This is a genomic window from Pseudomonas sp. PDM10 (assembly GCF_014852295.1).
In the GTDB taxonomy this organism is placed as follows: domain Bacteria; phylum Pseudomonadota; class Gammaproteobacteria; order Pseudomonadales; family Pseudomonadaceae; genus Aquipseudomonas.
The window spans coordinates 113,285-224,866 of record NZ_JACVBJ010000007.1 but is presented as its reverse complement, the minus strand read 5'-3'; the positions used below and the strand labels follow the sequence as shown (position 1 = coordinate 224,866).

109 protein-coding genes, 3 tRNA genes and 1 pseudogene (2 of these 113 only partly in view) are annotated in these 111,582 nt (G+C 59.4%); 57 read left to right on the top strand and 56 right to left on the bottom strand.

The annotated features are described in order from the left end of the window. The 3 genes from IB252_RS24225 to IB252_RS24215 form a co-directional block, all read left to right on the top strand. Positions 1 to 1,276, top strand: partial view of a M18 family aminopeptidase gene (locus tag IB252_RS24225; RefSeq protein WP_111449016.1) — the 3' portion only. The gene continues 14 nt to the left of window position 1, outside the view; only the last 1,276 of its 1,290 coding nucleotides appear in the window; its start codon lies off the left edge, out of view; it ends in the stop codon at positions 1,274 to 1,276. Positions 1,277 to 1,417: 141 nt separating this feature from the next. Beyond that, positions 1,418 to 1,594, top strand: a complete 177-nt coding sequence (locus IB252_RS24220; RefSeq protein ID WP_170206229.1) for a hypothetical protein — start codon at positions 1,418 to 1,420, stop codon at positions 1,592 to 1,594. Positions 1,595 to 1,672: 78 nt separating this feature from the next. Beyond that, positions 1,673 to 3,826 (top strand): mechanosensitive ion channel family protein, encoded by a 2,154-nt coding sequence (locus IB252_RS24215; RefSeq protein WP_192410504.1) that lies wholly within the window; start codon positions 1,673 to 1,675, stop codon positions 3,824 to 3,826. A gap of 102 nt (positions 3,827 to 3,928) precedes the next feature. Here IB252_RS24215 and IB252_RS24210 read toward each other — a convergent pair whose 3' ends face one another. Next, positions 3,929 to 5,602, bottom strand: a complete 1,674-nt coding sequence (locus IB252_RS24210; protein ID WP_008146183.1) for a DEAD/DEAH box helicase — start codon at positions 5,600 to 5,602, stop codon at positions 3,929 to 3,931. Between the two features lie 421 nt (positions 5,603 to 6,023). Here IB252_RS24210 and IB252_RS24205 point away from each other — a divergent pair, with 421 nt between their 5' ends. Next, entirely contained in the window at positions 6,024 to 6,815 is a 792-nt protein-coding gene (locus IB252_RS24205; RefSeq protein WP_192410503.1) for a crotonase/enoyl-CoA hydratase family protein, read from the top strand. 54 nt (positions 6,816 to 6,869) lie between these two features. Here the strand turns inward: IB252_RS24205 and IB252_RS24200 are convergent, their stop codons facing one another. After that, entirely contained in the window at positions 6,870 to 7,625 is a 756-nt protein-coding gene (locus IB252_RS24200; RefSeq protein ID WP_076027973.1) for a spermidine synthase, read from the bottom strand. A 149-nt stretch (positions 7,626 to 7,774) separates the two neighbouring features. On the opposite strand from IB252_RS24200, the gene IB252_RS24195 reads away from it, so the two are divergent. Next, on the top strand, positions 7,775 to 9,121 hold the full coding sequence (locus tag IB252_RS24195) for a class II 3-deoxy-7-phosphoheptulonate synthase (RefSeq protein WP_056740344.1): 1,347 nt from the start codon (positions 7,775 to 7,777) through the stop codon (positions 9,119 to 9,121). A gap of 96 nt (positions 9,122 to 9,217) precedes the next feature. On the opposite strand, the gene IB252_RS24190 is transcribed toward IB252_RS24195, so the two are convergent. Together IB252_RS24190 and IB252_RS24185 are read right to left on the bottom strand one after the other, a co-directional pair. After that, positions 9,218 to 10,447: a winged helix-turn-helix domain-containing protein gene (locus tag IB252_RS24190; protein WP_192410502.1), complete on the bottom strand. Its 1,230-nt coding sequence runs from the start codon at positions 10,445 to 10,447 to the stop codon at positions 9,218 to 9,220. A 64-nt stretch (positions 10,448 to 10,511) separates the two neighbouring features. After that, positions 10,512 to 10,727, bottom strand: a complete 216-nt coding sequence (locus IB252_RS24185) for a DUF1127 domain-containing protein (RefSeq protein ID WP_033057173.1) — start codon at positions 10,725 to 10,727, stop codon at positions 10,512 to 10,514. A 95-nt stretch (positions 10,728 to 10,822) separates the two neighbouring features. Here IB252_RS24185 and IB252_RS24180 point away from each other — a divergent pair, with 95 nt between their 5' ends. Further along, the gene (locus IB252_RS24180; protein WP_192410501.1) at positions 10,823 to 11,677 is read left to right on the top strand and encodes a LysR substrate-binding domain-containing protein; all 855 of its coding nucleotides are present in this window, start codon (positions 10,823 to 10,825) and stop codon (positions 11,675 to 11,677) included. Here IB252_RS24180 and IB252_RS24175 read toward each other — a convergent pair. Continuing rightward, entirely contained in the window at positions 11,667 to 12,416 is a 750-nt protein-coding gene (locus tag IB252_RS24175; RefSeq protein WP_111449022.1) for a sulfite exporter TauE/SafE family protein, read from the bottom strand. The two genes, IB252_RS24180 and IB252_RS24175, sit on opposite strands and share 11 nt — an antisense overlap. Positions 12,417 to 12,528: 112 nt before the next feature. Here IB252_RS24175 and IB252_RS24170 point away from each other — a divergent pair, with 112 nt between their 5' ends. From IB252_RS24170 to IB252_RS24155, 4 genes are all read left to right on the top strand, one after another. Continuing rightward, the gene (locus IB252_RS24170) at positions 12,529 to 13,485 is read left to right on the top strand and encodes a LysR family transcriptional regulator (protein ID WP_111449023.1); all 957 of its coding nucleotides are present in this window, start codon (positions 12,529 to 12,531) and stop codon (positions 13,483 to 13,485) included. Positions 13,486 to 13,554: 69 nt separating this feature from the next. Then, positions 13,555 to 14,016 (top strand): MarR family winged helix-turn-helix transcriptional regulator, encoded by a 462-nt coding sequence (locus IB252_RS24165; protein WP_008146202.1) that lies wholly within the window; start codon positions 13,555 to 13,557, stop codon positions 14,014 to 14,016. A gap of 352 nt (positions 14,017 to 14,368) precedes the next feature. After that, complete coding sequence (locus IB252_RS24160; RefSeq protein ID WP_074878341.1) at positions 14,369 to 14,788, top strand: organic hydroperoxide resistance protein; 420 nt, start codon at positions 14,369 to 14,371, stop codon at positions 14,786 to 14,788. Positions 14,789 to 14,822: 34 nt separating this feature from the next. Beyond that, positions 14,823 to 15,836, top strand: a complete 1,014-nt coding sequence (locus IB252_RS24155) for an alpha/beta hydrolase (RefSeq protein WP_192410500.1) — start codon at positions 14,823 to 14,825, stop codon at positions 15,834 to 15,836. 73 nt (positions 15,837 to 15,909) lie between these two features. Here IB252_RS24155 and IB252_RS24150 read toward each other — a convergent pair whose 3' ends face one another. Beyond that, complete coding sequence (locus tag IB252_RS24150) at positions 15,910 to 16,479, bottom strand: elongation factor P (protein ID WP_007899917.1); 570 nt, start codon at positions 16,477 to 16,479, stop codon at positions 15,910 to 15,912. 48 nt (positions 16,480 to 16,527) lie between these two features. After that, on the bottom strand, positions 16,528 to 17,685 hold the full coding sequence (gene earP, locus IB252_RS24145; protein ID WP_192410499.1) for an elongation factor P maturation arginine rhamnosyltransferase EarP: 1,158 nt from the start codon (positions 17,683 to 17,685) through the stop codon (positions 16,528 to 16,530). A 124-nt stretch (positions 17,686 to 17,809) separates the two neighbouring features. Between earP and IB252_RS24140 the strand changes: the two genes are divergently transcribed. Beyond that, the gene (locus IB252_RS24140) at positions 17,810 to 18,220 is read left to right on the top strand and encodes a hypothetical protein (protein WP_192410498.1); all 411 of its coding nucleotides are present in this window, start codon (positions 17,810 to 17,812) and stop codon (positions 18,218 to 18,220) included. Between the two features lie 14 nt (positions 18,221 to 18,234). Beyond that, a complete protein-coding gene (locus IB252_RS24135) occupies positions 18,235 to 18,717 on the top strand; it encodes a GreA/GreB family elongation factor (RefSeq protein WP_056740335.1) in 483 nt (160 codons plus the stop codon). 9 nt (positions 18,718 to 18,726) lie between these two features. Here the strand turns inward: IB252_RS24135 and cysB are convergent, their stop codons facing one another. The 5 genes from cysB to IB252_RS24110 form a co-directional block, all read right to left on the bottom strand. Continuing rightward, on the bottom strand, positions 18,727 to 19,701 hold the full coding sequence (cysB, locus tag IB252_RS24130) for an HTH-type transcriptional regulator CysB (protein ID WP_008148549.1): 975 nt from the start codon (positions 19,699 to 19,701) through the stop codon (positions 18,727 to 18,729). A 148-nt stretch (positions 19,702 to 19,849) separates the two neighbouring features. Further along, positions 19,850 to 20,353 carry a universal stress protein gene (locus IB252_RS24125; protein WP_008148547.1) on the bottom strand — a complete coding sequence of 168 codons (504 nt, stop codon included), beginning with the start codon at positions 20,351 to 20,353 and terminating at the stop codon, positions 19,850 to 19,852. Between the two features lie 94 nt (positions 20,354 to 20,447). Next, complete coding sequence (locus IB252_RS24120) at positions 20,448 to 21,353, bottom strand: 5'-nucleotidase (protein WP_008148545.1); 906 nt, start codon at positions 21,351 to 21,353, stop codon at positions 20,448 to 20,450. Between the two features lie 25 nt (positions 21,354 to 21,378). Then, a complete protein-coding gene (locus IB252_RS24115; RefSeq protein ID WP_192410497.1) occupies positions 21,379 to 22,335 on the bottom strand; it encodes a putative 2-dehydropantoate 2-reductase in 957 nt (318 codons plus the stop codon). Next, on the bottom strand, positions 22,332 to 22,718 hold the full coding sequence (locus tag IB252_RS24110; RefSeq protein ID WP_134099230.1) for a thioredoxin family protein: 387 nt from the start codon (positions 22,716 to 22,718) through the stop codon (positions 22,332 to 22,334). The genes IB252_RS24115 and IB252_RS24110 overlap by 4 nt, the downstream gene beginning before the upstream one ends. On the opposite strand from IB252_RS24110, the gene IB252_RS24105 reads away from it, so the two are divergent. Together IB252_RS24105 and IB252_RS24100 are read left to right on the top strand one after the other, a co-directional pair. Then, positions 22,717 to 23,160 (top strand): PilZ domain-containing protein, encoded by a 444-nt coding sequence (locus tag IB252_RS24105; RefSeq protein WP_111449031.1) that lies wholly within the window; start codon positions 22,717 to 22,719, stop codon positions 23,158 to 23,160. The genes IB252_RS24110 and IB252_RS24105 overlap by 2 nt on opposite strands. A gap of 182 nt (positions 23,161 to 23,342) precedes the next feature. After that, positions 23,343 to 24,419, top strand: a complete 1,077-nt coding sequence (locus IB252_RS24100) for a 3-deoxy-7-phosphoheptulonate synthase (protein WP_056740324.1) — start codon at positions 23,343 to 23,345, stop codon at positions 24,417 to 24,419. Between the two features lie 71 nt (positions 24,420 to 24,490). On the opposite strand, the gene IB252_RS24095 is transcribed toward IB252_RS24100, so the two are convergent. Next, positions 24,491 to 24,778 carry a GNAT family N-acetyltransferase gene (locus IB252_RS24095; RefSeq protein ID WP_008057026.1) on the bottom strand — a complete coding sequence of 96 codons (288 nt, stop codon included), beginning with the start codon at positions 24,776 to 24,778 and terminating at the stop codon, positions 24,491 to 24,493. A gap of 638 nt (positions 24,779 to 25,416) precedes the next feature. Between IB252_RS24095 and oprI the strand changes: the two genes are divergently transcribed. Next, positions 25,417 to 25,668: an outer membrane lipoprotei OprI gene (gene oprI, locus IB252_RS24090; protein WP_002553018.1), complete on the top strand. Its 252-nt coding sequence runs from the start codon at positions 25,417 to 25,419 to the stop codon at positions 25,666 to 25,668. Between the two features lie 124 nt (positions 25,669 to 25,792). On the opposite strand, the gene IB252_RS24085 is transcribed toward oprI, so the two are convergent. From IB252_RS24085 to IB252_RS24075, 3 genes are all read right to left on the bottom strand, one after another. Beyond that, entirely contained in the window at positions 25,793 to 26,764 is a 972-nt protein-coding gene (locus IB252_RS24085; protein WP_111449032.1) for a L,D-transpeptidase family protein, read from the bottom strand. 103 nt (positions 26,765 to 26,867) lie between these two features. After that, complete coding sequence (locus tag IB252_RS24080; protein ID WP_003226812.1) at positions 26,868 to 27,161, bottom strand: hypothetical protein; 294 nt, start codon at positions 27,159 to 27,161, stop codon at positions 26,868 to 26,870. A gap of 56 nt (positions 27,162 to 27,217) precedes the next feature. Further along, positions 27,218 to 27,823: an arylesterase gene (locus IB252_RS24075; RefSeq protein WP_192410496.1), complete on the bottom strand. Its 606-nt coding sequence runs from the start codon at positions 27,821 to 27,823 to the stop codon at positions 27,218 to 27,220. 10 nt (positions 27,824 to 27,833) lie between these two features. On the opposite strand from IB252_RS24075, the gene IB252_RS24070 reads away from it, so the two are divergent. The 3 genes from IB252_RS24070 to greB are packed head-to-tail and all read left to right on the top strand — an operon-like array spanning position 27,834 to position 31,553. Beyond that, positions 27,834 to 28,517: an ABC transporter ATP-binding protein gene (locus tag IB252_RS24070; RefSeq protein WP_008148510.1), complete on the top strand. Its 684-nt coding sequence runs from the start codon at positions 27,834 to 27,836 to the stop codon at positions 28,515 to 28,517. Continuing rightward, positions 28,517 to 31,021, top strand: coding sequence for an ABC transporter permease (locus tag IB252_RS24065; RefSeq protein WP_192410495.1), 2,505 nt, complete (start codon positions 28,517 to 28,519; stop codon positions 31,019 to 31,021). The genes IB252_RS24070 and IB252_RS24065 overlap by 1 nt, the downstream gene beginning before the upstream one ends. A gap of 34 nt (positions 31,022 to 31,055) precedes the next feature. Continuing rightward, positions 31,056 to 31,553 (top strand): transcription elongation factor GreB, encoded by a 498-nt coding sequence (gene greB, locus IB252_RS24060; RefSeq protein ID WP_111449039.1) that lies wholly within the window; start codon positions 31,056 to 31,058, stop codon positions 31,551 to 31,553. A gap of 18 nt (positions 31,554 to 31,571) precedes the next feature. Here greB and IB252_RS24055 read toward each other — a convergent pair whose 3' ends face one another. The 3 genes from IB252_RS24055 to IB252_RS24045 form a co-directional block, all read right to left on the bottom strand. After that, a complete protein-coding gene (locus tag IB252_RS24055) occupies positions 31,572 to 31,880 on the bottom strand; it encodes a class I SAM-dependent methyltransferase (protein WP_111449040.1) in 309 nt (102 codons plus the stop codon). A 245-nt stretch (positions 31,881 to 32,125) separates the two neighbouring features. Then, on the bottom strand, positions 32,126 to 32,560 hold the full coding sequence (locus tag IB252_RS24050) for a DoxX family protein (protein WP_111449041.1): 435 nt from the start codon (positions 32,558 to 32,560) through the stop codon (positions 32,126 to 32,128). A gap of 103 nt (positions 32,561 to 32,663) precedes the next feature. After that, positions 32,664 to 34,085 (bottom strand): transglycosylase SLT domain-containing protein, encoded by a 1,422-nt coding sequence (locus tag IB252_RS24045; RefSeq protein WP_192410494.1) that lies wholly within the window; start codon positions 34,083 to 34,085, stop codon positions 32,664 to 32,666. Between the two features lie 235 nt (positions 34,086 to 34,320). Between IB252_RS24045 and IB252_RS24040 the strand changes: the two genes are divergently transcribed. Next, complete coding sequence (locus IB252_RS24040; RefSeq protein ID WP_111449043.1) at positions 34,321 to 35,127, top strand: TatD family hydrolase; 807 nt, start codon at positions 34,321 to 34,323, stop codon at positions 35,125 to 35,127. Positions 35,128 to 35,232: 105 nt separating this feature from the next. On the opposite strand, the gene IB252_RS24035 is transcribed toward IB252_RS24040, so the two are convergent. Then, the gene (locus IB252_RS24035) at positions 35,233 to 36,462 is read right to left on the bottom strand and encodes an acyl-CoA dehydrogenase (RefSeq protein WP_192410493.1); all 1,230 of its coding nucleotides are present in this window, start codon (positions 36,460 to 36,462) and stop codon (positions 35,233 to 35,235) included. A gap of 189 nt (positions 36,463 to 36,651) precedes the next feature. Between IB252_RS24035 and IB252_RS24030 the strand changes: the two genes are divergently transcribed. The 3 genes from IB252_RS24030 to IB252_RS24020 all read left to right on the top strand — a co-directional run bounded on the left by IB252_RS24030 (position 36,652) and on the right by IB252_RS24020 (position 39,225). Then, positions 36,652 to 37,581: a LysR family transcriptional regulator gene (locus tag IB252_RS24030; protein ID WP_008148497.1), complete on the top strand. Its 930-nt coding sequence runs from the start codon at positions 36,652 to 36,654 to the stop codon at positions 37,579 to 37,581. Between the two features lie 195 nt (positions 37,582 to 37,776). Then, positions 37,777 to 38,178 carry a MerR family transcriptional regulator gene (locus tag IB252_RS24025; protein WP_074878375.1) on the top strand — a complete coding sequence of 134 codons (402 nt, stop codon included), beginning with the start codon at positions 37,777 to 37,779 and terminating at the stop codon, positions 38,176 to 38,178. Positions 38,179 to 38,325: 147 nt separating this feature from the next. After that, positions 38,326 to 39,225 (top strand): hydroxymethylglutaryl-CoA lyase, encoded by a 900-nt coding sequence (locus IB252_RS24020; RefSeq protein WP_192410492.1) that lies wholly within the window; start codon positions 38,326 to 38,328, stop codon positions 39,223 to 39,225. A 683-nt stretch (positions 39,226 to 39,908) separates the two neighbouring features. Here IB252_RS24020 and IB252_RS24015 read toward each other — a convergent pair. After that, positions 39,909 to 41,606, bottom strand: a complete 1,698-nt coding sequence (locus IB252_RS24015; RefSeq protein ID WP_192410491.1) for an AMP-binding protein — start codon at positions 41,604 to 41,606, stop codon at positions 39,909 to 39,911. A gap of 375 nt (positions 41,607 to 41,981) precedes the next feature. Between IB252_RS24015 and IB252_RS24010 the strand changes: the two genes are divergently transcribed. The 4 genes from IB252_RS24010 (at position 41,982) to IB252_RS23995 (ending at position 47,660) form a co-directional block, all read left to right on the top strand. Beyond that, positions 41,982 to 43,145, top strand: a complete 1,164-nt coding sequence (locus IB252_RS24010; protein ID WP_008148486.1) for an isovaleryl-CoA dehydrogenase — start codon at positions 41,982 to 41,984, stop codon at positions 43,143 to 43,145. A 12-nt stretch (positions 43,146 to 43,157) separates the two neighbouring features. Beyond that, entirely contained in the window at positions 43,158 to 44,765 is a 1,608-nt protein-coding gene (locus IB252_RS24005; RefSeq protein WP_111449048.1) for a carboxyl transferase domain-containing protein, read from the top strand. A 124-nt stretch (positions 44,766 to 44,889) separates the two neighbouring features. Further along, on the top strand, positions 44,890 to 45,705 hold the full coding sequence (locus tag IB252_RS24000; protein ID WP_192410490.1) for a gamma-carboxygeranoyl-CoA hydratase: 816 nt from the start codon (positions 44,890 to 44,892) through the stop codon (positions 45,703 to 45,705). Further along, on the top strand, positions 45,705 to 47,660 hold the full coding sequence (locus IB252_RS23995) for an acetyl/propionyl/methylcrotonyl-CoA carboxylase subunit alpha (RefSeq protein ID WP_192410489.1): 1,956 nt from the start codon (positions 45,705 to 45,707) through the stop codon (positions 47,658 to 47,660). Before IB252_RS24000 ends, IB252_RS23995 begins: the two co-directional genes overlap by 1 nt. A gap of 39 nt (positions 47,661 to 47,699) precedes the next feature. On the opposite strand, the gene IB252_RS23990 is transcribed toward IB252_RS23995, so the two are convergent. Then, the gene (locus IB252_RS23990; protein ID WP_111449051.1) at positions 47,700 to 48,350 is read right to left on the bottom strand and encodes a LexA family protein; all 651 of its coding nucleotides are present in this window, start codon (positions 48,348 to 48,350) and stop codon (positions 47,700 to 47,702) included. A gap of 129 nt (positions 48,351 to 48,479) precedes the next feature. On the opposite strand from IB252_RS23990, the gene IB252_RS23985 reads away from it, so the two are divergent. Both IB252_RS23985 and IB252_RS23980 read left to right on the top strand, forming a co-directional pair. Beyond that, positions 48,480 to 48,821, top strand: coding sequence for a DUF6124 family protein (locus tag IB252_RS23985; RefSeq protein WP_111449052.1), 342 nt, complete (start codon positions 48,480 to 48,482; stop codon positions 48,819 to 48,821). Positions 48,822 to 49,304: 483 nt separating this feature from the next. Then, positions 49,305 to 50,456: a M14-type cytosolic carboxypeptidase gene (locus IB252_RS23980; RefSeq protein ID WP_192410488.1), complete on the top strand. Its 1,152-nt coding sequence runs from the start codon at positions 49,305 to 49,307 to the stop codon at positions 50,454 to 50,456. Between the two features lie 96 nt (positions 50,457 to 50,552). On the opposite strand, the gene IB252_RS23975 is transcribed toward IB252_RS23980, so the two are convergent. Then, positions 50,553 to 51,098, bottom strand: a complete 546-nt coding sequence (locus IB252_RS23975; RefSeq protein ID WP_111449054.1) for a cytochrome b — start codon at positions 51,096 to 51,098, stop codon at positions 50,553 to 50,555. Continuing rightward, the gene (locus IB252_RS23970) at positions 51,095 to 52,183 is read right to left on the bottom strand and encodes a catalase family peroxidase (protein WP_192410487.1); all 1,089 of its coding nucleotides are present in this window, start codon (positions 52,181 to 52,183) and stop codon (positions 51,095 to 51,097) included. The genes IB252_RS23975 and IB252_RS23970 overlap by 4 nt, the downstream gene beginning before the upstream one ends. A gap of 158 nt (positions 52,184 to 52,341) precedes the next feature. Here IB252_RS23970 and IB252_RS23965 point away from each other — a divergent pair, with 158 nt between their 5' ends. Both IB252_RS23965 and IB252_RS23960 read left to right on the top strand, forming a co-directional pair. After that, a complete protein-coding gene (locus tag IB252_RS23965) occupies positions 52,342 to 52,848 on the top strand; it encodes an RNA polymerase sigma factor (RefSeq protein ID WP_192410486.1) in 507 nt (168 codons plus the stop codon). Then, complete coding sequence (locus IB252_RS23960; protein ID WP_192410485.1) at positions 52,845 to 53,597, top strand: anti-sigma factor family protein; 753 nt, start codon at positions 52,845 to 52,847, stop codon at positions 53,595 to 53,597. Before IB252_RS23965 ends, IB252_RS23960 begins: the two co-directional genes overlap by 4 nt. Before the next feature lie 123 nt (positions 53,598 to 53,720). Here the strand turns inward: IB252_RS23960 and IB252_RS23955 are convergent, their stop codons facing one another. Further along, positions 53,721 to 54,557, bottom strand: a complete 837-nt coding sequence (locus IB252_RS23955) for an IclR family transcriptional regulator (RefSeq protein WP_008148459.1) — start codon at positions 54,555 to 54,557, stop codon at positions 53,721 to 53,723. A 244-nt stretch (positions 54,558 to 54,801) separates the two neighbouring features. Between IB252_RS23955 and IB252_RS23950 the strand changes: the two genes are divergently transcribed. The 9 genes from IB252_RS23950 to IB252_RS23910 all read left to right on the top strand — a co-directional run bounded on the left by IB252_RS23950 (position 54,802) and on the right by IB252_RS23910 (position 64,921). Continuing rightward, a complete protein-coding gene (locus tag IB252_RS23950; RefSeq protein WP_192410484.1) occupies positions 54,802 to 55,827 on the top strand; it encodes an ABC transporter ATP-binding protein in 1,026 nt (341 codons plus the stop codon). Further along, positions 55,824 to 56,693 (top strand): ABC transporter permease, encoded by an 870-nt coding sequence (locus IB252_RS23945; protein WP_192410483.1) that lies wholly within the window; start codon positions 55,824 to 55,826, stop codon positions 56,691 to 56,693. Before IB252_RS23950 ends, IB252_RS23945 begins: the two co-directional genes overlap by 4 nt. A gap of 6 nt (positions 56,694 to 56,699) precedes the next feature. Beyond that, the gene (locus tag IB252_RS23940) at positions 56,700 to 57,494 is read left to right on the top strand and encodes an ABC transporter permease (RefSeq protein WP_192410482.1); all 795 of its coding nucleotides are present in this window, start codon (positions 56,700 to 56,702) and stop codon (positions 57,492 to 57,494) included. A gap of 7 nt (positions 57,495 to 57,501) precedes the next feature. Beyond that, the gene (locus tag IB252_RS23935) at positions 57,502 to 57,792 is read left to right on the top strand and encodes a (2Fe-2S)-binding protein (protein WP_192410481.1); all 291 of its coding nucleotides are present in this window, start codon (positions 57,502 to 57,504) and stop codon (positions 57,790 to 57,792) included. Positions 57,793 to 58,480: 688 nt separating this feature from the next. Next, a complete protein-coding gene (locus IB252_RS23930; protein WP_192410480.1) occupies positions 58,481 to 59,836 on the top strand; it encodes an NAD(P)/FAD-dependent oxidoreductase in 1,356 nt (451 codons plus the stop codon). Next, positions 59,833 to 60,948, top strand: coding sequence for an NAD(P)/FAD-dependent oxidoreductase (locus IB252_RS23925; protein WP_192410479.1), 1,116 nt, complete (start codon positions 59,833 to 59,835; stop codon positions 60,946 to 60,948). The genes IB252_RS23930 and IB252_RS23925 overlap by 4 nt, the downstream gene beginning before the upstream one ends. An 18-nt stretch (positions 60,949 to 60,966) precedes the next feature. Next, positions 60,967 to 62,013 carry an ABC transporter substrate-binding protein gene (locus IB252_RS23920; RefSeq protein ID WP_134099275.1) on the top strand — a complete coding sequence of 349 codons (1,047 nt, stop codon included), beginning with the start codon at positions 60,967 to 60,969 and terminating at the stop codon, positions 62,011 to 62,013. A gap of 277 nt (positions 62,014 to 62,290) precedes the next feature. Next, positions 62,291 to 63,418, top strand: a complete 1,128-nt coding sequence (gene zapE, locus IB252_RS23915; protein WP_192410478.1) for a cell division protein ZapE — start codon at positions 62,291 to 62,293, stop codon at positions 63,416 to 63,418. Positions 63,419 to 63,598: 180 nt separating this feature from the next. After that, positions 63,599 to 64,921: a leucine-rich repeat-containing protein kinase family protein gene (locus IB252_RS23910; RefSeq protein ID WP_192410477.1), complete on the top strand. Its 1,323-nt coding sequence runs from the start codon at positions 63,599 to 63,601 to the stop codon at positions 64,919 to 64,921. Between the two features lie 127 nt (positions 64,922 to 65,048). On the opposite strand, the gene IB252_RS23905 is transcribed toward IB252_RS23910, so the two are convergent. Then, positions 65,049 to 65,756, bottom strand: coding sequence for a YebC/PmpR family DNA-binding transcriptional regulator (locus IB252_RS23905; protein ID WP_008148440.1), 708 nt, complete (start codon positions 65,754 to 65,756; stop codon positions 65,049 to 65,051). Positions 65,757 to 65,988: 232 nt separating this feature from the next. Between IB252_RS23905 and IB252_RS23900 the strand changes: the two genes are divergently transcribed. Beyond that, entirely contained in the window at positions 65,989 to 67,413 is a 1,425-nt protein-coding gene (locus IB252_RS23900; protein ID WP_192410476.1) for a type VI secretion system Vgr family protein, read from the top strand. 13 nt (positions 67,414 to 67,426) lie between these two features. On the opposite strand, the gene IB252_RS23895 is transcribed toward IB252_RS23900, so the two are convergent. Together IB252_RS23895 and IB252_RS23890 are read right to left on the bottom strand one after the other, a co-directional pair. Beyond that, positions 67,427 to 68,818, bottom strand: coding sequence for an FAD-dependent oxidoreductase (locus IB252_RS23895; protein WP_192410475.1), 1,392 nt, complete (start codon positions 68,816 to 68,818; stop codon positions 67,427 to 67,429). Positions 68,819 to 68,887: 69 nt separating this feature from the next. Then, positions 68,888 to 70,213: an MFS transporter gene (locus tag IB252_RS23890; RefSeq protein ID WP_111449070.1), complete on the bottom strand. Its 1,326-nt coding sequence runs from the start codon at positions 70,211 to 70,213 to the stop codon at positions 68,888 to 68,890. Positions 70,214 to 70,481: 268 nt separating this feature from the next. Here IB252_RS23890 and IB252_RS23885 point away from each other — a divergent pair, with 268 nt between their 5' ends. Continuing rightward, positions 70,482 to 71,354, top strand: coding sequence for a LysR family transcriptional regulator (locus tag IB252_RS23885; RefSeq protein ID WP_111449071.1), 873 nt, complete (start codon positions 70,482 to 70,484; stop codon positions 71,352 to 71,354). A 186-nt stretch (positions 71,355 to 71,540) separates the two neighbouring features. On the opposite strand, the gene IB252_RS23880 is transcribed toward IB252_RS23885, so the two are convergent. Continuing rightward, positions 71,541 to 72,404: a LysR substrate-binding domain-containing protein gene (locus IB252_RS23880; RefSeq protein ID WP_192410474.1), complete on the bottom strand. Its 864-nt coding sequence runs from the start codon at positions 72,402 to 72,404 to the stop codon at positions 71,541 to 71,543. Between the two features lie 109 nt (positions 72,405 to 72,513). Between IB252_RS23880 and IB252_RS23875 the strand changes: the two genes are divergently transcribed. The 3 genes from IB252_RS23875 (at position 72,514) to IB252_RS23865 (ending at position 75,338) form a co-directional block, all read left to right on the top strand. Next, positions 72,514 to 73,623, top strand: coding sequence for a 2-aminoethylphosphonate--pyruvate transaminase (locus IB252_RS23875; protein ID WP_095128895.1), 1,110 nt, complete (start codon positions 72,514 to 72,516; stop codon positions 73,621 to 73,623). A 152-nt stretch (positions 73,624 to 73,775) separates the two neighbouring features. Then, entirely contained in the window at positions 73,776 to 74,603 is an 828-nt protein-coding gene (gene phnX / locus IB252_RS23870) for a phosphonoacetaldehyde hydrolase (protein WP_192410473.1), read from the top strand. 186 nt (positions 74,604 to 74,789) lie between these two features. Further along, complete coding sequence (locus tag IB252_RS23865; RefSeq protein ID WP_192410472.1) at positions 74,790 to 75,338, top strand: cytochrome b; 549 nt, start codon at positions 74,790 to 74,792, stop codon at positions 75,336 to 75,338. A gap of 10 nt (positions 75,339 to 75,348) precedes the next feature. Here IB252_RS23865 and IB252_RS23860 read toward each other — a convergent pair whose 3' ends face one another. Beyond that, the gene (locus IB252_RS23860) at positions 75,349 to 76,266 is read right to left on the bottom strand and encodes a 1-aminocyclopropane-1-carboxylate deaminase/D-cysteine desulfhydrase (protein ID WP_192410471.1); all 918 of its coding nucleotides are present in this window, start codon (positions 76,264 to 76,266) and stop codon (positions 75,349 to 75,351) included. A 187-nt stretch (positions 76,267 to 76,453) separates the two neighbouring features. Further along, positions 76,454 to 78,493, bottom strand: coding sequence for an FAD-dependent oxidoreductase (locus tag IB252_RS23855; protein ID WP_192410470.1), 2,040 nt, complete (start codon positions 78,491 to 78,493; stop codon positions 76,454 to 76,456). A 209-nt stretch (positions 78,494 to 78,702) separates the two neighbouring features. On the opposite strand from IB252_RS23855, the gene IB252_RS23850 reads away from it, so the two are divergent. Continuing rightward, positions 78,703 to 79,833: a carbon-nitrogen hydrolase family protein gene (locus IB252_RS23850; protein WP_111449078.1), complete on the top strand. Its 1,131-nt coding sequence runs from the start codon at positions 78,703 to 78,705 to the stop codon at positions 79,831 to 79,833. Positions 79,834 to 79,836: 3 nt separating this feature from the next. Then, positions 79,837 to 80,877 (top strand): AraC family transcriptional regulator, encoded by a 1,041-nt coding sequence (locus IB252_RS23845; protein ID WP_076028021.1) that lies wholly within the window; start codon positions 79,837 to 79,839, stop codon positions 80,875 to 80,877. 352 nt (positions 80,878 to 81,229) lie between these two features. Here the strand turns inward: IB252_RS23845 and IB252_RS23840 are convergent, their stop codons facing one another. The 10 genes from IB252_RS23840 to IB252_RS23795 all read right to left on the bottom strand — a co-directional run bounded on the left by IB252_RS23840 (position 81,230) and on the right by IB252_RS23795 (position 91,549). Then, positions 81,230 to 82,048, bottom strand: coding sequence for a DUF2242 domain-containing protein (locus tag IB252_RS23840; protein ID WP_192410469.1), 819 nt, complete (start codon positions 82,046 to 82,048; stop codon positions 81,230 to 81,232). Between the two features lie 229 nt (positions 82,049 to 82,277). Then, positions 82,278 to 84,149: a SurA N-terminal domain-containing protein gene (locus tag IB252_RS23835; protein WP_192410468.1), complete on the bottom strand. Its 1,872-nt coding sequence runs from the start codon at positions 84,147 to 84,149 to the stop codon at positions 82,278 to 82,280. Between the two features lie 233 nt (positions 84,150 to 84,382). Beyond that, entirely contained in the window at positions 84,383 to 84,655 is a 273-nt protein-coding gene (locus tag IB252_RS23830) for an HU family DNA-binding protein (protein WP_002552737.1), read from the bottom strand. Positions 84,656 to 84,802: 147 nt separating this feature from the next. Further along, a complete protein-coding gene (gene lon / locus IB252_RS23825) occupies positions 84,803 to 87,199 on the bottom strand; it encodes an endopeptidase La (RefSeq protein WP_008148424.1) in 2,397 nt (798 codons plus the stop codon). Between the two features lie 161 nt (positions 87,200 to 87,360). Further along, on the bottom strand, positions 87,361 to 88,644 hold the full coding sequence (gene clpX / locus IB252_RS23820; RefSeq protein WP_007946893.1) for an ATP-dependent Clp protease ATP-binding subunit ClpX: 1,284 nt from the start codon (positions 88,642 to 88,644) through the stop codon (positions 87,361 to 87,363). Positions 88,645 to 88,755: 111 nt separating this feature from the next. Further along, entirely contained in the window at positions 88,756 to 89,391 is a 636-nt protein-coding gene (gene clpP, locus IB252_RS23815; protein WP_033057292.1) for an ATP-dependent Clp endopeptidase proteolytic subunit ClpP, read from the bottom strand. A gap of 93 nt (positions 89,392 to 89,484) precedes the next feature. Continuing rightward, positions 89,485 to 90,795: a trigger factor gene (gene tig, locus IB252_RS23810; protein ID WP_192410467.1), complete on the bottom strand. Its 1,311-nt coding sequence runs from the start codon at positions 90,793 to 90,795 to the stop codon at positions 89,485 to 89,487. Positions 90,796 to 91,217: 422 nt separating this feature from the next. Next, positions 91,218 to 91,302: transfer RNA gene (locus IB252_RS23805), tRNA-Leu, on the bottom strand. Positions 91,303 to 91,356: 54 nt separating this feature from the next. Continuing rightward, positions 91,357 to 91,432 (bottom strand) — tRNA-His (locus tag IB252_RS23800). 40 nt (positions 91,433 to 91,472) lie between these two features. Then, positions 91,473 to 91,549, bottom strand: a tRNA-Arg gene (locus IB252_RS23795). A 279-nt stretch (positions 91,550 to 91,828) separates the two neighbouring features. Between IB252_RS23795 and folD the strand changes: the two genes are divergently transcribed. The 3 genes from folD (at position 91,829) to pbpG (ending at position 94,826) form a co-directional block, all read left to right on the top strand. Further along, positions 91,829 to 92,683 carry a bifunctional methylenetetrahydrofolate dehydrogenase/methenyltetrahydrofolate cyclohydrolase FolD gene (gene folD, locus IB252_RS23790; protein ID WP_008148421.1) on the top strand — a complete coding sequence of 285 codons (855 nt, stop codon included), beginning with the start codon at positions 91,829 to 91,831 and terminating at the stop codon, positions 92,681 to 92,683. Positions 92,684 to 92,887: 204 nt separating this feature from the next. Then, positions 92,888 to 93,670: a methanethiol S-methyltransferase gene (gene mddA / locus IB252_RS23785; protein ID WP_192410466.1), complete on the top strand. Its 783-nt coding sequence runs from the start codon at positions 92,888 to 92,890 to the stop codon at positions 93,668 to 93,670. A 217-nt stretch (positions 93,671 to 93,887) separates the two neighbouring features. Next, positions 93,888 to 94,826 (top strand): D-alanyl-D-alanine endopeptidase, encoded by a 939-nt coding sequence (gene pbpG, locus IB252_RS23780; protein WP_192410465.1) that lies wholly within the window; start codon positions 93,888 to 93,890, stop codon positions 94,824 to 94,826. Positions 94,827 to 94,880: 54 nt separating this feature from the next. Here pbpG and IB252_RS23775 read toward each other — a convergent pair whose 3' ends face one another. The 3 genes and pseudogenes from IB252_RS23775 to IB252_RS23765 all read right to left on the bottom strand — a co-directional run bounded on the left by IB252_RS23775 (position 94,881) and on the right by IB252_RS23765 (position 96,143). After that, complete coding sequence (locus tag IB252_RS23775) at positions 94,881 to 95,096, bottom strand: hypothetical protein (RefSeq protein WP_111449085.1); 216 nt, start codon at positions 95,094 to 95,096, stop codon at positions 94,881 to 94,883. A gap of 17 nt (positions 95,097 to 95,113) precedes the next feature. Beyond that, on the bottom strand, positions 95,114 to 95,320 hold the full coding sequence (locus tag IB252_RS23770; RefSeq protein ID WP_008148414.1) for a DUF6021 family protein: 207 nt from the start codon (positions 95,318 to 95,320) through the stop codon (positions 95,114 to 95,116). A gap of 93 nt (positions 95,321 to 95,413) precedes the next feature. Continuing rightward, positions 95,414 to 96,143 (bottom strand): annotated as a pseudogene (locus IB252_RS23765) (peptidase C39 family protein). A 167-nt stretch (positions 96,144 to 96,310) separates the two neighbouring features. Here IB252_RS23765 and IB252_RS23760 point away from each other — a divergent pair. Further along, positions 96,311 to 96,478 carry a hypothetical protein gene (locus tag IB252_RS23760; protein WP_165934015.1) on the top strand — a complete coding sequence of 56 codons (168 nt, stop codon included), beginning with the start codon at positions 96,311 to 96,313 and terminating at the stop codon, positions 96,476 to 96,478. 79 nt (positions 96,479 to 96,557) lie between these two features. On the opposite strand, the gene IB252_RS23755 is transcribed toward IB252_RS23760, so the two are convergent. Continuing rightward, a complete protein-coding gene (locus tag IB252_RS23755; protein ID WP_192410463.1) occupies positions 96,558 to 97,307 on the bottom strand; it encodes a TerC family protein in 750 nt (249 codons plus the stop codon). Positions 97,308 to 97,334: 27 nt separating this feature from the next. After that, entirely contained in the window at positions 97,335 to 97,577 is a 243-nt protein-coding gene (locus IB252_RS23750) for a hypothetical protein (RefSeq protein ID WP_111449088.1), read from the bottom strand. 134 nt (positions 97,578 to 97,711) lie between these two features. Between IB252_RS23750 and nhaR the strand changes: the two genes are divergently transcribed. Next, a complete protein-coding gene (gene nhaR / locus IB252_RS23745; protein WP_192410462.1) occupies positions 97,712 to 98,611 on the top strand; it encodes a transcriptional activator NhaR in 900 nt (299 codons plus the stop codon). Positions 98,612 to 98,615: 4 nt separating this feature from the next. Here the strand turns inward: nhaR and IB252_RS23740 are convergent, their stop codons facing one another. Further along, a complete protein-coding gene (locus IB252_RS23740; protein WP_111449089.1) occupies positions 98,616 to 99,770 on the bottom strand; it encodes an MFS transporter in 1,155 nt (384 codons plus the stop codon). 281 nt (positions 99,771 to 100,051) lie between these two features. Between IB252_RS23740 and sstT the strand changes: the two genes are divergently transcribed. Continuing rightward, positions 100,052 to 101,284, top strand: a complete 1,233-nt coding sequence (sstT, locus tag IB252_RS23735; RefSeq protein ID WP_192410461.1) for a serine/threonine transporter SstT — start codon at positions 100,052 to 100,054, stop codon at positions 101,282 to 101,284. Between the two features lie 151 nt (positions 101,285 to 101,435). On the opposite strand, the gene IB252_RS23730 is transcribed toward sstT, so the two are convergent. The 6 genes from IB252_RS23730 to IB252_RS23705 all read right to left on the bottom strand — a co-directional run bounded on the left by IB252_RS23730 (position 101,436) and on the right by IB252_RS23705 (position 106,601). Further along, positions 101,436 to 101,945 carry a DUF1993 family protein gene (locus IB252_RS23730; RefSeq protein ID WP_008148402.1) on the bottom strand — a complete coding sequence of 170 codons (510 nt, stop codon included), beginning with the start codon at positions 101,943 to 101,945 and terminating at the stop codon, positions 101,436 to 101,438. Positions 101,946 to 102,100: 155 nt separating this feature from the next. Beyond that, positions 102,101 to 103,039, bottom strand: a complete 939-nt coding sequence (locus IB252_RS23725; RefSeq protein ID WP_192410460.1) for an SdiA-regulated domain-containing protein — start codon at positions 103,037 to 103,039, stop codon at positions 102,101 to 102,103. Beyond that, positions 103,036 to 104,556 carry an ArnT family glycosyltransferase gene (locus IB252_RS23720; protein WP_192410459.1) on the bottom strand — a complete coding sequence of 507 codons (1,521 nt, stop codon included), beginning with the start codon at positions 104,554 to 104,556 and terminating at the stop codon, positions 103,036 to 103,038. Before IB252_RS23720 ends, IB252_RS23725 begins: the two co-directional genes overlap by 4 nt. Before the next feature lie 3 nt (positions 104,557 to 104,559). Beyond that, positions 104,560 to 104,838 carry a lipid-A-disaccharide synthase N-terminal domain-containing protein gene (locus IB252_RS23715; protein WP_008148397.1) on the bottom strand — a complete coding sequence of 93 codons (279 nt, stop codon included), beginning with the start codon at positions 104,836 to 104,838 and terminating at the stop codon, positions 104,560 to 104,562. Beyond that, the gene (locus tag IB252_RS23710; RefSeq protein WP_192410458.1) at positions 104,835 to 105,575 is read right to left on the bottom strand and encodes a glycosyltransferase family 2 protein; all 741 of its coding nucleotides are present in this window, start codon (positions 105,573 to 105,575) and stop codon (positions 104,835 to 104,837) included. The genes IB252_RS23715 and IB252_RS23710 overlap by 4 nt, the downstream gene beginning before the upstream one ends. Before the next feature lie 48 nt (positions 105,576 to 105,623). Then, the gene (locus tag IB252_RS23705) at positions 105,624 to 106,601 is read right to left on the bottom strand and encodes an NAD-dependent epimerase (protein ID WP_111449094.1); all 978 of its coding nucleotides are present in this window, start codon (positions 106,599 to 106,601) and stop codon (positions 105,624 to 105,626) included. Between the two features lie 304 nt (positions 106,602 to 106,905). Between IB252_RS23705 and IB252_RS23700 the strand changes: the two genes are divergently transcribed. After that, positions 106,906 to 107,553 (top strand): YceH family protein, encoded by a 648-nt coding sequence (locus IB252_RS23700; RefSeq protein WP_192410457.1) that lies wholly within the window; start codon positions 106,906 to 106,908, stop codon positions 107,551 to 107,553. 44 nt (positions 107,554 to 107,597) lie between these two features. Here the strand turns inward: IB252_RS23700 and IB252_RS23695 are convergent, their stop codons facing one another. Both IB252_RS23695 and IB252_RS23690 read right to left on the bottom strand, forming a co-directional pair. Next, complete coding sequence (locus IB252_RS23695) at positions 107,598 to 108,116, bottom strand: cupin domain-containing protein (RefSeq protein WP_111449096.1); 519 nt, start codon at positions 108,114 to 108,116, stop codon at positions 107,598 to 107,600. A gap of 24 nt (positions 108,117 to 108,140) precedes the next feature. Continuing rightward, positions 108,141 to 108,980 carry a shikimate 5-dehydrogenase gene (locus tag IB252_RS23690; RefSeq protein WP_192410456.1) on the bottom strand — a complete coding sequence of 280 codons (840 nt, stop codon included), beginning with the start codon at positions 108,978 to 108,980 and terminating at the stop codon, positions 108,141 to 108,143. 245 nt (positions 108,981 to 109,225) lie between these two features. On the opposite strand from IB252_RS23690, the gene IB252_RS23685 reads away from it, so the two are divergent. The 3 genes from IB252_RS23685 to IB252_RS23675 all read left to right on the top strand — a co-directional run bounded on the left by IB252_RS23685 (position 109,226) and on the right by IB252_RS23675 (position 110,310). Continuing rightward, entirely contained in the window at positions 109,226 to 109,597 is a 372-nt protein-coding gene (locus IB252_RS23685) for a hypothetical protein (RefSeq protein WP_111449098.1), read from the top strand. 235 nt (positions 109,598 to 109,832) lie between these two features. After that, positions 109,833 to 110,027: a hypothetical protein gene (locus tag IB252_RS23680; protein ID WP_111449099.1), complete on the top strand. Its 195-nt coding sequence runs from the start codon at positions 109,833 to 109,835 to the stop codon at positions 110,025 to 110,027. Positions 110,028 to 110,127: 100 nt separating this feature from the next. Further along, complete coding sequence (locus IB252_RS23675) at positions 110,128 to 110,310, top strand: hypothetical protein (RefSeq protein ID WP_111449100.1); 183 nt, start codon at positions 110,128 to 110,130, stop codon at positions 110,308 to 110,310. Here IB252_RS23675 and IB252_RS23670 read toward each other — a convergent pair. Then, positions 110,307 to 111,368, bottom strand: coding sequence for an AI-2E family transporter (locus IB252_RS23670; RefSeq protein ID WP_192410455.1), 1,062 nt, complete (start codon positions 111,366 to 111,368; stop codon positions 110,307 to 110,309). The genes IB252_RS23675 and IB252_RS23670 overlap by 4 nt on opposite strands. Before the next feature lie 163 nt (positions 111,369 to 111,531). On the opposite strand from IB252_RS23670, the gene yegQ reads away from it, so the two are divergent. Continuing rightward, positions 111,532 to 111,582, top strand: partial view of a tRNA 5-hydroxyuridine modification protein YegQ gene (yegQ, locus tag IB252_RS23665; RefSeq protein WP_192410454.1) — the beginning only. It continues 1,275 nt past the right edge of the window; the window shows 51 of its 1,326 coding nt (coding positions 1–51); it begins with the start codon at positions 111,532 to 111,534; the stop codon falls past the right edge of the window.

Sequence of the window (111,582 nt, the reverse complement as noted above, 5' to 3'; positions counted from 1 at the left end):
GAACCAAGGCCTGATTGATTTCCTCAAGGCCTCCCCTACCCCATTCCATGCCACCGCCAGCCTTGTTCAGCGCCTGGAAGCGGCGGGCTATCAACGCCTTGACGAGCGCGAGCCATGGGCCACCGAAGCCAACGGTCGTTACTACGTCACCCGTAACGACTCGTCGATCGTCGCGTTCAAGATGGGCCGTCATTCGCCCCTTCACGGCGGCATTCGCCTGGTTGGCGCACACACCGACAGCCCGTGCCTGCGGGTCAAACCCCAGCCGGAACTGCAACGTCAGGGTTTCTGGCAACTGGGCGTCGAAGTCTATGGCGGCGCACTGCTGGCGCCATGGTTCGACCGCGACCTGTCCCTGGCCGGCCGCGTGACCTTCCGCCGTGACGGCAAGGTCGAGAGCCAGTTGGTCGACTTCAAGGCGCCGATCGCCATCATCCCGAACCTGGCCATACACCTGAACCGCGAAGCCAACATGGGCTGGGCGATCAACGCCCAGACCGAACTGCCGCCGATCCTCGCGCAATTTGCCGGTGATGAGCGCGTGGACTTCCGCGCCGTGCTCACCGATCAACTCGCCCGCGAACATGGCTTGAACGCCGACGTGGTGCTGGACTATGAGCTGAGCTTCTACGACACCCAAAGCGCTGCGGTCATCGGCCTGCATGGCGATTTCATTGCAGGGGCGCGCCTGGACAACCTGCTGTCGTGCTACGCCGGCCTGCAAGCCTTGCTGACCACCGAAACCGAAGAAACCTGCGTGCTGGTCTGCAACGATCACGAAGAAGTCGGTTCCTGCTCGGCCTGCGGCGCCGATGGTCCGATGCTGGAGCAGACGCTGCGTCGCCTGCTGCCTGAAGGCGATGAGTTCGTGCGCACTATCCAGAAATCCCTGTTGGTCTCGGCTGACAATGCCCACGGCGTGCACCCCAACTACGCCGACAAGCACGATGCCAACCACGGTCCGAAACTCAACGCCGGCCCGGTGATCAAGGTCAACAGCAACCAGCGCTACGCCACCAACAGCGAAACCGCCGGGTTCTTCCGTCACCTGTGCATGGCCGAAGAAGTGCCGGTACAGAGCTTCGTGGTGCGCAGCGACATGGGTTGCGGCTCGACCATCGGCCCGATCACCGCCAGCCACCTGGGCGTGCGCACCGTCGACATCGGCCTGCCAACCTTCGCCATGCACTCGATCCGTGAACTGTGCGGCAGCCATGACCTGGCACACCTGGTCAAAGTGCTGAGCGCGTTTTACGCCTGCCGCGAACTGCCGTAGCTCGTGCAGGAGCATGGCTTGCCAGCGATGGCGATCTTAAGGAAGCCATCGCTGGCATGCCATGCTCCTACAGGTGTTCACCACCGATCGCTCAAAAGCCACCTAGACTTTAACTACCCCCTTTCGACAAGGCAGTCGCTCATGATCTCGTTGTCTTCGTTTCACGCCATGCTGATTCCGATTCTTGCCGGGATGATCATGCTGGCAATCGGTTTCAATTTTCGCGACAAGAACGCCGGCGTTTTCGCGATGTGGATCGGCATGCTGATGATCCTCGCCACCGTGGTTTTCAAGATCCTAGCCAAACTCAACGAATAAATCCTCGCCCCTGGCTCGCATTGATTTTGACGGGCTCGTACACTCGGTCGATCCGCTCATCCCGAGGTTGACCGCCTAGTGTTCGCTCGTCTTTTTGCCCTGCCGTGTTTATTCCTTGTCTGCCTCATGACGCTGCTGCCGACGGCACCCGCCCAGGCGGTCGGCTTGCCCAGCCTGCTCAACAGCTCGGCAAAACAGCCGGAGGCGCAAGAGCCCTTGGGGCAATCCCTGGACGAAGTGATCAAGTCACTGGAGAACGATCAGCAACGCACCAAACTGCTGGCGGATTTGAAGAAGCTGCGCGACGCCACCAAAAAGGCCCAGCCAGTCACCGAAGTAGGCGTCCTGGGACTGATCGGCGGCACCCTGGCCAGTTTCGAAAAACAGTTTTCAGGCGCAGACAGCCCTCTCACTCGCTGGTCCGAAGAGCTCAAACTGGCTCAGGATGAACTGACAGCACTGGCGCTGCCGGCCAATGAATGGCTGCCGATCATCTTTGCCTTTGCCATGATCCTGATGGTCTGGAGCTTGCTGGCCGCGGCGCTGATCTGGGTCAGCCACCGAGTACGCATGCGCTTTGGCCTGACCGAAGAACTGCCGCAGCACCCCAAGGCCCTGGACATGTTGCGCTTCGCCCTGCGCAAACTCGGGCCGTGGCTGATTGCTTTGGTCATGACGGTCTACATGAGCTACGCCCTGCCTTCATCATTGGGCAAAAGTCTGGCCATGGTGCTGGCTTATGCGCTGGTGGTTGGCACCTGTTTTTCGGCAATCTGCGTGATCGCCTTTTCGGTGCTCGACGGCCCACACCGCCACCGCGCCCTATACATCCTGCGGCATCAAGCCTTTCGGCCGCTGTGGCTGATCGGCAGTTTCGCCGCCTTCGGTGAAGCCCTGAGCGATCCGCGACTGGTCGAAAGCCTTGGCAGTCATCTGGCGCACACCGCCGCGACGGTCGCCAACGTACTGGCGGCATTGTTCACGGGGCTGTTCATCCTGCGGTTCCGTCGTCCCATCGCCCACTTGATCCGCAACCAACCGCTGTCCCGACGCCTGACCCGCCGCGCCCTCAGCGACACGATCGAAATTCTCGGGACCTTTTGGTACATGCCGGCGCTGGTGCTGGTGGGGATTTCGCTGTTCGCCACGTTCGTCTCGGCCGGCGATACCAGCACCGCGCTGCGTCAGTCGCTGATCTGCACCGTGCTGCTGGTGTTGTGCATGGTCATCAACGGCTTGGTGCGCCGCCATTCACTCAAACCACAGCGCAGCGTGAAGCGTCATGCACTGTATTCGGATCGTCTTAAAAGCTTCTTCTACACACTCGCCCACCTGGTGGTGTGGCTGGCATTCATCGAACTCGGCCTGCGGGTCTGGGGCATGTCGCTGATCCGCTTCACTGAAGGCGAAGGCCACGAAGTCAGCGTCAAACTGTTCAGCCTCGGCGGCACGCTGATTTTTGCCTGGCTGATCTGGATTCTCAGCGACACCGCCGTGCACCACGCCCTCACCCGTTCGCGCAAAGGTCTGGCGAATGCTCGCGCGCAGACGATGATGCCGTTGATTCGCAACGTCTTGTTCGTGGCGATTTTCATCATTGCGCTGATCGTCGCCCTGGCAAACATGGGCATGAACGTCACGCCATTGCTGGCCGGTGCCGGCGTGATCGGTCTGGCCATCGGTTTCGGTGCACAGTCGCTGGTGGCGGACCTGATCACCGGGTTGTTCATCATCATCGAAGACTCGCTGGCCATCGACGACTACGTGGACGTCGGCGGCCACCTGGGCACCGTCGAAGGGCTGACCATTCGTACCGTGCGCCTGCGGGACATTGACGGCATCGTCCACACCATTCCATTCAGCGAAATCAAAAGCATCAAGAACTACTCCCGGGAATTCGGCTACGCGATTTTCCGGGTGGCGATACCTTCCAACATGGACATCGATAACGCGATCAAACTGATGCGCGACGTCGGCCAGAAGATGCGCACCGACCCACTGCAACGGCGCAACATCTGGTCGCCACTGGAGATTCAGGGTGTCGAGAGTTTCGAGTCAGGCAACGCGATACTCCGCGCCCGGTTCAAGACCGCGCCGATCAAGCAATGGGAAGTGTCCCGAGCGTTCAACCTGTCACTCAAGCGACACCTGGACGAAGCCGGACTCGACCTGGCGACGCCACGCATGAGCGTGCAGGTGATCACCGCAGGCGGCGGCCAAGTGACGGAATAACCCTATAGCGTTGTGGCTCGCCACAACTACAAACGGCAGGCAAAAAAAATCCCCGAACCAGTCGGGGATTTTTTATGTTCGATCAATCAGCCCGAGAGCGGATCAATCTTCGCGATAGCGACGCAGCTTCAATTGCTTACCAGCAACGCGAGTGTCCTTCAGCTTGGTCAGCAGACGCTCCAGACCATCTTCCGGCAGCTCAACGAGGCTGAAGCTGTCACGCACCTGGATGCGACCGATTGCTTCGCGAGCCAGACCACCCTCATTGAGGATAGCGCCCAGCAGGTTCTTGGCAGCGATACCATCACGCGCACCCAGCGCGGTACGGCAACGAGCACGACCTTCGGCCAATGGAACCGGAGCACGACGCTCACGATCACCACGGTCCGGACGATCACCGGTACGCTCTGGACGATCGCCACGCGGTGCGTTGTTCGGCACCAGTGGACGTTCTTTCTCGATGGCTGCCAGGGTCAACGCCTGAGCGTTGGTTGCCTTGCGCAGCAGAGCAGCGGCCAGTGCACGCGGGGTGCAACCGATGTCGGCAGTCAGGCGATCCAGCAGATCACCGTGAGTCGATTCGGCATCAGCGACCAGCGGCGACAGGCTGTTGGTCAGTTTCTTGATGCGGGCATCGAGAACAGCCTGAGCGTCCGGCAGGCGAACTTCGGCAACTTTCTGACCGGTTACACGCTCGATCACTTGCAGCATGCGGCGCTCACGCGGAGTCACCAGCAGCAGTGCACGACCTTCGCGACCGGCACGGCCGGTACGGCCGATACGGTGAACGTAGGACTCTGGATCGTACGGCATGTCAACGTTGAACACGTGAGTGATGCGCGGAACGTCCAGACCACGAGCAGCAACGTCGGTCGCCACAACGATGTCCAGACGGCCATCCTTGAGGGATTCGATCACGCGCTCACGTTGGTTCTGAGCAATGTCACCGTTCAGCGCAGCGGCTTTGTAGCCTTTGGCTTCCAGGGCACTGGCCAGGTCCAGGGTCGCTTGCTTGGTGCGCACGAACATGATCAGGGCATCGAAGTCTTCAACTTCCAGCAGGCTCAATACAGCCGAGGTCTTCTGGTCAGCGTGAACCAACAGGTGAGCCTGTTCGATCGCGGTAACGGTCTGAGTCTTGGTCTGGATCTTCACGTGTTGCGGATCGCGCAGATGGCGCTCGGCAATGGCACGGATCGACTGCGGCAAGGTAGCCGAGAACAATACGGTCTGACGGGTTGGAGGCAAGGCCTTGAAGATAACTTCGAGGTCGTCCATGAAACCCAGTTTGAGCATTTCGTCCGCTTCGTCGAGAACCAGGTGGTTCACGGTCGACAGAACTTTTTCGTCGCGACGCAGGTGGTCGCACAGACGGCCCGGAGTGGCGACAACGATCTGTGCGCCATTACGGATTGCTTTCAGTTGTGGACCCATAGGGGCGCCGCCGTAAACGGCCACAACGGTAACGCCCGGCATTTGCTTGGCGTAGGTTTCGAAAGCGGTTGCTACTTGCAGCGCCAACTCACGGGTTGGCGCCAGGATCAGGGCTTGCGGCTCGCGCTTAGCAGGATCGATGCGATGCAGGATCGGCAGGGCGAACGCGGCGGTTTTACCCGTACCGGTTTGCGCCTGACCAATCATGTCGTGACCGGCCATGATGATCGGGATCGATTGCTGCTGAATAGCCGAAGGCTCTTCGTAGCCAGTCGCAATGACGGCTGCAAGAATATTCGGATTAAGATTAAAAGCGGCGAAGCCGCCGGTTTCCTGGGTCATGGGTCTGCCTCTAAGTGCATCCGCAAAGACCCATGCTCCAAAGCTGCGCATGCCGTGTAAGACTCAAGAGTCGCCCTGGCTGCTTTGTCGGCGGGGATTTGCGAAAACGAATGAATGAAAAAGATTCGTCAAGGGAGAGTCCGCTGTGCGGACGTGCAGCCGAAGCTGACTTCGGGGAATTGCGCTACCTAAACGCGGCCCGGTTAAAGGCCGGCGCGCACTATACCGGAATTCGCTCAAAAAGGGAGCTTTATTTGTCGGAAAACTGCCGTTTACAGCGTTCTGTCACACGCTTTGCAGACAATCGGGCAACAGTCTATTTTTCAAAGGCCCAGCCCTGCTGACGATCACGCTAAAACGGTTCACCCTTGTGACGCAGACCTGCCGTCTGACACCTCCTTCCCGCCCGAGGAAATGCACCATGAATCAGCCCTGCTCCAGTCGTGTGAGCCGTGAACGGCACGGTCATGTCCTGATGATCGGCCTGGATCGAGTGGCCAAACGCAACGCCTTCGATCTCGACCTGCTCAACGAACTGAGCCTGGCCTATGGCGAGTTCGAGGCCGACAGTGAAGCGCGGGTGGCGGTGGTGTTCGGCCATGGTGAGCATTTCACCGCAGGGCTCGACCTGGTCAGCGCCAGCGCGGCCCTGGCTGACGGCTGGCAGGCACCGCCCGGCGGCTGCGATCCGTGGGGGGTGTTCGCCGGCCCCAGAGTGAGCAAACCGGTGATTGTCGCCGCGCAAGGCTACTGCCTGACCATTGGTATCGAATTGATGCTGGCCGCCGATATCAACCTGTGCGCCAGCAACACCCGCTTCGCCCAGAAAGAAGTGCAACGCGGGCTCTTCCCGTTCGGCGGTGCCACGTTGCGCCTGCATCAGGTCGCTGGCTGGGGCAATGCCATGCGCTGGCTGCTGACCGGCGATGAGTTCGATGCCCATGAGGCGTTGCACCTGGGGTTGGTGCAGGAAGTCATGGCCAGCGAGGACCTGCTGCCACGGGCGATGGCGTTGGCTGAGCGGATTGCCCGGCAGGCGCCGCTTGGGGTTCAGGCGACGTTGATGTCAGCAAGGCAGGCGCGTTATGAAGGGGAAACAGCGGCGGCTCAGGCATTGCCACCGATGGTGAAGAGGTTGCTGACCAGCGAGGATGCCAAGGAAGGCGTGCGGTCGATGATCGAGAAGCGACCCGCCGTTTTCAAAGGCTGCTGACTGCCCACCTGTGGTGAGGGGATTTATCCCCTCACCACAGTACCTCGCGAGCCTTCACGTCGCCGGGCGGATTGCCTTGATCAACGACTGCAACGAATACCCCAACCGCGGCGCCAGCCCTTCGGCGCGGGCGATCAAGCCGTCCATGTCCAGTTCCTGATCCAGCTCCGAAGGCACGAGCAGAATCACATTGCCCTCCTTCACCGGCAGTTCCCAGTAATGCCGGTGATAGAGCCCGCGAAATAATGCGGCGCCCAACGGTTTGCCATCATCGGTGGCCCACTGATTGATCACCAGCCAACCACCCGGGTTCAGGCGTTTCTGACAGTTTTCCAGGAAATTCCACGCCAGATGCCCGACACCCGGCCCGACATCGGTATAGAGGTCGACAAAAATCAGATCCGCCGGCTCAGCGGTATCGAGCAGCTCCAGCGCATCGCCCACCCGGATATACAGCCGCGGATCGTCATCCAGCCCAAGGTATTCAATGGCCAGGCGCGGCACGTCAGGGCGCAGCTCGATGGCTTCGACGTCTTCCAGCGGCAAGAACTTGAGGCAGGCCTGGGTCAGTGTGCCGGCACCGAGGCCGAGGAACAGCGCGGTTTCCGGCTGCTCGTGGCACAACGCGCCAATCAGCATCGCCCGGGTGTAATCGTATTCGAGCCAGCTCGGGTCAGCCGTGAACACGCAGCTCTGTTCGATGGCATCACCGAACTCGAGAAAACGGTAATCGGCCACTTCCAGCACGCGAATCACGCCGAACTCATCCTGTACCTCGGCGAGCAGATGCTCGACGCGCTCCTCAGTCATTTCGTATCCTGATCGTCGCCGTGCCCGGCAACGTACTAAAACCGCGGAGTGGCGCGGCAAAAGCGCGATTGTCCGCGAAGCGACGGGAACAGGTCACGCACTAATTGCTGATAACATGACCGTCCGAGCGTAAAACACTAGAGACCGTGATGAGCCAACCCTGGAGCCCTGACAGCTGGCGCGCCCTGCCGATCCAGCAACAACCCCAATACCCCGACGCGGCGCATTTGCTGCACGTCGAGCAAACGCTGGCCAGTTATCCGCCGCTGGTGTTTGCCGGTGAAGCCCGGGAGTTGCGCCGTCAGTTTGCCGAAGTGACCCAGGGCCGCGCGTTTCTGCTGCAGGGCGGCGATTGTGCCGAAAGCTTCGCCGAGTTCTCCGCCGCGAAAATCCGCGACACCTTTAAAGTCCTGCTGCAAATGGCGATCGTCATGACCTTCGCCGCCGGTTGCCCGGTGGTCAAGGTCGGACGCATGGCCGGGCAGTTCGCCAAGCCGCGTTCGGCCAACGATGAAACCATCGACGGCGTCACCTTGCCGGCCTACCGTGGCGACATCGTCAACGGCATCGGCTTCGACGAAAAAAGCCGCGTGCCGGACCCGGAGCGCTTGCTCCAGTCCTACCACCAGTCCACCGCGACCCTGAACCTGTTGCGCGCCTTCGCCCAGGGCGGTTTTGCCGACCTGCATCAGGTGCACAAGTGGAACCTGGACTTCATCGCCAACTCGGCACTGGCCGAGAAGTACAGCCATCTGGCCGATCGCATCGATGAAACCCTGGCGTTCATGCGCGCCTGCGGCATGGACAGCTCGCCGCAACTGCGCGAAACCAGTTTTTTCACCGCCCATGAAGCGCTGTTGCTGAACTACGAAGAAGCCTTCGTGCGTCGCGACAGCCTGACCAACGATTACTACGATTGCTCGGCGCACATGCTGTGGATCGGCGACCGCACCCGTCAGCTCGACGGCGCTCACGTCGAGTTCCTGCGGGGCGTGAACAATCCAATCGGGGTCAAAGTCGGCCCGAGCATGAACCCCGAAGACCTGATTCGCCTGATCGATGTGCTCAACCCGGACAACGATCCGGGCCGTCTGAACCTGATTGCGCGGATGGGTGCGAACAAGGTCGGCGACCATCTGCCGCAACTGATCCGTGCCGTGCAGCGCGAAGGCAAGCAGGTGCTGTGGAGTTCCGATCCGATGCACGGCAACACCATCAAGGCCAGCAGTGGCTACAAGACCCGCGACTTTGCGCAGATTCTTGGTGAGGTGAAGCAGTTCTTCCAGGTTCACGAAGCGGAAGGCACGTATGCCGGCGGCATCCACATTGAGATGACCGGGCAGAATGTCACTGAGTGCATTGGTGGCGCGCGGCCGATTACCGAAGACGGGTTGTCGGATCGGTATCACACCCATTGCGACCCGCGGATGAATGCCGATCAGTCGCTGGAATTGGCATTTTTGATTGCTGAAACCCTGAAACAAGTCCGCCGCTAAATCGCGTTAAGCCCATCGCGGGCAAGCCTTGCTCCTACAGGATCTTTGTCGCTCATAGAACCTGTAGGAGCAAAGCTTGCTCGCGATGGTGTCAGCTCAATCACCACTGAACTGTGTCAATGCCACCCGCAACCGCGCCGCACTCGCCCGCGGGCAATTCAACTGAACCCGCTCAAGCCCCAGCCAATCCGCCATTCGCCGCAGATTGACCGCCAACGCCAGCATCCCCTCGTCATCCAGCCCCGGCTCTTCCTCATGCACAGCGTGCACCGCCAGCCTGCCCTGCGCCCGCTCGGCGCGCAGATCCACCCGCGCGGCAATCCGTTCATTGTGCAAAAACGGCAATACGTAATAGCCGTAGACCCGCTTGTCCTGCGGCGTATAGATCTCCAACCGATAGCGAAAATCGAACAGACGCTCGGTGCGACTGCGCTCCCAGATCAGTGAGTCGAAGGGTGAAAGCAAGGCGCTGGCCTCGACCTTGCGCGGCACTTTCGGCTCAGGCAGACAATAGGCCGGTTGCCGCCAGCCCTGGACTTCACACGCCAGCAATTCACCCGCCTCCACCAGTTCCGTCAAACGCGGGCGGGCATCACCGGGACTCAGGCGAAAGTAATCGCGCAGGTCTTTTTCTGTTCCGACGCCCAACGCTGTCGCGGCATGCAGCAACAGGCCGCGCTGGGCCTCGGCCTCACTCAGCAGCGGCTGCGCAAGAATCGCCGAAGGAATCACCCGCTCCGGCAGATCATAAAGCCGCTCGAACCCGCGCCGCCCGGCCACGGTCACTTCACCGGCGGCGAACAACCATTCCAGCGCATGCTTTTCCGCGCTCCAGTCCCACCAGGGCCCTGCCCGTTCCTGACGGGTCGACAGGCTGCCGGCACCCAGGGCGCCCAGTTCCTGAACCGAGGCCAGCACCCGGCGAATCGTGTCCTGCTGCTCACGACCGAAACGTGCCAGTTGCTGGTAGATATCCTCGCCACGGGTCGCGCGCAGCATGCGCCAGCGCATCAACGGGTACATCGACAAGGGCAGCAACGAGGCTTCATGCCCCCAATATTCGAAGAGCGTGCGCCGCCGGCCCGAACTCCAGGCAGCCTGGTCGAGCAAGTCGGATGAGTAATTGCCGAGGCGGGAAAACAAGGGAAGGTAGTGCGAACGCACCAATGCATTGACCGAATCGATCTGCAGAATACCCAGCCGCTCGATCAGACGATTGAGCTGAACCGGTTTGATCGCCGCTGGCGGCTGACGCCCGTTGAACCCTTGGGCGGCCAGCGCCAGACGCCGAGCCTGTTTGATGGAAAAGGACAGTGTTGCGCGCATGAGCATCTCCTTGTCTGCTCGCAACCTACCTCACCAGAAGACGGTTTGTGTAGTTGTGTATGACTCATTTGTGCATCGGGTCATTCCAAAACGGTTTGACCGACTCGAACTCCACATCCGCACGACTCATGCCGATGTCCTTCAGTGCTTCATCGCTCAGACTCGCCAACAACTCGCGCTCCCGGTGAAGTTCGTACCAGCGACTGAATTTGTGCAGCAGATCGGATACCAGGTGGATCGAGTGCTTTTCTACTGCGGGATATTCATGTTGACCTTTCATCTTGTTGCCCTCCGTTTGGATGGCTCAAGTGTCGCGCCGGGGCTAAGATCAATCCAACGAATGTTTCTTATGTAATACATCTCGGAGATTGATGAATGTCCGCCTTCCCAAGTATCGACACCGAAGTGCTGCGCACCTTTGTCGCCATCGCCGACCAGGGCGGCTTTACCCGCGCCGGCGAATTGGTCAATCGCACTCAGTCCGCCGTTAGCATGCAGATGAAGCGGCTGGAAGAGGATGTGTTGCAGCGTCAATTGTTCCAGCGCGATGGGCGGCAGGTGCGGCTGACGGCGGAGGGCCAGGTGTTGCTCGGCTATGCCCGGCGCATCCTCAAGCTGCACAGCGAGGTGTTCAACACCTTGCGCGAGCCGCACATGGTCGGCATGGTGCGCATCGGAACGCCGGACGATTACGTGATGCGTTTTTTACCGGGGATTTTGCGGCGATTTGCCCAGACGTATCCGCTGATCCAGATCGAGGTGCACTGCGAATCATCAAAACAATTGCTGCTGCGCCAGGACCTGGACTTGACCATCGTCACCCGCGAGCCGGGCAATGAAATCGGCCAGTTACTGCGCAAAGAGCATTTTGTCTGGGCCGAGGCGCAATGTTTCAGCGCCCACGAGCAAACGCCGTTGCCATTGGCGATGTTCAACAGTGATTGTTTCTGCCGCTTATGGGCCTGCAATGCGCTGGACGCCATGGGTCGCGATTACCGCGTGGCGTACAACAGCGACAGCCTGTCGGCGATCATGGCGGTGGTCAGCGCCGGACTGGCTGTCACCGCCCAACTCGAAAGCCTGATCATGCCCGACATGCGCATTCTCGGTGAAGCCGAAGACCTGCCGATCCTGCCCGAGGCCAGCATCATGCTGGTGCGCAACCTGCACAACCCGTCGCCGATCACTGAGTGCCTGGCCGAGCACATTGTCGAAGGCTTCAAACTTTAAGGGCGAGCATCACCGCGCAGAACACCAGAAAGCCACAGAACAACCCGCGCAGCAGTCGCTCCGGCAGTGCGTGGGCGATCCTCACGCCCCAACTGATGCTCATCAGACCGCCAACTGCCAAGGGCAAGCCGATCATCCAGTCCACCTGATGATGCACCGCGTAAGTCACTAGTGTGACGCCAGTACTCGGCAATGCCAGCGCCAGCGACAACCCCTGCGCAACCACCTGACTGGTGCCGAACAGACTGGTCAGCACTGGCGTTGCGACCACCGCCCCGCCCACGCCAAACAACCCGCCCATGGTGCCGGAGGCGGCGCCGAGCACGCCCAGCCATGGCCATGAGTAATTCATCTGCGCAGATACTGGTGCGTTGGCACAGAACATTCGCACCAGGTTGTAGGCCGACAGCGCTATCAGGAACGCGACAAATCCGACGCGCATGGTTTGCGCATCAATGCCCACCGCCCAGATCGAACCAATCCAGGCAAAACAGAACCCCATCGAGGCCAATGGCAGCGCGTGGCGCAATTCAATGCGATTACGCTGGTGATAACGCCACAGCGCCAGCATCACGTTAGGCACCACCATCACCAGCGCCGTACCTTGGGCAATCTGCTGATCGAGGCCGAACAACACGCCCAGCAACGGAATCGCGATCAAACCACCGCCAATGCCGAATAACCCACCGAGGGTTCCCAGGGCAGCACCAAACACCAGGTACATCAAAAACTCAATCACAGGCGATTTTCCCTTCACGTCAGGCTATTCATCCTACGCAGTCGGCGCTGGCGGGGAAACGCACAGCAACGCACAATGGCTGTGCTAACTTCGCACAAGCGCAGACGACACCATGAACCCCAATCAATTGACCGAACAACTGGGTCTGTTCCTCGACGTGCTGGAAACCGGCAGTTTTTCCGCCGCGTCCCGCCGCCACCCGCTGACCCCTTCGGCAGTGGCCCGGCGCATCGACAGCCTGGAAAACGCCGTCGGCAGCCAGTTGTTCATTCGCAGCACCCACGCCGTGCGCGCTACCCCGGCGGGTTTGGCGTTTGCCGAGCGCGCGCGACGGATCGTGGCTGAACTGCGGCTGGCTCGGGCTGAGGCGGTATCCTTGAGCAGCGCACCGGAAGGCTTGATTCGGATCGACGCACCGGCCGCATTCGGACGGCGACATCTGGCGCCGGTGATTGCCGACTTTCTGATGCTCTACCCCGGCCTCGATGTGCAGTTGCACCTGATCGACAGTTTCGTCGACATGCAGGGTTTGAATTTGGGCAAGGTCGATCTGGTGCTGCGCGCCGGGCAAATGGCCGATACCCGGCTGGTGGCCACGCCGCTGGCGAGCATGGTGCGCATCGCCTGTGCCAGCCCCGGGTATTTGCAACGGCGTGGTGTACCGACCGATCCGGCGCAGCTGATTGAGCATGATGGCCTCGACTGGGATGGCCTGGCTCCGCCGTTCGCCTGGCGTTTCGAGCGGGACGGGCAGTTGCACTTGCACCGCCCTGCGCGCATCCGCATGAGTGCCAACAATGCCGAGGCTTTGGTTTGCGGCGCATTGGCCGGGTTGGGTATCGCGCACTTGCCCACCTGGTTGACCAGCGAATACCTGTTACGCGGTGAACTGCTTCCGCTGTTCTGCGAACACGGCCTGCCACCCCCGGAAACGACCGGTATTTATGCCTTGCGTCTTGAACAACAACCCAATCCCCGCAGCCGCTTATTGCTGGAATACCTGAAGACCCGCTTCAGCCCGATCCCGCCGTGGGATCTGGCGCTGCAAAGTACCCTCGACCGGCACTAGGCTAGAATTGTCTGGTGCATTAAAGATTCGCCCGCTAGATTTATGACGATCACTGATCAAGGCTTCGAAATGACCACCGAGCGCAACACCCCGGATAACTGCGACGACCTGCTGCTGGATAATCAGGCCTGCTTCGCCCTGCATTCCACCTCGCTGCTGATGACCAAGGTCTACAAGCCGCTGTTGCAAGCACTGGGCCTTACCTATCCGCAATACCTGGCGATGATGGTGTTGTGGGAACAGGACGGTTTGACCGTAGGCGAAATCAGCACGCGCCTGCTGACCGATCCTGGCTCACTGACGCCCTTGCTCAAACGCCTGGAAGTCGAAGGTTTACTCAGCCGCACCCGCAGTCGTGAAGACGAACGAGTGGTGATTGTCGAACTCACGGAACAGGGTCGCGCCTTGCGGGAGCAGGCCCGCGGTATTCCCCGGTGCATCCTCGGCGCCAGCGGGATGACCCTGGAGAGACTGCAGAAGCTGCAAGCGGAGCTGCAAGCGCTGCGCAGTAATCTGCAGAACAGCCTCTAATCTCCAAACCACCCCCCCATCCCCCTGTGGGAGTGAGCCTGCTCGCGATAGCGGTAGGTCAGTCAACGTTGAAGTGACTGATCCACCGCTATCGCGAGCAGGCTCACTCCCACATATGTTTTTGGTGGTGTGCTTCAAATCTTATTCGCCATCCAGTCAAAAAAATTCCTCGCTGAAAATCCTGCGACAACAGCTCTAGCTCAACACATCCAATCTACGCCCGCCCCTCAAGCCAAAACCTTTTCAAAAATTTATCTTGCGCACTAAATATTCGCGAGCTACATTTATCTCGCACTTACTTAGCGCGCAAACATTTAGCGCAAAACATCCAACTCCGAATGAGGCTCACACCATGCAAACTCTCTACACCGCTATCGCAACCTCCACCGGCGGCCGCGACGGTCGTGCTGTTTCCAGCGACAACATCCTCGACGTCAAACTCGCCACACCCAAAGAACTCGGGGGTGCTGGCGGTGCAGCGACCAACCCTGAGCAACTGTTCGCGGCCGGTTACTCTGCATGCTTCATCGGCGCGCTGAAATTCGTGGCCAGCCAGACCAAGCGCAAAATCCCGGACGACGCTTCGATCACCGCCCATGTCGGCATCGGCCAGATCCCTGGCGGTTTCGGCCTGGACATCGACCTGCACGTCAGCTTGCCGGGTCTTGAACAAGCCGATGCACAAAGCCTGGTCGACGCCGCACACCAGGTCTGCCCGTACTCCAACGCCACCCGTGGCAACGTCGATGTGCGCCTGCACGTTACCGTCTAACCGCTGATTCCCAGGCCCGAACCAGGAAACGAACATGCGCACCTTCAGTAAAGTCTTGACCGGTACCCTTCTCGCCTTGTCCATCCACAGCGCGTTCGCGGGCGACGGGGTTGAACACAACACCCAAGCGTTCCTCGACGTTCTGAATGCCGGCAACGGCAAACCGATGGAACAACTCACCCCTAAAGAAGCCCGCGCCGTGCTGGTCGGTGCGCAGGCCGGGGTAAAACTGACGCTGCCAAAAGCCGATGTCAGCGAGAAGACCATTCAAGTCGACGGCCAACCGCTCAGCCTGACCATCGTCCGGCCGGCCGGGGTCAAAGGTGAGTTGCCCGTGTTCATGTTCTTCCACGGCGGCGGCTGGGTGCTGGGGGATTTCCCGACCCATGAGCGCCTGGTTCGGGATTTGGTAGTGGGTTCGGGGGCGGCAGCTGTCTTCGTCAACTACACGCCTTCGCCGGAAGCGCATTACCCGGTGGCGATCAACCAGGCTTACGACGCAACCCAATGGGTGGCCGAGCACGGTAAAGAGATCAACGTCGACGGCAAGCGTCTGGCCGTGGCCGGCAACAGCGTCGGCGGCAACATGGCGGCAGTGGTTGCGCTGATGGCCAAAGATAAAGGCACGCCGACGATCAGGTTCCAGGTGCTGCTGTGGCCAGTGACTGACGCCAGCTTCGAGACGGCGTCTTACAACCAGTTTGCCGAGGGGCACTTCCTCACCAAAAACATGATGAAGTGGTTCTGGGACAACTACACCACCGACGCCAAACAGCGTAACGAGATCTACGCCTCGCCGCTGCGAGCGACCACCGCGCAACTCAAGGGTCTGCCACCTGCACTGGTGCAAACAGCCGGCGCCGACGTGTTGCGCGATGAAGGCGAAGCCTACGCCCGCAAACTCGACGAGGCTGGGGTGCCGGTCACCGCCGTGCGCTACAACGGCATGATCCACGACTACGGTTTGCTTAACGTGGTTAGCCAGGTGCCAGCGGTGCGTTCGGCGATGCTTCAAGCGTCCGAAGAGCTCAAGCAACACCTGAAATAAAGCAAAAGATCTTGATCTTCGGCCACAAAAAAGCCCGACTCAATGGTCGGGCTTTTCATTCCTGAAGCAGTGCTTATTTAGCACGGCCTTTGTAGGAACCGCCTTCGCGGGTATCGATCTCGATCATGTCGCCGATTTCGATGAAGTCAGCAACCGACAGCTCGGTACCGTTCTTCAGTTTGGCAGGCTTCATCACCTTGCCGGAAGTGTCGCCGCGAGCGGAACCTTCGGTGTAGTCAACCTGACGCACGATAGTGGTCGGCAGTTCTACGGAAACCAGACGCTCTTCGAAGAAGATCGCTTCGCAAACATCGGTCATGCCTTCTTCAACGAAAGGCAGAACGGCTTCGATGTCTTCAGCGTTCAGCTCGTACATGGTGTAGTCGGTGGTGTCCATGAACGTGTAGGAGTCGCCGCTGATGAAGGACAGGGTCGCTTCTTTACGGTCGAGGATTACGTCGTCCAGTTTGTCGTCGGCGCTGTAAACGATCTCGGTCTTGTAACCGGTCAGCAGGTTTTTCAGCTTGGTCTTCATGATCGCGCTGTTACGACCCGACTTGGTGAATTCAGCTTTCTGAACCAGCCAAGGATCGTTTTCGAGACGGATAACCATCCCGGGTTTCAGTTCTTTACCAGTTTTCATTGCGAGTATCCGAATTTGGATGGGGTTTACAAAAATCTAGGCCGCGTATCATATCCAATTTAGGTAAAACTGTACCAGCGCTGCGGCAAGATCCGCCTGCAAAGCCTGTTCCAGACACCACGCTTCGGCGTGTTTTTGCAGTTCTGGCCAGTGTTTTCGGGTCAATTGCCAGTGCCCGGTCATATTGTCACCCGCATTCCACGCCCGCCAAAGACCGCTGATCGCCTCGCGGGCAGGCTCGGACAAGCCTTTGGTGTACAGCGCGAGGAAGGCGTCGAGCTTGTCCAGATGGATGTCTTCGTCCTGCTGATAGATGTGCCAGAGCAGCGGCCGGCCCGCCCATTGAGCGCGGACAAAGGAGTCTTCACCGCGCACGGCATTGAAATCGCAGCACCAGAGCAGGTGATCGTATTGATCCTGTCGGACGAACGGCAGCACTTGCACGGTCAATTCGCCGCGCACATGCACCGCGCCGGCCACCAGACCGTCCACACCGAGCCAACGTTCGACATCCCCAAGAATCCTGCCTTCCGGCACCAGCAGATGCGTGGGCGTCGAGTCGGCAGCCATTGCCTCGAGCCAGCTGGCCAGCCCGTTATTTTCGTAGGCAAACAGCGAGATCAACTGCGCACCTTGCGCACGATCAATCCCTAAGCCTTGCAGGAATTCTCGCTGAGCCTCGGGATTTTGCTGAAACTGCTGACGACGCTCAAGCAATCCGCTTTCACGCAGCAAGCCCCCGGTGCCCTTCTGAAACCCCGGAAAGAAGAAGAATTTTTGTACGCTCTTGTATTTCACCGACGGCAAGCCGTGGCAGCCGACGACCCAGTCCTCGGCACTCAGATAGTCGAGATTCATCCACAGCGGCGGCTTTTCCCGCTCGGCCATGGCGTCCATGTAAGCACTCGGCAATTGGCAGGCGAACGCGGCAATCACCACATCAGCGGCTTCAGTGGGCTGCCAGTCGGTCGTCCACTGCCGCACCTCAACGCCCTGCTGCCATTGCTGTGAGGCGTTGATATCAATTTGCGGACACAAGCGCTCGAAGGCCCGCAGATCATCGACCCACAAACGCACCGCCACCGAATGTTCGGCCACCAGTTGTCGGGCCAGACGCCAGGTCACGCCGATGTCACCAAAGTTGTCGACCACCGCGCAGAAAATATCCCAGCGCCAGCAGTTTTTTACTTGAGGCATTTCAGGCATTCCAGGCTCCCGTTGGCAAAGGCGCCGATTGTCCTCATAAATTACCCCGTGCAGAAGAGCCGACGGCGATTAATCTTCATGCGACAATCGCCACTTGCCCGCGACCACCCGCCAGGAGGCAGCCATGCCCTACCGTCCCAACCCGCGCCGCCCGTTGCCGATCCAGCTCAGCGCCTTGCAATTGACCGGCAGCATTGCGCTGGGTGTCTGGCTGGGGTTTATCGCTATCGCGCTGACATGCTGGCTCGCCTCTCGACTGTTGTTCAGCGAACAGCTGGCGCCCGTGGCCGAGGCAGTGCAGCAACTGGCCAAACCACCGGTGGTGGTGCAACCGGCGCCGGCCATTGCGCCGCAGAGCCCATTGTTTGAACAGTATGAAGAGAACCTGCGCAAGAACGAACAGCAGCAAAGGCTTGATCAGGCGCGCAGCAGCAACCGCAATCTATCGAACCCCAAATGCCAGTTCTGGTTGCAACAGGACCAGACTGCACCGAGCGAAAAAAGCCGCGCCAACGTCCAGCAATTCTGCGATTGATCAAGAAGCTCTCTATGCACAAGCCGACCGTCCACCAACTGATTCTCGACAAGCTGCGGATCGACCTCGACATCGCCGAGCGTGCCGCACAAACCGCTTACGAAACCGCGACCCACGAAGAAAACATCGCCGAGAACAAGTACGACACGCTGGGTCTGGAGGCGTCTTATCTGGCAGCCGGGCAGGCCAAACGGGTGGAAGAAATCCGGCAGTCACTGACGCTTTGCCAAAACCTGACGCTGCGACCTTACGACGATCAGCGTGGTATCGAAGTCGGCGCCCTGCTCGGCCTGGAAGATGAAAAGGGTCGTGAGCAATGGTTGTTTCTGGCCCCCGACGCGGCGGGTTTGAAGGTCGATCTGGTGGGGCAATGGATTACCGTCATCACCCCCCGCTCACCGCTGGGTAAAAGCCTGCTGGGCAAGTTCGAAGGGGACGAGGTGGAGATTCTGGTGGCGGGTGCTCGGCAACAGTTTTCTGTTACCGAGGTGGTCTGACGCGGGAGATTAATGCACCGGCAGTTCGACGCCGTCGAACAGCTCTTCCAGTTCCTGCTTGTTGTGGCACTGGATGGCCTTGGCCATGACTTCGCGGGTCAGGTGCGGGGCGAACTTCTCGATGAAGTCGCACATGAAGCCACGCAGGAACGTGCCGCGACGGAAACCGATTTTAGTAATGCTGGACTCGAACAAGTCGCTGGCATCAAGCATGACCAGGTCGCTATCGAGTTTGGCATCGACCGCCATTTTCGCCACGATCCCCACGCCCAGGCCCAGACGAACGTACGTCTTGATCACGTCGGCGTCGGCGGCGGTGAACACCACTTTCGGCGTCAGGCCGCGATGGCTGAACGCTTCGTCGAGCTTCGAACGGCCGGTGAAACCGAACACGTACGTCACGATCGGGTATTCAGCCAGGGCTTCCAGGGTCAGCTTCGACAGTTTGGTCAGTGGGTGGCCCTGAGGCACGACCACGCAGCGGTTCCAGCGATAGCACGGCATCATCACCAGATCACCGAACAGCTCCAGCGCTTCGGTGGCGATGGCGAAATCCACGGTGCCGTCAGCGGCCATTTCAGCGATCTGCATCGGCGAACCCTGGTGCATGTGCAGGGCAACGTCCGGGTATTGCTTGATGAAATTGCTGATCACCGGTGGCAACGCATAACGCGCCTGGGTGTGCGTGGTGGCGATCGACAGGGTGCCTTTCTTCTCGTTGGAGAATTCCTGGGCAATCTGCTTGATGCTTTCAACCTTGCGCAGGATCTCGCCGGCGGTGGTGATAATGCGCTCGCCGGCCGGAGTGACGCGGGTCAGATGCTTGCCGCTGCGGGCGAAAACCTCAACCCCCAATTCGTCTTCCAGCAGACGGATCTGCTTACTGATGCCCGGTTGCGACGTGTAAAGGCTTTGGGCTGTAGCGGAAACGTTGAGGTCGTGGTGCGCCACTTCCCAGATGTAGCGCAGTTGTTGAAGCTTCATATGAATCCCTCAAAGCAGGTAGACGCCACGGGCATCAGCGACGGTATATAACTATATTAATGGTTTGAAGAATAAATCTAGAACTTTTTTGTCAAACTGCCACTATTCGTGTTCTGGTGTCCTGCCTCATGAATGCGAGGCAGGAACACTAACGATCCCCTTGGCGACGACGTTCCACCAGCGGCACCAGATAGACCGGCACCCGAGACAGTTGCAGCACCCGCGCTGCGGTCCGGCCCAAAGGCGTTTCGGCGCCAGCACCATGGCTATGACTACCTACGATCAACAAATCCACGGAGAGTTTCTGCGCCTGATCGAGAATCACCTGTGACGGATCGCCCTGAAGCACCCGTACTGCTTTGATCCGCTCCAGGTCCTGCTCCCCTTCATCCCCCAATTCTTCACGAAAGCTGTCGAGCACCCGCTGCTCGATATTGGCAATCACCGTATTCAGGCCCTGACTGTGAAACTCGTTCAACGACTGCTCATCGAGGTAACTCTGAAGCACCGACTCGGCGAACAGCCCCATCGGTTCAACGGCGTGCACCACGTAGAGATCGGCATTGAATGTGCGCGCCAGCGCCAAGGCATGCTGCATCACCAAAGGTGCATACAGGCCGAGGTCAGTGGCATACAGCATCGAATGAATCATATGACCTCCTCGAGTGCCGACATGGCGGAGATTGATTCAGCTTAGCAGTGCCTTGGCGAGTACGACGTTTCGCGTAACGCATTGAACCGTGGGCTTAAACCTTTTGCTCGTTGCTTATGCCATGGGGCACGTGACCGGTGGCGACCACCTCGCGAGCCAACTCGCAATGACCGGCCTGATCGTCGAAAAACACGTCGGCGGCAAAGGCTTCAAGAAACGCCGACTTGGTCAGGCCGCCGAGAAACAACGACTCGTCCAGTCGAATGTCCCATTCGCGCAAGGTACGGATCACTCGTTCATGGGCTGGCGCCGACCGCGCGGTTACCAGCGCGGTGCGGATCGGACAGGCGTCTTCCGGGAACTCGCGCTGCAACAGATTGAGGGCGGCGAGGAAGCCTTTGAAAGGCCCACCGCGCAGGGGTTCGCGGGCAGCTTCACGCTCGCTGGCCTGAAACGCTTCCAGACCGCCGGACTGATAGACGCGCTCCGATTCGTCGGAAAACAGCACCGCGTCACCATCGAAGGCAATGCGCAACTCATCACTGGCCGCACGGCTGGCACCACCCGACAGAATGGTCGCGGCGGCGAACCCGGCATCCAGTGCGCTGCGCACATCTTCGGCATGCGTCGAGAGAAAAAGGTCGCAGCCAAACGCCTTCAGGTACGGGTAAGGACTGCGCCCACCGACAAACGCCGCGCGGGAAATCGCCAGGCCATAGTGGTGGATCGAATTGAAAACACGCAGGCCGGTGTCGGCACTGTTGCGCGACACCAGGATCACCTCGACCCGGGCGCGGCCAAGGCTGGTGTTCAGGTTGAGGAGTTTTTGTACCAACGGAAATGCATCGCCGGGCTCGAGGATTTCGTCTTCGTGTTCGATCTGATATTGCCGATAGGCTTCGACGCCGCTCGACAGATAGACCTTGTGGCTTTCGCTCAGGTCGAACAGCGCACGCGAAGAAATCGCCAGCACCAGTTTGTCGTCGATAGTCTTTGCCATGCCCTTCCCCCTCAGGTTGATCGACTCAGGTATTACGTCGATCGATAAAACTCAAACTGCGATACAAGGCTTCGATTCGCGGCAACTCGCACCCTGCGGCCTCGGCTGCCGCCAGTGGCCGGGCGTAAATCGCCTCCAGTTCAAGCGGTCGTTTGTGCAGAAAATCGTGGTACATGCTTGGCCAATAGTCCGGCATTTTCTCGGTCACCCTGAACAGATGATCGGCATAACCGGCCGGTACATCGTGACCGCAGGCGATTGCTCCCTGAACCACTTCAGCCATCAGCGCCTTGATCAGTTCCCGACTGTCGGCATCGGCCATCAATGGCGTGGTGCTGGCCCCGAGCAGAACCGACAGACCGTTGTAAGGGATATTCCAGACCAGTTTTTGCCAGCGCGCCTGATGCAGGTTCGCCATGGCCTGGGAGTCGATGCCGGCGGCGCGGAACAGCCCGGCGCCCTCCTCGACAATCACCATGCGCGCCTGCTGATCGGCTGCAGGGCCACTGTGATAGCCAACATTCACCGCGCCGAGCGCCTGATGGGTGATGACGCCAGGTCCATCGCGATGAACGCAGATATAGCAGAGCCCACCGAGCACGTGCAGCGAATCGGGGAGCAACGCTCGCAGACTGTCTTCAACGTCCAGGCCGTTTTGCATCAGCAGCACTTTCGCATCGGGGGCGGCGGCTTGAATGATCGTCGGTGCCAGTTGTGCGTTACTGGTGGTTTTCGCGCCCACCAGCAACCAGTCACAGGGCGGCATGTCTTCGGCATTCGAATAGGCCTGAACCGGATTCAATGTCAGCGCACCGTGCACCGCACTGTCGAGCTGCAACCCGCGCTCGGCCACCGCCGAAAACTCACTGCGCAACAGAAAATGCACATCGAAACCGGCACGCGCCAGCATCAACCCATAGAAACCGCCGATCGCGCCGGTTCCGATAATACCGATTGTCGGTTTGGTTACTGCCCCCATCATGGCAACTCCTCTGCAATTCGACTCAGCGCCTGAGCCACGGCGGCATTGAGCTCGGTGCGGGTCAGGCGCGATTTTAGTGCCCCGAAGAATTCACCGTCGCGCACCACAAACAGCGCCGGCAAATAAAAAACCTGATAACGCTCGACCACCCCGCCATTGTTCCCGGCATCGATCCAGCACAGCCGATCGACGTCCAGCTCGAGTCGAGGCAATTGCTCACGGGCAAAACGGCAACTGGCGCAGCCGACGCTGGTGAAAATGACCAGCGACACACCGCTCATCGCCAGCAGCCGTTGGTCGGCGTCGAAATCAGTCAGTTCCAATTCGACCACTATACTGGGTGGAACAATGTCAGATGGCCGACACATGGAGTCCGTGTTCATGGGACGTTTTATTCCTCACCCTGACGATGTGCCCGTCGAATTAACGTTGCTCAAACCTGAGTGTATTTCACGGCAACAGCTGCACACTATCAGCCTCGGGGGCATGGCTTGCAATTATCACCGGGCGTGGCGCCACGGTACGGCGCTGGAAGTGCGCATGCCGACCTTGAACCCCGACATGCGTTTTCTGGGCTATGTAGCCTGGTGCCTGCGACGCAAACGCGGCTATCTGGTAGGCATCGCCTTTGTTGACGAACAGATGATGTTCAGTGCCCGGATGGGCGAGCAGGTGTGCCAGATCGAACATTACTGCCGCCAGCATGACGCGCATGACGATCTGCAGGAAACTCAGGCCCTGGCCCTCGAATGGGTCCAGGAACATGCCGACGAGTTCTCTCACGAGACGGTTCGCAGGGCATTTACGCGGGTTGTGCTGGATTAGCAGGAGCATCCTCAATGGCTTTCCCCGCGCAAACTAATTGAGAATGCCCCTTAAACCGGTGTCTGCCCATTGTCGAGCCACGGTGTAACGCGCTAAGGTTCTGCTCCCCGACGCGCTTAATTTGCTGTGCTCCGCCGCGCGGGTTCGCTGGCGGCCGGCACCCGTGACCTGACGAGTAAACGATGGCTGATTTACCGATCAACGACCTAAACGTCGCTTCCAACGAGACGCTGATCACTCCCGATCAGCTCAAGCGTGATATTCCTCTGAGCGACGCTGCCCTGCGCACCGTCACCAAGGGCCGCGAAGTCATTCGCAACATTCTTGATGGTACTGACCACCGCCTGTTTGTTGTCATCGGGCCTTGCTCGATCCACGACATCAAGGCTGCCCACGAATACGCCGAGCGCCTGAAGGCGCTTGCGGCCGAAGTGTCCGATACCCTGTATCTGGTCATGCGCGTGTATTTCGAGAAGCCACGCACCACCGTCGGCTGGAAAGGTTTGATCAACGATCCGTACCTGGACGACTCCTTCAAGATTCAGGACGGTCTGCACATCGGTCGTCAATTGTTGCTGGACCTGGCCGAGATGGGCCTGCCGACCGCAACTGAAGCCCTCGACCCGATCTCCCCGCAATACTTGCAGGACCTGATCAGCTGGTCGGCCATCGGTGCGCGCACCACCGAATCCCAGACTCACCGTGAAATGGCCTCCGGCCTGTCCTCGGCAGTCGGTTTCAAGAACGGCACCGACGGCGGCTTGACGGTCGCTATCAACGCCCTGCAATCGGTTTCCAGCCCTCACCGCTTCCTGGGTATCAACCAGGAAGGTGGCGTGTCGATCGTCACCACCAAGGGCAATGCCTACGGTCACGTGGTACTGCGCGGTGGCAACGGCAAGCCGAACTACGATTCGGTCAGCGTCGCGCTCTGCGAGCAAGCGCTGAACAAAGCCAAGATCAAGCCGAACATCATGGTCGATTGCAGCCACGCCAACTCCAACAAGGACCCGGCCCTGCAACCGCTGGTGATGGAGAACGTCGCCAACCAGATCCTCGAAGGCAACCAGTCGATCATCGGCCTGATGGTCGAAAGTCACCTGAACTGGGGCTGCCAGGCGATCCCGAAAGACCTCGCCGACCTGCAATATGGCGTGTCGATCACCGATGCCTGCATCGACTGGAGCGCCACCGAAAACACCTTGCGCAGCATGCATGCCAAGCTCAAGGACGTGCTGCCGAAACGCGATCGCAGCTGATCACTTTTCGCCGCACAAAAAAAACGCCGGGTTAACCCGGCGTTTTTTTATGCGTTCGATTCTTTGAAAGGTTACTGGCTCAGCTTGGCTGCATGCCGCTGGTGGCGCTCCATGTAGCGTTCCACGTAGGAACACGATGGAATGACGGTGTAACCCATTTCTTCAGCGTACTCCAACGCCTTCTCGGTCAAGGCTGCCGCAATACCGCGCCCACGCAGCGCGTTGGGCACAAAGGTGCGATAGATATCCAGGGTCTGTTTCCCCAGATCCATATAGGTCAGGTAGGCACGATGACCGTCCACATTGGTCTCGAACTGATGACCAGCCTGGTCATGGTGGATGGACAACGCCTCGCTCATCACTACTCCTCGCGGGTCTGGAATTCTGACCCCTACCTTACCGATGTTTTTCCGGCGAAGGAACATCTACGCCACCCCGTGCCTGAATGGACACCGAGAAGAACTGCACCCATCTCGCGCAACCGAGCACGTATCAAATAGTAGGCACCATTGGCAGAAATGCTCAAGGTACGCTCGTCATCACGCTGGGGCGAGGGGTACTGCTCCGGGTTACGCAGAGACGGCTCGACCAAGATCTCTGAAGGTCGACAGCCTGAACATTGCCGGATATTGAGACTTAAGACGAGCGCCCTTTGTTAAAGTCACCTGAACATGGAGAAAGATATGAGAGGCGCCACGCAAAATCCGAACAAAAGTGTGGACGAATCCATCTAGGCAGACTTTAGCCTAGACTCGGAAAAGAGCTGTGAGCGCGCGGAACTTTTCTCGGCGGCTCGCTCAGCTCGGGCCTCCCAGCTGGATATTTTTTAAGCAATGCAGTTAAAAGTTGCTCGAAAAAGAATCAACGCCTACAATTTTTTTGGCTTCTTGCTTTACGTCAGTTTACTTACGACAAGTAATGGGTAGTATGTACGCCGGCTATTTCCTCACTCTGAGGAGACAGCTAACTTAATAGAAAGTCCTTGAAGGGGAACACGATGAACAACGTTCTGAAATTCTCTGCTCTGGCTCTGGCCGCAGTTCTGGCTACCGGTTGCAGCAGCGTATCGAAAGAAACCGAAGCACGTCTGACCGCTACTGAAGACGCAGCAGCTCGCTCCCAGGCTCGTGCAGACGAAGCTTACCGTAAAGCTGATGAAGCTCTGGCTGCTGCTCAAAAAGCACAACAGACTGCTGACGAAGCTAACGAGCGTGCTCTGCGCATGCTGGACAAAGCTAGCCGCAAGTAATAATCCTTCGGGGTTGTTATCAAGCCGACCCATTTTTTGGGTCGGCTTTTTTATTGCCTGCTATTTCGTACCGGCGATAAAAAACCCGCCGCTGCGTTCAGCATCGGCGGGTTCCTTTCAAGCATTACTGCAACGGGTCGATCGGCGCACTCGTCACCATCGGCGCCGAGGCGTTCGGCACTCCGATTTCCACCGGCAGGCCATCTTCGGCGGCAACCACGTCGCGGACCACATCCCAGTTCATGCGCAAGTTGTTGGTGATGTCCTCACGCTTGAGCATCGCGTTGATCACCGCGGTGTGTTTGTCGACTACAGAAGGGTTGCCCTTGTCGTCCAGCGGCGTGTGCGCTTCCAGATACACCTTGCCGCCACTGATACCGAACTTGTACGGATCGCTGATAATGCGCACCGACGTGCCTACCGGCACCATGCTCGCCATTTCCAGCACGTTGTTGTTGAACATGCGGAAGCAACCGTGGCTGGTGCGCATGCCGATGCCGAACTTCTTGTTCGAACCGTGGATCAGGTAGCCCGGCGTGCCCAGCGTGAACTTGAACGGCCCCAGCGGGTTGTCCGGGCCGGCCGGCACCACGTTCGGCAGCGGATCGCCATCGGCGGCGTGCTCGGCCTTGATCGACGCTGGAGGGGTCCAGGTCGGGTTCGGCGTCTTGGCGGTGATGGTGGTATGGGCAATCGGCGAGCCCCAGCCTTCACGGCCGATACCCAGCGGGAAGGTGTACACCACGTTCCGGCCTTTCGGGAAGTAATAGAGGCGGTACTCGGCCAGGTTGATGACGATGCCTTCACGCGGGCCTGGTGGCAGGATGAAACGCGTCGGCAGCACCACTTCGGTGCCAGCGCCCGGCAGCCATGGATCGACGCCAGGGTTGGCCGCGACCATTTCCGAATAGCCCAGATCGTAGGTGGTGCCAAGGTCGGCGAAGGTATCTTCGTACTTGGCCTTGATCACCTGGACCTGACCGACGATGTCTTCACCGGGCGGTGGCAGGGGCAGCTCCAATGCTGCTACGGGACCCGCCACACAGAGGGCGGCGAGAGACAGGTAGCGGGTGACGGCAGGAAAGCGCGGCAACATCCGGAAAATCCTTCGCATGATCGACAAGGGTATAAAAAACGGGATTGTACACCGGCGTCTGCAAAATCGGGGAGTTGACCGATAGCAAGCAATCTATCGGCCTCTAAAGCTCGAAACGCAGTTCCGGCCAGATCGGCGATGTGCCGCGTTTTTGCGATTCCAGAATGGCCCGGCACAGCGAGCACAGGCGCTGATCCTGGAACACACGGCGATCGACACTCGACCAGCGCGGTTGTGCTGGCAACAGGCTGCCGCACAAGGTCCGGTCCGCCGAGCCGCCCAACTCCAGTTGACGGGTCACCAGGTGTACCCGCACTTCCTGGCAGGCGAACAGATCCAGCTGTTCGTCAGGCTCGATCAGTTGATAGGCAAAAAGTGACCAGGCAGGACGCGGCATCGGGGGCTCCAAATCGGGGGCGCCACCTTAGCCGAAACACCGCCGCTAGAAAAGCGTCAAAGCAGCGGTTTCAGTGTAGGCCAGACATTTTCCAGCAACTTGCCCTGAGCCCCGGCAGCCGGGTGCAAGCCGTCGGACTGCATCAAGTCTGGATGACCGCCCACGCCGTCGAGAAAAAACGGCACCAGCGGGATCTTTTTCTCCTCGGCCAGCGTGCTGTAGACCTTCGCGAAGGCCTCGGTATAACGAACACCGTAGTTAGGTGGCAATTGCATGCCGAGCAGCAGCACCTTGGCGCCACTGGCGCGGGAGCTGTCGATCATTGCTGCAAGGTTTTGTTGCAATTGCGTTAGCAGCAATCCGCGCAGGCCATCGTTGCCGCCCAACTCAAGGATTACCAGCTCCGGCTTATGCTCTGCAAGCAGCGCGGGCAGGCGCGCCTGGCCTCCGGCGCTGGTGTCGCCGCTGATGGACGCATTGACCACCTTATCGTCGAAACCTTCGCGCTTGAGCTGTTGCTCAAGCAGCGACACCCACCCCAAGCGGGTATCCAGTCCGAAACCGGCGCTGATACTATCGCCAACGATGAGGACAGTACCCGCCGCTGCGTTCTGGGCCATGCACATCAAGGCCAGGCCAGCACTCAAAAACCACACACGCATCGGATTCTCCATGGGCGCAAGCATTCTCACCGCGAAGAACCTCAGCAAAGTGGTTCCCAGCGCGGAAGGTGAACTGACCATCCTGCACGAACTGAGCCTGAAATTGAACAAGGGCGACAGTCTGGCCATCGTCGGTGCCTCCGGTTCCGGCAAATCCACCCTTCTGGGCCTGCTCGCCGGTCTCGATCTGCCAAGCAGCGGTGAAGTCACGCTCGCGGGTCAAGCCCTGAGCAACCTCGATGAAGACCAACGGGCGCGCATCCGCGCCGAGCATGTGGGTTTTGTCTTTCAATCATTCCAGCTGCTGGACAGCCTCAACGCCCTGGAAAACGTCATGCTGCCGCTGGAACTCGATGGCCGCAAAGACGCCCGTGAGCGTGCCACCGAACTGTTGCAACGCGTCGGGCTGGGCCAACGGCTGACCCATTCGCCCCGCCAACTCTCCGGCGGTGAACAGCAGCGCGTGGCCATTGCCCGAGCCTTTGCCGCCGAGCCCGATGTGCTGTTCGCCGACGAACCCACCGGCAACCTCGACAGCCACACCGGCGAGCGCATCAGCGATCTGCTGTTTGAACTCAATCAGGAACGCGGCACGACCCTGGTGCTGGTGACCCACGATGAACGCCTGGCACATCGCTGCCGACGCCTGATCCGCCTCGACGCCGGCCTGCTCGTCCCGCCTCTGGAGGTTTAATGGCACGTCTGCCGCTGTTGCGCCTGTTCAGTCTTGCCATCCGCCAACTGCTGCGCGACGCCCGCGCCGGTGAGTTGCGCGTGCTGTTTTTTGCCTTGCTGGTGGCCGTGGCGGCGAGTACCGCCATCGGCTACTTCGGCGCCCGCCTGAACGGCGCCATGATGCTGCGCGCCACCGAGTTTCTCGGTGCCGACTTGCTGCTTGAAGGCAGCTCTCCGGCACGGCCCGAACAGATTAAAAGCGGCACGGAGCTGGGCCTCGAACACGCTCAAGTGGTGGAGTTTTCCAGCGTCATCGCCACTGACAATGGCATTCAGTTGTCCAGCATCAAGGCTGCCGATGACGTCTACCCACTGCGCGGCGAACTGAAAAGCGCCCCGGCGCCCTTCGCCCCGGAAGAACCCGGTGGCGGACCGAAGCCCGGTGAAGCCTGGGTCGAAGCGCGACTGTTGACGGCGCTGGACCTGAAGATCGGCGACAGCATCGACGTCGGTATGCGAACCCTCAAACTGGCGCGAGTGCTGACCTACGAACCGGATCGCGCCGGCAATTTCTACAGCCTGACACCGAGGGTGCTGATCAACCTCAGCGATCTCGCCGCGACCGGCGTGGTGCAACCCGGCAGCCGGGTCAGTTACCGCGAACTCTGGCGCGGTAAAGCCGAGGCGCTGGAAGCCTATCGTCAATTGATCAAACCCGGCCTGGCCGCCAACCAGCGTTTGCAGGATGCCCGTGATGGCAACCAACAGATCGGCGGCGCCTTGGGCAAGGCCGAGCGTTATTTGAACATGGCCAGCCTGGTGGCAGTTCTGCTGTCGGGTGTGGCGGTGGCGCTGTCGGCTACGCGCTTCGCCACCCGCCGATTCGATGCCAGTGCATTGCTGCGTTGCCTGGGGCTGTCCCGACGGGAAACCATGGTGCTGTTCAGTTTGCAGCTGATGGTGCTCGGGCTGCTCGCCAGCATCAGCGGTGCCCTCATCGGCTGGTTCGCGCAGCTGGGTCTGTTTGCGCTGCTGCATGATTTATTACCCACCGACGTTCCACCGGGCGGTCTGTTTCCTGCCATTGCCGGGATTGGCACCGGACTGGTGGCGCTGGCCGGTTTTGCCTTGCCGCCCCTGGCGGCACTGGGCCGGGTTCCGCCATTGCGGGTATTGCGTCGAGACATGCTGCCGATTCCTTCCAGCACCTGGATGGTTTACGGCGCGGCATTGGGCGCCCTCGGGCTGATCATGTGGCGCCTGAGCCTGGACCTGCTGCTGACGTTCGCCCTGCTCGGCGGTGGCGTGATCGCAGCGCTGATCCTTGGCGGCTTGCTGTTGCTGCTTCTGAAGAGTCTGCGCCGAATGCTGGCGCGCGCCGCTTTGCCGTGGCGCCTCGGGCTGGGCCAATTGCTGCGTCATCCACTGGCGGCCGCAGGGCAATCCCTGGCCTTTGGCTTGATTCTGCTATCCATGGCGCTGATCGCATTGTTGCGCGGCGAGCTGCTGGACACCTGGCAGAACCAGCTACCGAAAAACGCGCCCAACTATTTCGCGCTGAACATTTTGCCGGCGGACAAACAGGCGTTCACCGATCGCCTGATCGAATTGTCGGCGCAATCGGCGCCGCTATACCCGGTGGTACCTGGACGGCTGATCAGCATCAACGGCGAGCCGGTACAGGAAATCGTCAGCAAGGATTCGGCCGGTGACCGAGCGATCCAGCGCGACCTGAGCCTGACCTGGGCGGCGGATTTGCCGGCGGGCAACAAACTCACGGCGGGTAACTGGTGGGCCGAACAGACGCCGGACGATATCCCCGGCGTATCGGTGGAAGGCAAAGTCGCCGAAAGCCTGAAACTCAAGCTCGGCGATCACATGGTGTTTACCGTGGGCGGCGTCAATCGCGAAGCGAAAGTCACCAGCCTGCGGGACATCAACTGGGACAACTTCCAGCCTAACTTCTTCATGATCTTCCAGCCCGGCACACTGAAGGATCTGCCGGCGACCTACCTGACCAGTTTTTATCTGGCGGCCGGTCATGATCAGCAGATCGTGGATCTGTCCCGGGCGTTTCCGGCGGTGACCATCTTGCAAGTCGAAGCCTTGCTCGAACAGCTGCGCAGCATCCTCGCCCAAGTCACCCTGGCGGTGGAATACGTGCTGTTGTTCGTGTTGGCGGCGGGGATGGCAGTGTTGTTTTCAGGCTTGCAAGCGACGCTCGATGAACGCATTCGCCAAGGCGCCTTATTGCGAGCGCTAGGGGCCGAGCGGCAACTGTTGGTCAAGGCCCGGCGGATCGAGTTCGGTTTGCTGGGGGCGGTCAGCGGATTGTTGGCAGCGCTGGGTTCGGAACTGGTAAGTATGGTGCTCTACCGCTACGCCTTCGACCTGCCGTGGCACCCGCATCCGTGGTTGTTGGTGCTGCCACTGATCGGTGCGGTGCTGATCGGGGGAGCCGGTGTGTTTGGTACGCGCCGCGCGCTAAACGCCAGCCCCCTGACAGTCTTGCGCGAGGGTTGATAGACTCAAGCTCTCTCTATCACAAGAAGTTGCCATGAGCCGTTATCGCCCTCCCCGCCCCGCTGGCACCGCGCTGATCACCCCCGAAGGTGAAGCGCGGATGCGGGCCGAGTTTCATGAGCTCTGGCATGTTCGGCGGCCGCAGGTGACACAGTCAGTCAGCGAGGCCGCCGCACAGGGCGATCGCTCGGAAAACGCCGAATACACCTACGGCAAAAAGATGCTGCGCGAGATCGACAGTCGCGTACGTTTTCTCACCAAGCGGCTGGAAGCGCTCAAAGTCGTCAGCGAAAAACCGAGCGATCCGAACAAGGTTTATTTTGGCGCTTGGGTCACGATTGAAGACGAGGACGGCAAAGAGTCGCGCTATCGCATCGTCGGGCCAGATGAGCTGGACTTGAAACAGGGCCTGATCAGTATCGATTCGCCGCTGGCCCGTGCCCTGATCGGCAAGGCGCTGGACGCCGAAGTTCGGGTTCAGACACCGACCGGTGAGCAGTGCGTGTACATCGTGGCGATCGACTATCTTTGAGCCGCTGCGCTCTAAACCTCAACGACGGGTAATCAGCCCCTGTCGGGCAACGCGAATCAATTGCTTGATCACTTCGGGGGCGTCCTGGAGGCTGGGCGATTGAATCACCGCCAGATCGAAACTGTCGCTGGCAAATCGAGCCAGCGATTCACCCTCTTCGACAAACTGGATCAGGAAGGCCGCAGGCCCACCGGTGCGACGTGGCCAGCCATCGAGATAACGCAAAAGTGTCGGCTGATGTTTGCCGCCAAGCAGGATTTTTGGATTGCGCTGGGTGAGGTGTGCCGTGATCGGCGCGGGGCGTATAACTGGGCTTAGTGCATTCATTGTGTCGTGTCTCTGCCTCAAAAGTCTGCATGGCAGGTGAGAGGCAACACCGAACCAGCGCTTTAGCGGTATTTCGAAGCCTGTTTCAAGCTTCTATCGGCAACTGAATGAGTCACCTGGCGCCCCGCAAGTAGCTGTTTAAATCGGCGCATGAGCAGCATCCTAGAGAAGCTGACCGGACAGTGTCAAGAATGACGAGCAACAAAAAGGCCCGCAATGCGGGCCTTTTCATTGAGCCAGAGCGGTCAGCCAGCGATAGCGCGGTCAGCCGAGAGCTTGCCGGCGCCTTCGATCAACACCGCGATAGTGCCACCGAGCAGGGCCAGGGCGAATTCATAACCGTTGTTGACCATGAACAGACCGTGAGGGAGGTGTACCGAGAAGATCGCCACCAGTGAGAGGATGGTAAGGCCGAGGGCTGCCGGGCGAACCAGCAAGCCAATGATCAAGGCCAGACCGGCGAAGAACTCGGTACCGCCCGCCAGCGTCGCCATCAGGTAACCCGGCGTCAGGCCGATGCTTTCCATGTACTGCGCGGTGCCCGCCAGGCCGTAACCACCGAACGCCCCAAAGAGTTTCTGCGAGCCGTGGGCAGCGAAAATGATGCCGACGAAAATCCTCAAGACAGTCAGGCCGTAGCCAGCGCGGGTAAACAGTACCTTGTTGATCAGTGTGCTCATGCTGTGTCATCCGTTGTCAGTGTGTGTTGGTTGGCCGCTATATTAATCAGTAAATCTCATGTTAAAAGCGCAATTAATGCGCAATAACAATCAGTTTATTCGATTATTTGCGTGAGGCAACTTTCTGCCCCTGGGGCTCCAACGACTCCCGCTCCCGATCGAACGCCAGGTAATACTTGTTCACGCTATTAACATAGCTGACGGCGCCCATTCCCACCTGCTCCATGGCGATGCGTTCGACCTGGAAGAACCACTGATTGGGATTCAACCCGCGCCGACGAGCCTCGGCACGCATGCCCTGAACCCGCTCCGGCCCCATGTTGTAGGCCGCCAGCACGAACGCCATGCGCTCGCGCTCGTTGAGTTTGGGGCTGGCAAAAAACTTGCGACGAATCATCGCCAGATACTTGGCCCCGGCCTGCACATTGGCGTCGAGATTCTGAATGTTGTCGACCCCCACCCGCTGGGCGGCGGACGGGGTGATCTGCATCAGGCCAGTAGGGCCGCTGCCACTGCGGGCATTGGGTTGCAGGGCCGATTCCTTGAACGCCAGGGCCGCCAGATTCAACCAGTCCATGCCTTGGGCTTCGGCGTGTTTTTGCAGCACCGGTCGAAGTTTCTCGAGGCGCTGCCGATCAGCCTTGGCCAATGGATAGTGCACTTGATACAGACGTCGATAGATCCGCATGAACGCGGCATCCTGATCCGATGGTTTTTTGTAACCGGTCAGGAAGCGATCAATGCTCGCCCGCAACATTGAGGCGTCGCGGCGCACGAACCAGAACTCTTCGCCCGGTTCGCTGATGAGCACCTGCCGATCGAAACGCAATTTGGGCAGGATCTTGCCCCAGCGCTCGGCAATGGGTTGCTCGACGATCGTCAGGTGAAAGATTCCGCCCTGGACCATCTCCAGCACATCCTCGACCGCCAGACTGGGATCGACCCACTCGATGATCACCGGTGGCAGTTTGAGCAAGGCGAGCTTTTGATTGATCTGGCTGACCGCGTCCCCGGCGGCACTGCCGGTGGGCAACGCCAGGGTTTTGCCGGAGAGTTGTTCGAGACGTGTATAACGTCGCTCGCCTTTGATCCCGACCAATATCAACGGGATGTTGCTGGCAATCGGTTCACTGGTGCTGACCGCGTGGCCCGGTTGCAGGTCCAGCAGTTCCCCCGGCGCGACCAGATCCCCCTCGCCGCGCTGCAAAGCGCCGATTAGTTGATCCTTGCCCTTGGGAATGATCTTTAGGGTAATTTCCTGACCGTCACGGGCGTGACCGTTGAGGTACTGCTCGAAGGCACGCAAGCGGTGGTATTCAACACCGATGGCCTGACCCTGGACTTCGCCGGAGCTGTTGCGGCTCTGGTTGACCAGCACCCGCAACACACGACTGCTGCGGATTTCCGCCAAGTCTCGCACTTTGGTCGAAGGCACGGCTTGCAACGGCCCGGCCAGACGCGCAACCGCCGGCATCGGCAGCAGCAACGAACAACACAGCAGGAGCAAAACCGAGGGACGTATCATCCACTCTCCAGAAAGAATACTGGGCCGACTTCAAAAATCTTCATGAAATCGAACGACAGAAACAGAGCGCCGTGAGCGCTGGCAAAGTGCGAAAGACTGGCACAGTGATGGCACCCTGGCCACCCTGACCTGTCTCGCGGCATCAAGAGACAGCTATAACTCGTTGTAGTTCTTGGCTTTTCTTATAAATCTACAGCTCTGATATGCTTTCCGGCCTTTGGTCCGAGGTAGCACCATGCAACTCATCGATATCGGCGTCAACCTGACCAACCCCAGTTTTGCCGACAAACACCAGGCTGTACTCGACCGCGCCTACGCTGCCGGGGTCTGCCAATTGGTGCTCACCGGCACCAGTGTCGAGGGCAGTGAGCAGGCGCTGGAACTGTGCCGGCAACTGGACGAAACGGCTCAACGGCTGTTCGCCACGGCCGGCATTCACCCCCACTGCGCCAGCGACTGGAACGCCGACAGCGCCCAGCGTCTGCGCAGTTTGCTCAAGGAGCCAAACGTTGTGGCGGTGGGTGAATGCGGGCTGGATTTCAATCGTGATTTCTCGCCGCGCCCGCAGCAGGAAAAAGTCCTGGAAAAGCACTTGGAGTTGGCGGTCGAGCTGCAATTGCCGGTGTTCCTCCACGAGCGCGATGCCAGCCAGCGCTTGCTGGAAATCCTTCGCGATTACCGTGATCAGTTGCCGGCCGCCGTGGTGCATTGCTTCACGGGCGAAAAGAAGGCGCTGTTCAGTTACCTCGATCTGGATTTGCACATCGGTATCACCGGCTGGATCTGCGACGAGCGCCGGGGCACGCACCTGCATCCACTGGTGAAAGAGATCAAGCGGGGACGGTTAATGCTGGAGAGCGATGCGCCGTATCTGTTGCCGCGCAGTCTGCGACCCAAGCCGAAGAATGGTCGCAACGAACCGGCGTATCTGACCGAAGTGTTGCGGGAAGTGGCGCTGCATCGCGGGGAGAGCGAGGAAGATCTGGCGGCTCACAGCACGGCGTGTGCGCGAGCATTCTACGGGTTGCCAATGGTCGACTGACGAACCGAACCTGTGGGAGCGGGCTTGCTCGCGAAAGCGGACGGACAGTCAAAATTGATTTTGAATGTCCGTCCGCTTTCGCGAGCAAGCCCGCTCCCACATTAATCAGTGGTTGTTGCGCAACATTTCTTTGGGTACGTACTTGCCGATCTCGAACTTGCCGATCGCCGCGCGGTGCACTTCGTCCGGACCGTCGGCCAGGCGCAGGGTGCGTTGCATCGCATACATATAAGCCAGTGGAAAATCGTTGGACACCCCTGCCCCGCCATGGATCTGGATCGCCCGGTCGATCACCCGCAAGGCCACGTTCGGTGCGACGACCTTGATCTGAGCGATTTCGCTTTTCGCAATCTTGTTGCCGACGGTGTCCATCATGTACGCCGCTTTTAATGTCAGCAGCCGTGCCATGTCGATTTCCATCCGCGAGTCGGCGATTTTGTCGATGTTGCCGCCCAGGCGTGCCAAAGGTTTACCGAACGCAGTACGGGTTACCGCCCGTTTGCACATCAGTTCCAATGCACGTTCAGCCATGCCGATTGAGCGCATGCAGTGGTGAATCCGTCCCGGGCCAAGGCGACCCTGAGCAATTTCGAAGCCGCGTCCTTCGCCTAACAGAACGTTTTCGTACGGCACTCGGACATTTTCGAACAGCACTTCGGCGTGGCCGTGGGGTGCGTCGTCGTAACCGAACACGGGCAGCGGACGAACGATCTTCACACCCGGAGCATCTACCGGCACCAGAATCATCGAGTGCTGCGCATGACGCGGCGCGTCAGGATCGCTCAGGCCCATGAAGATCAGAATCTTGCAGCGTGGATCGCAGGCGCCTGAAGTCCACCATTTTTTGCCGTTGATCACCCACTCGTCGCCATCACGCACGGCGCGGGCGGCCATGTTGGTGGCGTCGGACGAGGCCACGTCCGGTTCAGTCATGGCGAACGCCGAACGGATCTCGCCGCGCAGCAACGGCTCGAGCCAGCGTTGCTTCTGCTCTTCGTTGGCGTAACGCACCAGCACTTCCATGTTCCCGGTGTCTGGCGCTGAGCAGTTGAACGGCTCGGGGCCCAACAGCGAACGACCCATGATTTCGGCCAACGGCGCGTATTCGAGGTTGGTCAGGCCGGCGCCGAGTTCGGACTCAGGCAGAAACAAATTCCACAAACCTTCAGCCTTGGCCTTGAGTTTGAGCTCCTCCATGATTGCGGTCGGCTGCCAACGATCGCCCTCGGCGACCTGGCGCTCGAACACCGCTTCAGCGGGATAAACGTAGGTGTCCATGAACGCGGTCACGCGCTCACGCAGTTCTTGCACCTTGGGCGAATAAGCGAAATCCATGGGCAGCTCTACCTTTTGACTGAGGGTTTTGATGAGTTGGTCAGGTCATGCATTCGATGCTAGAACAGCTACGAAAATTTACCTAGCCTATTCTCGGCGTGTATTAACATTCATCACCGATATATGATCGGGTGATCGCCAAGGCCTCCGGCCACAACAAAAAGCCCCAAACAATAAGAGTGCCGCGCAATGAATCTGAGCAAGGTCGACCTCAACCTTTTCATCGTCTTCGACGCGATCTACACCGAAGCCAACCTGACCCGCGCCGGGCAGATTGTCGGCATTACTCAACCGGCGGTCTCGAACGCCCTGGCCCGTCTGCGCGAGACCTTCAATGACCCATTGTTCGTGCGTACCGCTCAGGGCATGGTCCCGACGCCCATGGCGCAGAACATTATCGGGCCGGTGCGCAACGCCCTCTCCCTGCTGCGGGTGTCGGTGCAGGAAAGCCGTATTTTCAACCCGTTGCAGGCGGTCAAGACCTACCGCATCAGCATGACCGACCTCACTGAAGCGGTGATCCTGCCGCCGCTGTTCCAGCGCCTGCGTCGCCTGGCGCCGACGGTGATCATCGAAAGTTTCCTGTCCAAGCGCCGCGAAACCACCAAGGAACTGGCGGCCGGGCGTCTTGATTTCGCCGTCGATGCCCCCCTCAACACTGACCCGCAAGTGCGCCACGTCAAGTTGATGGAGGACCGTTACGTGTGCGCCATGCGCAAGGGCCATCCGCTGGCGGGCAAAGAAAAGTTCACCCTCGACGATTACCTGTCGCTGACCCATATCCATATCTCCAGCCGCCGCAGCGGTCTGGGTCATGTCGACCTGGCCTTGGGCAAAATGGGCATCCAGCGCAAGATCGCCCTGCGGTCCCAGCATTACTTGATGGCGTCTCAGGTGTTGCAGCAGACCGACATGGTGATGACCGTGCCGGAACGCTTTGCCCGTCGCCATGATTTGTACTCGGTGAACCTGCCGGTCAACGATGTGCCGCCGGTGGAAACCCACCTTTATTGGCACGAAAGCACCGACCAGGACCCGGCCAACCGCTGGATGCGCGAGCAGATGATCGAGTTGTGCCAGCAGGTGACGGCACATGAGAAGAAGCTCGATAAAGTGTAGGACTTTGGACCGAGGCGCCCCCATCGCGAGCAGGCTCACTCCCACATTTACCCGGTTCTTCCAGAAAGAATGCGGTCGAATGTGGGAGTGAGCCTGCTCGCGATGGGGCCGGCACCGACAGCAAAAATCCACGCCCCTTGACGTAAACGTCAACCTGCCATTAGCTTAGCGCCATGACCTTTTTCGAGCGCTTCCATGAGCAGCCAGACCTATAGCATTTCCGACCTCGCCCGCGAGCTCGACATCACCACCCGGGCCATTCGCTTTTATGAAGAGCAAGGCCTGCTCAGCCCCGAGCGACGCGGTCAGGAACGCATCTACTCGCCCCGTGACAAGGTCAGCCTGAAGCTGATCCTGCGGGGTAAGCGCATTGGTTTCTCCCTGGCCGAATGCCGCGAGTTGATCGAACTCTATGACCCCACCGGCGGCAATCAGAAACAGCTGCAAACCATGCTGACCAAAATCGCCGAACGCCGCGAACAGCTGGAGCAGCAGATGCTAGACATCGAACAGATGAAGCTGGAACTGGACACCGCACAGGAGCGTTGCACCCAGGCGCTGGAACAGACCATCAAAAACCAGGAACTCATCCAATAACCAAACGTAATGATCGTTCCCACGCTCCGCGTGGGAATGCAGCCCGTGACGCTCAGCGTCACACATCCAGAGCGGACGCAGAGCGTCCATTGCGGCATTCCCACGCAGAGCGTGGGAACGATCCCTAACTGAACAGGTGAATTGCTTATGTCCCTCCCCACTCACGTACGCCTGGTCGAAGTCGGTCCACGCGACGGTCTGCAAAACGAAGCCCAACCCATCAGCGTTGCGGACAAGGTGCAACTGGTCGACGCGCTGACCGCCGCCGGGCTCGGCTATATAGAAGTCGGCAGTTTCGTGTCGCCCAAATGGGTACCGCAAATGGCCGGTTCCGCCGACGTCTTCGCGCAAATCCAGCGCAAGCCTGGCGTGACGTATGGTGCACTCGCCCCGAACCTGCGCGGGTTTGAAGACGCCATTGCAGCCGGGGTCAAGGAAGTCGCGGTCTTCGCTGCCGCGTCGGAATCGTTTTCCCAGCGCAATATCAATTGCTCAATCAGCGAAAGCCTGGAGCGTTTCGTGCCGATCATGGACGCCGCCAGGCAACACGGTGTCAGCGTGCGCGGTTACGTGTCCTGTGTGCTGGGCTGCCCTTACGAAGGTGACGTCGCGCCTGCACAAGTCGCTCGGGTCGCTCGCGAGCTCTACGCGATGGGCTGCTATGAAGTTTCCCTGGGCGACACCATCGGCACCGGCACCGCTGGCGCGACCCGCAAGATGATCGACGTGGTGTCGGCCGATGTACCCCGTGAAAAACTGGCCGGGCACTTCCACGACACCTATGGCCAGGCCATGGCCAACATTTACGCCAGCCTGCTGGAAGGCATCTCGGTGTTCGACAGCTCCATCGCCGGCCTCGGCGGCTGCCCATACGCCAAGGGCGCCAGCGGTAACGTCGCGACCGAAGACGTGGTTTACCTGCTCAATGGCCTGGGTATCGAGACCGGTATCGACCTGGACGCCTTGATTCTGGCCGGTCAGCAGATTTGCGCAGTGCTGGGGCGACCGACCGGTTCGCGCGTGGCCAAGGCTCGTAGCGCACAGTGAGTGCGCGGATGTGCCGGGGTGTTACCGCCGCGTCTGAAACGTGGGGCGCAAGCGAGTAACACGGAAACAAATTGTCGGGTTTTGACGGAACGAAAAATCCGACAAAATCATAAACTGTTGATTTAAAAGGATTTTTAAAAGTTGGCACGACTTCTGCTATCTCTATGGCATAACAAGAACAAAAAAAGCGGCAAACCTAATAAAAATAAGACGTAACGACTCTGACATAACAAAAACAACACGGCAGAGACGCAGCTAACAGATTTTTTTGGAGAGGATGTGCTTTTCAGGGTGCTTTTCGGAGTAACCCGCAACCGGGCAGAGAACAATAAAACTACCTTCAGGTAGCTCCCGAACTGGTTGGATCGCTTAGCGAAAAAGTAGATCAGCGCTCAAAAAAATACGTTTGCTCTTGATCCCGGATGGGGATCGACAAAAACAGCGGTAAAGGGTCACGGTTTCCAAAAACAACAACAGACCGCCCCTCAATAATAAAAAAAGAGCACGCGCAACGACAAAATTAAAGGGGAGCTTCGGCTCCCCTTTGTGCTTTCCGGCATTCGTGTTTTCCTCGATCAAATTGTGGGAGCGGGCTTGCTCGCGAACGCGGCGTGTCAGTCACTGCATGTGTCGACTGATCCACCGCGTTCGCGAGCAAGCCCGCTCCCACAAGGGGAATGTTGTCAGGCTTGGTTGATGTGGAATTCCTCGATACTGATTTCCCGCATCCGAAACTTCTGGATCTTCCCGGTCACGGTCATCGGAAACTCATCGACGAATTTAAAGTAACGCGGTGTCTTGAAGTGCGCGATGCGCTCCTTGCACCACGCTTGCAGCTCCTGCTCGGTAGCACTGTGGCCCGGATGGAATTTGATCCAGGCGACAATCTCTTCGCCATACCGCGAGCACGGAATCCCGATAACTTGCACATCCGCCACCGCCGGATGGGTAAAGAAGAACTCTTCCAGCTCCCGCGGGTAAACATTCTCACCGCCGCGGATGATCATGTCCTTGTTACGTCCGGCAATGCATACGTAGCCTTCGTCGTTCATGCTCGCCAGATCACCGGTGTGCATCCAGCCGGCCTGGTCGATGGCTTCCGCGGTGCCTTGCGGGTTGTTCCAGTAACCGAGCATCACGCTGTAGCCGCGGGTGCACAACTCACCGATAGTGCCGCGCGGCACGAGATTGCCCGCCTCGTCGATGATCTTGCTTTCCAGTTGTGGCTGGGTGCGACCGACGGTGGTGACGCGCAATTCCAGTTCGTCTGACGGACCGGTCTGCAACGACACCGGACTTGTTTCCGTCATGCCGTAGGCAATCTGCACTTCGCTCATGTGCATTTCACTGATGACCCGACGCATCACTTCGATCGGACAGGTCGCCCCGGCCATGATCCCGGTGCGCAGGCTCGACAGATCGAATTCAGAGCGCTTTGGCTGATCGAGCATGGCGATGAACATGGTCGGTACGCCGTAAAGCGCGGTGGCCTTTTCTTCGGCGACGGTAGTCAGGGTCAGCAGTGGATCGAACGCATCGTTGGGGTAAATCATGGTGCTGCCGTGGGTCATGCAACCGAGGTTGCCCATGACCATGCCGAAGCAGTGATACAGCGGCACCGGAATGACCAGGCGATCACTCGCGGTCAAGCCGAGGCTTTCGCCGACCATGTAACCGTTGTTGAGAATGTTGTAGTGACTGAGGGTCGCGCCCTTGGGGAAACCGGTGGTGCCGGAGGTGTACTGGATGTTTACCGCCTGGTCGAAATGCAGGCAGTGTTGACGTTCACTCAACTGCTCCGCCGACACGCTCCCCGCAAGATCGGTCAATTGCGACCACGGCAGGAAACCCGATGGCGGCTGAGCATCAAGGCTGATGACACCGCGCAGCTCCGGCAGGCGTTCGCTCTGCAATTTTCCGATGGATTGCTCAGCCAGCTCGGGAACGAGACCTTGCAGCATCCCGTGATAGTCGGAGGTCTTGAAGGCACCGGCGCAGACTAGCCATTGGCAACCGGATTGCTTCAACACGTACTCGAGTTCGGAGCTGCGGTAGGCCGGATTGATGTTGACCAGAATCACGCCAATTTTCGCGCTGGCGAACTGACTGATACACCATTGGGCGCAGTTCGGTGCCCAGATACCCAGACGATCACCAGTCTGCAAGCCCAGCGCCAACAGCGCTTTGGCATGCAGATCCACGGCTTCGGCCAGTTGCTGCCAGGTGTAGCGCAACTGTTGATGGCGCACGACCAGCGCCTCCCCGGTCGGGTACTGCGCAACGGTGTTATCGAACGCCTCGCCAATGGTCATCGCCAGCAAGGCTTTGTCCTGGGAACCACGGGTGTAACTGCGCTGCGGGCTTGCACTGGGTTGATCCATGACGACCCCTATTGTCTTTATTAGTGGGTGTTACGGCGCCCCCCCTGTGGGAGCGACCTGTGGCGAGGGGATTTATCGAAACGTCGCACCGCCCCGTTCGGCTGCGAAGCAGCCGCAAACCCGGTGAATACGGCTTCTCTGACACACCGTAATCACCGATTTGGGGCCGCTTCGCGACCCAACGGGGATAAATCCCCTCGCCACAGGTCGCTCCCACAGGGGTTGTTCGCCTTCTATGAACTGGCTCTACTCTCGCTCAAGTTGACGTTAACGTAAAGGGCGATTGACAGCCATTCGTCACAGGCTTACGTTAACGTAAAGGTGAGAACCAAATCACGGCCCTCCCTACCCTACAAAAATGCCAAAAGGTGACCCATGAGCTACCCATCCCTGAACTTTGCCCTCGGTGAAACCATCGACATGCTGCGCGATCAGGTTCAGTCCTTCGTCGCCAAAGAGATCGCACCACGCGCCGCTCAAATCGACATCGACAACCTGTTCCCCGCCGACCTGTGGCGTAAATTCGGCGACATGGGCCTGCTGGGCGTAACCGTCCCGGAAGAATACGGCGGTGCTGGCCTGGGTTACCTGGCGCACGTGGTGATCATGGAAGAAATCAGCCGCGGTTCGGCTTCGGTCGCCCTGTCCTACGGCGCGCACTCCAACCTCTGCGTCAACCAGATCAACCGCAACGGCACTCACGAACAGAAAACCAAATACCTGCCGAAGCTGATCAGCGGCGAACACATCGGCGCCCTGGCCATGAGCGAACCGAATGCCGGTTCCGACGTGGTGTCGATGAAACTGCGCGCCGATAAACGCGGCGATCACTACGTCCTCAACGGCAGCAAGACCTGGATCACCAACGGCCCGGATGCCAACACCTACGTGATCTACGCCAAGACCGACCTGGAAAAAGGCCCCCACGGCATCACCGCGTTCATCGTAGAACGTGATTCCAAAGGCTTCAGCCGCAGCAACAAATTCGACAAGCTCGGCATGCGCGGTTCCAACACCTGCGAGCTGTTCTTCGACGACGTCGAAGTACCGGAAGAAAACATCCTCGGCGTGCTCAATGGCGGCGTGAAGGTGCTGATGAGCGGTCTCGATTATGAACGCGTTGTCCTGTCCGGCGGCCCGACCGGGATCATGCAGGCCTGCATGGACTTGATCGTGCCGTACATCCACGACCGCAAGCAGTTCGGCCAAAGCATCGGCGAATTCCAGCTGATCCAGGGCAAAGTCGCCGACATGTACACCCAACTCAACGCCAGCCGCGCCTACCTCTATGCGGTAGCGCAAGCGTGCGAACGCGGCGAAACCGCCCGCAAGGACGCCGCCGGCGTCATCCTCTACAGCGCCGAATGCGCGACCCGAATGGCCCTCGACGCGATCCAGATTCTCGGTGGCAATGGCTACATCAACGAATTCCCGGCCGGTCGTCTGCTGCGTGACGCCAAGCTGTACGAAATCGGTGCCGGCACCAGTGAGATTCGTCGCATGCTGATCGGTCGCGAACTGTTCAACGAAACCCGCTAAACGGAGCTGTCCATGGCTATCCTGCATACCCAGCTCAACCCCCGTTCGGCGGAGTTCGCGGCCAACAGCGCGGCGATGCTCAAACAGGTCGACGACCTGCACACCCTGCTCACTAAAGTGCAGCAAGGTGGCGGCCCGAAGGCGCAAGAGCGCCACACCTCGCGGGGCAAACTGCTGCCTCGTGAACGGATCAATCGCCTGCTCGATCCGGGTTCACCGTTTCTCGAGATCAGCCAATTGGCGGCCTACGAGGTGTATGGCGAAGACGTTCCGGCTGCTGGCGTGATTGCCGGGATCGGTCGCGTGGAAGGTGTCGAATGCATGATCGTCGCCAACGACGCCACCGTAAAAGGTGGCTCGTATTACCCGCTGACCGTGAAAAAACACCTGCGCGCCCAAACCATCGCCCAGCAGAATCGCTTGCCGTGCATCTATCTGGTGGACTCTGGTGGCGCCAACCTGCCACGTCAGGATGAGGTGTTCCCGGACCGTGAGCACTTCGGACGGATCTTCTTCAACCAGGCCAACATGAGCGCCATGGGCATTCCGCAAATCGCGGTGGTCATGGGTTCCTGCACCGCCGGTGGCGCGTACGTGCCGGCCATGGCCGACGAAGCGATCATGGTGCGCGAGCAAGCGACGATTTTCCTCGCCGGCCCGCCGCTGGTGAAAGCCGCGACCGGTGAAGTGGTCAGCGCCGAAGACCTCGGCGGGGCCGATGTGCACTGCAAGATTTCCGGGGTCGCCGACCACTACGCCGAGAGTGACGAACACGCCTTGGCCATTGCGCGACGCAGCATCGCCAACCTCAACTGGCGCAAACTCGGTGAGCTGCAAAAGCGCACGCCGATCGCCCCGCTTTACGCCAGCGACGAGTTGTACGGCGTGGTGTCGGCGGATGCCAAGCAGCCGTTCGACGTGCGTGAAGTGATTGCGCGGTTGGTGGATGGTTCGGTGTTCGACGAATTCAAAGCACTGTTCGGGACGACCCTGGTGTGCGGCTTCGCCCATTTGCACGGTTACCCGATCGCAATCCTCGCCAACAACGGCATTCTGTTCGCCGAAGCCGCGCAGAAAGGCGCGCACTTCATCGAGCTGGCCTGTCAGCGCGGCATTCCGTTGCTGTTCCTGCAAAACATCACCGGTTTCATGGTCGGCCAGAAATACGAGGCCGGCGGCATCGCCAAGCACGGCGCGAAACTGGTGACCGCCGTGGCGTGCGCCAAAGTGCCGAAATTCACCGTGATCATCGGCGGCAGTTTCGGTGCCGGTAATTACGGCATGTGTGGGCGAGCTTACGATCCACGTTTCCTGTGGATGTGGCCGAACGCACGCATCGGCGTGATGGGCGCCGAGCAGGCGGCGGGTGTTTTGGTGCAGGTGAAACGCGAACAGGCCGAACGCAGTGGCCACGGTTTCAGCGCCGAGCAGGAAGCCGAGATCAAGCAACCGATCCTCGACCAATATGAAGAGCAGGGTCATCCCTACTACTCCAGCGCCCGGTTGTGGGACGACGGCGTCATCGACCCGGCGCAAACCCGCGATGTATTGGCCCTGGCCTTGTCGGCGTCGCTGAACGCGCCAATCGAACCGAGCCGCTTCGGCGTGTTCCGGATGTGATTTTCTGTGGCAGCGGGCTTGTGTGGCGAGGGGGCTTGCCCCCGTTCGATTGCGAAGCAATCGTAAAACCGGTTCGCGTTCGCGAGCAAGCCCGCTCCCACAAGAGTTGTGGAGACGGATATATATGAGCGACTTCAATACCCTCGAACTGCTGACCGACCCGCGTGGTTTTGCGACCCTGTGGCTCAGCCGTGAAGAAAAGAACAACGCCTTCAACGCCGAAATGATCCGCGAACTGATCCTCGCCCTGGACAAAGTGTCGAGCGACACCAGTCTGCGTTTCCTGCTGGTGCGCGGACGCGGCAAGCATTTTAGCGCCGGCGCAGATCTGGCCTGGATGCAGCAATCGGCCGAACTCGATTACCACACCAATCTCGACGATGCCCGGGAACTGGCGGAGTTGATGTACAACCTCGCCAAGCTGAAAGTCCCGACGCTGGCGGTGGTGCAAGGCGCTGCATTCGGTGGTGCGCTGGGCCTGATCAGTTGCTGCGACATGGCCATCGGCACCGATGACGCGCAGTTCTGCCTGTCGGAAGTGCGCATCGGCCTGGCCCCGGCGGTGATCAGCCCGTTCGTGGTGCAAGCCATCGGTGAGCGCGCGGCACGTCGCTACGCGCTGACTGCCGAGCGTTTCGGCGGACAACGAGCACGGGAAATCGGCTTGTTGTCGGAGAGTTATCCGATCGCTGAGCTAGAGCAAAAAGTCGAACAGTGGATCGACAACCTGCTGCTCAACAGCCCGGCCGCCCTGCGCGCCAGCAAGGAATTGCTCCGCGAAGTCGGCCACGGCGCGCTGACCCCGGCACTACGTCGCTACACCGAAAACGCCATCGCCCGCATCCGCGTCAGCCCCGAAGGTCAGGAAGGCCTGCGGGCCTTTCTGCAAAAACGTCCGCCGAGCTGGCAAGCCGAAACCACCACCAAGGAGCCGCGTTGATGAGCGCACCTGTTCTCACCACCCTGCTGGTGGCCAACCGCGGCGAAATCGCTTGCCGGGTGATGCGCACCGCCAAAGCCCTGGGCTTGACCACCGTGGCCGTGCACAGCGCCACCGACCGTGAAGCCCGACACAGCCGCGAAGCGGATATCCGCGTCGACCTCGGTGGCAGCAAAGCCGCTGACAGTTACCTGCAAATCGACAAACTGATCGCCGCCGCCAAGGCCAGCGGCGCTCAGGCGATTCATCCGGGTTATGGCTTTCTTTCCGAGAACGCCGGGTTCGCCCGTGCGATCGAAGAAGCCGGCCTGATTTTCCTCGGCCCGCCCGCCTCAGCCATCGATGCCATGGGCAGCAAATCCGCGGCCAAGGCCTTGATGGAAACCGCCGGCGTACCGCTGGTGCCCGGCTATCACGGTGAGGCTCAGGACCTCGACACCTTCCGCGACGCCTGCGAACGCATCGGTTATCCGGTGCTGCTCAAGGCCACCGCAGGGGGCGGCGGCAAAGGCATGAAAGTGGTCGAGGATATCAGCCAGTTGGCCGAAGCCTTGGCCTCGGCCCAACGTGAAGCGAAATCCTCGTTCGGCGATTCGCGGATGCTGGTGGAGAAGTACCTGCTCAAACCGCGTCACGTGGAAATCCAGGTCTTCGCCGACCAGCATGGCAACTGCCTGTACCTCAACGAACGTGATTGCTCGATCCAGCGTCGGCACCAAAAAGTTGTTGAAGAAGCACCCGCTCCAGGCTTGAGCCCGGAACTGCGTCGCGCCATGGGTGAGGCCGCCGTGCGATCGGCACAGGCCATCGGTTATGTCGGCGCCGGCACCGTGGAATTTCTGTTGGATTCGCGGGGTGAATTCTTCTTCATGGAGATGAACACACGCCTGCAAGTCGAACACCCGGTCACCGAAGCCATCACCGGCCTCGACCTGGTGGCCTGGCAGATTCGTGTGGCCCGTGGCGAAGCGCTGCCGATGACTCAGGCCGAGGTTCCGCTGATCGGCCATGCCATCGAAGTGCGGTTGTATGCCGAAGACCCGGGCAATGATTTCCTGCCGGCGACCGGTCGACTGGAGCTGTACCGTGAATCCGCTCAAGGTCCGGGACGGCGGGTGGACAGTGGCGTCGAAGAAGGCGATGAAATTTCACCGTTCTACGACCCGATGCTCGGCAAACTGATTGCCTGGGGCGAGGATCGTGAACAGGCACGACTGCGGTTGCTGAGCATGCTCGATGAGTTTGCCATTGGCGGGCTCAAGACCAACATCAACTTCCTGCGCCGGATCGTCGGCCATCCGGCGTTTGCAGCGGCCGAACTGGATACCGGATTCATTCCGCGTTATCAGGAAGAACTACTGCCAGTCGCCTCAGACCTCAGTGACGAATTCTGGCAAGCCGCCGCCCAGGCTTTTGCTCAAAGCCAGCCGAGTTCTCCACGAGCCGATGACCCGGTTTCACCTTGGGCCAACAGCAACGGTTTCCGTGCCGGACTGCCGACAGAAATCACCCTGCACTTGAGTTGTGAAAGCCAGGATCGCGCGCTGACATTGGGCGACGCTGATGCCCACACCGCTCAACTCAAGGGCGAGCAACTGCTGACCGAGCACAACGGCCTGCGCCGCCAGCATCGGGCAATCCGCCGGGACGACGTTCTGTATCTGCAATGGGAAGGTGAATTGCGCCGCATCGAGTCCTACGATCCGATCAGCGCCGTCGAGGCCAGTCATAGCCATCACGGCGGGCTGACCGCGCCCATGAATGGCAGCATCGTGCGGGTATTGGTGCAAGCCGGGCAAACGGTCGAAGCCGGGGCGCAGCTGGTGGTGCTGGAGGCGATGAAGATGGAGCACAGCATTCGGGCGCCACACGCCGGGGTGATCAAGGCGCTGTATTGCCAGGAAGGCGAGATGGTCAGCGAAGGCAGTGCGCTGGTCGAGTTTGAAGAAGCATGAAATGAAGATCGGTCCTACGTCTTGCGAGGACCGATCTGATTAGAATTTGGCGGTTGCCTGGACCACTACGCCGATAATTCGGCACTCGTCGGTGAAGATAGCCTTCGGATAGGTCGGATTGAGCGGGACCAGGTAACGCTGCCCGCCCTCTTCGATCAGCTTGCGAAAGGTCGCTTCGGCGCTGTCCGGCCACTGGGCGATCACCAGTTTTCCGGGTTCCGGCACGATGGCCGGGTCCACCAGGATCATCATGCCCTCGGCAATGCTGATACCCGTGGGCGCGGTCATCGCATCGCCCACCACACTCAGCCAGAAGGCCGGGCCCTGGGCGTGGTAGTCGGTCAGCTCGAAGCGTTCCTCCTTGCGATACACCGTCAGCTCACCATCGCGCAGCTGCGCCGGCTCCTTCCAGTCACTGACCGGGTAGCGGAAGTACGGGTTGTACTTCAGCGCCAGAGGCATCTCCTCCTCTTCCAGGATGAGGGGTTCGCGGATCACCAGCACCACTTCGAGAAAGTCCATGCCCAGCGCCTTCAACACACGGTTCATGTTGACGACGCCGGGGTCGCGGCGTTTGTTCAGCCAGTGGCCGACGCCGCCCTGGGACATCCCGAGGCGATCTGCGAGTTCTTCTTGAGTGACTTTGAGTTCACTCATCTTGGCCTTGACCAATTCAATCCATTTATCCATGTGCGGCACGATACGTGGGCGCCTCCAGCCGTCAAAACACAAATTGTAGTATTTAATCTCTCGTCATAAATACAGTACGTACTAGGATGGGTTCACGGATCTGAATCTATCACGGAGTTTGCCATCGCCATGTCCATCCCCTGCAACGACCTGCCTGACATGCACATCGACACTTCCCTCACCTCGCCCAAAGGCTCTGCCGCCGCGCAACGAGCGCTGGACTATTACTTGAAACCAGCTGTTTCAGAGGACGTGGTCGAAGAACGTTTCTTTGACGTAAACCGCAACATCAGCTGCGAAGAGGCGCTGGTCCATGCCACCGATTTGCTGCGTTGTGCAGCCGCTATCGCGTACGAGTCAGCCAGCAATTTGCAGGGTGCAAGTCGGGACCTGGCGATTTCGACGGTGCACATGATCGACATGGCCAGGGCGATGGTGGATCGATCCCTGGAGGGCGATCAGAACGGGTGAGACACGGGTACTGACAAGGAGGACGGGAAAGAACTTTCCAATCGCGCAGATAAAAACATTTGACTTGCAAACGATAATGATTATTATTGCACGCAGCTGGTCGCGAGATCAGTCGATTGTCCAAGTGACCTTAGGTCGGTCTCCTGGACTATCTCCTCATCAGGCTAATCACGGTTTTTGACCCGGCTTTTTGCCGGGTCTTTTTTTTGCCAGTTATTCTGGCTTTACCTTCAGGCTAATGAAGTCTTTAGGTACTGCAAATTCGAATGGCGCGGATGATATCAAAAGAATATCCATTGGCAAGAGAAGCCCGGCTTCATTGGCCCAAACTAATCATAAATAGCGCTTGAGAATCAATCGCACAGTCTCTAAGCTTCGTCGGCGTCAAGGAGGACGCCCCCCCGCTTCACCCAGAATTTCCCCCGGTTTTTCCCTTCCCAGCGTGTAAAGTAACAGCCATAAAATCATATTCAGGAATCGACTATGGCCGTGGCTAAATCCTCTTTCGACATCAGTGCCAACTTCGACAGTGGCAACATTGAAGTGCTGGACATCAGCAATCCGTTGCAAGCCCTGCTGGCCATCAAGCCAGACACCCGCAGCCAGCACTTTCAGTGGTTCCACTTCAAGGCCAGCGGTCTGCACGTCGGTCAGGAACACTGGTTTCGTCTGAACAATGCCAGCAAGTCCTCCTACAACAAAGCCTGGGATGGTTATCAGGCAGTGGCGTCCTACGACCACGTCAACTGGTTCCGGGTGCCGACCATTTTCGAAGGTGACTGCCTGCGCTTCAGCCTTGAAGCCACCGCCACCCACGCCTGGTTTGCTTACTTCGAACCCTACAGCCGTGGCCGTCACGACTGGCTGATCGAGCAAGCGCTGACCAAGGCTGGCACCGAACTGCTGGCCACCGGAAAAAGTGTCGAAGGTCGAGACATCCAGCTACTGCGTAAAGGCACGGGCGCCGAAGGTCAGCGCAAAGTCTGGATCATCGCCCAGCAACACCCCGGCGAACACATGGCCGAATGGTTCATGGAAGGCGTGATCGAACGCCTGGAAAAACACGACGATCCTGTATTGAACAAACTGCTGACCAGCGCCGATCTGTATTTGGTGCCGAACATGAACCCGGACGGCGCTTTCCACGGTCATCTGCGCACCAACGCGATGGGCCAGGACCTGAACCGCGCCTGGCAGAGCGCCAGCCAGGAAATCAGCCCGGAAGTGTTGTTCGTTCAGCAACAGATGGAAAAGTATGGTGTGGACCTGTTCCTCGACATCCATGGCGATGAAGAAATCCCCTACGTGTTCACCGCCGGTTGCGAAGGCAACCCGGGTTACACGCCACGGATCGAAAAACTCGAAGAGCACTTCCGCAGTCATCTGAAGCACCTGACCAAGGACTTCCAGACCAAGCACGGCTACACCCGTGACGAACCGGGCAAAGCCAACATGACCCTGGCGTGCAACAGCGTCGGTCAGAAATTCGACTGCCTGTCGCTGACCCTCGAAATGCCCTTCAAGGACAACAACGATGCGCCGAATGCGCTGACCGGCTGGTCTGGCAAACGCTCGAAGCAATTGGGCAAGGATGTCCTGACGACCGTCGCGGAAATGGTCAACACCTTGCGCTGAATGCGCAGGATCAAAAGATCGCAGGCTTCGCCAGCTCCTACGCCGATCGTGTGCGCCGCACGAATCTTTGTAGGAGCTGCCGCAGGCTGCGATCTTTTAGCCGCGATCCTTGCCCCGCAACATGCTGTCCAGCACGTCATCGCGGCGCACCCAACCATGAAACAACGCCGCCGCCAAATGCAGCAGCACTGTCAGGAACAACAAATACGCCAAATACCCGTGAGCCTTGCGCAGGAACGCAAACACCTGCGCATTCGCCGGTACGATCGACGGCAACTGCAGCGAGCTGCTGAGCATCACCGGATCCCCCGCCGCCGAAATCATCGCCCAACCCAGCAGCGGCAGGATCAGCATCAAGGCGTACAGCAAAACATGCGAAGCCTTGGCCGCCAGCGCTTGCCAACCCGGCAGATCCGCCGGCAGCGGTGGCTGTTGCGTGGAAAAGCGCACGGCCAGGCGCACGACCACCAACAGCAAAATCGCGACGCCCAAAGGTTTGTGCAGATGAATCAGCCACTCATGACGCTCGGACACCGAAGCGGCCATGCCCGCGCCGATAAACAGCATGGCAATGATCATCAGCGCCATCAGCCAGTGCAGCAATCGCGCTAAAGGCGCGAAGTGGTTCGGTTGAGCGCTCATTGATGAGACTCCTGTTTATTAGCAGAGGGCAATTGGCTGACTTCGCTGGTACGACGCAAGTAGGAAGTGGCGTACCCCGCTGAACGAGCGGCGAGCAAGGGGTCGTCGGAACCTTCTATGCCGGCGGGCAGTACCAGCGGGTCGTAGTTGATGTCACGGCATTCGCCATTGAGTTGCGGCTGGGTGCTTTCGAGTACGAGGGTGCCGGCGTTCAACACTTTGCGACCCTCGGGCCAGGCCTTGCTGGCGTCGTTGACCGGATCGCCAGGGTTGGCCAGCGTGATGTTCAACTGCCAACGCAGCGGCCCTGCGGAAATACGCTGAACCAGGTCTTTCTCGAGGAATTCACCACCCTCAGGCGCCGTAGCACCCGCGGCATCCTGAGCGACGGGCACCATGCTCCAGCGCACCGCTTGCCGTTGCCCGGCCGCGTTCACCAGGTAAAACGCATTGACGCTGTTGTAGGTTTCCGTCACGTAACTGGCCGATGGCTTGGCGGTTTTGATCCAGGCCAGGAACGGTGCAGCTTCCGGATGCGAACCGAAGAACGCTGGCACCGCAGCCGGGTTCGGCTTGCCGGTGGCCGGGTCCGGCGACTGGGCCTGTTGCAATTGATAGAACGCTTCGGGCGTACCCACCGGGAACACCGGCATGCTGTTCATCCCGGTGCGCCACTGCTGGCCGTTGGCCTGGGTGAAGCGCAACGCCAGGCTGCGGATCGGCACGCTGTTGTCTGGCGCATAAGGATTACCGGCCGGCAAGGCGAAACGCCCGACCACCGGGGTCCGCGCAACATTGAACACCTGAGCGCTGGAATAGCTGCGCGCCTCGCCACTGCTCTCGAAATGTCCGATCACACACACGCCTTTGGAGTGGTTACGCCGGAAGCCCGGGTGCACGCCGTTGTTGGTCTCCAGCACATTGATCAGCTTTTTCGGGGTCAGGCGCTGTGGGTCGAAGGTGCCGTTGACGTAGGCAAAAGCCCCGGCCAGCGCGGCAACCACCACAGCGATACCGGCCAGACGTAATGTCAGGCTCGCGGCACTCAAGGGTGGCCGGGTTGGCGGTGATGAGCGATCTACCATGAAAGACTCCAGGGCCATCGGCCACAAGTGAGAAGGATCAAGCAGACGAACCCCACGGCGGTTTATTCCATCGCCCGGTATTTATTTTTTCAGGCGTGGAATAACCTCCAATGCCGGGCGTCTCCCTAGTCCACAGCGTAGTGACTAGCCAGAACTTCATGAACGATATCGACGAACAACTGCGAGAAATTATTCCCAGATTGCGCCGGTTTGCCGTGTCGTTGACGCGCAATCCCAGCAGCGCCGACGACCTGGTGCAGTCTTGCCTTGAGCGCGCGCTGTCGAGTTGGGGCGACAAACGCCCTGAGGGCGACTTGCGCGCCTGGTTGTTTTCGATTCTGTATCGACAGTTTCTCGATGCTCACCGACGCTCCCGGCGTTATGCGCGAATGCTCGAATTCTTTACCGGCGGTGACGATTCACAGCCGTCGGTGGAGCGCACCGTGATCGCCCAATCGACCCTGCAAGCTTTCGATCAACTCACCACCGAACAGCGCGCCCTGCTGCTCTGGGTCTCGGTCGAAGGCTTGAGTTATAAAGAGGTCGCCGAGATTCTCGACGTCCCCACCGGCACCGTGATGTCCCGCCTGTCCCGTGCCCGCCAGGCCTTGCGCCAGTTGAGCGACGGCGAAATTACCCGCCCTTCTCTGCGGAGACTCAAATGATCAGCCTGCCCCCAAGCGAGCGTGACCTGCACGCCTATGTCGACCAGCAACTCAGCGATGCCGACCGACGTCTGGTGGACACTTTTCTGGCCAGCAACGCTGAAGTGGCTGCCCAAGTGCGTGCCTGGCAGCAGGACGCCCAGCAATTGCGCGCGGCATTGAGCGGCGCCCTGCAGCAACCGGCCAACCCGAACCTCGACCCGGCACTGATTCGCCAACGCCTCAAACGACAATCTCGCCGTCACCTGGCCAACGCCGCCGTGTTGCTGATCGCGGTCAGCGTCGGCGGATTCAGCGGTTGGCAAGCCCGGGAGATGATGCTCATCAGTGCCATGCCGCCGATGACCGATGCCCTGCAGGCCTATCGCCTGATTGCCCAGCAAGGCATTTTGCCGGCCGATTACAAAGTCAGCGATGACGGTGACATGCAGGGTTGGCTCGACCGCTACTTCACTCAGGCCAATCGCTTGCCTGACCTCTCGGGCGCCGGTTTCAAACCGGTCAGCGGACGCTTGCTGAGTACCGAGCAAGGGCCCGCGGCGATGGTGGTCTACGAGGATCAGGGCGGCCATAAAATCAGTTTCTACGTCCGCCCACCGGGTCCGAAAAACTACCTGTTGCCGAGGGGCAGTCGCAGCGATGGCGAGTTGCAGGCCGAGTACTGGTCGGGGGGCGGGTATAACTACGCGATGGTCAGCCCGAGCGATACGCCAGCGGCGCAGATGCTCAAGCAAACCGTGCAGTTCTGAACACACCGCCAATCCCCTGTGGGAGCGAGCCTGCTCGCGATGGCGGTGTATCAGTCGACATCAATGGTGAAAGTGCTGGCCCTATCGCGAGCAGGCTCGCTCCCACAGGGGATTTGTGGCGATTCAGCCCTGCCCGAACACTTGCGAAGGCCTACGCAGCAACGGGTCGAACGGATTGATCCGCGGCCCGATCAGCGCCGCTTCGCGCTTGAGCATTTCCACCACCGTCGGCAAGCGATCCGGCCCTAGCCGATCACTCACGGTCGCCACACTCAGTGCTGCGACCGCCCGCCCTTCACGATCCAGAATCGGCACCGCCACCCCGGCCATGCCCTGCAACACGCCGGTGTTGCGCCCGGCATAACCGAGCTTGCGCACGTTCTCGACTTCCGAGCGCAGGAACACCTCGTCGTACAGGTGGAAATCCTTGAGCCTCGGCAAGTTGTAGTGAATCACCGTGTCGCGCTCTTCTTCCGGCAGGAACGCCAGAATCGCCAGGCTGCCCTGTCCCACGCCCAGTGCCACCCGCCCGCCGATGTCACCGGTAAAGGTGCGGATCGGAAACGGCCCTTCACTGCGGTCCAGGCAGATCGCATCAAAACCGCTGCGCGCCAGTAAAAACAACGAATCCCCCAACGACGCCGACAGCCGTAGCAACGCCGGACGCACCAGTTCGCGCAGGTTTCCGGTGTTCCCGGCACGGGCCGCCAGTGCAAAGAACTCCAGGCTCAAGCGATAGCGTTTGCTGCGCGCATCCTGCTCGACCATGCCCTCATCCATCAGGCTGCGCAGCAATCGGTGCGTGGTCGGTTGCGACAGGCCAATGCGCTGGGCCAGTTGCGTCACCCGCTCCCCGCCCTCGACGGTGTCACCCAGACTGCGCAGCACGGCAAACAGTCTGGAGACCGCGCCAACACCGACATCACTTTTGCTTTCATTCCGCTCAATGGAATCTGTCATGGGTTTTCTCGAGTATTAATTTACTCACCGAATGAAACTGAAAATAGTCATCGCTTCAGTGAAATAGGCCATTGAGCCCATCCTATTCTTCGTCCTACTCTGCGTCCAGACAGGGGCGATTCGAACAACAGCGGCAGCCGACAGAAGTCGAGCGCCAACGCACCCAGCAAGACCTTTTCGTATCTGCCCATACAAAAAAGCGCGCCTTCGGGCGACGCATAACAATCTCAGGTGGAGCGCAGTTATGGCTTTTGTGCAACTTGAAGGACTCGGCAAACGTTACGGCGAGATCGACGCCGTCGTTGCCACCAACCTCTCGGTCGAGAAAGGCGAGTTCGTCTCGCTGCTCGGCCCCTCCGGTTGCGGTAAAACCACCACCCTGCAAATGATCGCCGGCTTCGTCGAAGTCAGCAGCGGACGCATTGTGCTGGACGGTCGCGACATCACCCACGCCAAACCCGCCAGCCGTGGTCTGGGCGTGGTGTTCCAGAGTTACGCGCTGTTCCCGCACATGACCGTGAAAGACAACGTCGCTTTCGGCCTGCGCATGCGCAAAGTGCCCGGTGCCGAGTTGCAGCAGCGAGTGGACCGGGTGCTGAAACTGGTGCGCCTCAACCAGCACGCCGAGCGTTACCCGCGGGAGCTCTCCGGTGGCCAGCGTCAACGTGTTGCGTTGGCTCGGGCTTTGGTGATCGAGCCGCCGGTGCTGCTGCTCGATGAGCCGCTGTCCAATCTCGACGCCAACCTGCGCGAAGAAATGCAATTCGAGATCCGCCGCATCCAGCGCGAAGTCGGGATCACCACGCTGATGGTCACCCATGACCAGTCCGAAGCACTGTCCATCAGCGACCGGGTGGTGGTGATGCAGGCCGGGCGCATCACCCAGATCGACGCGCCGTACACCCTTTACGAACACCCGCGCACCGAGTTCATTTCCGGGTTCGTCGGCAAGGCCAATCTGTTGCCGGGCGAGCGGGACAGCGCCGGTGTCGTTCAAGTGTGCAGCCGCGGCGACGGCGAACTGACCTTGAGCCTGCGTCCGGAAAAAATCGATCTGCGGGACAAGGGTCAGGGCCGCCTGCAAGGCAACATCGTCAGCCGCTTCTTTCTCGGCAGCCAATGGCTGTATGGCGTCTCGACAACCTTGGGCGAACTCAGCGTGGTGCGCCGCAACGACGGTTCGGCACCGCTGACCGAAGGCACGGCGGTCGGGCTCGATTGGGACGCGACGCTGCTGCGGGTGCTGAGTGTCGACGAGGTGCCGGCATGAGTACGCTTGTCGCCATTCGCCAGGGACGCCAGGGTTACTGGCTGTCGGCACCGGCCCTGGCCTTGTATCTCAGCCTGCTGGTTATCCCATTGCTGTTGACCTTGGTGCTGTCGTTCAACGTCTTCGACTACAGCTCGGGGATCAACGGCGACGCCTACACCCTCGACCACTACAGCAGCCTGCTGGGCGACCCGTACTTCTACGAAATCTTTTTGCGCACGATGTGGATCAGTGCCCTGACCACCCTGCTCTGCGCGGTGATCGGCGTGCCCGAGGCCTACATCCTCAGCCGCATGGGCACGCCGTGGCGCTCGATTTTCCTGATTCTGATCCTCACCCCGTTGCTGATTTCGGTGGTGGTGCGCGCTTTCGGCTGGAGTCTCTTGCTCGGCGCCGACGGCCTGGTCAACCAGACCCTGCAAGCCTTCGGCGGCTCGCCGATGAAGCTGCTCTACACGCCGTTCGCGGTGGTGATTGCGCTGGTCCACGTGATGCTGCCGTTCATGATCATTCCGGTCTGGACCTCGCTGCAAAAACTCGACCCGGCGGCCGAACAGGCCGCGATGTCCCTCGGTGCCAGCCACTTCACCGTGATGCGCCAAGTGGTGCTGCCGCAGATCATGCCGGGCGTGCTCTCCGGCACCTTGATCGTGTTCGGGCTGGCGGCGAGCTCGTTTGCCATCCCCGGCCTGCTCGGCGGACGCCGGATAAAAATGGTCGCCACGCTGATCTACGACCAGTACCTGTCGGAGCTCAACTGGCCGATGGGCGCGGCCATCGCCGTGGCCCTGCTGTTGCTCAACCTGCTGATCATGCTGTCGTGGAACCGGATGATCGAAGGCCGCTACAAGAAGTCATTGGGATAACTCGTCATGTCCAAGAACGGTCCTTTCGCCCTGCTGTTCCATACCCTGGTGGTGCTGTTCATGCTGGCGCCGCTGGTGGTGGTCTGCCTTGTGGCCTTTACCCCGGAAAACACCCTGAGCCTGCCGACCACCGAGTTTTCCCTGCGCTGGTTCCGCGCGGTGTTCGAGCGTGCTGACTTTGTCGATGCGTTCTACAACAGCCTGATCCTGGCGTTTTGCGCGGCCAGTCTGGCGACGCTGATTGCGGTGCCGGCGGCGCTGGCGATCACCCGCTTCGAGTTCCCCGGCCGCGACTTTTTCAACGGTCTGTTCCTGTCGCCGATCATCATTCCGCACCTGGTGCTGGGTGTGGCGTTGCTGCGGTTGTTTGCGCTGATGGGCGTCAACGGCAGCTTCGCCTGGCTGATCTTCTCCCACGTGCTGGTGATCACACCGTACGTGCTGCGCCTGGTGCTGGCGTCGGCCATCGGCCTGGATCGCAGCGCCGAACACGCCGCGCAATCGCTCGGTGCCGGGCGCTTCACGCTGTTCCGGGAAATCACCTTGCCGATGATTCTGCCGGGGGTCGCCGGGGGCTGGCTGCTGGCGTTCATCAACAGTTTTGATGAGGTCACGCTGTCGATTTTCGTCACCTCGCCGGCCACGCAAACCTTGCCGGTGCGGATGTACGTGTATGCCACCGAATCCATCGATCCGATGATGGCGGCGGTGTCGGCACTGGTGATTGCGCTGACTGCGTTGACGATGATTCTGCTCGACCGGGTCTACGGCCTCGATCGGGTTCTGGTGGGCAAACAATGAGGGCGCCATGGCTCTGCTGAAACGACTGGCCGAAGGCGACCGCCCGGCCCTGGACTTTACCCTCGACGGCACACCGGCCACCGGCCTGCTCGGCGACACCTTGCTGACGGCGGTACTGACCTGCAGCGAACACTTGCGCGGCAGCGACTTCAGCGCCGAACCCCGTGCCGGATTCTGCCTGATGGGTGCGTGTCAGGACTGCTGGGTAAGGCTGGGCGATGGTCGACGCGTGCGCGCCTGCTCGACGTTGCTCGAAGCCGGACAGCAGATCAGCCGCGAACCGGGGAGGCCCCTATGAACACCTTTCCTACCAGCAAAAACCGTATCCCCTGTGGGAGAGAGCCTGCTCGCGATAGCGGTCTGTCGGCCAACACATCTGTTGAATGTTCCGCCGTCATCGCGAGCAGGCTCGCTCCCACAAGGGGTCGGCGGCGTTCACAACACCCGGGGGCAACCCGCATCAATTGTGGGAGCGAGCCTGCTCGCGATAGCGGTCTGTCGGCCAACACATCTGTTGAATGTTCCACCGTCATCGCGAGCAGGCTCGCTCCCACAAGGGGTCGGCGGCGTTCACGAAAGCCGGGGGCAACCCGCATCAATTGTGGGAGCGAGCCTGCTCGCGATAGCGGTCTGTCGGCCAACACATCTGTTGAATGTTCCGCCGTCATCGCGAGCAGGCTCGCTCCCACAGGGGGTCGGCGGCGTTCACGAAAGCCGGGGGCACCCCGCATCAATTGTGGGAGCGAGCCTGCTCGCGATAGCGGTCTGTCGGCCAACACATCTGTTGAATGTTCCGCCGTCATCGCGAGCAGGCTCGCTCCCACAGGGGGTCGGCGGCGTTCACAACACCCGGGGGCAACCCGCATCAATTGTGGGAGCGAGCCTGCTCGCGATAGCGGTCTGTTGGCCAACACATCTGTTGAATGTTCCACCGTCATCGCGAGCAGGTCGAATCGTCGCACCGTCGCTCCCACAGGGGGTTGGGTATGAATTCGGTGGTCATCATCGGTGCGGGTCCGGCCGGGATTCGGGCAGCGCAAACATTGGTCGCCCACGGCGTTCGCCCGGTGCTGCTGGACGAAGCCGCACGCGGTGGCGGGCAGATTTATCGTCGCCAACCGGCAAACTTCAAGCGCTCGCCAGTCAAGCTGTATGGCTTCGAAGCCGGCAAGGCCAACGCGCTGCATCAGACGATCGACATGCTACGCGAGCAACTCGATTACCGTCCCGAGACGCTGGTATGGAACGCCGAAGACGGTGCGCTCGACACCTTGCATGAAGGCCGCGCCGCGCGGCTGGCGTTCTCACGGGTGATCGTCGCCACGGGCGCCACCGACCGGATTCTGCCGGTGCCAGGCTGGACCCTTCCGGGGGTTTACAGCCTCGGCGCAGCACAGATCGCCCTCAAGTTTCAAGGCTGCGCCATCGGTGAACGCGTGGTGTTCGCCGGCAGCGGGCCGTTGCTGTACCTGGTGGCGTATCAATACGCCAAGGCCGGCGCCAAGGTGGTCGCGGTGCTCGACTGCTCGCCTTTCAGCGCTCAGGTCCGCGCCTTGCCCGTCCTGCTCTCGCAACCCGCCACCCTGGCCAAAGGCATCTATTACCGCAGTTGGTTGACCGCCCACGGCATCCCGGTGCACCAGGGTGCCAGCCTCACAGGCATCAACGGCGAACAGCGGGTGCAATCGCTGACCTGGCGCAACGCCAAGGGCGATCAGTATCTGGAGTGCGACGCCGTCGCCTTCGCCCACGGTCTGCGCAGTGAAACCCAACTCGCCGACCTGCTCGGCTGTGAATTCGCCTGGAACCCGCTCAACCGCGCCTGGCTGCCGCAACGCGACAGCGCCGGTCGCAGCAGTGTCGCCGAGGTTTACCTGGCCGGTGACGGCGCCGGCATCATGGGCGCCGACGCGGCGGAAATGGCCGGCGAGCGCGCGGCTCTGGCGTTGCTCGAAGACATCGGTTACCTGATCCCGCCGCAACGTGGGGCGCAATTGGAGCAGGCGCTGGGACGGATCGATACCTTCCGCCAAGGTCTGGAACGGGCCTTCGTCTTTCCCGAGCATTGGGCCGCCGATGCCCCGAATGACGTGATGATCTGCCGTTGCGAAGAAGTGCGGGCTGGCGACATCCGCCAGGTTGTGCGCGAGGGTCATTGGGAGATCAACCGGGTCAAGGCGCATTGCCGGGTCGGCATGGGCCGCTGTCAGGGACGGATGTGTGGCGCCGCCGCCGCGGAAATCATTGCCTGCGAAAGTCAGCGCTGCGTGTCCGACATCGGCAGGCTTCGGGCTCAGGCCCCCATCAAACCCCTGCCGTTTGGTCTGGAGGTCGAGTCATGATCGAAGTCGATGCCGTCATCATTGGCGGCGGAATTGTCGGCGCCTGCGCCGCGCTGTTTCTGAGCAAGGCCGGGCGTCGCGTGGCGCTGCTGGAGCGGGACTTTTGTGGCTCGCATTCCAGCGGCGTGAACTACGGCGGCGTGCGGCGCCAGGGGCGACCACTCTCGCAACTGCCGCTGTCGCAGCGGGCCCACGACATCTGGGGACAACTGCCGCAGCTGATTGGCATCGACGGTGAGTATCAGCGCAGCGGCCACCTGAAGCTGGCCCGCAGCCTCAACGATCTGCACGCCTTGCAAGACTATGCCGCCAGCAGTCGGGGCTTTGGCCTCGACTTGCAGGTACTCGAGCGCAGTGAATTACGCGCACGTTTTCCGTGGGTCGGCGAGGTGGCGGTCGGCGCCTCGTTTTGCCCCGATGACGGTCATGCCAACCCGCGACTGGTGTCCCCGGCGTTTGCCTGGGCGGCGCGGCGACATGGCGCCCAAGTCCATGAACAATGCCCGGTGACGGCGGTGGAACACGACGGCCAACGCTTTCGTATCAGCACGCAAACCGGTCTGGAGTTGCAGGCGCCCTGGCTTTTGAATTGCGCCGGAGCCTGGGCCGGCACCGTGGCGGAACAATTCGATGAGGGCGTGCCGATGCACGCCGGGCACCCGGCGATGCTGGTCACCGAGCCCTTGCCGCTGGTGATGAATGCCAGCACCGGGGTCGAGGGCGGCGGTATCTATGCCCGTCAGGTCGCGCGCGGCAATTGTGTGTTGGGTGGCGGCCAGGGTTTTGCCCTCGACGGTGCCCGCGCCCGGCCGGGCCAGCACGCGGTAATCGAGATCCTGCGTCAGGCGGTCGAGCTTTATCCGTTTCTTGAAGGCGCCCAGGCGATTCGCACCTGGAGCGGCACCGAAGGTTACCTGCCCGATCGCCAACCGGTGATCGGCCACAGTGGCACTCAACCCGGTCTGTTGCACGCATTCGGCTTTGCCGGTGCGGGCTTTCAGATCGGCCCCGCGGTGGGCCAGGCGCTCACCGAAATCATCTGCAGCGGCGCCTCAAAAACGTCGCTGGATGCGTTTTCCATCACCCGGTTTCACTCCATCTCCGTTGCTTGATAGAGGAAGGTCGCGCTAATGAATAACGTCAAACGCACTGCACTGCTCGGTATCTCCTGCTTGGGCGCTCTGCTCGCCGCCACCCAGGCCCATGCCGAACCGACGCTTTACCTGGGCATGAACGGCGGGACCATGGAGCGGCTCTACGCCGATAAGGTGCTGCCGGTTTTCGAGAAGGCCAATAACGTCAAAGTGGTGATCGTGCCCGGCACCTCTGCCGATATTCTGGCCAAGGTCCAGGCCAGCAAAGGCAACCCGCAGATGCACGTGATGTTCCTCGACGACGGCATCATGTACCGCGCCATCGCCATGGGGCTGTGCGACAAACTCGAAGACAGCGCACCGCTGGCGCAGATTCCGGCCAAGGGCCGTATCAAGGATCAGGCCGTGGCGGTCAGCCTCGGCGTGACCGGGCTGGCGTACAACACGCGTCTGTTCAAGGAGAAAGGCTGGACCGCGCCGACCTCGTGGATGGACATGGCCGACCCGCGCTTCAAGGACAAACTGGTGTTCCAGTCGATGGCGTCGTCGACCTTTGGCCTGCACGGCTTCCTGATGTTCAACCGGATTCAGGGCGGCAGCGAAACCGACGTCGAGCCAGGCTTCAAGGCGTGGCCGAACACCGTCGGGCGCAACGTGCTGGAGTACATTCCGAGCTCGGCGAAGATTTCCGAAATGCTTCAGACCGACGAAGCCGCGCTGTTCCCGCTGACGCCAACCCAGGTCACCGCCCTGAAACTCAAGGGCATGCCGGTGGAATATGCGCAACCGAAGGAAGGCGCCGTGGTGCTCAACGTGGCCGAATGTGCCATCGCCAACAATACTCAGCCGGAACTGGCGCAAAAACTCGCTGCCTTCTTGCTGACACCTGAAGCGCAGGCTGCCGCGCTTGAAGATGGCGACCAGATCCCGTCCAACCCAAATACCCCGACCACCGACAAGACCCGCGGCCAGGTGGAGGCGATGAAGCAGTATCTGACCACTGCCATTGCGATCGATTGGGATCAGGTCAACGAACAGCGCCCGGCATGGAATGCGCGGTGGAATCGTAGTATCGAGCGGTAACCAGCGGATACAACACCATCGAGGTAACACAGCAAACCTTGTGGGAGCGGGCTTGCCCGCGAATGCGTAAGGTCAGGCAACCGAAAGGGTGACTGACACACCGCCTTCGCGAGCAAGCCCGCTCCCACAGGTTTCGCGCTTGACTGACTGACCTCAGGAAAGCGCCCTCGCCACCAGCGCTTTCGTCGACACAACTGGAATGAAAATTCCCCGTTTGGTTACACTACGCCGCCGCAGCTCGGGGGAGCCGGCGTGCAAATTACGGGGTGAAATCACAGTGGCCGTTCGACCGCCAAACCGCTCGCGACTCACACCACGCTGGCCTGCGCTTCGCCGCTTGTTCGGCAAGTCATCGACGGCATCCGCCGGTAACACCGCAACCGGTCGAGTCATCCACGACTACTTCCACCGCAAGGCCCACACCCAGGGTTACACCCTCAGCCATAGCCAACTGCGCGTCATCGACTGCATGGCGCAACACGCCGCAGCGCTGTCGGGCACCTCGGCAAAAACGCTTCCCGGTCTTTATCTGCACGGCGCTGTGGGTCGCGGCAAGAGCTGGCTGCTCGACGGTTTTTTCCAGGCCCTTCCCATCGCGGAAAAACAGCGCCTGCATTTTCATGGTTTTTTTGCGGACCTTTACCAGGGAATGTTCACTCATCGCGATCAACCCGATGCACTGGAAACCACCCTCGACGAACAGCTGCGCGATTGCCGGGTGCTGTGTTTCGACGAGTTTCACGTCCATGACATCGGCGATGCGATGCTCATTACCCGGCTGTTCAAGGCATTGTTCCGCCGACGCATCCTGCTGCTGGTCACGTCCAACTACCCACCGGAAGGACTGCTGCCCAACCCGCTGTACCACGCGCGCTTCAAACCGGCGATCGACCTGATCAACGCTCGCATGCAGGTCATGGAGGTCGGCGGCCCCCACGACTACCGCAGTCAGGCGAGAACCCACGCCCAGCAGCTGTTTACCCAAGGCCAGTACGTCTGGCCGGCCACGCTGGCGCAGCGTCAGTCGTTGAACCTGCCCGAACGCGACGCGCCGGCCATTCAACTGCCCGTCGGGACACGCAATCTTCAGGCCCGACACTGCGAAGGGCGAACCATCGGTTTCACCTTCGGCGATCTGTGCGACCACCCCACAGCGGTCATGGATTACCTGGAGCTGTGCCGACGTTTCGATCATTGGTTCATCGATGAACTGCCCAACCTCGCCGAGTGTTCCATCGCCGCCCAGCAGCGCTTCATCAATCTGGTCGACGTCCTGTACGACCAGGACAAGCACCTGATTCTGCTCGGCCAGCGGTCTTTGCGCGAAAGCCTGGGCGGCGATGCCATCGATCTGGCGCGCACGCGCAGCCGGTTGGGGCAGTTGGTCGAAGTCAGGGGGCCGTAAGTTTTGTGGTGCAGCTCAGACCGCTATCGCGAGCAGGCTCGCTCCCACATGGGAATGCGATCTAATGTGGGAGCGAGCCTGCTCGCGATAGCGGCCTGACAGTCACCACACATTTGCCGGTATCATGTCGCCCGTTTCCAGGCCTCCGCGCCCTCCTCTCGATCAAGAGTGAATCTGTTCATGGATACCCTTGCCCAACTGCGCGCCGGCCAACTGTCGGGCATCACCCGCCTGGACCTCACCGGCGGCCTGACGGAGTTTCCGCGAGAAATCTTCGACCTGGCGGACTCGCTGGAAGTCCTCAACCTCAGCGGCAATGCCTTGAGCAGTCTGCCGGACGACTTGCACCGCCTGACCCGTTTGCGCGTGTTGTTCTGCTCGGACAATCTGTTCACCGAACTGCCCGACTGTCTGGGCCACTGCGCCGCGCTGACGATGATCGGCTTCAAGGCCAACCGCATCGAGCACGTGCCAGGCGCCGCCCTGCCACCGTTGCTGCGCTGGTTGATCCTGACCGATAACTGCATCACTGAACTGCCCGCTGAGCTGGGTGAACGCCCGCACCTGCAAAAACTCATGCTGGCTGGCAACCGCTTGCAACGTTTGCCGCAGAGCTTGCGTCATTGCCATCGACTCGAACTGATCCGCATCGCCGCCAATCAGTTGAGCGAGTTGCCCGAGTGGCTGCTGTCCCTGCCCAGCCTGACCTGGCTGGCGTACGCCGGTAACCCGCTGGAGACCGAAGCCGATGCGGCCGCTCTCGAAGCCACGCCCCGCATTCCCTGGTATGAACTGCGACTGGAGCAGCAACTGGGCGAAGGCGCCTCAGGAGTGATTCACCGGGCCATGTGGGATCGGCCGGACCAGCCGGACCAGCCGGCCACTCAGGTCGCGGTCAAACTCTACAAAGGCGAAATGACCAGCGATGGCTCGCCGTTGCACGAAATGAACGCCTGCATCACCGCAGGTTGTCACCCCAACCTGATCCGGGTTGAAGGGCGAGTCGTCGAGCATCCAGAAGCCCAGGCCGGGCTGGTGATGCAATTGATCGATCCGAGCTACCGCAATCTGGCCGGGCTGCCGAGCCTGGCGTCATGCACCCGCGACGTTTACGCCAACGACACCCGGTTCAGCGCTGGCGTGGCATTGCGGATCGCCTGTGGCATCGCCTCGGCAGCCGAACATTTGCACCAGCATGGCATCACCCACGGCGACCTCTACGGCCACAACATTTTGTGGAACGAGCACGGTGATTGTCTGCTGGGGGATTTTGGCGCCGCGTCTTTCCATGCCCTCTCGGACAGCCTTGAAAGCCGTGCGCTGCAACGGATAGAAGTGCGGGCGTTTGGTGTTTTGCTGGGGGAATTGTTGGAACGGATCGACTCAGGGTTGAGCGATGAAGGTCGTGTGCAGCTGGAGCAATTGCAGCAGCGCTGCTGTCAGCCGCAGGTGCTGGAGCGACCGGGGTTCAACGAGATAGTGCAGGCGTTGAATCGCTGGTGACCGCTGCGCGGTCAATCGCGAGCAGGCTCGCTCCCACAGGTTTTGTGTCGAACCTATAATTTTTATTCAACACAACCTACTGTGGGAGCGAGCCTGCTCGCGATGGCGGTATCACTGAAAAATCAAATTACCCCGCCAACCCGACAAACATGTCCTGCACGTCATCGTGGTTATCGAGGCCTTCGAGGAAGGCTTCGACTTCAGCCATCTGCTCATCGCTCAGACCGCTGACCGGGTTTTTCGGCTGGTAACCCAACTTGGCCGACAACACGGTGAACCCTTGCTCGGGCAGGGCTTTCTGCACAGCGTCCAGGTCCGCAGGCTCGGTCAGGAACAGGGTCGTGCCCTCTTCGTCACCTGGCTCGAAATCCTGGGCGCCGGCTTCGATGGCGGCCATTTCCGGATCGGCGTCAGGGCTGTCCGGGGACGCCTCGATCATGCCGACATGGTTGAAGTCCCACGCTACCGAACCGGAAGCGCCCAGTTGGCCCTTGCGGAACGCGACGCGGATTTCAGCGACGGTGCGGTTGATGTTGTCGGTCACGCATTCAACGATCAGCGGCACCTGATGCGGTGCGAAACCTTCATAGGTCACGCGATGGTATTGCACGGTTTCACCCAACAGGCCCGCGCCTTTCTTGATCGCGCGATCCAGGGTTTCCTTGGGCATCGAGGCTTTCTTGGCCTGCTCGACCACCAGACGCAGGTGTGCGTTGGTGGCAGTATCGGCACCGTTTCGGGCCGCGATGGTGATTTCTTTTACCAGTTTGCCGAAGATCTTGCCCTTGGCGTTAGATGCCGCTTCTTTGTGTTTAACCTTCCACTGTGCGCCCATTACTCACTCTCTTGATCTATGGCGCCGAGACATCTATTGGCCGACGCATGGCGCAAGTTTATACGCCCTAAAGTTGGCAATCGACCAAAAAATCCACCCTGTTCACCCGCATGACCAATCGACATCTTCACCGGCAGTTGTAGGGCGTTTCTGAAACTTCGATTTGCGGTGACCATAAAGGGCTGTGGTTTCGTACCCTCTGCGCCCGAATTCCATGGCAGAAGCGCGCTCGATGCACAACGACAAGGAAAGTCCCTTCACCCTGACACTTCTCGACGGCGATTTGAGTTTGCAGGTGTTGCAGTTCAGTGGCCGAGAAGCCCTCAACCAGCCCTATCGATTCGACATCGAAGTGATCGGCCTCGCACCGGCCATGAACCTCGACCGATTGCTGCAGCAGCCGGTGTTCCTCAGCCTGATGGAGGGCCAGGGTATTCATGGCGTACTTCACAGAGCCAGTCGCGAGCATCGCGGCCCACACCGGATCGGCTACAAACTGGTGCTGGTGCCCTACCTTCAATGGCTCGACCGGCAGCGTTCACGCCGCGTCTTTCATCACCTCAGCGTACCGATGATCCTGCGCCAACTGCTGGAGGAACATGATGTGCCCGCAGGGAGCTATCGCTTTGAATTGTCGAACGAACACTATCCCGTCCGGCCTTTTTGCATTCAGTACGAGGAGAGCGATCTGGCATTGCTGCAAAGGCTGTGCGAAGAAGAAGGCATTCACTATCACTTCGAACATCAGCGCGACGGGCATGTGCTGGTCTTGGCCGATGACAGCCTGAGTTTCCCCCAGGACCCCGTCCTTACGCCGTTCCAGGGCAACGCGCACGACGACAGTGACGTGCCGGCGATCAGTGAGTTGTTCCAGCGCCATGACTCGCCGCCCTTTCCCTCACGACTGGAGGCCAGGAACCGTGGCTCGCAAAAACCCGACGAGGGAGCGGCCAACCACGCTTTCAGCAAACCATTGCCGCTGATGGTCCGCCCCGCGGCCGAGCACATCCATCGCGTTCAGTTGAGCCGACGACAACTGGAACGTCTGCGTTGCCAGCACCTGCAGATCCACGGTCAAAGCAACCAGAGCGCACTGCGCAGCGCACGGATAGTGCAAGTGTCAGAACATCCACTGGCGAATTTCAACGATCAGTGGCTGCTCACCGAAATCCGCCATCAGGGCCAACAACCTTCGATTCTTGCCACCGACAACCCCGTCACTGTCCGCCATTACCGCAATCAGTTCGCCGCCATTCCCTGGTCAACCGTATTCAGGCCGGCGCTCAAACAGACCAGGCCGAGCATCCCGGGCTATCAGCCCGCCCGGGTGCTGGGCCCTGCCGGGCAGCCGGCGGCGCTGGATGATCGAGGTCGAATACAGGTCGGGCTGTGGCCAACAGCGCAAGCGGATCCGCTTGAATCTGCCGGACTCTGGCTACCGGTGGCCCTTGCAGCGCCGGACGCTCGGATTAACCCGTGCAACCTGCCAACGGGCGGCAGCGACGTCCTGATCAGTTTTCTCGACAGTGATCCGGACCGGCCGGTGCTGTGCGTCGGCATGGGCCATCACCCGCGCACCCGGCCTGATCCCGAGCCACGCCGCGATAGCCACTTGCTGCTCGATTGGCTGGTCAATCGCTCGGACCTCACGCCCTGACACTCAGCCCTTGTCAGCCCTTGTCGGCCTTGCCGGCCGCCGCCGCGAACTTCGCCAGACGCACATCCAGATGCCGTGGCCGGCGCCCGTGATCCTCGGCGCGTTCCTTGCGGCGAATGGCGTTGCGCACCATCAGGGAGCCGAGGTAACGAATCGGTTCTGGCGGAAACAAGCCCAACGGTCCGTTGACCAGAGGCGAACGGGTCCAGGCGTTGTCCAGTCCCTGAACCATCGAGGCGAGAATCTGCCCGCCCATATGACACGGGCCAACCCCGCTGCCGGAGTATCCGAAACCATAAAACACGTTGCCGCTGGCACTCATCTGACCGAAAAACGGCAAACCGGTGACCGAGCGATCAGACGGACCGTTCCAGGTCGCCTCGACCTTGACCTGGGCAAACGCCGGGAAGAACTCGCTCAGGCTGTGCTGCAACAAACCGGCATAGGGCGATGGCTGATCGAACACCGGCAACATTCGCCCGCCGTAAGCAAAGGTGTTGCCGCCCTTGCCGAGCATGATTCGGCCGTCCGGAGTGTTGTGGTAGTAGTGCACGAAAATCCGCGAATCGAGCACGGTGACGCCGCTGGTCAAGCCGATCTCGTTGAGCAGATCAGGTCGCGGTTCGGTGATCAGCATGTCGCTGGAAACAATCGCCACACTGCGCTCGAACTGTGGAAACGCCCGGGCCATCCAGGCGTTCATCGCCAGCACCACGCGATCCGCGCGAACGGTGCCGTTGAGGGTTTGTATCCCCGCAGGCTTGCCCTCCTGCAACCCAGTCATGGCGGTGTGCTCGTGAATCCTCACCCCGAGTTGTAAGGCCACCCGGCGCAAGCCGCGCACCAGTTTGCCCGGTTGCACGCTGGCCGCCGCCGGGGAAAACCAGCCTTCCAGATGTTTGCTGGAACCGGCCATGCGTTGCACATCGGACACCGGCCGTTGGGTGAAAGAGTTGATGCCATTGCGCTCCAACGCCGCGATCACGGCATCGGTCGAGCCGCATTGGGCACGGTTGGTGGCGGTGTAGAGCGTACCGTCGAGGCGGTAATCGGCGTCCACCGCGTACTGCTCGCAAAAGGCGCCGATGGCATGGATGCTGCGCTCCGACTCCTTGACCAGTCGCACCGCTTCTTCGACGCCGAACAGCCGTTCAAGGGTGAAGTACTTGGCCGACCACGACAGCGCACAACCACCGTTGCGCCCACTGGCGCCAGCGCCGCAGATATCGGCCTCGATCAGCAGCACATCCAGCTCGGGGTTCTGTTCCTTGAGCATGATCGCTGTCCACAGCCCGGTGTAGCCGCCGCCGACGATGCAGACGTCGGCCCGGGTGTCGCCTTCCAGTGCCGGACAGGTGTCGGATACATCGGCCTTCAGGGCCTGGTCCAGCCAAAAGGGTCTCATTGGAAATCTCCAGTCAGATGTCCACCCGCTAGCCTGCCGCAGGCGCAGCAAGCCGCGAGGGAAAGGGGTTCAGCTACGCAGAGGTTTTACAGTCATCCGTTGGTTAGGCACGAAAGCGCTTTCGGCACGCAGGCCAGCCGGGCGGCTGTTCCAGTGCGGGATCAGCACCAGGGCCGAGAACAGCGCGCAGCCGGCGAAGACGATGAACACGGTGACCGAGTCGAAGTAGCCCGGCAGCAATCCGCCAAGAATCGCCCCGACCGAACCACAACCGTTGACGAAACCGGCCGCTGTGGCGCCCGCCTTGGCGGTGCCGAAATCGATCGCGGCCGCGCCGCTGATCATCGAGTCCGGTCCGTACAGGGTCAGGCCCATGACGAACAGCAGCGCCACCACCAGCATCACGCTGCCGGTATGCAGGGCGCCCATGAACAACGCCAGGGTCACCGTCAGCGCCAACAGGCTGAGCACACACGCCGGCATGCGTCGGGCGCCGAACAGTTTGTCCGAAGCCAGACCCAGCAGGATCGGCCCAAGCAACCCGGCCAGTTCAAACGCGGTCGGAATGATTGCCGCGCCGACCTTGCCCACCGAGGGCATCTGCTCGAAGACGATCACCGGGCCCCAGAGCAGAATCGCGTAGCGCGCCGGTTTCAGCAGAAAGTATGCGAGGCCCAGAACCAGCACGGTGCGGTTGCGCAGAATTTCCTTTAACGGTTCCAGAATGCTGATTTTGCTTTGCGCGTCGGCCTCTTGCGCCGTCAGTTCCGGCTCCGGCTCCACCGCCGGCAAGCCAACGTCTTCGGGTTTGTTGCGCTGAAAAATAAAAAACAGCACGGCGACCAGCCCAACCACCGCCGCACTGGAAAAGAACGCCGCATGCCAGGTGCCGATCAGCGTATACGCCCACCAGCCAGCAAACGGCGAAGCCACCAACCCACCAAAGGCGTAGCAGGAACTCCACAACCCCAGCACCCGCCCGCGCTGTTCGGCGGGAAAGAAGCTACCGAGGTTCTTGCACAGCCCGGACCAGCCGGTGGACTGGGCAAACCCTTGGATCAACATGCAGGTAGCGAAGATTGGCAACGTCGCAAAACTGCCCATCACCAAGGCTGCTGCCGCTGAAATCAACAACCCGCCAAACACTACGACCCTTGGGCCAAAGCGGTCGGCCAGGATGCCCCAGGTGAATTGCCCGATGGCATAAGCCGTGAGGTAGATGGCGTCGAGGTTGGCCATGGCCATTTTGTCGAGCATGAAGGTGGGGTCTTCGGCGATCCCCAGTTTTGCCACGGAAAAGGCTTTGCGGGTGAAGTAGAACGCGGCGTAAGCGAGCCAGGTGATCGCGAAGATCTGCACGCGCCAACGCTTGATGGTGCCGATGTGCTTGTTCATGGTGGTTCTGACCTCAGGGTGTGAGTGTGCCGGCAGAAATTGAGAAATAACGCCTGTTTTTTTATTGTTGAGCACTTCGATATCGCGGCTTCCCTTTGGCGATATCGGTCAGATGAGTCCTGCTGTTGCATGCACAGGCTCATGGCCGCCGACGCTGTTCGACTGACCAGTCACCGGGGCTGAGGTGGATAAAAACAATTACTGATTAATAAGTGAAATCGATTTATCGTATTTCCAATATAAGCTCAGCTTGTTACTGGAGGTTTCGATGTCGGTTTCCCACGCCCAGCTCAAAGCCTTCCACGCCGTGGCCGTCCACGGAAGCTTTACCAAAGCCGCCGAGCGGCTATTCCTCACGCAACCGGCGATTTCCGACCAAGTGCGCAAGCTCGAAGAGCGCTTCGGTGTGCTGCTGTTCCACCGCAACAAACGTTCGGTCCGGCTGACGGATTTGGGCGAGCGGTTGCTGAGCATTACTCAACGATTGTTCGTTATCGAGGCCGAGGCGCAGGAGCTCTTGCATGACTCCAGGGCCTTGCAAACCGGCAGCCTGATTCTCGCGGTGGATGCGCCAGTGCATGTGTTGCCGCAGATTGCTCGCTTTTGTGAGCGCTACCCCGGCATCAGCGTGAAGATCGAAACTGGCAACACCGACGAATCGCTGTTCCGGTTGTTCAACTACCAGGCCGATCTGGCGCTGCTGGGCCGGGAGGTGAGTGACGAGCGTCTGATCTCGTTGCCGCTGCGCAACGACCCGATGGTGGCGTTCGTTTCGCGCCATCATCCGTGGGCCGACCGCGAGTCGATTTGCCTCGCGGATCTGGATGACACGCCGTTGGTGCTGCGGGAAATCGGCTCGGTGACGCGCCAGACACTGGAAGAAGAAATGGCTCAGGCAGGCTTACGTATCCGCCCGGCGATTCAGGTTGAAGGCCGGGAAGCGGCGCGTGAGGCGGTGGTGGTGGGGATTGGTGTCGGTGTGGTGTCGGCCGCCGAGTTCGGTGCAGATTCCAGGGTTTGCGCGTTGCCGATTACCGACTGCAAACGGCGATTGACCGAGACGCTGGTGTGCTTGCGCGAGCAGAGTTCGCGGCGGGTGGTGGCGACGTTTCTGGAGATGGTACGCGAAAGTCTTGTGTAGGCAGGCCCGGCCCCTGATCGTTCCCACGCTCTGCGTGGGAATGCAGCCCGGGACGCTCCGCGTCCCAAAGCGGACGCAGAGCGTCCATTGAGGCATTCCCACGCAGAGCGTGGGAACGATCCATAATCTGCGGCCAACATAGATCCCCTGTGGGAGCGAGCCTGCTCGCGATGCAGGCGCTGCGGTTTATCTAACTGGCGCCAAATCGAAAAACGCCTGTATCAAGCGCAAATCCCGCCGCCGCTCCATGCAGCCAATCATGTGTCGGTTAACCAACCCTTCACCCAGAATTGGCACCGCCGCCACCCGCGGGTCATGACTGACCTCCACCGACGACACCACGCCAATCCCCAACTCTGCGGCGACGGCTTCGGTCACCGCCTCGCGACTGTCCAGCTCCAGTAACACCCGTGGACTAACCGACGCCGCTGCGCACGCCTCGTCGAAAGTGCGCCGGGTGATCGAACTGGGCTCGCGCAACACCATGATCACCTGATCCAGCGCCTTGAGCGGCACCCCCTTGGACATCTGCGCCCAGGGATGACCGTCGGGCACCAGCGCACAAATCCGTGATTCGCTCAAGTCTTGCAAATGCAGCCCCTTGCGCGGTTCGACCTCGGTCAGCACCGCCACGTCGGCATGCTCCGACAACAACGCCGCCAGGGTTTCCTGTGCATTGCCCAGCCGCAGGTTCACGGTAATGCCGGGATACCGCGCGCGCAAACTGGCGAGCATCGGCATGACCATGTGCGGCCCGTCCGCCGCCACCTCCAGACGCCCGGTCAGCAACTGCCGGTTCGCTTCCAGCATCACCTGCGCTTCTTCGGCCAGACCGAACATTGCCCGGGTGATCGCGGCCAGTTTGGTGCCCTCCTCCGTCAGCTCCACCCGTCGTGCGGTGCGCCGCAACAGGGTGATCTGGTAATGCTCCTCCAGCGCCTTGATGTGCCCGGTGACCGCCGGTTGGCTGATGAACAGTCGCGCCGCGGCCCGGGTGAAGCTGCCCTCGCGGGCCACCGCATCGAATGCGCGGAGCTGGAACAGGTTCATGAATAACCCTCACTGATGGCTGGCATAACAACAAACAATTTGATTGATAGCACAGCAAATTGCAATTTAAGCCCCGTAGCTTCATCCCATCGATTGCGAGGACACGAGAATGAGTACTGCCGAACCCATCCTGCTCACCCCCGGCCCACTGACCACTTCGGCCCGCACCCGTCAGGCGATGATGGTCGACTGGGGTTCATGGGATGACCGTTTCAATCAACTGACCGCCAGCCTGTGCGAACAACTGCTGGCGATCATCAACGGCGGCGACAGCCACCACTGCGTGCCCCTGCAAGGCAGTGGCACCTTCGCGGTCGAAGCGGCGATCGGCACGCTGGTGCCTCGCGACGGCAAAGTCCTGGTGCTGATCAACGGCGCTTACGGCAAACGCCTGGCGAAAATCTGCGAAGTACTCGGCCGCTCCTTCAGCACCTTCGAAACCGCCGAAGACGAGCCGACCACCGCCGCCGACGTCGACCGCCTGCTGCGTGCCGACGCCAGCATTACCCACGTCGCGCTGATTCACTGCGAAACCAGCACCGGCATCCTCAACCCGCTGCCGGAAATCGCCCACGTCATCGCGCAACACGGCAAACGCCTGATCATCGACGCCATGAGCTCCTTTGGCGCCTTGCCGATCGATGCGCAACAGGTGCCGTTCGACGCGCTGATCGCCGCCTCGGGCAAATGCCTGGAAGGCGTGCCGGGAATGGGCTTTGTCTTCGCTCGCAAAGAAGCACTGGCCAATGCCGCCGGCAACTCGCACTCGCTGGCGATGGACCTTTTCGATCAGCACACCTACATGGCCAAGACCGGCCAATGGCGCTTCACCCCGCCGACCCACGTGGTCGCGGCGTTGCACGAAGCCCTGCTGCAATACAACGAAGAAGGTGGTTTGCCCGCCCGGCATCAGCGCTATGCCAACAACTGCCAGGTGCTGCTCGATGACATGGCCAAACTGGGGCTGCGCAGTTTCCTGCCCGCTGCGATTCAGGCGCCGATCATCGTCACCTTCCACGCGCCGAAAGATCCGCGTTACCAGTTCAAGGAATTCTACGAGCGCGTCAAGGCCAAGGGTTTCATCCTTTATCCCGGCAAATTGACCCAGGTCGAAACCTTCCGCGTCGGCTGCATTGGCCACGTCAACCAGGACGAGATGCACGCAGCGGTGGCGGCAATCGCCGAAGTACTGCGCGAGATGGAAGTCCTCGAAATCTGATTCACACCGCAATCCCCTGTGGGAGCGGGCTTGCTCGCGAAAGCGGACTGACATTCACCCTTGATGTCGACTGACAGGGCCCTATCGCGAGCAGGCTCACTCCCACAAAAAACAGCGCCTCTATTAGCCAGTTGCCACAGGATTTGATCACCATGAACTATACAAACCCAACCAAACTGCAAGCCGCCATCCTCGACTGGGCTGGCACCGTGGTCGATTTCGGCTCCTTCGCCCCAACGCAGATTTTTGTCGAAGCTTTCGCTGAATTCGACGTCCAGGTGTCCATCGAAGAAGCCCGCGGCCCGATGGGCATGGGCAAGTGGGACCACATCCGCACCCTGTGCGATCAGCCGCAAGTGGCCGAACGTTATCGCGCCGTGTTCGGCCGCACGCCGACCGACGATGACGTCACCGCCATCTACGAACGCTTCATGCCCCTGCAAATCGAGAAAATCGCCGAGCACTCGGCGCTGATTCCGGGCGCGCTGGACACCATCGCCAACCTGCGCCAGCAAGGAATCAAGATCGGTTCCTGCTCCGGCTACCCGAAACAGGTCATGGACAAGGTGGTCGAACTGGCCGCCACCAACGGCTACGTCGCCGATCACGTGGTCGCCACCGACGAAGTGCCCAACGGTCGTCCATGGCCGGCCCAGGCGCTGGCCAACGTGATCGCCCTCGGGATCGATGATGTCGCAGCCTGCGTGAAGATCGACGACACCGTGCCGGGCATTCTTGAAGGTCGTCGCGCCGGCATGTGGACCGTGGCGCTGATTTGTTCCGGTAATGCGCTGGGCCTGGACTACGAAGGTTACCGCGCCCTCGGCAGCGACCGACTGGACAGCGAACGCAAGCGCATCCACGGGATGTTCGAAGGCTCGCGCCCGCACTACATGATCGACACCATCACCGATTTGCCGCAAGTGATCGCCGATATCAACAAGCGTCTGGCCAAGGGCGAGATGCCACAAACCGATTGATTGCGCCTGCCGCAGCATAAAAAAGCGCCAATTCCTTAACGGAACTGGCGCTTTTTTGTGGCCAACCACTTGATCCAGAGCATTGCACGCCCAAATAGCCACAGGCAAATCCACCAAAGCGGATTACAGTTAAAGCACACCGCCGAACAAGAGCGGTGGCTCGACCTGACCTGTGAGGAACACCGTATGCCCTGGAAGAACTCCGACTCACGCTACAGCACCGTATCGATCGCGATGCATTGGTTGATGCTGGTCCTGCTGGCGCTGGTTTATGCCTGTATCGAATTTCGCGGGATCTTTCCAAAAGGCAGTGGCGGCCGGACGCTGATCACCGAATCGCACTTCATGCTGGGTTTGTTGGTGTTTGTCCTGGTTTGGCTGCGGCTATTCGCTCGAAGCCTGGGCCCGGCACCGAAAATCTTCCCGGCCTCGCCTCACTGGCAGATCGTGCTGGCCAAACTGATGCACTGGGCGCTGTATATTTTCATGATCACCATGCCGATTCTGGGCTGGCTGGTCACCAGCGCCAAGGGTCACCAAGTGATGTTCTTCGGCTTCGACTTGCCATTGCTGGTCGCGGAGGACAAGGCGTTGGCCAAGCAGATACAGGGTTGGCATGAACTCGGCGGCACCATTGGTTACTGGCTGATCGGCCTGCACGCCGTGGCGGGGATTTATCACCACTATGTCGTGGGTGATAACACCTTGCTGCGGATGATGCCCAAGCGCGGGTGAATCCCGCCGCTCACTGGAAACCCCGGCGGCCCTGCAAACCGCCGGTATGGACGAAGATCAGGCGCGTGCCGCTTTCAAATCTTCCCGCTTCTACTTGCTGCTTGAGCGCCAACAGGGCTTTGCCGGTGTACAGCGGTTCGAGGGGAATGCCGCTGGCCTGTTCGGTCTGATCGATGAATTCGAGTAACAGCGGATCGATTTTGGCAAAACCACCACGGCTGGCGTCGAACCATTCATAAGCGCGATCCGGTAAACCCGCCTCTTGCACAATTGATTCGACTTGCTGTGCCACACCATGATCGTCGGGCACCGCCAGCGCGCCATACACCGGGTGTTCACCCGCCTCGGCCAGCACCAGACCAGCCAGGGTGGTGCCCGTTCCGCAGGCCAGCCACCAACCGTCGTAGTCGCTCCAGCCCAGACCGTTCAGTTGCTCGCTGACCATTGTCCTCAGCGGCATGCAACCCTTTGCGCCCTGCAAACCGCCGCCACCTTCCGGCACCGGATGCAGATCGGGATACTGCGCCTGCCATGGCAGCCAGAAACCCGGCTCGTGCCGCGCTCGATAACCGCCATAACCCAGCCAATGCAACTGCATGCCGAACGCCTGCAAGTCTTTCACCGTCGGCGTTTCTTGCGGATGACCGCGCAGCAGGCCAACGGTGGTGAAACCAAAACGTTTACCCGCCGCGGCCAATGCATGCAGATGATTGGAGTGGGCACCGCCCAGACTGATGATGCCTTTGGCACCGATCCGGTCAGCGGCTTTCAGGTGCTCGATGAGTTTGAACCACTTGTTGCCGCTGATCAGCGGGTCGATCTGGTCGAGGCGCAGGATCGCGACTTCGATGCCAGCGTTGGTCAGCCAGCCGAGATGAAGGGGTTCTAGGGGGGCCTGGGGTAGCCAATCGTTGGGCGGGAGAAGCATCGATACCGGCTCTGGGTGAAGAACCGGCATCTTAACAGCCTTGTGGCGAGGGGATTTATCGAAACGTCGCACCGCCCCGTTGGGCTGCGAAGCGGCCCCTGTTTTTCCAACCATACCGCGTCTAATGGATTACGACGGCTTCGCCGCCGAACGGGGATAAATACCCTCGCCACAGGGACTGTGTTGATTACAACTCCGCAGCCAGACGCGAACCCTGGTTGATCGCACGCTTGGCATCCAGCTCTGCCGCCACATCCGCGCCGCCAATCAAATGCACGTTCTGCCCGGCCGCCACCAGCCCCTCGTGCAATTCACGCAGCGGATCCTGCCCGGCGCAGATCACGATGTTGTCCACCGGCAGCAACTGCGGCTCGCCGGTTTCGCCGATGCGGATGTGCAAACCCTCGTCGTCGATCTTCAGGTACTCGACGCTGTTGAGCATCTGTACCTGCTTGTTTTTCAGACCGGTGCGGTGAATCCAGCCCGTGGTTTTACCGAGGCCATCGCCGACCTTGGATTTCTTGCGTTGCAGCAGGAACACTTCACGCGCCGGTGCGTGAGGTTCAGCCTTGATGCCGGCGACACCGCCGCGCGCTTGCAGATGCGTATCGATGCCCCACTCCTTCCAGAACGCCTCGCGATCCTGGCTGGTGGCCACGCCTTGTTGAACCAGGAACTCCGAGACATCAAATCCGATACCGCCGGCACCGATCACCGCGACGCGCTTGCCCACCGGTTTGCGTTCAAGGATCACGTCCAGGTAGCTCAACACCTTGGCGTTCTCGACACCCGGAATCGCCGGGGTTCTTGGCGCGATGCCGGTGGCGAGAATGATCTCGTCGTAACCGCCCTCGACCAGTTTCGCCACGTCGACGCGGGTGTTCAGGCACACCTCAACGTGGGTGGTCTGCAGTTTGCGATTGAAATAGCGCAAGGTTTCGAAGAACTCTTCCTTGCCCGGCACACGCTTGGCGATATTGAACTGGCCGCCGATTTCGCTGGCCGAATCAAACAGCGTCACCTGATGGCCACGCTCGGCGGCCACAGTCGCTGCGGACAAACCCGCAGGACCGGCACCGACCACCGCGATTTTCTTGATCTGCTGCACCGGCAGGTAATTGAGTTCGGTTTCATGGCAGGCGCGTGGGTTCACCAGGCAACTGGTCAGCTTGCCGCCGAAGGTGTGGTCCAGACAGGCCTGGTTGCAACCGATGCAGGTGTTGATTTCATCGCCACGGCCGGCCGCGGCCTTGTTGACGAAATCCGGGTCGGCGAGGAACGGCCGCGCCATGGAGACCATGTCGGCATCGCCTTCGGCCAGAATCTGCTCGGCCACTTCCGGGGTGTTGATCCGGTTGGTGGTGATCAGCGGAATGCTCACCGAGCCACGCAGCTTGGCCGTGACTTTGCTGAACGCGCCGCGCGGCACTTTGGTGGCGATGGTCGGGATCCGCGCTTCGTGCCAGCCGATGCCAGTGTTGATGATGGTCGCGCCGGCCTGCTCGATGGCCTTGGCCAGCGTGACGATTTCTTCCCAGCTGCTACCGCCTTCCACCAGATCGAGCATCGACAGGCGGAAGATTATGATGAAGTTCGGGCCTACCGCTTCGCGCACCCGACGGACGATTTCCACCGGCAGGCGCATGCGGTTTTCATAGCTACCACCCCAGCGGTCAGTACGGTGGTTGGTGTGGGCGGCGAGGAACTGGTTAATGAAATAACCTTCGGAGCCCATGATCTCGACACCGTCGTACTCGGCCTGTTGCGCCAGGGTCGAACAGGTGACGAAATCGCTGATCTGCTTCTCGATGCCTTCCTCGTCCAGTTCTTTTGGCTTGAACGGGTTGATCGGGGCCTGAATGGCGCTCGGGGCGACCTGTTTCGGGCTGTAGGCATAACGCCCGGCGTGAAGGATCTGCATGCAAATCTTGCCGCCGGCCTCGTGCACCGCGCGGGTGACGATCCGGTGCTTGAGCGCTTCTTCCTCGGTGGTCAGTTTGGCTGCGCCGGAGTACACCCCGCCCTCGTCGTTCGGGCCAATACCGCCAGTGACCATCAGGCCAACGCCGCCGCGGGCACGTTCGGCGAAGTACGCCGCCATGCGCTCGAAACCGCCGGGCTTTTCCTCAAGACCAGTGTGCATCGAACCCATCAGGGTACGATTGCGCAGCGTGGTAAAACCCAGGTCCAGCGGGGCCAACAAGTGCGGGTAATGAGTGGCGGCCATCGGTAACTCCACATCGAGCGATCACGGAAAAAGTGCAGGAGCTCTACGGCCCCCGTCAGTCATGTTGGACAGACTAAGAGTCACACCGCCGTCACTCAATGACCGTAACTGACAACTTATTGATCCAAATGTGCAGCGCCCCTTGGCAAGTGCCGGTATGCGCCCTACCCTAGTCGCGAATCCTGCACACGGCCGTTGACTGTTTCCCCATGCGCAAACTTCTGTACCTGACCTTCTCCATGGCATTGATTGCCGCCCTTACGACCTACGCCATGTGGGCCGCGGACCGTCCGGTGGGTCATTACCTGTCGGACCTGCGCATCAACCTCGCGGTCGACCAAGGCACACCCGCTGATCGCGGCAATTTGCTGGGCATCCAGCCCGAGCTGTTTCCCACCGATTATCAAAGCCCCGAGCGCCTGCACCGCAAGCTGGCGGCTTATTTGCAGAAGGCCCGGGACCAGGGCCTGCTGAATGAAAAAACCATCGTCGTCCTGCCCGAACATGTCGGCACCTGGTTGATGGTCAGCGGCGAGAAAGATGAGCTGTACCAGGCCACCACGCTCAAGGAGGCCATGAACTGGCTGGCGGTCAGCAACCCACTGAAGTTCGTCCGCGCACTGATCAGCGCCAAGGGCGAAAAACGTCTGGACGACGCGCACCTGCGCATGAAGGCCAAAGGCATGGCCAAGGACTACCAGGCGCTGTTTGGTGGTCTGGCCAAAGAATTCCACGTGACGTTGGTGGCGGGCTCCATCGTGCTACCCGAGCCCAGCATCATCGACGGCACCCTGAAAATCGGCCGCGGCGCGTTGTACAACAGCAGCGTGGTGTTCGGTCGCGATGGCCTGCCGATCGGCCAGCCCCAGCGCCAGATGCACCCGATTTTCGACGAACATGAAGTCATTGCCGCCAACGGCGAGCATACGCTCAACGTCGTCGATACCCCGGCCGGACGCCTGGGCGTGCTGATCGGCAGCGACAGCTGGTACCCGGACAATTACCGCAAGCTCGACGACCAGGGTGCGCAGTTCGTCGCGGTCCCGGCGTTTGTGGTCGGGCGCGGCACCTGGGACAAACCGTGGCGCGGTTACAAGGGGCTGTCGACGCCCGGCTCGGTCAGTCTCAAGGCCGGGGAGCTCAGCGAGGGCCAGGCCTGGCATCGTCTGACACTCACCGCTCAACCGCCCAGCAGCCAGGCAATCGCTGGCATGAGCGTGTTCCTGCGTGGTCAGTTCTGGGATAAGGGCAGCGCCGGTCAAAGTTTTCTCAGCAGCAACGGGCAGCAGTTCGCCGACGGCAATGCCCGTGGCGCGCGCTTGCTGAACCTCTGGTTGTAACCGATGAAGCCGTTGCCGATGCGCCTCGGCGATTTGTCGGTGGGCTTTGTTCATAGCCTGGCCGACGCCGTGCGCAGCCACGGTGTAGACCCTCAGCCGCTGCTCGAACAATACGGCCTCGACGCGGCTCGCCTCAGCGAAGCGGGCGCCCGGCTCTCGATCCCGCGCTACATGCGCCTGGGCCACAGCGCCATTCAACTGACCGACAACCCGGCACTTGGCTTGCGCATGGGTCAGCTCAGTCGCCTGAGCCAGGTCGGCCTGGCCGGGGTCACGGCCGCTCAAGCGCCAACGGTGCGAGAAGCCGCGCGCTGTCTGATTCGCTTCGAAGCCTTGTATGGCTCCAACTATCGCGGTCAATCGAGTTTTCACGAAGACGCCCAAGGCGCCTGGCTGCGGTTTTATTCCATCAGCCCTTACAACGCCTACAACCGCTTCGTGGTGGATTCGATCATTGCTGGCTGGTTACAGCAGTTGTCCAGCATCAGCCCTGCCCCGTTGCGGGCCGAACGTATCGAGATCGAGTTCGAAGAGCCGGATTACCGAACGGCTTATGAAGTGCTGGGTGACTGTCCGATCCAGTTTGGCTGCGAGCACAATCAACTGCGCTTGAGCCTCGCCAGCCTCGCCCAGCGCAACCCGGAACACTGCCCGAGCACCTGGCGACACTTGCTGCAACTGTGTGAGCGGGAACTGGAGCAACTGACACGCACCCGCAGCCTGCGTGAACGTATCACTCAGTTACTGGGGCCATTGCTCAATGGTGGCCGGGAACCCGACCTGGAAGAAGTGGCTGCACGCCTGAAGCTGCCAACCTGGACCTTGCGCCGCAAACTCGCCGAGGAAGGCACGCAATTTCGCGCGATCCTCAATGACACGCGTCGCGACCTGGCCATGACCTACATCCGCGATACCGAACTGGCGTTCGGAGAAATCGCCTACCTACTGGGTTTTGCCTCAGCCGAAGCCTTTCAACGGGCCTTCAAACGCTGGAGCGGCCAGACTCCCGGCGAGTTTCGCCGCAGTCATCGCCAATCCGCTTGACGCTTACAGCTCGGTAGCGTCTTCGGCCGGTTCCAGCGGGTCCAGTTCAAACGCCTGATACTCGAGCAGCTCTTCTTGATATTCGTCCATTTTGAATCCCCCACAGCTCGTTGAAAAAAACGCCTGAATAAATGACCAGCGCCCCGAGCATAAAGTGCCCACGTGAAAGAAAAATGACGCAGGCACGTCGCTCAGCAGCTACTTAATAAAACGTAGCAGGCGGTCAGGAATTTATCACAGGATTTTTTCGATACGGGCCGTAGGACAACAGCCTGGGTTGACGCGGGTCAATTTAAAAGCGCCGCTGCGGGATCGGTGTCGTCCGACCTGATCCCGCAGCGTCAGAGCACGATTACTCGCCTGATACAGGAATGGCCGAAATAGGCTCGCTGGGTGGAGGCAGGCTTGATTGGGGCGGCGGAGTGACCGTTTCCGTGGTCGATGCCGGCTCGGCGTTCCCGGCCGGAGCAATCGGAGCGGCTTCAGGCGGTGGAGCTATAGGCTCAGAGGCTGCTGGAGCACCTTCGGCAGGCGCCGGTGCAGGTTGTGCCGCAGACGGCGCCAACGGAGCCGGTGCGGCCTTGGCTTCAGGCACGCCGAGATCGGGTTTCGGCTTATCCTTGATGTGCGCGGCCTTTTTCGCTTCCGGCGGCAGGAACAACTCGACCAGGGTGAAGAAACGCTCGTAGAACTTGGGCGACGATACGGTTTCGCTGGCAACCTTGACCATCGAGTCGTCGGACGAACCGATCGGCATCGACACAGAACCCAGCACGCCCACACCAACGCTGGCGGAGTTGTTGGTCTTCTTCAGCGCATAACGATCCTGCAGGGCGTTGGCGAACATGGTCGCGTGGTGCCCCTCACTGCCGTCATCGGCACAGACCACACTGAAGCTGATCTCCATGTGGGTCTCGCCGGTCTGCTGGAAGCTTTTGTGTCCGCTGACCAGTTTCGGGTCAGCGCTGGTGATGATGTAGCCCTGGCTGAGCAAGGCCCGACGGGCGGCTTCGCACGTCTGCGCATCAGTCACCGGGTAACTGCGCGAAAACGTTCCAGAGTCATCGAAGTTCTCATGCTCGTAGATAGGGGCTTTCTTCGACGAGCAACCGGCCGCGGCGGCCAGCACCAACGCCAGCCCTGCAACACGCATGGGAATTGATTTAAACATTGAACATCCTGAGGAAAACGGTCCGGGGCGTATTGTGCAACAGATCGATGCTTAGCGGAGTATCGATTAGTGTCTTAAAACAGGTACAAGTCTACTGACTGTCATTTACAGGAAAAAGTCGCACGGTAAATACTCAGGCGACGGGTAACCCGCGCGGCTTTCGTTTCACCCATAAAAAACCCCAGCCTTTCGGCCGGGGTCTTTGTGCAGCGCAAAACTCAGTCAGGCATCAGAAGCGTTTGATCTCAGCCTGGCTTTCCAGCAGTTTGCGGTAGGCCGCAAAGTCTTGCTGGCCAATGCGCGAAGCGAGGAAGCGACGGTATTGAGCCTTCTCTTCTTCGGTCGGCGCAGCCGCTTCGTTCACGCCGTTCAGACGCACAATCACCAGGCTACCATCGGCCAGGGTCACGTTGCTGAAGGTCGGTTTGTCCTTGGCGGCGGGCTTCGGCATGCGGAACAGCGCCTGCAGCACGGTTGGGTCAACCCCTTCCTGGCCACGAGTAGCTGCCTGGGTCACTTTCCAGCTCTGACCGTCGATCGGTTTGTCCAGCGCAGTCTTGCCATCGCGCAGGCTGGCGATCAGCTCTTCAGCCTTGGTCTTGGCGGCAGCACTGGCGTGCTCCTTGGTCAATTGCACGCGAATACTTGCAGCGACGCTTTCCAGCGGCAGTTGCGCAGGCTTCAGGTGCTCCTTGGCGCGCAGCACGATCACGGTTTCCGGATCGAGCTCGATGGCGGTGCTGTTGGCACCCTCATCCAGCACTTCAGGGCTGAACGCAGCAGTGACCACGGCACGGTTGGCCGCAATACCTTCACCACCTTCGCGGCCGAACGGTTTGGACGTATGAACAGTGAGCTTCAGGTCCTGCGCCGGCTGAGCCAGATCGGAGGCTTCGAACGACGAGTCTTCCAGTTGCTTGGTCGCCTCGACGAAACGCTGCTCGACCTGCTGGGTTTTCAGTTCACGGGTCAGCTTGTCTTTCAGGCTGGCGAACGTCGGCACTTCAGGTGCTTCGACACCCAACAGCTTGATCAGGTGGAAACCGAAGTCAGTGCGGACCGGTGCCGAGACCTGATCCTTGGCCAACGCATACAGCGCTGTTTCGAAGGCTGGATCGTAGACGCCAGGACCGGCATAGCCGAGGTCACCGCCGTTGTTCGCCGAACCAGGATCCTGGGAGAACTCCTTGGCCAGGGCTTCGAACTTCTCGCCTTTTGCCAGACGTGCCTGGATCTCTTCGATCTTGGCCTTGGCTTGCGCCTCGGTCACCTTGTCGTTCACTTCGATCAGAATGTGCGCGGCCCGGCGTTGTTCCGACAGGTTCGCGGTTTCTTTCTGATACGCCGCTTGCAGGTCTTCATCCTTGACGCTGACCTGATCAAAGAAGGAAGCCTTCTTCAACTCCAGGTAATCGATGACCACCTGATCCGGGGTCATGAACTCCTTGGCGTGTTCGTCGTAGTAGGCTTTGACTTCATCGTCCGTCAGCTTCACAGCCGCCGGGTCAACCTTGACGTTCAGGGAGGCGAAATCGCGGGTCTGTTTTTCCAGACGGGCGAATGCCAGAACCTGTGCGTCGGTGACAAAACCACTACCTGCCAGACCCGTGCGCAGCTGACCGATCAGCATTTCCTGAGCCAGCATCTGGCGGAATTGCATGCGGCTGTAGCCGAGTTGGCGAATAACCTGGTCGAAACGCTCAGGGCTGAACTTGCCATCAACCTGGAATTCAGGCGTTTGCAGGATCACCTGGTCCAAAGCAGCTTCGGAGAAAGCGAATTTCGAGTTTTCTGCGCCTTGCAGCAGCAGCTTGCGATCGATCAGGCCTTTGAGGGCCGATTCGCGCAGCATTTTTTCGTCGAGCAAGGAAGCATCGAAATCCTTGCCCAGCTGTTGCATGAGCTGACGGCGTTGCATATCGACCGCCTGGCTCAGCTCGTTCTGGCTGATTTCTTCGCCATTGACCTTAGCCGCATCATTTTGGTGCGTCGTGGCCTTGAAGATGGCGTCGAAACCGGTCAAAGCCATCAGTGCAACGATGACCCCGATAATGGTCTTGGCAATCCAGCCTTGTGAATTGTCCCTGATATTCTGCAGCATGCGTCCCCCAGAAACGGTTGAACTTCAAAATTAGGCAACCGTGGAGCGTGGGTAGAATCCGGATAGAAGAAAGGCGCATCCGAGGATGCGCCTTCTCGTAACTGGCGGAGCGGACCGATGACTCGAACTTGCGAGCCTCGGCGTCTCGGATCGACGACTTGCCGACTGGACTACCGCTCCGCTGCCAGGTCAGGCATGACCCCGACCCGGATAGGCAAAAACCTGAATCGAACTTAGTTGACAGCTTCTTTCAGTGCTTTACCGGCTTTGAAACCTGGTTTTTTGGCTGCTGCGATTTCCAGCGTCTTACCGGTCTGTGGGTTACGACCAATGCGAGCTGGACGATCAGTGACGGAGAAGGTACCGAAACCAACCAGAACAACAGAGTCGCCAGCCTTGAGAGCGCCAGTGACGGATTCGATTACAGCGTCCAGCGCACGGCCAGCAGCAGCTTTCGGGATATCAGCGGATGCAGCGATAGCATCAATCAGTTCCGACTTGTTCACTCTAAGTCCCCTTATATCTATTTGAGTATGATTCTAAGTTTTTTGGTGAAAGCAAAAACGAGTGCTGAATGGCCTACAGACACTTAAGAGCCGCTTTATAACAAGGGCTCTAAAAAGCTGTCAACAAGCCACCCAGGCAAATGCGTACTAATGCGTGCTAATTCTTTCCTTAGAGTCAGACTCGCGTTTTTCATCCTTGGCGACTATCTCTGGAGCGACATCTGGCAAGGGCTCCGGCGCGTATTGCAGCGCAATTTGCAGGACCTCGTCAATCCATTTAACCGGTTTAATCTGCAGATCTTGCTTGATATTGTCAGGAATTTCCTTCAGATCGCGTACGTTCTCTTCAGGAATGATCACCGTCTTGATTCCGCCACGGTGAGCAGCGAGCAGTTTTTCTTTCAAGCCGCCAATCGCCAGCACCTGACCACGCAGCGTAATTTCGCCAGTCATGGCGACGTCCGCGCGCACAGGGATCCCGGTCAATGCCGACACCAGAGCCGTGCACATGCCCACACCGGCGCTAGGGCCGTCCTTCGGGGTCGCCCCTTCCGGCATGTGGATGTGCGTGTCGCGCTTCTCGTGGAAGTCCAGGGGAATCCCCAGGCTCTTCGCACGACTGCGAACAACGGTCAGGGCCGCAGTGATCGATTCGACCATGACGTCACCCAGGGAACCGGTCTTGATCAACTGGCCCTTACCCGGTACGACGGCGGCTTCGATGGTCAGCAATTCACCGCCCACTTGAGTCCACGCCAGCCCGGTAACCTGACCGATCTGATCCTGCGATTCAGCCAGTCCGTAGCGGAATTTGCGTACACCCAGGAAGTGTTCCAGCATCTCGGCAGTGACCTTCACCGAGAAGCGTTTTTCCATTGCATGCTCTTTGACCGCCTTGCGGCAAACCTTGGCAATCTGGCGCTCCAGCCCACGTACACCGGCTTCGCGGGTGTAGTAGCGGATGATGTCGCGGATCGCTTCGGCGTCGAATTCCAGCTCGCCTTTTTTCAAACCGTTGGCAGTAATCTGCTTTGGCGAAAGGTATTTGACGGCGATGTTGATTTTTTCGTCTTCGGTGTAACCCGGCAGACGAATCACTTCCATCCGGTCCAGCAAGGCGGGTGGAATGTTCATGGAGTTCGAGGTGCAAAGGAACATCACATCGGACAGGTCGTAGTCGACTTCCAGATAGTGATCGTTGAAGTTGTGGTTCTGCTCAGGGTCGAGCACTTCCAGCAACGCCGACGCCGGATCGCCGCGCATGTCGCTGCCCATTTTGTCGATTTCATCGAGCAGGAACAGCGGGTTACGGACGCCCACTTTTGTCATCTTTTGAATCAATCTTCCTGGCATCGAACCGATATAAGTACGGCGATGACCACGAATTTCCGCTTCATCACGCACGCCACCGAGGGCCATGCGCACGAATTTGCGATTGGTGGCGTGAGCAATCGACTCCGCCAGAGAGGTTTTACCCACCCCGGGAGGACCGACCAGGCACAACACCGGACCACGAATTTTCTTCACACGTTTTTGCACGGCGAGGTATTCGAGGATCCGCTCTTTGACTTCTTCCAGACCATAGTGGTCTGCATCGAGAATGTCTTCTGCGCGCGCCAGGTCCAGGCGCACTTTGCTCTGCGCCTTCCACGGCACCTGAACCAGCCAGTCAATATACGAGCGCACCACGGTCGCTTCGGCAGACATTGGCGACATTTGCTTTAACTTGTTCAGTTCACCCTGGGCTTTGGCCAAGGCGTCTTTCGGCAGACCGGCGGCATCGATGCGCTTTTTCAGCTCTTCGATTTCGTTGTGGCCTTCGTCGCTGTCGCCGAGCTCTTTCTGAATGGCCTTCATCTGCTCATTCAGGTAGTACTCGCGCTGGCTGCGCTCCATTTGTTTTTTGACGCGACCGCGAATGCGTTTTTCGACTTGCAGCAGGTCGATCTCGGCATCCAGCAACGCCAGAACGTGCTCGACCCGGGCCGACAAATCGATGATTTCGAGGATTTCCTGCTTCTGCTCGATCTTCAGGGCCATGTGTGCGGCCATGGTGTCGACCAGGCGACCTGGTTCGTCGATGCTGTTGAGCGACGACAGGACTTCAGCCGGGACTTTCTTGCCCAACTGCACATATTGTTCGAACTGAGCCAGCAGGCTGCGAACGAACACTTCCGACTCACGCTCTGGCGCGTCGACTTCGTCGATCAATGAGACTTCGGCACGGCAGTGGCCGTCCACTTCGCTGAAACGCTCAACGGCGCCCCGCTGCTCACCTTCGACCAAAACCTTGACCGTGCCGTCAGGCAGCTTGAGCAGCTGTAGAACGGTCGCAATGGTACCTACGCGATAAAGTGCTTCTTCACCGGGATCGTCGTCAGCAGGGTTTCTCTGAGCCAGCAGAAGGATCTGCTTGTCGCCCGTCATCGCTGCCTCGAGGGCTTCGATGGATTTCTCACGCCCCACGAACAGCGGGATAACCATGTGCGGATAAACCACAACATCACGCAATGGCAGGAGAGGCAATTCGATGGTTGTCTTCATGATTTCGCCTCTACGGCGGCCATAAGGCCGTAAACAGATGGAAGTGAGCTTGAAACCAAGATGGGGGCTACCTTCAAAAAAAACAAGCTTAAAGAAGGTGTTAAAACGCGCAAAAAGCAAAGGGGCCCGAAGGCCCCTTCTTTATTCCAGCAGCGTGACGCTTAGGCGTCTGGCGCTGCCTTGGCAGCCGGCTCACTGTTTTCGTAGATATACAGTGGCTTGGACTTGCCTTCTATAACGCTTTCGTCGATCACTACTTTACTCACCTCGGACTGCGAGGGAATTTCATACATAGTGTCGAGCAGTACACCTTCGAGAATCGAACGCAATCCACGGGCACCGGTTTTGCGTTCCAGGGCACGTTTAGCGACCGATTTCAGAGCGTCGGCCCGGAATTCCAGGTCCACACCTTCCATCTCGAACAGCTTGGCATACTGTTTGGTCAGGGCATTTTTCGGCTCGGTGAGAATCTGCATCAGCGCAGCCTCATCAAGCTCGTCCAGCGTGGCAAGTACCGGCAGACGACCGACGAACTCCGGGATCAGACCGAACTTGACCAGATCGTCAGGCTCGACTTCACGCAGGGACTCACCGACTTTCTTGCCTTCTTCCTTGCTGCGCACTTCCGCGTTGAAACCGATACCGCCCTTGGTGGAACGGTTTTGAATAACCTTTTCCAGACCGGAGAACGCACCACCGCAGATGAACAGGATGTTACGGGTGTCGACCTGAAGGAATTCCTGCTGCGGATGCTTGCGACCACCTTGAGGCGGAACGGAAGCGACCGTGCCTTCGATCAACTTGAGCAGGGCCTGCTGCACGCCTTCACCGGAAACGTCCCGGGTGATCGACGGGTTGTCAGATTTGCGCGAGATCTTGTCGATCTCATCGATGTAGACAATGCCCATCTGGGCCTTTTCTACGTCGTAATCGCACTTCTGCAGCAGCTTCTGAATGATGTTTTCGACATCCTCACCCACGTAACCTGCCTCGGTGAGGGTGGTTGCGTCGGCGATGGTGAACGGAACGTTCAGCAAGCGGGCCAGTGTTTCGGCAAGCAGGGTTTTACCCGAGCCTGTCGGGCCGATCAGCAAGATGTTGCTCTTGCCGAGTTCGACATCGTCATTCTTTTTGTCACGCTGGTTCAGGCGCTTGTAGTGGTTGTACACCGCTACGGCCAGTACCTTTTTCGCACGCTCCTGACCAATCACGTACTGATCAAGGATGCCGCTGATTTCTTTAGGCGAAGGCAATTTATGCGCGCTGCTTTCGGCCTGGGCTTCCTGCACCTCCTCACGGATGATGTCATTGCACAGGTCGACGCACTCGTCGCAGATAAAGACCGAGGGGCCGGCAATCAATTTGCGCACTTCATGCTGGCTTTTGCCACAGAAGGAGCAATAGAGCAGCTTGCCGTTGTCCTCGCCGTTGCGGGTGTCAGTCATTCGTTCGATCCAAATCCGATAGGCTTGCAACACAAGATGAAGGCTATTGCGGGCTTTTTCAAGCCCGCTGGTGTCGGACGCGCCGACCAAGCCTATTTTGAGCTGCTTATTTTAAGCGGGGCGCTGACTGATCACTTCATCGATCAACCCGTACTCACGCGCTGCTTCTGCACTCATGAAATTATCGCGGTTGGTATCGCGCTCGATTTCTTCAAGAGTGTGCCCGCTATGCTTGGCCATCAGCGTGTTGAGACGCTCACGAATGAAGAGGATTTCCTTGGCATGGATTTCGATGTCCGAAGCCTGACCCTGGAAACCGCCCAGTGGCTGGTGAATCATCACACGCGAGTTCGGCAGGCAGTAACGCTTGCCAGCAGCACCGGCCGTCAACAGGAACGCACCCATGCTGCACGCTTGACCGATACAGGTAGTCGACACGTTTGGCTTGATGAACTGCATGGTGTCATAGATCGACATGCCCGCCGTCACCGAACCGCCCGGGGAGTTGATATAGAGATGGATGTCCTTGTCCGGGTTTTCCGCTTCAAGGAACAGCAGTTGCGCACAGATCAGGTTGGCCATGTAGTCCTCTACCGGACCAACCAGAAAGATCACTCGTTCCTTGAGAAGGCGCGAGTAGATGTCATAGGCGCGCTCGCCACGAGCAGATTGCTCGACAACCATCGGGACCAGGCCGCCTGCGGCCTGGATATCAGAGTTCTGCTGAATATACGAATTACGGAACATGCTCTGCAGTCACTCCCAAATAGTTATGTCTTGAATACGCATAAGCCAGCACGAAGGCTGGCTTATGGTGTGTACTTCTTACCGCAAAAACGATCAGTCGGCTTGTGGAGCTTCTACCGGCTTGACTGCTTCTTCGTAAGAGACCGATTTGTCGGTCACGCTAGCTTTCTGCAGAACAGTATCCACAACTTGTTCTTCCAGCACAACCGAACGAACTTCGTTCAGTTGCTGGTCGTTCTTGTAGTACCAAGACACAACCTGCTCAGGCTCCTGGTAAGCCGAAGCCATTTCCTGAATCATTTCACGAACGCGGGCTTCGTCAGGCTTGAGGTCGAATTGCTTGACCACTTCAGCCACGATCAGACCCAGCACAACACGGCGCTTGGCTTGCTCTTCGAACAGCTCGGCCGGCAGTTGCTCAGGCTTGATGTTGCCACCGAACTGCTGAACAGCCTGCACGCGCAGACGGTCAACTTCGTTGGACAGCAGAGCCTTAGGCACTTCGATCGGGTTGGTGGCCAGCAGACCGTCCATTACCTGATTCTTGACCTTGGATTTGATCGCCTGACGCAGTTCACGCTCCATGTTCTTGCGAACTTCGGTGCGGAAGCCTTCCAGGCCCGTTTCCTTGATGCCGAATTGAGCGAAGAATTCTTCGGTCAGTTCTGGCAGTTTTGGCTCGGAAACAGTGTTCACGGTTACGGTGAACTCAGCGGCTTTGCCTGCCAGGTCGAGGTTCTGATAGTCCTCTGGGAAGGTCAGGTTCAGAACGCGCTCTTCGCCGGCTTTAGCGCCAACCAGACCGTCTTCAAAACCAGGGATCATGCGGCCGGAACCCAGAATCAGCTGAGTACCTTTGGCGGAACCGCCAGCGAACACTTCACCGTCGACCTTGCCAACGAAATCGATGTTCAGCTGGTCTTCGTTTTGAGCAGCGCGATCGGCTACTTCAAAACGGGTGTTCTGCTTGCGCAGCACTTCCAGCATTTTGTCCAGATCGGCATCAGCCACGTCAGCGCTCAGGCGCTCAACCGCGATACCTTCGAAACCGGCAACGGTGAACTCAGGGAACACTTCGAAAATCGCGACGTATTCCAGATCTTTGCCGGCTTCCAGCGATTTCGGCTCGATCGAAGGAGCGCCAGCCGGGTTCAGCTTCTGCTCAACGACAGCTTCGTAGAAAGAGGACTGGATCACGTCGCCGACCGCTTCCTGACGTGCATCAGCACCAAAACGGCGCTTGATTTCACTCATTGGCACTTTGCCTGGACGGAAGCCAGCAATCTTGGCCTTTTGGGCAGTCTGCTGCAGACGCTTGTTGACCTGAGTCTCGATGCGCTCAGCCGGCACGGTGATGCTCATGCGGCGCTCAAGAGCAGAAGTATTTTCAACAGAAACTTGCATGGATATTCCTCGTTGCACAGACGTTAGCCGGCCGTTTCCGACCCCAGAATCAAGGGCATGCATTCTAGTGGGTCAAACTCAAGAAGTCACCCTACTGAAAACGGGTAAAAAAGCAGCAGGCAATTTATAGGCGGGGACAAACGGTTGTGCCTCGCCCTGTTAGCAAATACAGCCAATCATGCCAGGGCTCTGCACCAATCCTTCTATATATAGAAGGCATCGGCAATCCATCCCTGACAGTCGACCCCACAAGGGGACCAACGGGCGAATCAGCATCATCGAGAAACATAAATCCGACGATCCGAGCCACCCTCTCGACCCAGAACCTGCGGCCGCTTTGAAAATTCAGACTTCTAAAACAAAAACGGCGCAGCCCTTTTCAGGTGCTGCGCCGTTTTCTGCTATTAAATAGCTGTTTGTAATGGTGCGGACGGAGAGACTCGAACTCTCACACCTTGCGGCGCTGGAACCTAAATCCAGTGTGTCTACCAATTCCACCACATCCGCATCAAGCTTTTAAAGCAAAGGCGCCAGACTGTTAATCTGGCGCCTTTCTAAATATGGGGTGGACGAAGGGGATCGAACCCTCGACAACGGGAGTCACAATCCCGTGCTCTACCAACTGAGCTACGCCCACCATATTGCCATGTTGCGTTACTTGTGCCAAAGCTGCCTAATGGCGCACCCGGCAGGACTCGAACCTGCGACCATCCGCTTAGAAGGCGGATGCTCTATCCAGCTGAGCTACGGGCGCCTTGTTAATCTGTATTCTTGGACGATTACAAACTAAGTGCTTTCAGTCTCACCGAATTAAACATCAACTCTGCTCGACCTTCTTAACCAGTGCTAGGCTGTGCCCGACAAGTGCGACGAATGTTATAGGTGACCCTGAAGGTCGTCAACTCTTTTTTAAAAAAAATTCATTTAATTAAAGGGGTTAGGGGAATTTGCAGACCAAGCGCCTTTGCCCTCACCTCATGACATGCGAGAATGCGTTCTCTTTTTTTCCCCTCTCGATGGTTAATCACGCGCAATGACTGCACAACTAATCGACGGCAAATCGATCGCCGCCAGCCTGCGCCAGCAGATCGCCAAACGCGTCAACGAGCGTCGCCAGCAAGGTCTGCGCACGCCCGGCCTCGCGGTGATCCTGGTCGGCAGCGATCCCGCCTCTCAGGTTTATGTCTCGCACAAGCGTAAAGACTGTGAAGAGGTCGGCTTCATTTCCCAAGCCTACGACCTGCCTTCCGAAACCACTCAAGAAGCACTGACCGATCTGATCGATCGCCTGAACGACGACCCGGCAATTGACGGCGTTCTGCTTCAGCTTCCTTTACCCGAACACCTGGACGCATCCAAATTGCTGGAGCGCATTCGTCCAGACAAGGACGTCGACGGTTTCCACCCTTATAACGTCGGTCGCCTCGCCCAGCGTATTCCGCTGCTGCGCCCGTGCACCCCTAAAGGCATCATGACGTTGCTGGAAAGCACCGGTGTCGATCTCTACGGGATGGACGCAGTGGTTGTCGGGGCCTCCAACATTGTTGGCCGCCCGATGGCAATGGAATTGCTGCTGGCCGGCTGCACCGTGACCGTCACCCACCGCTTCACCAAGGATCTGGCAGGCCACGTCGGTCGCGCCGATCTGGTTGTCGTCGCTGCCGGCAAGCCGGGCCTCGTCAAAGGCGAGTGGATCAAGGAAGGCGCGATCGTGATCGACGTTGGCATCAATCGCCAGGAAGACGGCAAACTGGTCGGTGACGTGATCTACGACACCGCCCTGCCCCGCGCCGGCTGGATCACCCCAGTCCCGGGTGGCGTTGGCCCGATGACTCGCGCTTGCCTGCTAGAAAATACATTGTACGCAGCAGAGACACTGCACAGCTGATTCCACCGGCAATCGAACACACAGGAAACCCCGCCATTGGCGGGGTTTCCTGTTTTCAGACGCAGCTCAAGTAATGCCCTCTTAAAGACTGCAGGTCAGAGAAGCAGCGAACAGCCCATACCGTCCTAGACTGATACTCGAAACATCCTCATAAACCGTAGACGCGAATCGGGAAGTACGCGCAAAGCCTGGAAGGCATCACGCATGAAACCTCCTAACCTAACTGGACATCCTTTTTTCGTTTTCTCTGGAAAACTGGCCGGCTTGCTTTACAGCCTCTGCTGCTACCTGTTTTTCCTGCTGACCGTTCTCTATCTGATCGGATTTCTCGCAGGTATCGGAGTCCCCAAAGATATCAATTCAGGACCCGGCATCACATGGCCTCTGGCGGTACTGGTTGATGCCATTCTGATCACGTTGTTCGCCGTACAACACAGTGGCATGGCGCGAAAAAACTTCAAGCGATGGTGGATGAGGTTCATCCCCGCCACGCTCGAGCGCGCTACCTACGTACTTTCCAGTTGCCTGGTGCTCACCTTGTTGTTTGTGCTTTGGCAGCCTATCGCAACGCCCATCTGGAACGCCGAATCGCCGTGGGGCAAAGGGCTGCTCATCTCACTGTTCTGGCTAGGGTGGGGCATCGCGCTATTGGCAACCTTCCTGATCAGCCACTTTGAGCTATTCGGTGTGAAGCAAGCGCTTGATGCCTGGCGCAAGCGGATCCCCGAAAAGCCCACCTTCAAATCGCCATGGCTCTACAAACTTGTCCGCCATCCCTTGTACGCAGGCTTCCTGATTGCATTCTGGGCGACGCCCGAAATGACCGCCGGGCATCTTCTGTTTGCGATACTCAGTACCAGTTACATCCTGATCGGCGCGCATCTGGAAGAAAAAGACCTGGTCGATTCACTTGGAGAGGTATACCAGCGCTATCAGCAGGAGGTCGGAATGCTTGTGCCCAAGCGGAATCAGACCAAAGGGCGCTGAACACAAAACCCACCCACAATCTCTCAGGCACCCACATTGCCTGAGACTAAACCTGGCATAAGTATCTCCCTCCCACACCTTCACCTCATTTTTTTCATATAAAGCACTCGCCATACAGGCAGCTAGCGCTTTCGTAGCTCATACTCCTAAAATGCGTCGTTTTTAAAGAAACAACCCGTTACAAAACGGCTTATCCACACCTAACGAGTCTGCCAGCGTGAAAATCCGTCTTTCCATCCTGAGCCTATTTTTTGCATTTACAGGGACTTTCACCACGCCAATAGCCAACGCTGCCGACACCACTTCGGCACCGCGAGATACGTCATCACTGAAGATCGCCTCCGGCAGCGCATTGCTGATGGATCTGCAGACCAATAAAGTCATCTATGCCAGCAATCCTGACGTGGTGGTGCCAATCGCGTCCGTCAGCAAACTGATGACCGGCCTGGTCGTGGTTGAAGCCAGACAGAACATGGACGAATTCATCAACATCAACATCAGTGACACCCCGGAAATGAAAGGTGTGTTTTCCCGGGTCAAACTCAACAGCGAAATGCCGCGCAGGGAAATGCTGCTGATTGCCCTGATGTCCTCGGAAAACCGCGCTGCCGCGAGCCTGGCCCATCATTATCCGGGTGGCTACGTCGCGTTCATTGCCGCAATGAATGCCAAAGCGAAAGCACTGGGCATGACCAGCACGCACTTTGTCGAACCCACCGGCCTCTCCCCTCGCAACGTGTCCACGGCCCGCGACCTGAGCAAACTGCTGATCGCTGCGCACAAGTACCCACTGTTGACTGAGCTGAGTACGACCAAGGAAAAAACCGTCTCGTTCCGCAAACCCAACTACAGCCTGGGTTTCCGTAACACCGACCATTTGGTCAACAAGCCGAACTGGGACATCAAGCTGACGAAAACCGGCTTCACCAACGAGGCAGGTCACTGCCTGGTCCTGGTCACCAGCATGGGCAATCGCCCGGTTGCGCTGGTGATCCTCGACGCCTTTGGCAAGTACACGCATTTTGCCGATGCCAGCCGTATTCGCAGCTGGGTTGAAACCGGCAGGGGCACGAACGTGCCGTCTGTAGCCTTGCAGTACAAGTCCGACAAGAATCTCAAGCATCGTCAGAGTGGCGTGGTTGAAGCGTCAAAATAAGTAAACGACAAGCAAAAGAAAGCCCCGATTATTCGGGGCTTTTTTCGTCCGGCGTCAGTCATTGGGCAGCGGCATCTGGTCGTCATCCGGAATGCCGTCCCCGGCACTCGGATCTCTCGTGCGGTGGGGATGTTCCGTTGGCACTACCATCGGACGCGCCAAGGGATCCCTTAACGGATCGTTCGGGTCCATCACAGGGTCAACGCTCTCTTGTGGCGTGGTTGGAACGCTGTCCGGACGTTTGTCGTCAAAACTCGAATCGGTAGACATACGCACCTCACTCAGGCTCAGGGTTTCAGATTGGCAAGTGGATCGTAAGGCTTCGCGGGAGCCTTGGTATTGTCGCCTGGCTTCACATCCCTGGGCGCCTTGGCAGGTCCGATGGGGTCGACCTGAGGATCGGCGAGGTCTGGCGAATCGGGATCGAAGCCCAATTCATCACCCGAAGAATGCTCAGACGAATGTGGGCCGACAGGGGTAGTGGAATGTGCCATGGGCGCCTCCTTTGAGTCCGGCCCGGAAAAACCAGGCCCTTCTCCATTAGAGGTCGGCAAAGTGCAAGGGTGCCCGATAAATGACGAACGGACTTATTGCGCGTTCAGCGCTTTCTTCGCCGTGGCGGCTGCCTGCTCCTGACCTGCCTGGGCAAGGTCGCTCGCGGCCTTGAGCCATCGCTGTTGATCGACATTGGCCGGCAGTTGATTCGGCTTCTGAATCAGCACGGCCCAGCCACCGGCATCCTTGAGCGCCGATTCAAACGAACCGAAGCCCATCAACTCCCGATGATTCATGCCCGAGCGCAGCAGCACGGTCTGCTTCTGGCGGTTGTACCCGGCAAGAATGGCGTAACGCGGTTCAGCCCAGAACGCCGAGCCTTCCGTGAAACGCACCATCACCGGGTAACCGGCCGCAACCTGGGTCAACAGGGCAGGCAGATTGCTGTCGAGGGGATAGACGACCATGCCGTACTCGCGAGCGAGGTTTTGCATGTTCTGCTGCAACTGGGCTTCGGCACCCGGCAAATGCAACGGTTTTTCGAGCAAGCCTGGCGTAATCACAATGCCTTGCTGGGACAACATGCTGGCCAGCACTTGCGGTCCACTCTGATTCGCCACGCCACGGTAGAACGTACCACTGAGCTCGACTCGCTCCGGCAGGCGCTTGATTTCAGGTGCCACACTCCCCGCGCAGCCAGCCAGACCTGCTACGCAGCCAACGACCAGCACTAAAGATCGAACTCGAGAAAATACCCGCACCATTATTACTCTCTTGATTTGGACGCCAGGTATTCGCGCTCCCGGCTTGGCCGTCGATCATAGGACGCCGCGCGGCAACGGTATAGCCTTAACCGGCAGATGATGGGATTCGATAGAGCGAACTGATTGGTGACAGCCCACCTTTGGTCAATAGCCTGAAACACAGCAGCGACTAGACTGTCATTTGCAAAGAGTGTGTGCCCGCAGCAGGGCGAAGAGGAGGCACTGATGAGCCTGACAATGACCATTGTGATGTTGATTTCTGGCTGGCTGGCCGTTGCCGCCGCCATGTTATGGGGGGTCCTGCGCATTACCCGCCGGCACCATCATCCGGCTCAGTCGACGCCAGTGGCGAAACCCGATAAAACCGCAGAACAGCACGCTACCGCGCACTGACCGGCACCCCTTAGATCTCCAGACAAAAACGGCCGCCTGGGCTCTTTCGAGCGCAGGCGGCCGTTTCGTTTAGCGCCAGTTAAGCTTCAGCGGCTATACGCTTCTGCTTCGCCCGTCGCGACATCATGTTCAAACCCTCGATCGTCGCCGAGAACGCCATGGCCGCATACAAGTAGCCTTTCGGTACATGGGCGCCGAAGCCTTCGGCGATCAGCGTCATGCCGATCATGATCAGGAAGCCCAGCGCCAGCATCACCACCGTCGGGTTGTCGTTGATGAACTTGGCCAGGGGATCAGCCGCCAGCAACATCACCAGTACCGACACCACCACCGCGATGATCATGATCGGCAAATGCTCGGTCATGCCGACAGCGGTAATGATGCTGTCGATAGAGAACACCATGTCCAGCAGCAGGATCTGACCGATCGCGGCGGCAAAGCCCAGGGTCACGGTCGAGGTGGCCGACGTTGGATCTTCCGGCGCCGGGTCCATGCTGTGATGGATCTCGGTGGTGGCCTTCCACAACAGGAACAGGCCGCCGGCGATCAGGATCATGTCCTTCCAGGAGAACGTCTGGCCGAAGATATCGATCACAGGCTCAGTCAACTGGACGATGAACGCGATGGTGCTCAGCAGCGCCAGTCGCAGGATCAGCGCCATGCCGATACCAATGCGCCGCGCCTTCTGCCGGTGCTGCTCAGGCAGTTTGTTGGTCAGGATCGAAATGAAGATCAGGTTATCGATGCCGAGCACGATTTCCATGACGATCAACGTCGCCAGGGCGACCCAGGCAGTAGGGCTTGCAATAAGTTCTAAAAGGTATTCCATGGGTCAGTCCTGACTCTTTAAGACGGTTTAGATTTCCTGGGACGTAGATTCGGTTTTGTCCGTTTCTTTGGCCGGTTGTTCTTTCTTGCTGATCAGCCCGCCAGTGGCATCACTGATTGCCTGTTCTGCGGCTTTGTGGGTGTCGTCGATCGCTTGTTTGGCGGTTTCGGCAGCCTTGTCCATCAGTTGCTGAGCGCTTTTTTCGGCCTGGTCACAACCGGCCAATACCAGTAAAGACGTGATCAGCAGTGCCGTGGTTTTAAGCTTCATGATGCTTTCCTCGATAGAACAGACAGGGCGAAAAGGCCACCCGTCGATAGCGGGGCATTCTAGGGAGGCAAACACTTCAGGAAAATTCGTATTTTTAGCGGTTATACTTCGGTTTTAACGAACTGTAGGTCGCCATGCTCAACTATCGACAGCTGCATTACTTCTGGGTGGTGGCCAAGACCGGCAGCATTGTGCGCGCCTGCGAGCAGCTGAACCTGACGCCGCAGACCATCAGCGGGCAGATTTCCCTGCTCGAACAAACCTATGGCATCGAGTTGTTTCGCCGAGTTGGCCGGCAGCTGGAACTCACCGAAGCCGGCCGTCAGACCCTGCCCTACGCCGAGCAAATGTTTCAGCTGGGCGGCGAACTGGAGCTGATGCTGCGGGCACAGCCCAACGAACAGCAGATTCTGTTTCGGGTTGGCGTGGCCGATGTGGTGCCCAAATCCATCGTCTATCGCCTGATCGCGCCGACCATGGAATTGAGCGAGCCGCTGCGCATCACCTGTCGCGAAGACAAACTCGAACGCCTGCTCGCCGACCTGGCGATCCAGCGGCTCGACCTGGTGATCTCCGACAGCCCGATGCCCTCGCACCTGGACATCAAGGGCTACAGCCAGAAACTCGGGGAATGCGGGATCAGCTTCTTCGCCACGGCTGAACTGGCGGCCCAATACGGTCAGGATTTCCCCCGCAGCCTGCACGGCGCACCGCTGCTGATTCCAGGGCCGGAGACCGTGGTGCGCAGTCGCTTGCAGCGCTGGTTTGCCGAGCAGCAGATACAGCCGCGCATCGTCGGCGAGTTCGACGACAGCGCCTTGATGCAGGCTTTCGGCCAATCCGGCAGCGGGATATTCATCGGCCCGAGCGTGATTGCCGATGAAGTGATACGCCAATACGGCGTGGAACTGATTGGCCAGACCGACGCGGTGACCGAGTCGTTCTACGCCATTTCGGTGGAACGCAAGGTCAAGCACCCCGGCATTGTCGCCATTACCGAAGGTGCCCGACGCGAGTTGTTCACCGGGATGTGAGATGTCAGGCGCAGACTTCGCGGGGCTTGAAGGTCATCAGCGCGATGGCCAGGAGGATCGAGGCGAGGATAAAAGCGGCCGCCGCGAAACCAAGACCTTGCAGGCCAACACCGTCGATGACCCTGCCGCCGATCATCGCGCCCAGGCCGATCCCGAGGTTAGCCCCGGCAATGTTCAGCGATGCCGCGAACGCCGGCGCTTCGGGTGCAGCCTTCATCAATCGCACGTGGCTGACCAGGAACAACGCTGCCTGAGTCACGCCCCAGATCCCCATCGCCGCTGCCAGACCCAGCGGCGAATGAATGTTCGGCACCAGCGCCACCAGGCCAGCGATCATGAACGCGCAGAACATCATCGAAGCCATCAACGGATGACGATCCACCGCGCGGCCGCCCAGCGAGTTGCCGATCAAGCCGACCGCGCCGAAGCCCATCAGGCACCAGCCGACCACCGTGCCGTTGAAACCGGCCAGGCGCTCAAGAATGTCCGCCAGGTAGGTGTAGGCGGTGAACATGCCGCTGAACACCAGGATCGACAGCAGCACATGCCCCACCATTAGCGGGCTGCGCAGGATCCTGAACTGCGAGCGGAAACTGACTTGATGCTGATGCAGATTGGTTTTCGGCAGGTAGATAAACAGCAGCAACGCCTTGGCAAACGCGATCACCGCCAGAAGGCCGAAGGCACTGCGCCAGCCGAACGCATCGGAGATCAGTGTGCCCACCGGAATGCCGAACACGGTGGCGCAGACAATCCCGAAACCGATCTTGGCGATGGCACGACCGGCGTAGTCCGGGCCGACAATGTCCACCGCGGTTTCACTGGCCAGCGCCCAGAACACCGGCAGCCCCAACGCGGGGATCAACCGGGCGACGGACATCACCCAGATATTCGGCGCAAACGCCGCGAGGGTATTGGCCAGGCCGAACATGATCAGCACCGAGATGAACAATTTGCGGCGCTCGAACCTTGCGAAATAGGCGGTCAGGAACGGCCCGAATGCGGCAACCGTGAAGGCGAACAAAGTCACCAGCAACCCCGCCTGGGGGATGCTGACTTCAAGGTCTCGAGCGATCGCCGGCAACAGGCCGACGATGATGAATTCCGTGGTCAGCACCGTGAAACCGGCAGCGGACAACAGAAGGATGGGCAACAGCATGCAGAACTCCAGAAAACGACAACACCAGCGATAGCCCGAAGGCCCACTGGCATGACTTGAAAATGAGGATGGCGAATCTTAACAGAGTGTTTCCGATCAGGGTTGCACGAACCTGCCGATCTTGTTGACCCCGCGGGCGGCAGATCGTCACAGGTCTGAAGGATGAAGACTACGCTGTGATAAAGTCCGCGCCCTGCGATACGTACACCCTGTTCATCGGCCATTGATTGGCATTGATGTCGCGATACCCCCGCACCTAATAAAATCAGAGATGCCGTTTTATGACCGCTTCATCCCCTTCGCTATGGTTACGCCTGCAACGCTTGAGCCTGGTTACACAAATCATCATCGGCCTGATCGCCGGGATTGCCCTGGCCCTGTTCGCACCGGAGGTGGCGAAGTCCACCGCGTTCATCGGCAAAGTCTTCGTATCGGCGCTTAAAGCTGTCGCGCCGATTCTGGTGTTCGTGCTGGTCATGGCCTCGATTGCCAACCACAAGCACGGCCAGGAAACCCACATCCGGCCGATTCTGTTTCTGTATCTGCTGGGAACGTTTGCGGCGGCGGTGGTGGCCGTTGTCGCCAGTACGCTGTTCCCGTCGAGCCTGGTGTTGGCCACTCACGACGTTGCTGTCACCGCGCCAGGCGGTATCAGTGAAGTGCTGCAAAGTCTGCTGTTGAGCGTGGTCGACAACCCGGTCAGCGCACTGATGAATGCCAACTTCATCGGCATTCTGGCGTGGGCGATTGGCATGGGCGTTGCCATTCGCCATGCCGGTGACACCACTCGCGAAGTGCTCGGCGACTTGTCCAACGGCGTTACCCTGATCGTGCGCTTGGTGATTCGTTTTGCGCCGCTGGGCATTTTCGGCCTGGTGGCTTCGACCCTCGCCACCTCCGGTTTCGGCGCCTTGATCGGCTATGTGCATCTGCTGGCGGTGCTGCTGGGCTGCATGCTGTTTGTGGCGCTGGTGATGAACCCGGTCATCGTGTTCTGGAAGCTGCGTCGCAACCCGTATCCATTGGTGATCACGTGCTTGCGCGAAAGCGGCATCACTGCGTTTTTTACGCGCAGCTCGGCGGCGAACATTCCGGTCAATCTCGAATTGAGCAAGCGCCTGGGCCTGCACGAAGACACCTACTCGGTCTCGATCCCGCTGGGCGCGACCATCAACATGGCGGGCGCGGCGATCACCATTACCGTGCTGACCCTGGCGGCCGTGCATACGCTGGGCATCGTCGTGGACATTCCGACCGCCATCCTGCTGAGCATCGTCGCGGCGATCTGTGCCTGTGGCGCTTCGGGCGTGGCGGGCGGCTCGTTGTTGTTGATTCCACTGGCGTGCAGCCTGTTTGGCATCCCCAGTGAAATCGCCATGCAGGTGGTTGCCGTCGGGTTCATCATCGGCGTGCTGCAGGACTCGGCGGAAACCGCGCTGAACTCCTCCACAGACGTACTGTTCACCGCGGCGGCGTGCCTGGGTGAAGACGAGAAAGCCCAACGGTTGGCGTAACAATGTACTTGTAGGAGCACGGCTTGCCGGCGATGGCGTACTTGAGATCGCCATCGCCGGCAAGGGCTAGGCGCCCCCCCAGCTCCTCCAGAGAGCCAACAAAAAGCCCGCCAAGGCGCGAACCTTGGCGGGCTTTTTTACGTCGGGAGGTTTAGAACGCGCCCATGTAATCGCGCTTACCGACTTCCACACCGTTGTGACGCAGCAGTGCGTAGGTGGTAGTGACGTGGAAGAAGAATTGCGGCAGACCGTAGCTCAACAGGTAAGCCTGGCCGGTAAAGCGCTTCTCTTTCGGCGTGCCCTGACGGGTGATGATTTCGATGCCTTCCTTGCCGTCGATCTGTTCCGGTTTGATCTCGCCGATGAAGGCCAGCACTTTGGCGATCAGCGCTTGCAGCTCGGCGAAGGTGGTTTCGGTGTCGTCGTACTTTGGCAGTTCAACTTCGGCCAGACGCGCGGAAACGCCCTTGGCGAAATCAACGGCGATCTGCACCTGACGGACCAGCGGGAACATGTCCGGGTACAGACGGGCTTGCAGGAAAGCATTCGGGTCGATGTTCTTGGCAGTGGCGTGGGCTTCGGCCTTGTTCAAAACGTCGCTCAGGGCGTTGAGCATTTGCTTGAAAACCGGAACGGAAGCGGCGTACAGAGAAATAGTCATGGCAGTCTCGTGTTGTGACAGGAGGGAAACGTGGGGCGATTATAGCCATGCACGGTCCCCTGCGGCGGGTCTTTTATCCGCAAGGGGAAACGTAGCGCAAGCTCTGAACGAGCTGCGCAAGTTAGCCCCCCGCCGGCATGAAAACCTCAAATTGATCAGTGTTTTTCTGCACTCGCCGACAGACCGGCCTTCGTTTGGGTGAACCGGTAAAACAGGTTGGGCTCGCTCACAATGTAAAGCTCGCCTTTATTGTCCATGGTCATGCCTTCGGCTTGCGGAAGCGTACGCTTGAGGTCACCCGCCAAGGCGCGCAGGGAGAGAATACTGACGAAGTTACCCTGCTGGTCCAGTTCGGTCAGGTTGCTGGACTCTTCGCTTAGCAACAGTAAGTGGCCGGTCCGAGGATCGTAGTAACCCTCGGAAAGGTCTTTGCTGAAAACGCCGCGGTCGACCCAGGACGTCAAGTCCTTGATACGGATCTGCATTCGGTTGCCAATGGAGCCGAGCATGCCGGTGATTGAGTACAGTTGCCGCGGATCACGCTCCTTGATAGCGAAGATGCGGTCATTGGCCGGGTCATAGGTCACACCTTCAAATCCCTTGTTATGCGCGCTGAGGTTGATCTCAATGGCGAGTGATTCGGTTTGATCCGCACGGATGGGTCCAGCGGTCTCCGGCAGGGTAAAAATGTGCAACCGCTGCTGCCGTTCATCAACGATGACCACCCGCCCTTTGCCCATGTAAGCGATGCCTTCGGTGTCCTCGAAACCGATCAATGGGTAGCGTTCGAGCAAATCGCCGTCACGGGTCAGCGCCAGAATTTCCATAGGCACACCATTGGTGATACCCAGAATGCGGTCGTGATCAGGGTCATAGGCGAGACCGGACATATCAGTGATGCCCGGGATCGGTTTGCCTTCGACCGCGACCTTGTAGTCTGGCAGCCAGATATTTTTGTCTGGCGCCTGATTGCCATACCAGCTGTTATGCCAGTGCGCGTACAACTGCCCGGGCCAGCCAAAATGAACGAAAACCCCACCAACGCCGACCAGCGCGGCGATCAGAACAATTCCAGCCTTCCTTGCCTTGCTCATACTTTTTCTCGATCCCAGGTAAATCGATAGACATTCACGGGTTGTCGCGGATGGCATTGGCCGTTATCGGCATCGGCGCCGACGATCGACCATTGCGCTCGGGAGGTTTCGCCCAACTCACGCGCGGCCTGAGGATTGAAACACTGGCTCAACAGTTCGTCGGGGACCAAGGCATACGCCTGAGGGTGTTCGCGCAACCACAGTGCCGCCTGCTCGACTGTGGAGCCGACCATCCCGAAGTGCACGATCGGTTGTCGCGCGAACAGCCAATGGCCCTCGCGCCAATTGACCAACACCAGGTCGGCGCCGTGGGTCATGGTCGCCGCTTGCGCCATGATCGCTTCGTGAGGGTTGGGACCGTCCTTGATCGGTTCGATGAAACCGCGGGCAATCCAAAGCGCAAACCAGGTCACGACCAGCGCCTGGAATACCCGCCGACCGCGCGGACGCTGACTGAACCAGCGTTTGAGTAACCAGGGAATCAGCGGTGCAGCCACCAGCACCAGCCCGGGCAGCGCCGGGTAGATGTACAACTTGCGCTTGCCGCTGCTGATACAGAAAAACAGCACCACCAGCACGACCCAGCCCAGCAGCACCAGCACTCGGCCGTCGTGCTTGCGCAGTTGCCGGCGCCAGGCGGGCACCAGCCACGGCAATGCCAGCACCAGCGGCAGCCAATATTGCGGGATCACGTGAACGAAGAAATACCAGAACGGCTCGCGATGGTCCCAGGCGGCGGCATAGCGTCCCGCGGTCTGGCGCAGCAGAATTTCTCGCGCATAGGCGATCTCTTCAGCAGTGCCATTGAGCGCGATGGACAAGGCCAAAGGCAGTAACCAGATCGCGATGGCGCCCAGCATGACCAGCAGTCCCAGCAGCCACTTGCGCGCCTCGCCGGGCATGGCCACCACACCGGGCCAGCCTTTGCGCACCGCATAGGCATACGGAATCAGCATCAGGGCCGGAACGAAGCCGACCCCTTTGGTGATCACACCAATGCCCATGGCGGCGCAGCCCAGGTAGAACCAGCGCCAGGCGGGCCCGAGCAACAGGTGCCGCGCCAGACCGTACATACCCACGGAGGTGAACAGAATCAAAAAGCTGTCGATCTGACCGGTCTGCAGGATGCTGTAGGTCTGATAGGTCGCCAGGTACAAGAGCGCCGCCATCCGGCCCGCACGTTGATGCCATAACCGGCGGCCAAGGTCATAAACCACGGCGGTGACCGTCACGGCCGATAGAAGACCCGGCAGATACAGGGCGATGGAGGGTTTCCCGGTGAGCCAGGCGAAGAACGCCACCGTCCACATGAAAATCGGCGGTTTGTCGCCATAGATCTCTGCCGCACGGTGCGGAATCAGCCACGAGCCGTGCTGCAGCATCTCGAGCGCAACACCAAGGAATCGCTCCTCGTCGACATTCTGCGGCTGACGCAGTCCTAGTCCGGCACCGATCAAAACCAGGGCGAGTACCATCAAACCCAGGCATTCGACCCGGGGTGATAACGTTCTGCGCATGACTCAGTCCTTTAAGTGTTTGCTGCGAGCAATCAACTGCAAATTGCGCAGATAAACGATCGAGCCAAAGGCTTGACCGGCAATGAATACCGGGTCCTCCCGGTAAATGGCATAAGCGAGCAACAGGGCGCTACCGACGATGCTCAGGTACCAGAAACTCACTGGAATCACGCTGCGTTTCTTGTATTCGCTGTAAAGCCACTGCAAGACGAAGCGACCGGTAAAGGCTATCTGGCCGGCGAAGCCGACCACCAGCCACAGGGTTTCACGGGAGAGATTCATCCTTCGATTTCCTGCGCAGTGGCGTTCAGGCGCGTGCGCCGGATCAGCCACCAGACGCCGATCAGGTCGAGAATGCCCACCAGGGCACGGTCCAGGTTGCCGTATTTGGAGACCCCGGCTGTGCGGTGACGGTGGTTGACCGGGTGAGTGATCATTCGGCCGTTATGGCGCTGGATCAGTGCAGGAATGTACCGATGCATATGATCGAAGTACGGCAGGCGCAAAAACGCCGCCCGCTCGATCAACTTCAATCCACACCCGGTGTCCGGTGTCTGGTCCTTGAGCATGCGGCTGCGCAATCCATTGGCAAACCGTGAGGCCCAGCGCTTGCTCGCGTTGTCGCGGCGGTTGACCCGGTGCCCGGCCACCAACTGAAGGCCGGCCAGCCCTTGTTCACCGCGCACCAGCGCCAACATCCCGGGGATGTCCGCAGGATCATTCTGGCCATCGCCATCGAGCGTGGCCAGCCACTGCCCCTTGGCAGCCAGCGCTGCATGGTAAAGCGAGGTGCTTTGCCCAAGCGAACGCTCATGACGCAGGATCCGCAGCGTGCTCAGGCCATTGTTTTTGATCTGCCGCAGTTCGTGCAAGGTGGCATCGGTACTGCCATCGTCCACGACGATGATTTCGTACGCCTCGTCGGCCAAGGCTGTGCGCACTTCTTCAATCAATGGCTTCAGGTTGTTTGCTTCATTTTTTGCAGGAATCAGTACAGATACAAAAATTTCATGACTCATAGGGTCCCCCCTTTAATCCTTGGTTTCTTATTATCAAGGGCGAACATTTCATCTCTGATAAAAGTGGCGATACCACTTTACAAATTCCGCTACACCCGCCTCCACCGTCACCTGAGGGTGGAAGTCGACCCATTGGGTCAATGCCGATACGTCAGCCCAAGTCTTGACCACATCGCCAGGCTGCAGTGGTAGAAAGTTGCGTTGCGCTTTGATCCCCAGCGTCGACTCCAGACAATCGACGAACTCCAGCAGTGCTACCGGCATGCCACGCCCGATATTGAAAATCCGGTTAACGCCGTCGCCCTCCCCGTCCGGGATCGGCGGCCGAAGGCGCAAACGGGCGACACTTTCGACAATGTCGTCGATGTAAGTGAAGTCGCGCGCCATCTGGCCGTGATTATAGATATCAATCGGCAAACCGTTGAGGATCGCTTCGGTGAACTTGAACAGCGCCATGTCGGGGCGCCCCCAAGGTCCGTAAACGGTAAAAAAGCGTAGGCCGCTGGCCCTCAGGCCATACAAATGACAGTAGCTGTGAGCCATCAACTCATTAGCACGTTTGCTGGCCGCGTACAGTGAAATGGGATGATCGACAGCGTCTTCAATACTGAATGGCATTTTGCTGTTGGTACCGTACACCGAGCTGCTTGATGCATAGATCAGGTGCTCGGGACGATAGTGACGGCAAGCTTCCAGCACATTCAGAAAACCCACCAGGTTCGATTGCGCGTAGACGTCCGGGTTGTCCAGCGAATAGCGAACACCCGCCTGGGCCGCCAGGTGCACAACCTCGGTAAAACGATGTTCGTTGAACAACGCCATCAGTGCTGGTTTGTCGACGATATCCAGGGTCTGAAAACGAAAGCCAGGCAAGGATGCAAGGTCGTTAAGCCGTGCACGCTTGAGTTCAACACTGTAATAGTCGTTGAGGTTGTCGATGCCGATGACTTCAAGGCCTTCCCGGCACAAACGCTTAACAGTGTGATACCCGATGAAGCCGGCGGCGCCAGTGACCAGAACAGTCATTGGGAGTTCGCGCCGATCAGCGCATTGTTCTTGGCCAATACCCACGTCAGCTTCATGCTTTGCTCCATAGTCCAGTCAATAAGGCTTGTATCGTCGATGGGAGAACTACCAGATGCCCGCAATCAGGCCCGCCAGCTCTCGGCATGCATACGTTGCTCGCTGGATTGTAAAAATAGCGTTAATTATTCATTTAGGTTTTGTGACGATAGCAAGAACGCGTGACGAATTCAGTTGCCATTGACACACGTCAATCTACAGTGCATGCCAGCAGGAGAAAAATTGACCCCGGGAAGGACGCAGAACCATGAGTACTGAGCAAGAGACAACGTTCGACGAGCCGCAGCTTAACAGCACGGAAATCCGAATACTGGGCTCGTTGATCGAGAAACAGGCCACCAGCCCGGAAACCTATCCGCTGACGCTCAATGCGCTGGTGATTGCCTGCAACCAGAAAACCAGCCGCGAGCCGGTGATGAACCTGACCCAGGGTCAGGTCGGCCAAAGTCTGCGCGCCCTCGAAGGTCGCGGCTTTACCAAACTGGTGATGGGCAGTCGTGCGGATCGCTGGGAACACAAAGTCGACAAGGCACTGGAACTGGTGCCCGCTCAAGTGATTTTGACGGGGCTGTTATTCCTTCGCGGACCACAAACGGTCAATGAACTGCTGACCCGCAGCGGCCGCATGCATGACTTTGAAGATGCCGAACAGGTGGTGCATCAACTGGAACGGCTGATTGCTCGCGATCTAGCACTGCTTATTCCGCGCCAGGCCGGTCAGCGGGAAGACCGCTACATGCACGCCTTGGGCGACCCGGCGGACATCGAAGTGATCCTGGCGGCAAGGCAGAACTCGGCCGAACGTGGCGCGGGTGGCGGCGTATCGGTTGAGCGGATCGAAGAGCTTGAGGCGCGAATTGCGGCGCTGGAAGAGCGACTGGCCCGCCTCGAATAAACAACACGGTCTATGTAGCAGCTGTCGAGCCTGCGAGGCTGTGGTTATTCGCCGTCCCAATAATCCACGCCGTCGGCCGGCCGGGCGATGGCGACGAAGCCCGAGGCATTGCCCTCGGCATCGACCTTGAAGTCGTCCATCACCGCATACTTGCCGGAATCCGGGTACTCGCAAATCTCGGGTGATTGTTGGGTGCTGACTGCCAGGTAGCGCAGCTCAGCGTTGCTGGTGTTGATGATCTGGTGCGCGGCTTCAGGGCCGCCCGGAGGGCAGGCAATGACATCACCGGCGCGAACGGGAAAGCGCTCGGCGCCCAAGCGAATCTCCCCTTCCCCGGCCACGATGTAAAACATTTCCTCATTGACCCGATGACTGTGAAACGGGCTGCCACGCATCCCCGGTTCCAGCGCGTACAGGCGATAACCCAGCTTCTGCGCGCCAAGTTGCTGGCCGATGCGCGCCTGCCGTTGCCGATAGCGGTCGGCGGTGTCTCCCGTCGGGGCAAACGCTTCGGGCAGCGGCTCAAGTTCGGCCTGATCCAGATTAAGAATGGCAGGATGCATGAGTCACCTCAGTCACGGTTTCGCTTATTGGGCAGCAGGATGGCCATGGCCACTGCGGGCAAACTCCACGGCGTTGTGAAACTGCTCATCGGTCGGCCGCACGCCGGTGTACAGCACGAACTGCTCCAGCGCCTGGATCGCGATCACTTCCAGCCCGGTGATCACTCGCTTGCCTTCAGCACGAGCGCGCACAATCAAGGGTGTTTCCGAGGGGACTGCCACGACATCGAAGACAGTCTCGGCAGCAGCGATGGTTTCAGCATCGAACGCCAACTGATCGGCCTCAGGGCCGTTCATGCCAATCGGTGTGACGTTGATCAGCATCTGCGGCCGCTCCGAGCCCAGCTCCGCTTGCCATCGATAGCCCAGCGATTCGGCCAACGCCCGTCCGGCACGCTCATTGCGGGCAACAATCAGGCCATTTTTGTAGCCGCCATCACGCAAGGCACTGGCCACAGCCTTGGCCATGCCGCCACTGCCGCGCAGGGCAAAGGTCAATTCCTTCGGCACTTGGTGGGTGTAAAGCAACTGGGCGATCGCGATGTAGTCGGTGTTGTAAGCCTTGAGATGGCCGTTAGTGTTAACAATGGTGTTGATTGATTGAATGGCCGCAGCGGAGGGGTCCAGTTCATCGACCAGCGCAATGCACGCCTCCTTGAACGGCATCGACACGCCGCAACCTCGAATCCCCAAGGCGCGAATGCCGCCAACGGCGCCGGGCAAATCCTGACTGCTGAAGGCCTTGTAGTAAAAATTCAGGTTCAGTTGCTCATACAGATGATTGTGAAACCGCAGGCCGAAGTTCCCGGGACGTGCGGAAAGCGACATGCACAGCTGGGTGTCTCTGTCGGGGTTCATCTGCATGAAAAATCTCCTTCAATAGCACTTTCGGATGGACGGGATTAGCCAATCCATCGGGTCTGATCGATCATAACGGTGTGTCTGCACGTGGCCTCACTGAACCGTAAAGAAGCGAGTACAGACCTTACACAAAATTTACCCAATGGCTGTGCTGATTTTGGAAAAAAAGCTGTCTTAGAAGTATCCCCGCGACAATCCTTGGGTCTATTGCAGACACAAGCGCCGGGGCGAAGAACCGAGGAACTATCATGATCCGTAAAATCCCCACAGTAGCCTTGCTGATCGGTGCGCTTGCTATCGCAGGGCAGGCAGAAGCTGGCGGCGGTCACGGCGGTCACGGTTGGGAAGGACCGGCGGTATTTGGTGCGATCGTTGGCTCGGCCATCGTCGGTTCAGCCCTCATCAACAGCAATCGCCCGGTCTATGTACAGCAACCGGTTTACGTTCAGCCACAACCGGTTTACTACGGCCCGCCACCGGTTTATTACCAGCCGGCACCGGTCTACGTGCAGCAACCGGTCTATTACGGCCCACCGCCGGTTTATTACGGCCCACCACGTGGTTATTACGGTCCACCGCGCGGTTACTACGGCCCTCCCCACGGTTATGGCCGCTGGTAACGGAATCATCAGGCTCCGCCTCAATAGCGGGGCCTTTTTTGTGACCGTCCGTCGGCAGAGGTCTGGATAAATCTCGCCAAGGTCGCTGTCGGGACAGTCTTTGCGGCGCAAGTTGGCAAGATTGACTCGCCATCCTTCCCCCGCTTTGGGGAAAACGGTCATATTTATGTCATGTCGGGTCCGCACTCTTGGATCTGTCCGTTAACAACAGGTTGATAAAAACAAGGACGACCTTATGCCCACGCAAAACCCGCACCGCGTTGTCGGCTTGTGCACTTCCAGCAAGGTGTACAACGCATTGACCGAACTCAAGCACCTGGAAGGCCATCGCAGCGCCAAGTTTCTTTCGCTGCTGGCAGAAAACCTGGTGCGAAAAGGCCTGCTCAACGAGCAGGAAGTGGTTCATATGCTGGACTTGGTGGTCGACTGAACCGATGACTCATTGGCATCAATGACGACTATCGAAAGCGTTGATTGTCCGTTCAAGCGTCCGTTCCGTAAGGTGGCTCCATCGATTGATGGAGGTACTTATGTCCCAGGTTCAGATCATGTCCGTTATCGGCAGTGCCGTTCCCGCACCGCTCAGAGAGCTAGGATTGCTCGCCTGTTGGTATCTGGTGCAGGACGGCGAACCGATCAGCGGTCCGCTCACCTCGCTGCCAGCCGCCCAGGCACTGTCGCAACGCATCGGCCGAGGCCAACTCAGCGCTTAAGGCAGCTGCACCCGCGGCTTGGTTTCGATGAAAATTGCCCAACTCGACATGAACAGCGCAGCGATCAGCGGCCCGATCACAAAGCCATTGAGGCCGAAGATCGCCAGACCGCCAAGGGTCGAGATCAGGATCAGGTAGTCCGGCATCTTGGTATCCTTGCCCACCAGGATCGGTCGCAGCACGTTATCCACCAGGCCGATCACAAAAATCCCGAACAGCACCAGCACCACGCCCTGCCAGATCGCTCCGGTGAACAGGAAAAACGCCGCCACCGGCGCCCAGACAATCCCCGCCCCCACCGCTGGCAACAGCGACAGAAACGCCATCAGCACCGCCCAGAGCAACGCGCTCGGAATATCCAGAAACCAGAAAATCAAACCGCCCAACGCACCCTGCGTGATCGCCACCAGCAGGTTGCCCTTCACTGTCGCTCGAACCACACGATTGAACTTGAGTTGCAAACGGCGTTTCTGGTTGTCCTGCAGCGGCACGGCGGCGCGCACTTTGCGGGCCAGTTCGGCGCCGTCCCGCAGAAAGAAGAACAACAGGTAGAGCATGATGAAAAAGCTCACCACGAAATCGAACGTACCCTGACCAAAACTGAAGGCTTTGTTGGCAATGAACTCATTGCCTGTCACCGCACTTTTGATGATTTTCTCCCGCAGCCCGTCCAGTTCGCCTACCCCGGCCCGATCGAGCAAGTGCTGGAAGTACGGCGGCAGGCTGTGTTTGAAATGCGTCACGTACCCGGCGATGTCCAGTTCGCCACTTTCGATGCGGTGGTAGACCGAGGCCCCTTCTTGAATCAGCAAGATACTGAGGACAATCACCGGCAGAATCGCGATCAACAGACAGATGCTCAGGGTGAGCAGCGACGTCAGATTGCGCTCCCAGCCGAACTTCAGTTGCAGTCGTCGGTGCAGGGGCGCGAAGAGGATGCCGAGGATCACCGCCCAGAACACCGCGCCGTAAAACGGCAGCAAAATCCAGACGAAAGCGGCGGTGACCAGCCCCAGCAAGATCACCAGTGATTTGTCTTGTAGCTTCTCTTCGTTCATGTCCGATCCATGTCAGTCTGCAAGGACACAATGTTGCGTCCTGATGCTTAGTCCGCCACGGTTCGCGCGAGTGCCATCCGTTTGTTCATCAAGCATAGATCCAGATCAATGAACCTCGCGGGCAAGCCGCTTACTCTCGGCGGCTTTTGTGACCGACTCTGCCATGACTCTCCTGCCTCCAGAACTGCTCGCCCCCGCCGGCACCCTGAAAAAC

What these genes read in the sequence shown, in the direction of transcription:
- IB252_RS24220 (WP_170206229.1), top strand. Translation starts at nt 1,418, where the DNA reads ATGATCTCGTTGTCTTCGTTTCACGCCATGCTGATTCCGATTCTTGCC.
- IB252_RS24210 (WP_008146183.1), bottom strand. Translation starts at nt 5,602, where the DNA reads ATGACCCAGGAAACCGGCGGCTTCGCCGCTTTTAATCTTAATCCGAAT.
- IB252_RS24205 (WP_192410503.1), top strand. Translation starts at nt 6,024, where the DNA reads ATGAATCAGCCCTGCTCCAGTCGTGTGAGCCGTGAACGGCACGGTCAT.
- IB252_RS24200 (WP_076027973.1), bottom strand. Translation starts at nt 7,625, where the DNA reads ATGACTGAGGAGCGCGTCGAGCATCTGCTCGCCGAGGTACAGGATGAG.
- IB252_RS24195 (WP_056740344.1), top strand. Translation starts at nt 7,775, where the DNA reads ATGAGCCAACCCTGGAGCCCTGACAGCTGGCGCGCCCTGCCGATCCAG.
- IB252_RS24190 (WP_192410502.1), bottom strand. Translation starts at nt 10,447, where the DNA reads ATGCGCGCAACACTGTCCTTTTCCATCAAACAGGCTCGGCGTCTGGCG.
- IB252_RS24185 (WP_033057173.1), bottom strand. Translation starts at nt 10,727, where the DNA reads ATGAAAGGTCAACATGAATATCCCGCAGTAGAAAAGCACTCGATCCAC.
- IB252_RS24180 (WP_192410501.1), top strand. Translation starts at nt 10,823, where the DNA reads ATGTCCGCCTTCCCAAGTATCGACACCGAAGTGCTGCGCACCTTTGTC.
- IB252_RS24170 (WP_111449023.1), top strand. Translation starts at nt 12,529, where the DNA reads ATGAACCCCAATCAATTGACCGAACAACTGGGTCTGTTCCTCGACGTG.
- IB252_RS24165 (WP_008146202.1), top strand. Translation starts at nt 13,555, where the DNA reads ATGACCACCGAGCGCAACACCCCGGATAACTGCGACGACCTGCTGCTG.
- IB252_RS24160 (WP_074878341.1), top strand. Translation starts at nt 14,369, where the DNA reads ATGCAAACTCTCTACACCGCTATCGCAACCTCCACCGGCGGCCGCGAC.
- IB252_RS24155 (WP_192410500.1), top strand. Translation starts at nt 14,823, where the DNA reads ATGCGCACCTTCAGTAAAGTCTTGACCGGTACCCTTCTCGCCTTGTCC.
- IB252_RS24150 (WP_007899917.1), bottom strand. Translation starts at nt 16,479, where the DNA reads ATGAAAACTGGTAAAGAACTGAAACCCGGGATGGTTATCCGTCTCGAA.
- earP (WP_192410499.1), bottom strand. Translation starts at nt 17,685, where the DNA reads ATGCCTGAAATGCCTCAAGTAAAAAACTGCTGGCGCTGGGATATTTTC.
- IB252_RS24140 (WP_192410498.1), top strand. Translation starts at nt 17,810, where the DNA reads ATGCCCTACCGTCCCAACCCGCGCCGCCCGTTGCCGATCCAGCTCAGC.
- IB252_RS24135 (WP_056740335.1), top strand. Translation starts at nt 18,235, where the DNA reads ATGCACAAGCCGACCGTCCACCAACTGATTCTCGACAAGCTGCGGATC.
- cysB (WP_008148549.1), bottom strand. Translation starts at nt 19,701, where the DNA reads ATGAAGCTTCAACAACTGCGCTACATCTGGGAAGTGGCGCACCACGAC.
- IB252_RS24125 (WP_008148547.1), bottom strand. Translation starts at nt 20,353, where the DNA reads ATGATTCATTCGATGCTGTATGCCACTGACCTCGGCCTGTATGCACCT.
- IB252_RS24120 (WP_008148545.1), bottom strand. Translation starts at nt 21,353, where the DNA reads ATGGCAAAGACTATCGACGACAAACTGGTGCTGGCGATTTCTTCGCGT.
- IB252_RS24115 (WP_192410497.1), bottom strand. Translation starts at nt 22,335, where the DNA reads ATGATGGGGGCAGTAACCAAACCGACAATCGGTATTATCGGAACCGGC.
- IB252_RS24105 (WP_111449031.1), top strand. Translation starts at nt 22,717, where the DNA reads ATGGGACGTTTTATTCCTCACCCTGACGATGTGCCCGTCGAATTAACG.
- IB252_RS24110 (WP_134099230.1), bottom strand. Translation starts at nt 22,718, where the DNA reads ATGAACACGGACTCCATGTGTCGGCCATCTGACATTGTTCCACCCAGT.
- IB252_RS24100 (WP_056740324.1), top strand. Translation starts at nt 23,343, where the DNA reads ATGGCTGATTTACCGATCAACGACCTAAACGTCGCTTCCAACGAGACG.
- IB252_RS24095 (WP_008057026.1), bottom strand. Translation starts at nt 24,778, where the DNA reads ATGAGCGAGGCGTTGTCCATCCACCATGACCAGGCTGGTCATCAGTTC.
- oprI (WP_002553018.1), top strand. Translation starts at nt 25,417, where the DNA reads ATGAACAACGTTCTGAAATTCTCTGCTCTGGCTCTGGCCGCAGTTCTG.
- IB252_RS24085 (WP_111449032.1), bottom strand. Translation starts at nt 26,764, where the DNA reads ATGTTGCCGCGCTTTCCTGCCGTCACCCGCTACCTGTCTCTCGCCGCC.
- IB252_RS24080 (WP_003226812.1), bottom strand. Translation starts at nt 27,161, where the DNA reads ATGCCGCGTCCTGCCTGGTCACTTTTTGCCTATCAACTGATCGAGCCT.
- IB252_RS24075 (WP_192410496.1), bottom strand. Translation starts at nt 27,823, where the DNA reads ATGCGTGTGTGGTTTTTGAGTGCTGGCCTGGCCTTGATGTGCATGGCC.
- IB252_RS24070 (WP_008148510.1), top strand. Translation starts at nt 27,834, where the DNA reads ATGGGCGCAAGCATTCTCACCGCGAAGAACCTCAGCAAAGTGGTTCCC.
- IB252_RS24065 (WP_192410495.1), top strand. Translation starts at nt 28,517, where the DNA reads ATGGCACGTCTGCCGCTGTTGCGCCTGTTCAGTCTTGCCATCCGCCAA.
- greB (WP_111449039.1), top strand. Translation starts at nt 31,056, where the DNA reads ATGAGCCGTTATCGCCCTCCCCGCCCCGCTGGCACCGCGCTGATCACC.
- IB252_RS24055 (WP_111449040.1), bottom strand. Translation starts at nt 31,880, where the DNA reads ATGAATGCACTAAGCCCAGTTATACGCCCCGCGCCGATCACGGCACAC.
- IB252_RS24050 (WP_111449041.1), bottom strand. Translation starts at nt 32,560, where the DNA reads ATGAGCACACTGATCAACAAGGTACTGTTTACCCGCGCTGGCTACGGC.
- IB252_RS24045 (WP_192410494.1), bottom strand. Translation starts at nt 34,085, where the DNA reads ATGATACGTCCCTCGGTTTTGCTCCTGCTGTGTTGTTCGTTGCTGCTG.
- IB252_RS24040 (WP_111449043.1), top strand. Translation starts at nt 34,321, where the DNA reads ATGCAACTCATCGATATCGGCGTCAACCTGACCAACCCCAGTTTTGCC.
- IB252_RS24035 (WP_192410493.1), bottom strand. Translation starts at nt 36,462, where the DNA reads ATGGATTTCGCTTATTCGCCCAAGGTGCAAGAACTGCGTGAGCGCGTG.
- IB252_RS24030 (WP_008148497.1), top strand. Translation starts at nt 36,652, where the DNA reads ATGAATCTGAGCAAGGTCGACCTCAACCTTTTCATCGTCTTCGACGCG.
- IB252_RS24025 (WP_074878375.1), top strand. Translation starts at nt 37,777, where the DNA reads ATGAGCAGCCAGACCTATAGCATTTCCGACCTCGCCCGCGAGCTCGAC.
- IB252_RS24020 (WP_192410492.1), top strand. Translation starts at nt 38,326, where the DNA reads ATGTCCCTCCCCACTCACGTACGCCTGGTCGAAGTCGGTCCACGCGAC.
- IB252_RS24015 (WP_192410491.1), bottom strand. Translation starts at nt 41,606, where the DNA reads ATGGATCAACCCAGTGCAAGCCCGCAGCGCAGTTACACCCGTGGTTCC.
- IB252_RS24010 (WP_008148486.1), top strand. Translation starts at nt 41,982, where the DNA reads ATGAGCTACCCATCCCTGAACTTTGCCCTCGGTGAAACCATCGACATG.
- IB252_RS24005 (WP_111449048.1), top strand. Translation starts at nt 43,158, where the DNA reads ATGGCTATCCTGCATACCCAGCTCAACCCCCGTTCGGCGGAGTTCGCG.
- IB252_RS24000 (WP_192410490.1), top strand. Translation starts at nt 44,890, where the DNA reads ATGAGCGACTTCAATACCCTCGAACTGCTGACCGACCCGCGTGGTTTT.
- IB252_RS23995 (WP_192410489.1), top strand. Translation starts at nt 45,705, where the DNA reads ATGAGCGCACCTGTTCTCACCACCCTGCTGGTGGCCAACCGCGGCGAA.
- IB252_RS23990 (WP_111449051.1), bottom strand. Translation starts at nt 48,350, where the DNA reads ATGGATAAATGGATTGAATTGGTCAAGGCCAAGATGAGTGAACTCAAA.
- IB252_RS23985 (WP_111449052.1), top strand. Translation starts at nt 48,480, where the DNA reads ATGTCCATCCCCTGCAACGACCTGCCTGACATGCACATCGACACTTCC.
- IB252_RS23980 (WP_192410488.1), top strand. Translation starts at nt 49,305, where the DNA reads ATGGCCGTGGCTAAATCCTCTTTCGACATCAGTGCCAACTTCGACAGT.
- IB252_RS23975 (WP_111449054.1), bottom strand. Translation starts at nt 51,098, where the DNA reads ATGAGCGCTCAACCGAACCACTTCGCGCCTTTAGCGCGATTGCTGCAC.
- IB252_RS23970 (WP_192410487.1), bottom strand. Translation starts at nt 52,183, where the DNA reads ATGGTAGATCGCTCATCACCGCCAACCCGGCCACCCTTGAGTGCCGCG.
- IB252_RS23965 (WP_192410486.1), top strand. Translation starts at nt 52,342, where the DNA reads ATGAACGATATCGACGAACAACTGCGAGAAATTATTCCCAGATTGCGC.
- IB252_RS23960 (WP_192410485.1), top strand. Translation starts at nt 52,845, where the DNA reads ATGATCAGCCTGCCCCCAAGCGAGCGTGACCTGCACGCCTATGTCGAC.
- IB252_RS23955 (WP_008148459.1), bottom strand. Translation starts at nt 54,557, where the DNA reads ATGACAGATTCCATTGAGCGGAATGAAAGCAAAAGTGATGTCGGTGTT.
- IB252_RS23950 (WP_192410484.1), top strand. Translation starts at nt 54,802, where the DNA reads ATGGCTTTTGTGCAACTTGAAGGACTCGGCAAACGTTACGGCGAGATC.
- IB252_RS23945 (WP_192410483.1), top strand. Translation starts at nt 55,824, where the DNA reads ATGAGTACGCTTGTCGCCATTCGCCAGGGACGCCAGGGTTACTGGCTG.
- IB252_RS23940 (WP_192410482.1), top strand. Translation starts at nt 56,700, where the DNA reads ATGTCCAAGAACGGTCCTTTCGCCCTGCTGTTCCATACCCTGGTGGTG.
- IB252_RS23935 (WP_192410481.1), top strand. Translation starts at nt 57,502, where the DNA reads ATGGCTCTGCTGAAACGACTGGCCGAAGGCGACCGCCCGGCCCTGGAC.
- IB252_RS23930 (WP_192410480.1), top strand. Translation starts at nt 58,481, where the DNA reads ATGAATTCGGTGGTCATCATCGGTGCGGGTCCGGCCGGGATTCGGGCA.
- IB252_RS23925 (WP_192410479.1), top strand. Translation starts at nt 59,833, where the DNA reads ATGATCGAAGTCGATGCCGTCATCATTGGCGGCGGAATTGTCGGCGCC.
- IB252_RS23920 (WP_134099275.1), top strand. Translation starts at nt 60,967, where the DNA reads ATGAATAACGTCAAACGCACTGCACTGCTCGGTATCTCCTGCTTGGGC.
- IB252_RS23910 (WP_192410477.1), top strand. Translation starts at nt 63,599, where the DNA reads ATGGATACCCTTGCCCAACTGCGCGCCGGCCAACTGTCGGGCATCACC.
- IB252_RS23905 (WP_008148440.1), bottom strand. Translation starts at nt 65,756, where the DNA reads ATGGGCGCACAGTGGAAGGTTAAACACAAAGAAGCGGCATCTAACGCC.
- IB252_RS23900 (WP_192410476.1), top strand. Translation starts at nt 65,989, where the DNA reads ATGCACAACGACAAGGAAAGTCCCTTCACCCTGACACTTCTCGACGGC.
- IB252_RS23895 (WP_192410475.1), bottom strand. Translation starts at nt 68,818, where the DNA reads ATGAGACCCTTTTGGCTGGACCAGGCCCTGAAGGCCGATGTATCCGAC.
- IB252_RS23890 (WP_111449070.1), bottom strand. Translation starts at nt 70,213, where the DNA reads ATGAACAAGCACATCGGCACCATCAAGCGTTGGCGCGTGCAGATCTTC.
- IB252_RS23885 (WP_111449071.1), top strand. Translation starts at nt 70,482, where the DNA reads ATGTCGGTTTCCCACGCCCAGCTCAAAGCCTTCCACGCCGTGGCCGTC.
- IB252_RS23880 (WP_192410474.1), bottom strand. Translation starts at nt 72,404, where the DNA reads ATGAACCTGTTCCAGCTCCGCGCATTCGATGCGGTGGCCCGCGAGGGC.
- IB252_RS23875 (WP_095128895.1), top strand. Translation starts at nt 72,514, where the DNA reads ATGAGTACTGCCGAACCCATCCTGCTCACCCCCGGCCCACTGACCACT.
- phnX (WP_192410473.1), top strand. Translation starts at nt 73,776, where the DNA reads ATGAACTATACAAACCCAACCAAACTGCAAGCCGCCATCCTCGACTGG.
- IB252_RS23865 (WP_192410472.1), top strand. Translation starts at nt 74,790, where the DNA reads ATGCCCTGGAAGAACTCCGACTCACGCTACAGCACCGTATCGATCGCG.
- IB252_RS23860 (WP_192410471.1), bottom strand. Translation starts at nt 76,266, where the DNA reads ATGCTTCTCCCGCCCAACGATTGGCTACCCCAGGCCCCCCTAGAACCC.
- IB252_RS23855 (WP_192410470.1), bottom strand. Translation starts at nt 78,493, where the DNA reads ATGGCCGCCACTCATTACCCGCACTTGTTGGCCCCGCTGGACCTGGGT.
- IB252_RS23850 (WP_111449078.1), top strand. Translation starts at nt 78,703, where the DNA reads ATGCGCAAACTTCTGTACCTGACCTTCTCCATGGCATTGATTGCCGCC.
- IB252_RS23845 (WP_076028021.1), top strand. Translation starts at nt 79,837, where the DNA reads ATGAAGCCGTTGCCGATGCGCCTCGGCGATTTGTCGGTGGGCTTTGTT.
- IB252_RS23840 (WP_192410469.1), bottom strand. Translation starts at nt 82,048, where the DNA reads ATGTTTAAATCAATTCCCATGCGTGTTGCAGGGCTGGCGTTGGTGCTG.
- IB252_RS23835 (WP_192410468.1), bottom strand. Translation starts at nt 84,149, where the DNA reads ATGCTGCAGAATATCAGGGACAATTCACAAGGCTGGATTGCCAAGACC.
- lon (WP_008148424.1), bottom strand. Translation starts at nt 87,199, where the DNA reads ATGAAGACAACCATCGAATTGCCTCTCCTGCCATTGCGTGATGTTGTG.
- clpX (WP_007946893.1), bottom strand. Translation starts at nt 88,644, where the DNA reads ATGACTGACACCCGCAACGGCGAGGACAACGGCAAGCTGCTCTATTGC.
- clpP (WP_033057292.1), bottom strand. Translation starts at nt 89,391, where the DNA reads ATGTTCCGTAATTCGTATATTCAGCAGAACTCTGATATCCAGGCCGCA.
- tig (WP_192410467.1), bottom strand. Translation starts at nt 90,795, where the DNA reads ATGCAAGTTTCTGTTGAAAATACTTCTGCTCTTGAGCGCCGCATGAGC.
- folD (WP_008148421.1), top strand. Translation starts at nt 91,829, where the DNA reads ATGACTGCACAACTAATCGACGGCAAATCGATCGCCGCCAGCCTGCGC.
- mddA (WP_192410466.1), top strand. Translation starts at nt 92,888, where the DNA reads ATGAAACCTCCTAACCTAACTGGACATCCTTTTTTCGTTTTCTCTGGA.
- IB252_RS23775 (WP_111449085.1), bottom strand. Translation starts at nt 95,096, where the DNA reads ATGTCTACCGATTCGAGTTTTGACGACAAACGTCCGGACAGCGTTCCA.
- IB252_RS23770 (WP_008148414.1), bottom strand. Translation starts at nt 95,320, where the DNA reads ATGGCACATTCCACTACCCCTGTCGGCCCACATTCGTCTGAGCATTCT.
- IB252_RS23760 (WP_165934015.1), top strand. Translation starts at nt 96,311, where the DNA reads ATGAGCCTGACAATGACCATTGTGATGTTGATTTCTGGCTGGCTGGCC.
- IB252_RS23755 (WP_192410463.1), bottom strand. Translation starts at nt 97,307, where the DNA reads ATGGAATACCTTTTAGAACTTATTGCAAGCCCTACTGCCTGGGTCGCC.
- IB252_RS23750 (WP_111449088.1), bottom strand. Translation starts at nt 97,577, where the DNA reads ATGAAGCTTAAAACCACGGCACTGCTGATCACGTCTTTACTGGTATTG.
- nhaR (WP_192410462.1), top strand. Translation starts at nt 97,712, where the DNA reads ATGCTCAACTATCGACAGCTGCATTACTTCTGGGTGGTGGCCAAGACC.
- IB252_RS23740 (WP_111449089.1), bottom strand. Translation starts at nt 99,770, where the DNA reads ATGCTGTTGCCCATCCTTCTGTTGTCCGCTGCCGGTTTCACGGTGCTG.
- sstT (WP_192410461.1), top strand. Translation starts at nt 100,052, where the DNA reads ATGACCGCTTCATCCCCTTCGCTATGGTTACGCCTGCAACGCTTGAGC.
- IB252_RS23730 (WP_008148402.1), bottom strand. Translation starts at nt 101,945, where the DNA reads ATGACTATTTCTCTGTACGCCGCTTCCGTTCCGGTTTTCAAGCAAATG.
- IB252_RS23725 (WP_192410460.1), bottom strand. Translation starts at nt 103,039, where the DNA reads ATGAGCAAGGCAAGGAAGGCTGGAATTGTTCTGATCGCCGCGCTGGTC.
- IB252_RS23720 (WP_192410459.1), bottom strand. Translation starts at nt 104,556, where the DNA reads ATGCGCAGAACGTTATCACCCCGGGTCGAATGCCTGGGTTTGATGGTA.
- IB252_RS23715 (WP_008148397.1), bottom strand. Translation starts at nt 104,838, where the DNA reads ATGAATCTCTCCCGTGAAACCCTGTGGCTGGTGGTCGGCTTCGCCGGC.
- IB252_RS23710 (WP_192410458.1), bottom strand. Translation starts at nt 105,575, where the DNA reads ATGAGTCATGAAATTTTTGTATCTGTACTGATTCCTGCAAAAAATGAA.
- IB252_RS23705 (WP_111449094.1), bottom strand. Translation starts at nt 106,601, where the DNA reads ATGACTGTTCTGGTCACTGGCGCCGCCGGCTTCATCGGGTATCACACT.
- IB252_RS23700 (WP_192410457.1), top strand. Translation starts at nt 106,906, where the DNA reads ATGAGTACTGAGCAAGAGACAACGTTCGACGAGCCGCAGCTTAACAGC.
- IB252_RS23695 (WP_111449096.1), bottom strand. Translation starts at nt 108,116, where the DNA reads ATGCATCCTGCCATTCTTAATCTGGATCAGGCCGAACTTGAGCCGCTG.
- IB252_RS23690 (WP_192410456.1), bottom strand. Translation starts at nt 108,980, where the DNA reads ATGCAGATGAACCCCGACAGAGACACCCAGCTGTGCATGTCGCTTTCC.
- IB252_RS23685 (WP_111449098.1), top strand. Translation starts at nt 109,226, where the DNA reads ATGATCCGTAAAATCCCCACAGTAGCCTTGCTGATCGGTGCGCTTGCT.
- IB252_RS23680 (WP_111449099.1), top strand. Translation starts at nt 109,833, where the DNA reads ATGCCCACGCAAAACCCGCACCGCGTTGTCGGCTTGTGCACTTCCAGC.
- IB252_RS23675 (WP_111449100.1), top strand. Translation starts at nt 110,128, where the DNA reads ATGTCCCAGGTTCAGATCATGTCCGTTATCGGCAGTGCCGTTCCCGCA.
- IB252_RS23670 (WP_192410455.1), bottom strand. Translation starts at nt 111,368, where the DNA reads ATGAACGAAGAGAAGCTACAAGACAAATCACTGGTGATCTTGCTGGGG.